Source organism: Streptomyces sp. NPDC034103 (assembly GCF_055575395.1).
The window spans coordinates 224814-307258 of record NZ_JBVISS010000013.1; the positions used below are offsets into that span (position 1 = coordinate 224814).

Here is an 82445-nt window from a genome sequence, read left to right on the forward strand (position 1 = left end):
TGACTTTGGATGCATCCTCACTCGTACCTCCCTGCGCGCCGTCTGTCCGCGGCTCAGACTGCCATGGGGTGCCCGGACATCCGGTCAGCGATCGCCGAGGCGGACGTGCGGGTTTCCGGGAGGTGCCGAACCTCTCAGCCCTGCGCGCACACCCGTGCGAACCCCCGGGGTTTCCCTCGCCCCGCGGCAGAGCCGTCGTCGAGCGGCACCGACCCGACCGATCGATCATCGATACTTTCCAGTAACGTGCACGAACGGAGCAGGCACCGTGACCGCGGCACCCTGCGACGTCCGTAGACCAGCGAAAGGGACGATGTGACCGACATCGAGCGCGTCGGAGTGGTGGGCTGCGGCCAGATGGGAGCGGGCATCGCCGAGGTGTGCGCCCGCTCCGGCCTGGACGTGAAGGTCGCCGAGACCACCGGCGAGGCCCTGGAGATCGGCCGGACCCGGCTGCTCAACTCCCTGGCGAAGGCCGCCGAGCGCGGCAAGATCAGCGAGGAGGAGCGGGACGCGGCGCTGGCCCGCCTGTCCTTCACCACCGACCTCGGCGAGTTCGCCGACCGTGACCTCGTCATCGAGGCCGTCGTCGAGAACGAGCAGGTCAAGACCGAGATCTTCCAGGTCCTGGACCAGGTCGTGACCCGCCCGGACGCGATCCTCGCCTCCAACACCTCCTCCATCCCCCTGGTGAAGCTGGCGGTCGCCACCTCGCGCCCCGACCACGTCATCGGCATCCACTTCTTCAACCCCGCCCCGGTGCAGCAGCTCGTCGAGCTGATCCCCGCGCTCACCACCTCCGAGGGCACGATCAGCCGCGCCCAGGCCTTCGCCGAGAAGCTGCTCGGCAAGCACGCGATCCGCGCCCAGGACCGCTCCGGGTTCGTGGTCAACGCGCTGCTGGTGCCGTACCTGCTCTCCGCGATCCGCATGTTCGAGTCGGGCATCGCCGGCCGCGAGGACATCGACAACGGCATGGAGATGGGCTGCGCCCACCCGATGGGCCCGCTGAAGCTGTCGGATCTGATCGGCCTGGACACCATCGTCTCCATCGCCCACTCGATGTACGAGGAGTACAAGGAACCGCTGTACGCCGCTCCCCCGCTGCTCCAGCGCATGGTGGACGCCGGCCGCCTCGGCCGCAAGACCGGTTCCGGCTTCTACACCTACGGCTGACAGCACGCGACGTGGTGCACAGTGCCCGTTCCAGGGTGCCGATGACACAGTGCGACGAACACGGGCCCGGCACTCTTCGGAGCGCCGGGCCCGCCGTATTCACACACCGTGTGCGCGCCGGGCACGCATATGCCCATCGCACACTCTCCCCACGCGCCCACCAGGGGAGTTGACTCCTCATGCGCATGCAAGGGATGTGATGACTACGGAAAGGAGCGGACCCGTGACCGCCGAACCGGAGCATCCCGTGGTCCATGGAGAACTCGCAGAGTTACGCCGCCGACTCGATGTCGCCTATGCGCGCGTCGAGGGAGGGCTCGCTCTGCTCAGCCATCGCACGGAGGAGACGGACAAGGAACTGGACGACCTGAGCGCACGCATCATCGCGCTGGAGCACTCCCGTTGGCCGCTGCCCGCCGTCGCGGCACTGACAGCCGTGGGCGCGCTCATCGTGGCGATCTGGCAGGCCATCGGACACTAGGGCAGGTTGTGAAAGCGGCCCCTTTCGGGCGCGGGCGAGCGGGGTCCGGTGCGCGCGGCCGCGAGGCCGGGGTGGACGCCCCCGCGAGCGAGTTCGGACGCGGAGGGGCGGCCACCTCGGACAGGCCGCAGGCGTACGTGCCGGACCCCGCGCCCCCGGTGTGATCCGCCGGCGAGGCCCCGGGCGCGGGACGCGGTGGGGGATGTCAGGGCAAGGCGTCCTGCCCGAGCCTGAGATGGTGCAGCAGCAGTAACGCGGCCGCCATGTTGGCGGCCGGGACCTCACCCCGGGCGACCATGTCGGGGACGAGCTTGAGGGGGACCCATTCCCGGCGGTCCGACTCGAAGTCGTCCACGGGGTGCCCGATGTACTCGCCCTCGTCGGCCCAGTAGATGTGGTGCCGGGCGTCGGTGAGGCCGTTGGACGGTTCCACGCTCATGAGGTGGCGCAGAGGTCCCGGTCGCCAGCCGGTCTCCTCCTCGAGTTCCCTGGCGGCCGCGTACGCGATGTCCTCGCCGTCCTCGACGACGCCCGCGGCCAGTTCCCACCCCCAGCTGTCGGTGATGAAGCGGTGGCGCCACAGGAGGAGGACCTCGTTGGCCTCGTTCACCACCGTGGCCACGGCGACGGGCCGCAGCCGTATCAGGAAGTGGTCGAGATGCCGGCCGTCCGGCAGCTCGACATCCGCGAGGTTGACGCTGAACCAGCGGTTTTCATACACGGTTTGTTCGTTCTGTTTCGTCCACTGCACGGTTCTGCCACCTTCCGTCAGGTAAGTGGCAATATCGCAGCAGGAGCAGTTCGGCAGCAGACGCCGAGAGGCCCCTCACCGCGGCGGCGCAGTGAGGGGAGGGGGGTTTACAACGGTACGCGCAGCGCCCCGTCGATCAGTTCGGCTGCCTCGGCCGTGCCCGCGCAGCCGTTGCGGACCAGGTGCTCGCGCACCGCGCGGAGTCTGTCGCGCAGGCGCTGGGACTCCATTCCACGGGCCTGTTCGGCCATCTGCACCGCCGTGGCCACCGCTTTGTCGGCGTTGCCCTGGCGCAGCTCGATCGTGCTGAGCATGGCGAGCCGGTGCACCCGGCCGCGGTCGTGGGCGGGGTTGTCGACGGCCTGCGCGGCATGCTCGCGCGCCGCCACCAGTTCGCCGAGGCTGAGCAGCGCCTCCGCCACCTGGACGTTGACCAGTCCCGGCTGGACATAGCCCGTTTCGTCGGGTTCGTATCCCCGCCGGATGCGTTCTGCGGCCTGCTCGGCACGCCGGATGCAGGACAGCGCGCTCGTGCCGTCACCGAGGTGCGCGTACGCCTTCGCCTGCATCGCGTACAGGTCGGAGGCGAGGGCCGGGGTGATGTGCTTGCCCGCGGCGCGCAGCGCGGCCTCCGCGAAGGCGACGGCCTGCCGGTGCTCGCGCATGAACAGCGACTGGTTGACCAGGAGCGCGATCACATACGCGCCAAGTCCCCGGTCGCCACTGGCCTTCGCCAGCCTGAGCGCCTGGTGGAAGTAGCGCTGGGCGAGCCCGTGCGCGTCGGAGTCGTACGCGCAGATCCCCGCGACCGCCACCAAGCCGCCGGTCGCCCGGTGCAGTTGGCGTCCGATCTCGTCGGTGTAGCTGCCGCGCAGCAGCGGCGCGGCCTCGGCGTTGAGGAAGCCGACGATCCGGGTACGGGTCGCCACGCCGCCGGTCTTGCGGTACATCTGCTCGTAGTGCGTGCGGGCGGCCCGCAGCATCTCCAGGTCACCGGCGGTGACCCGGTGCCGGCCGCCACGCGACACGTCCACGTCCTCGGGCGGGTTCTCCCACTCCCACACCGGCATGACGGCGGGCGTGCCGGTGACCGCGGGAGCGCCCAGGACGTGCGGCCGCTGCTGCTCGTCGGAGCGCCACAGGGCGGTGGCCCGCTCGACGAACCCGGAGAGCGAGGTGGTGTGCGGCGTCGCGGGCTCACCGGGGACGCCGAGACCGATGTCGTCGAGGGTGACCGTGCGGCGCAGCCGGGCGGCGAGCACCTCGCAGATCAGGTCGGGGACCTGGCCGCGAGGGCGCTGTCCCTTCAACCACCGCGCCACGGCGGTGTGTTCGTACCGGAGTGCGAGTCCGCGCGCACGGCCGGCCTGGTTCACGTGTGCGGCCAGCCCCGCGTGCGAGATCCCCGCCTCGTCCAGGATCGCGTCGAGCAGAGTATTGGGCTGCATATATGCCCCCGGGTGGCTCGGTGCCAGTCAGAGTAGTAGGTGTGGCTTCACACGGGGTGTGAACGGAGTGCTCGAATCCGTAGCGTGCGCGCACTGTCGCGGAGAGTTTCCAGCCGGTTGACTGAAATGCCTCGCAAGAGGCCGGCCGGGCCGCCGGCTCCCCCTCGTACAGTGCGGCGGCCCGCATCCGCCGTCCGCCCAGCTGCCTGCCCGACACTCCGTGGCGGGGCGGACGGCGCCGCCGACTCTCGGGAGAACGACCAAACGCCGTCACGTTCACGGTGCGTTGTCGGCTGCGGGTGCATCGCGGCTGGTCGCGCCCACGCGGCGGAGCCGCATGTCGATACAGCCCCGCGCCCCCGAGGCATGCCCCTGGCACCGCTCGTTTCGCAGTACCAGTAGGGCGATGTCGTCCGTGGGGGTTTTCGCCGCATGGCGCGACAGGCCTGCGAAGACCGAACCGAGTACCGCCTGAGCGGCCCCGCCGGCAGCTTTCGCCAAAGCCCCCGGCAGGGAGAAGAACCGGCCATGAGCGTCTCTCGTGTCCTCCGCCCCGTCCGTGTGGAGGACCAGGGTCTCGCCGGGGAGGAGGTATCCGCAGTGCAGGGGCGGCAGTTCGGGCGGGAGCGGGAACGGCCCGAGCGGTGGGAGAGGATCCGCTCGGGTCAGGGGGTCGACCCGTGCGCCGCTCAGCAGGTACGGCCAGGGGTGCCCGCAGTTCAGCGCGTACAGGTCGCCGTCCTGGCCGATCTCCAGGAGCAGTACGGTGACGAACTCCTCGGCGACCGGGTCGTCGTCCCCGGCCCGCGCACGCAGGTGTCTGTCCAGCGCGCGCTCCAACCGGCGCAGCACACCGCCGAGTTCGGGCTCGTCGTGCACCGCCTCACGGAAGCTGCCGAGCACGGCGGCGGCCGTGCCGAGGGCGGTGAGTCCGTGGCCCCGGACGTCGCCCATGACGACCCGTACGCCATGCTCGGTGGCGATCACCTCGTACAGGTCGCCCCCTACCGAGGCGCCGCGATCGGCGGACAGCTGGGCGGCGGCGACGGCCAGTCCGTCGACGCGGGGCGGCAGCGGCCGCAACAGGGCGCTCTGCGCGGCACCGGCGACCTGCCGGATCTGCCGTAACTCACGCAGCAGCGCGTGCCGGACGTGGAGTATGAGTCCGGTGCCCACGGCGAAGAACACGGCGCTGGTCGCAAGGCGCGCCTCGAAGCCGTTCTGCTGGGCGAGCGGACAGGTCAGCTTGTAGGTGACGGCCACGGCACCCCAGGCGCTGGGCAGCCCCAGCGCGAGCATCGTGCGGGGAACCCGACCCCTGATACGGATCATGCCGACGGCCCCCCAATAGGCCCAGACAGCACAGAAGGACCGACCCCGAAGGGCCGGTCCGATTCTGTCGACAGCATGACCCGGATGGACCAGATCACCAGGAAATGTCACTCAATTGAGTGACGTGACCGCAGGCGTCCCCAAGGGGCGCGGGGAACTGCGCGACCAGCCACAGCTCACCCGCACCCGGCACACGACATCAGCCGCGCAGCACGGCTCCCGTACGCTCGCCCGCCAGGGCAACCGCGGCGTCCCTGGCAGCCGATGCCTCGTCGACCGTCAGCGTCCGATCCGCCGCCCGGAACCGGAGCGCGTACGCGAGCGACTTCTTGCCGTCCCCCAGCTGCTCCGCGTTCTCGTACACGTCGAACAGCCGGATCGCCTCGAGGAGTTCGCCCGCGCCCTCACGCAGCGCGGCCTCCACGTCGGCGTGCGGCACGAACCGGTCCACGACCAGCGCCACATCCTGCGTGGCGACCGGGAACGTGGAGATGCCTGGCGCCTGCGGCGTGTCGTCGCCGACCGCCTCCAGCGCGTCCAGGTCCACCTCCATCGCGCAGGTGCGGGCGGGCAGGCCGAAGGCCTTCAGTACGCGCGGGTGCAGCTCACCGGCATGGCCGACGACCTTCTCCCCGCCCTCGGCGACCACCACGAGCTCGGCACACCGCCCCGGGTGCCACGGCCCGTACTGTCCGCCGCGCACGACCAGCTCGACGCCGGCCTCACGGGCGACGACCCGCGCCGCCTCGATCGCGTCGGCCCAGTTGGCCGGACGGCCCTTGCCCCACCAGCCGGCCTGCTCCCGCGCACCGGCGAGCACGACGGCGGCGTGCCGGGGCTGCTCGGGCAGCGCGGCGTCCAGCGAGGCGAGTTCCTCGTCCGTGGGGCGCCGGTCGACGGGCAGCGAGACGGCGACCCGCTGCTCCTCGCGCGGGAGGAAGACCAGGCCGGTCTCGAAGAGCGCCAGGTCGTGCGAACCGCGGCCGTCGTTGCGCCGCAGCGCGCCGAGGAGGCCCGGCAGCAGCGACGTGCGCAGCGCGGGCTCCTCGTCGTTGAGCGGGTTGGTCAGTCTCACGACCCGGCGGGCCGGGTCGTCGGCCTCCAGCAGGAGCTGGTCGAAGACCTGCTCCCCGAGGAAGGGGTAGTTCGGCGCCTCGACGTACCCGGCGCCGGCCAGCGCCCGGCCGACACGGCGGTGCAACCGCTGCCGGTGGGTCAGGCCGCGGCCCGAGGGGGGCTTGGGCAGCGTGGAGGGCAGGTTCTCGTAGCCCTCCAGGCGGATGACCTCTTCGGCCAGGTCGTTGACCTCGGCGAGGTCGGGACGCCAGGACGGGGCGGTGACGATCAGCTCGTCCTGCCCGTACACGTCACAGCCGACCTCCTGGAGGCGGCGTACGACGGTCTCGCGGCCGTAGTCCACGCCCGCCACCTTGTCCGGGTGGTTCGCCGGCATGGTGATGGTGTGCGGTGCGGAGGGCGTGGCGATCTCGGTGACACCGGCGTCGGCGGTGCCGCCCGCGAGCAGCACGAGCAGGTCGACGGTGCGCTGGGCGGCCGCGGCGGCGGCCGCCGGGTCGACGCCGCGCTCGAAGCGCCGGGACGCCTCGGAGGACAGCTTGTGCCGGCGGGCGGTACGCGCGATCGACACCGCGTCGAAGTGCGCGGCCTCGATGACGACGTCGGTCGAGGCGCTCTCCACGTCCGCGTCGTGGTCGGCGATCTCGGTGTTGGCGCCGCCCATGACACCGGCGAGGCCGATCGGACCGCGGTCGTCGGTGATGACCAGGTCCTCGGCGTGCAGCTTCCGCTTCACCCCGTCGAGGGTGACGATCTCCTCGCCCGCACCGGCCCGGCGCACCCCGATGGTGCCCTGGACCAGCTTCCGGTCGTAGGCGTGCAGCGGCTGGCCGAGCTCCATCATCACGTAGTTGGTGACGTCGACGGCGAGCGAGATCGGGCGCATGCCGACCTTCTGCAGCCGGCGCGTCAGCCAGAGCGGGGACCGCGCCTCGGGGCTGAGGCCGCTGACCGTGCGGGCGGTGAAGCGGTCGCAGCCGAGGGGCTCCGAGATCTGGACCGGGTAGCCGTAGGCGTTCGGGCCGGGGACGTCGAGGAGCGCAGGGTCGCGCAGCGGCAGGCCGTAGGCGATGGCGGTCTCGCGGGCGACACCGCGGATGGACAGGCAGTCGCCGCGGTTGGCGGTGACGGCGATGTCCAGGACCTCGTCGACCAGTTCCAGGAGCTCGATGGCGTCCTTGCCGACCTCGGTCTCCGGCGGCAGCACGATGATGCCGTGGCTGCCGTCGTCGCCCATGCCCAGCTCGTCGCCGGAGCAGATCATGCCGTGGGACGTCTTGCCGTACGTCTTGCGCGCGGAGATCGAGAAGCCGCCCGGCAGGGTGGCGCCGGGCAGGACCACGACGACCTTGTCGCCGACGGCGAAGTTCCGGGCGCCGCAGACGATCTCCTGGGGCTCGCCGGTTCCGTTGGCCTGGCCGACGTCGACCGTGCAGAAGCGGATGGGCTTCTTGAAGCCCTCCAGCTCCTCGATGGTCAGCACCTGGCCGACGACCAGGGGACCCTTGAGGTCGGCGCCGAGGTGCTCGACGGTCTCGACCTCGAGGCCGGCCGAGATGAGCTTGGCCTGGACGTCACGGCCGGTTTCGGTCGCCGGCAGGTCGACGTACTCCCGCAGCCAAGAAAGCGGGACCCGCATCAGATCTCCATCCCGAACGGCCGGGTGAACCGGACGTCACCCTCGACCATGTCTCGCATGTCTTCGACGTTGTGGCGGAACATCAGCATCCGCTCGATGCCGAACCCGAAGGCGAAGCCGCTGTACTTCTCCGGGTCGACGCCACAGGCGGTGAGCACCTTGGGGTTGACCATGCCGCAGCCGCCGAGCTCGATCCAGCCCTCGGAGGAGCAGGTGCGACAGGGGCGGTCGGGGTTGCCGACGGACTCGCCGCGGCAGACGTAGCACACCATGTCCATCTCGGCGGACGGCTCGGTGAAGGGGAAGAAGTTCGGCCGCAGCCGGGTCTTCATGCCCTCGCCGAACAGGGCCTGGACCATGTGGTCCATGGTGCCCTTGAGGTCGGCCATGGTCAGGCCCTCGTCGACGGCCAGCAGCTCGACCTGGCGGAAGACCGGGGTGTGCGTGGCGTCCAGCTCGTCGGTGCGGTAGACGACGCCGGGGCAGATCACGTACACCGGCAGCTCACGGCTCAGCAGCGAGCGGATCTGCACGGGCGAGGTGTGGGTGCGCAGCACGACACCGGACTCGGTGCCGCCCTCGGGGCCCTGCACGAAGAAGGTGTCGGCCTCGCCGCGGGCCGGGTGGTCCGGGCCGATGTTGAGCGCGTCGAAGTTGAACCACTCGGCCTCGACCTGCGGGCCCTCGGCGACCTCGTAGCCCATGGCCACGAAGACGTCCTCGATGCGCTCCGACAGCGTGGTGAGCGGGTGGCGGGCGCCGGCCGGTACGCGGTCGTACGGCAGCGTGACGTCCACCGACTCCTCGACCAGCACGCGCGCGTCGCGCTCGGCCTCCAGTTCGGCCTGCCGGCCCGCGAGGGCCTTGTTCACGGCGCCGCGGGCCTGTCCGACGAGCTTTCCGGCGGCGGCCTTGGCCTGCGGGGGCAGGGCTCCGATCTCGCGGTTGGCGAGGGCCAGCGGCGAGGTGCCGCCGGTGTGGGCGACCTTGGCCTCCTGGAGCGCGTCGAGGGAGTCCGCGGCGGCGAAGGCGGCGAGCGCCTCGTCCCGCATGCGCTCGATCTCTTCCGGTTTCAGGGCCTCGACCTCTACAGGGTCGTACGACTTGTTCGGTGCCGACATCTCTTCCCGTGCTTCCGATTGGCTGGCGGATGGTCCCCGTGACCGGCGCTCAAGCCGTGTGCAGGACACAAAGGTGCCAAAGGCCGAGTCTAACGGGGTGAGGGTGTACGTATGCGCCCGTGGGCCGCTAGGCGAGATACGCCGGCGCCGCCACGGGCAACGTAAATCGGAACTCGGCGCCGCCCTCGGGGGCGCGGCCGACGGTGATGGTGCCGCCGTGGGCCTCGACGATGCCCTTGACGATGTACAGCCCGAGGCCGGTGCCGCCGCGCTTGCTGCCCCGCCAGAAGCGGGTGAAGACGCGGTTCATGGACTCCTCCGGGATGCCGGACCCCTCGTCGCTCACCGTGACCGACGTGCCGACGTCCTCTCCCTCTCGGGGGGACGCCGAGGGCGTGATGTCAATCGTGACCGTTCCCTCGCCGTGGCGCACGGCATTTTCCAGGAGGTTGCTGAGCACCTGGTCGATCTTGTCGGGGTCGGCCCACAGCATGGGCAGTGGCTGCTCGATGCGGAGCAGGAAGCGGTCGGCGGTCTGTCCGGCGGCGACGTACGCCTGGATGTGCCGCCCCACGGCCGCCCCGATGTCGACGGGCTGCCGCCGTACCTCCAGGCGCCCGGAGTCGATGCGCGAGATGTCCAGCAGCTCGGCGATGAGCCGGGTGACCCGGTCGGCGTCGGCGTCGACGGTCTCCAGCATCAGCCGCTTCTGGTCGTCGGTGAACCGCTCCCACTTGGCGAGCAGGGTCGCGGTGAAGCCCTTGACGGAGGTGAGCGGGGAGCGCAGCTCGTGGGCGACGGTGGCGATCAGCTCGGCGTGACTGCGTTCGGTGCGGCGCCGGGCCTCGGTGTCCCGGAGGGAGACGACGACGCGGTGCACGGGCCCGGTGGGTTCGGTGCGCACGTACTGCGCGCAGACGAGGACCTCGTGGCCGCCGGGCAGGAGCAGGTTCCGCTCGGGCTGCCGGCGCCGGATGGCCAGACCGCCGTAGGGATCGGTCACCTGCCACCAGCGGCGCCCCTCCAGGTCCTCCAACGGCAGGGCCTTGTCCAGGCGCTGCCCGAGGGCTTCGGCGGCGGGGAGGGCGGTGATGCGTTCGGCGGCGGCGTTGAAGCAGATGACCCGGCCGTGCTCGTCGGCGACGACCAGTCCGTCGGGCAGCACGTCGGGGTCGATGCCGGACCCGGCGGGATCAGCGGGACCGGGCGCGGCCCCCTGCCGCGCGTCCCGTGCTCCCGGTGCGCTGCTCGTGCCGACACTCATCCCCGTACCCCACCTCTCACGACGGCTGAGGGGCCCCCGAGCTGGTCACCCTACTAGCCCCTGCCGCCGGTTTCCCGCCGTCCGCCCGAAGGGTGGCCCGGCGGCGATCCGGTGGCCGGGCTCAGCCGCGGGTGACGGAGCGGCACCCTCCGGGGGCGCGCTGCGCACGGGCCGACGCGTAGAGACATACGGCGGCGGCGGTCGCCAGGTTCAGGCTCTCGGCCTTTCCGTGGATCGGGACGCGCACCACGGCGTCGGCGAGCGCGCGGGTCTCCTCCGGGAGCCCCCAGGCCTCGTTGCCGAACACCCAGGCGGTGGGCCCGCCCATGGTCCCCTGGTCGAGTTCGTCGTCGAGGTCGTCCGTCCCGGCCCCGTCGGCGGCGAGGATCCGCACCCCGGCGTCCTTGAGCCCCTGGACCGCCTCCTCGACGGGCACCCCGACGGCGACCGGCAGATGGAACAGCGACCCCACGGAGGCCCGTACGGCCTTGGGGTTGTAGAGGTCCACCGAGGCGTCGGTCAGCACGACGGCCTCGGCCCCGGCGGCGTCGGCGCACCGCAGGACGGTCCCGGCGTTGCCGGGATCACGGACGTTCGCGAGCACCGCGACCAGCTGGGGCCGGGCGGCGAGGATCTCCTCGAAGGGCGTGTCGAGGAAGCGGCAGATCCCGACGAGCCCCTGCGGGGTGACGGTGGTGGAGATGTCGGCGATGACGTCCTCGGACGCGAGATGGACCCGCGCTCCGGTGCCGCGGACGGAGCCGATGATGTCGGCGTAGCGCTCCGCGGCGTCGACCGTGGCGAACAGCTCGACCAGTGTGTCCTTGTGCCCGGCCGCCTCCCGGACGGCCTGCGGCCCCTCGGCCAGGAACAGCCGCTCCTTCCCCCGGAAGTTCCGCCGCGCGAGCCGCCGGGCGGCGGAGACACGGGGGGAACGGGGGGAGATCAGCTCGGGGGCAGCACTCATCGGACTCACTTTCACCATCTGTTCAACGCGACGGACCCGCGGGCAACAGCCCGCGGGTCCGCACAGTCACGTCGGCCTAGGCCATCCGCGGCGTCAGGCCGCCTTGGGGGCGTTGACGTCGTCCGGCAGCGCCTTCTGCGCGGCCTCGACCAGCGCGGCGAACGCGGTGGCGTCGTTCACGGCCAGCTCGGCCAGGATCTTGCGGTCGACCTCGATGTTCGCGGCCTTCAGACCCTGGATGAAGCGGTTGTACGTGATGCCGTTGGCGCGGGCAGCGGCGTTGATGCGCTGGATCCACAGCTGACGGAAGTCGCCCTTGCGCTTCTTGCGGTCGTTGTAGTTGTAGACCAGCGAGTGGGTGACCTGCTCCTTGGCCTTGCGGTACAGGCGCGAACGCTGACCGCGGTAGCCGGAGGCCGCCTCGAGGATCGCCCGGCGCTTCTTGTGGGCGTTGACTGCCCGCTTGACGCGTGCCACTTGTTTAACTCCTTGTAGCGGGGCCGTGGTGGGACTCACACGGCCCGGAATCGATAGGGTCCCGGTCCAGACGTACGGCGCGGGGAGATCTTCTACAGATCACGCGCCGCGTACGTCACTTGCCGAGAAGCTTCTTGATCTTCGCGGCGTCGCCCGGGGCCATCTCGGCGTTGCCGGTGAGGCGACGCGTCACGCGGGACGACTTGTGCTCGAGCAGGTGGCGCTTGCCGGCGCGCTCGCGGAGCACCTTGCCGGAGCCGGTGATCTTGAAGCGCTTGCTGGCACCGCTGTGCGACTTGTTCTTCGGCATAGCGCCGTTCTCTCCTCTGGGTGGCGCTCCGGTGCCCGGTCGTGAAACCGGGCACGCGGTGGAGCGTCGCTCTTGTATCGGTTACATCCTGTGGGACTCGCGTCCCCCGGGATCACGCCTCGGCGGGAGCCTCGGCAGGAGCCTCGTCGTCCTCGGCGTCCGCGTTGACGGCGTCGGGGTCCGCGGCGTTCTGCGACTTGCCGGGGTTCGCCTTCGCTTCGGCCTTGCGGGCCTCCTGCGCCTGACGGGCCTCGGCCATCGCCTCGGTCTTCTTCTTGTGCGGACCGAGAACCATGATCATGTTTCGGCCGTCCTGCTTCGGGTTCGACTCAACGAACCCGAGGTCGGCCACGTCCTCCGCGAGCCGCTGCAGCAGTCGGTAGCCGAGCTCCGGCCGGGACTGCTCGCGACCACGGAACATGATCGTGATCTTGACCTTGTCGCCCTGCTTGAGGAACCGGACGACGTGACCCTTCTTGGTGTCATAGTCGTGCGGGTCGATCTTCGGCCGGAGCTTCATCTCCTTGATGACCGTGTGCGCCTGGTTCTTGCGCGCCTCACGGGCCTTCATGGCCGACTCGTACTTGAACTTCCCGTAGTCCATGAGCTTGCACACAGGCGGACGGGCGGTCGCCGCCACCTCGACCAGGTCCAGGTCGTACTCCTGCGCAAGCTCCAGTGCCTTGGCCAGCGGGACGATGCCCACCTGCTCGCCACTGGGACCGACAAGTCGCACCTCTGGAACGCGAATCCGGTCGTTGATGCGGGGCTCGGCGCTGATGGATCCTCCTCGGTTAGCACCACACGGCGGTCTGGCGGACAGCCGCGTTTGTCTCTTCTAGACAGACCTAACCGCGCCGAAGCACAAAAAATGCCCCGGACGATCACAAGACGGGGCTCCAAAGCACTGCCGGAGCACCGCCGCGATGATCGCGGGGCGCACATTCGGGCGACTCCATCGTCCGTACGGAACGATGGTGGCCGCCTGACCGGGGTGACCCGCCGTCCCGGAGGACGGTCAGGTGGGAGATCGGAGCCTCCACTTGTGGGCCGGGCACGCGAGTGTCCAGCCGGTCGTTACACAAGGTTAGCAGCAACCCGGGGGTGGTGCTAACCGGCCCGCACCGGGGCCTATCGTGTGGGACATGAGTGAGACCCCTCCTGAGTCCCCCGCCGACTTCGACGAGATGACCCGCGACATCGCCGAGGTCCCCGCCGTCGAGGTGATCGTGACGGTCGCCGTGAACCTGATGAGCGCCGCCGCGGTGAAGCTCGGCCTGACCGAAGAGGGTGACAAGTACAAGGACCTCGACGAGGCCCGCAAGCTGATCCACGCCCTCGCCGGCCTGCTGGACGGCAGCGCCACCGAGATCAGCTCCTTCCACGCGGCCCCGCTGCGCGACGGTCTGAAGTCCCTCCAGCTGGCCTTCCGCGAGGCGTCGATCGTCCCGGACGAGCCGGGCCAGGGCCCGGGCGAGAAGTACACCGGCCCCGTCTACGGCTAGTCGCTCACCGCGCCTGCGCCCCGAGGCCCGCGCCCGCCGCCCTCACCGGCCGCACGTACGCCGCACCTCACCGCACGAACAAGGGCTCGCCCGGAGGCGTCGCCCCGGCCGGCAGCAGTGCCAGGTCGAGGCCGCGCACCAGGCGGGCCCTCAGTGTCTCCTCGGCGGCCAGGCGCCGGGCGACCGCGTGGACGCTCACGTCCTCCGGCATCCCGGGATAGAGGACCAGGGCGAGGGTGCCGTCGCCCGTACCGGGTCCGAGGTAGGCCCGCTCCACCGCGCCCTCGGCGGCTACGGCGGCACGCACCGCCGCCAGGACCGCGGGGTCGGCCAGCGGGTCCGTGGTCGTGCGGCCCTCCGCGAGGGCGAGCAGCGCGGGACCGGTCAGCTCGAACGGCACCGGTCCGGCCAGGTCCAGCACGACGGTGTCCGCCTTCTCGTGCGCGGCGGCCTGCAACGCCTGGTGCAGGGGTACGGCCACGGGGCGGGCGGCGGGGTCCCACCGGGCGAGCGAGTCGGTGGAGGTGAAGGCGGGCAGGGCGGTGCGGGGGCCGGCCTTGAGGGTGGGGACGGCCATGTCGCTGGTCTTCTCGCGGCGCAGTCCGTTCTCGTCCTCCTCGACCTCGCCGAGCACCGCCACCACGGGGACGAGCAGCCGGGCGCCCTTGAGGGCCTCCAGGACCGGTCCCACGGCCGTGCGGTCCTCGGCCCAGGCGGCGAGCGCCGCGCTCAGCCGGGGGTCGGCGGAGCCGTCGTCGTCGGAGAAGCCGGGGTCGGGAATGTTCTTGTTCGCCACGGTCACCGACCCTATAGGGGTGTTGCTGCTGCGCTTGTGCGGCCCCGGAAACCTCCGCGTGACGCCCCTCACCGAAATCTCAGATATCCCTGACACACCTCTAACGTCCGGCTAACGGCCCGCACAGTCGGCCCCCCGAGCATCACGGGCATGGAGTCCTCCAGAGCCCGTCGCGGCCACCGCGCCCGCGCCCGCCGGCACACGCTGATGTCCACCGCCCTCGCCTCGGTGGCGATCGTCGGCGCCACCGCCGGCGGGACCGTGTACGTGCAGGCACGGGCGCACTCCGGCACCGCCTCCGTATCGTCGAGCGCGTCGCCGACCGTGGGGACGGCGGGTGGGGAGGCATCGGTGGAGCCCGTGGCGCAGGCATCGGCGGAGCCGGCGGCGGACCATGACGCGCTGCTGGCCGACGCCATGGCGGCGGTGACCGTACCGGACGCCGCCGGGCTGTCGGTGGCCGTGCTCGACCTGGACTCCGGGGAGAGCGCCACGTACGGGGACGGCGTCTTCGACACGGCCAGCATCGTCAAGGTCGACATCCTGGCGGCGCTGCTTCTCCAGGCGCAGGACGACGGCCGGCAGTTGACGGCGGCCGAGAAGTCGTACGCCACCGCGATGATCGAGAGCAGCGACAACGCCTCCGCGTCCGCGCTGTGGCGGCTCATCGGTGAGGCGGAAGGTCTCGACGCGGCGAACGAGCGGCTGGGGCTCACCGGCACCGAGGGCGGCGACGGGATGCTGTGGGGGCTCACCCGGACCACGGCCGCGGACCAGCTCACGCTGCTCCGGCAGGTGTTCGGGGACGGCTCGGAGCTGAGCGAGGCGTCCCGGACGTATCTCCGGACGCTGATGGGGCGGATCGCCGCGGACCAGCACTGGGGCGTCTCGGCCGCGGCGGACGGCTCGGCGTGGGCGCTGAAGAACGGCTGGCTGCCGCGGTCCACGACCGGGCTGTGGGACATCAACAGCATCGGACGCGTGACCGCCACGGACGGCACCGCCTGTCTCGTGGTGGTGCTCTCGAACGGCAACACGACGAAGGAGCGGGGGATCTCGCTCGTGGAGTCGGCGGCGCGGGCGGCGGTGTCGGTGTTCACGGACGGGAGCGCGGCGCCCCCGGCCTCCGCGGCCGTCTCCCGGTGACGCCCTAGAAGTCGTCGTAGCGCTCTCTGCGACCGCGCCACAGCGTCACCGCCGCGATCAGCAGCAGACCGCCCGCGCCGCCGGCCACCGGGGCCGCCCAGCCGGCCGAGTCGTCGTCCGCCTCGGCGGTGTCGGGGCCGGGGCCGAAGTACTTCTTGCCGTAGGACGCCGAGCGCAGGCCTTCCGGCTTCAGCCTGGCAGCCGCCTTGATCGCGGCGGCCGGGTCGATGAAGCCGTAGCCGCGGGAGTCGTCGCGGCCGCCGACCGGGGCGTTGCGGGCCGTGTCCTCCAGGAGCTGCTTGATCTGGGCCGGGGTCAGGCCCGGGTGGGCCGCCTTGACCAGGGCGACGGCTCCGGAGACGAAGGCGGCGGCGGCGCTGGTGCCCCAGCCCTCGTAGTACTTGTGGTCGGGGTCGGCGATCACGACCTTGTCGCCGGGGGCGCTGACCGTGGCGTACCAGCGGCGGGTGGAGAAGGAGGCGCGGGTGCCGTACTTGTCGACGGCGGTCGCGGCGATGACCCCGGGGTAGGCGGCCGGGTAGGAGATGTGGTCGCCCTTGTCGCCGCCGTTGCCCGCGGACGCCACGACGACGGAGCCCTTCTTCAGGGCGTACTGCACGGCCTCGTCCTCGGCGGGCTCGGGGTGGGCGGACTTGGAGTCGTCGCCCAGGGAGAGGTTGATGACGTCGGCGCCGTGGTCGGCGGCCCAGCGGATGCCTTCGGCGAGGGCGTTGCCGCGGGTGTTGCGGGCCTTGCCGCGGGCGGAGTCGCCGTCCTCCAGGATGACGCGCACGGGGAGGATCTTCGCCTCGGGGGCGATGCCCATGACCCCGTCGCCGTTGCCGACGCCATGTCCGTGACCGGCGATGATGCCGGCCATCGCGGTGCCGTGCCGGGCCCAGGCCCGGTCGCCGCGGCCGGCTCCGAAGCCGACCATGTCCTTGCCGTCGAGGACGTTGCCGACGAGGTCGGGGTGGTCGTCCTCGACCCCGGTGTCGAGGACCGCGACGGTGACGCCCTTGCCCTTGGTGGTCTGCCAGGCCTCCTGGGTGTGCATGGCGTCGAGGGCCCACTGCTGGGCGCGGATGCCGTCGGCGTGCGCCGCGGTGGGCGGCACGAGGGCCAGACAGGCGGCGAGGAGGCCGCTGAGGAGGCCGGTCCGGCGGGTCATGGGGTTCACGAAGGCTGCTCCGTGGCCGAGCTGACGGTCTTGCGCAGGCCGCGTTCGACCCGGTCGGCGAGGCCCTGGGCCTCGTGGCCGAGACCGGCCTGGGCGATGTCCGAGTCGGCGTCGGGCCGCATGACCTCCTCGGCGGGCTGCGGCTCGTCGACCTCGCGGCCATCCGCCCAACCGGAGACGGCGTACACGACGACGGGGGCGTCGGTGAGGACGGAGATCGCCCAGGAGGCCCGCTGCTTGGTGCCGAAGTCGGCGGCGACGGTGTCCTTGGCGGCGTACGGCCGGGGCATGAGGTCGGCCCGGCGGCCGAGGCCCTCCTTGTCGAACCGGGTGCCGAGCGCGGTCATGCCGGCGGCGTCCGCCTTGGTGAAGAGGAGGCCGACGGTGGTGACATGGCTCTGGGTGGCGTCGGTGTAGGTGGCGCGCAGCAGGCGCTGGCAGCCGACGGGGGCGAGGGCCTTGCGCAGCAGTGGGTCGAAGGCGTTCGCGCAGCCGCTGTCCGGGGCGACGGCGATCCGCGTCCAGGTCCGGTCGGCACCGCCGGGTCCGGCGCCCTGGCCCTCCAGGGTGGGCGGGAAGAGCCGGTCCACGGGGACGCTGTGCCACATCCCCGCGGCCGCGGCGAAGGTGTTGTCCGTGCCGGCCGCCGCGGAGTCCCCGACGAGCCAACTGCCGGTCACCGCACCGCCGATGAGTCCGAGTCCCAGCACGAGACAGGCGGCCACACCGGCCGCCCGCAGCCGCCGCCCAGCGAGCACTCGCGGCCGGGCCCGCTCGTCGTACCCCTCTGGCTCCCCGAACGACACGACGGGCCGCCCGCCTCCCTGCGGGTCGCGGGGTGCCGGCGGAGCGTTCCAGGAGAGGGCCGGGTCGGGCTGCCGCGAGGACGGCTCACCGACGGCAGGCGCGGTACGGCCGAAGGGGCCGGCGGGCGCGGAGGACGGCCGGGGCGGGGTGGGGCGACCCTGCGGGGTGGGACGGTCGGCGGGTACGGAGGCGGGGCGAGGTGGCGTGGGGCGACGGTCCGTGGTCCGGGGTGCGTCCGGCCGGGGCGCGTACGGGCGCGGGCGGAAGGCGGTCTCCGCACTCGTTCCCGGGGAGGGGCCGTCACGGCGGGGCGCGGGGGGCGCGGTGCGGTCCCGTCGCGCGTCCTCGGGGGCGCTCGGCGCCGCGTCCGGGAAGCGTGCGGAGACCCTCGGCGGGGTCAGGGGGCCGGGGTCGGCGGGCGCGGGGTCCGCGGGGGGCGGGACGCGCAGACGTGGGAATCCGGGCGGCAGGTTCCGGGAGGTGGCGTCACGCGCCGGGTCCGCGGGGCCACCGGGGCGGGGCGAGCCGGCGGGGTCACGCACCGGATCGACCGGACCGCCCCGTCGAGGCGCGCCGTCCCTCGCGTCACCGGCCGGGGCACCGCGTCGAGGCGAACCCCCCGTGTCACCGGCAGGTCCGGCCGGGGCGCCCCGTCGAGGGGAGCCCAGGGGGTCTCGTGTGGGCGGCACCCGGGGGCCGCGGGGCCGTCCGTCGTCGTCCGCGTCCGTGGCGTCGGGAGTGGGACCGGGCGTCGGTCGCGTGGCCGGCATCGGCGGCACCGGGGGGCGTCCCGGGGTCGAGGCCGGTGCGTGGTCCTCGGGGGCGGCCGGGGTACGGGCGGGGCCGGTCGGCTCGGTGCCCGTCGTCGGTGGTTCCGTGGGGCGGGGAGGCGTCGTGGGGCGCGGGGGGATGGAGGCGTGCCGCGCGTCCGTGCTCATGCGCCCCCCGTTTCCCTTGTCCCCGGGTCCGTCGTGGTGCCCGGCGCGAAGAGGCCCGCCCAGGGCACGCATACCCACACGGGTCGAACGGCATCCCGCTCACGGGCCCACGGGCCCTGCCGTCCTCACGTGCGTGCGCGTCACTCTACGGGTTGTCCGCGGCCGCACGGGAACCAGTCCACGAGCCCGGGGCTTTAGCCCGGAACGTCCCCCTACCCTGCGGTAATCCTGTCTGGCAGGCTGCGTTCATGACTGCGCGCGCCGCCGACCGGGCCCGGTACGACCGGGCCACCGCCCATCTCGACGCTCCCCTCGCCCTCGTGGATCTGGAGGCCTTCGACGCCAACGCGGACGATCTCGTCCGCCGGGCCGGCGGCAAGCCGATCCGCGTGGCGAGCAAGTCCGTGCGGTGCCGGGCGCTCCTCGAACGGGTGCTGGCCAGGGACGGTTTCGCGGGCCTGATGTCCTTCACCCTCGCCGAGTCCCTGTGGCTGGCCCGTTCCGGCTTCGACGACATCCTGCTCGCCTATCCGTCCGCCGACAGCGCCGGATACGCCGAGCTGACCTCCGACCCCAAGCTCGCCGCCGCCGTCGCCGTGATGGTCGACGACGTCGCCCAGCTCGACCTCATCGACCGCTCCCGGGACGGCGGCCGCGAAGTGGTGCGTGTCTGCCTGGAGTTGGACACCGCGCTGAAGCTCCTCGGCGGCAGGGTCCGGGTCGGTGCCCGGCGCTCCCCGCTGCACTCCCCCGCCCAGGTCGCCGACCTCGCCCGCGCGGTGGCCCGGCGGCCCGGGTTCAAGGTCGTCGGGATCATGGCGTACGAGGGTCATATCGCCGGGGTGGGCGACTCCGTCGCCGGGCATCCGTTCCGGTCGCGTGCCGTACGGCTGATGCAGGCCACCGCGCGCAAGGAACTCGCCGAGCGGCGTGCCGCGGTGGTGCGTGCGGTGCGGTCCGTGGTGCCGGACCTGGAGTTCGTCAACGGTGGCGGCACGGGCAGCGTGCAGACCACCGCCGCCGAGGACGCCGTCACCGAGATCGGGGCCGGGTCGGGGCTGTACGTGCCGCGGCTGTTCGACAACTACACGTCGTTCAGCGGGCGTCCGGCCGCGCTCTTCGCGCAGCCCGTCGTACGGCGGCCCGGGGTCGGTGTCGTCACCGTGCTCGGGGGCGGCTATCCGGCCTCCGGCGCGCCCGGGCGGGACCGGCTGCCCGTGCCGTACCTGCCCGAGGGGTTGAAGTACGACCCCCAGGAGGGGCCCGGCGAGGTGCAGACGCCGTTGCTGGGCTCTCCCGCCGACGACCTGCTCATCGGCGACAAGGTGTGGTTCCGGCACGCGAAGGCCGGTGAGCTGTGCGAGCGGTTCGAGGTGCTGCATCTGGTCGAGGGGGACACGGTGACGGCGACCGTGCCCACGTACCGCGGCGAGGGACGGACCTTCCTGTAGGTCGGTGCGTCGGGCCAGGTCAGGGCGTCGGCCAGGTCAGTCGGTCGGGCCGATGCTGCTGCCCACGCCCCCGCCGCCCGTGTCGCCGGTGGACCGGATGCCCTTGGTGATCCGGTCCATGTCGGCGAGCGGGGGTCCGTCCTCGCCGGCGTCGAAGACGTAGCGGACGATGACCGGGGTCTCGGTGCCGACGCTGGACTGGAAGGCGAGGGACTGGACGTAGCCGCCGGGCCCCTCGGCGGTCCTGACGCGCCAGCGGACGAGGTAGCCCGCGCGGCCCGCCACCGCGACCGGGCCGGACTTCACGAGCTCGTGGGACTCGATGCCGCCGAAGGGCCGCCTGCCGACGAGGTCGCGGTCGTAGGCGTCGTCGGCCGCGTCGGCGATGTCGGCCTTGGCCAGGGCCTCGGGGGAGGTCTCGGCGTTGTCGGTCACCGTGCGCGAGATGACGAGCCCGTGCCGGCACAGCCCGGGGTCGCCGGGGCAGTCGTAGGTGCCGTCGGTGGACATCAGGACGTCGTGGTCGGTGATGTACTGCGGCCGGACCCAGCCGTCGAGCAGGGGCACGGTGATGCCGTTGAGCTGGTCCTCCACCACGCTCGGGTCGCCGGCGGGGGGCTCGCTGGTGGGGTCCGTCGGTGCGGGCGGCTCGCTGGTCGGCGCGAAGGTGGGGGTGATCGACTCGGTCGGGAGCGTGCCGCCCGCCGTGCTGTCGTCGTCGCGCAGGAGCGTCGCGCCGGTCACGATCGCGGCGACCAGGACGAGCCCGGCCGTGGTGAGGGCGATGACCTTCGCGCGCCCCGGGGTGCGGGCGCCGGCCGGCGTCACTGGCACCGGCGGCGGGCCCTGGGGTACGGGCTCGCGCCGGTGTTCGGTCCATGCGGTTCCGTCCCACCAGCGTTCCAGGTGCGGATGCTCGGGGTCGCGGTACCAGCCGGGCGGCGGCGTCATGCTCATCCGGGCACTGTAGGCGCAGGCCTACAGGGGGGTGACGTACGCCCCGGAGATCCCGCCGTCGACCAGGAAGTCGCTGGCGTTCACGAACGAGGAGTCGTCGCTGGCCAGGAAGGCGACGGCGGCGGCGATCTCCTCGGCCTCGGCGAAGCGGCCGAGCGGGATGTGCACGAGCCGGCGGGCGGCACGCTCGGGGTCCTTGGCGAACAGCTCCTGGAGCAGGGGGGTGTTGACCGGCCCCGGGCACAGGGCGTTCACGCGGATGCCCTCGCGGGCGAACTGCACGCCCAGTTCCCGGGACATCGCGAGGACGCCGCCCTTGGACGCGGTGTACGAGATCTGCGAGGTGGCGGCGCCCATCCGGGCCACGAAGGACGCCGTGTTGATGATCGAGCCCTTGCCCTGGCGCCGCATGTAGGGGATGGCCGCCTTGCAGCACAGGTACACGGAGGTCAGGTTGACCTCCTGGACGCGCTTCCAGGCCTCCAGGCCCGTCTCCAGGATGGAGTCGTCGTCGGGCGGTGAGATACCCGCGTTGTTGAAGGCGATGTCGACGCTGCCGTAGGTGTCGTACGCCGTCCTGAACAGCGCCTCGACCTGCTCGGCGTCGGTGACGTCGACCTTCACGAAGATCCCGCCGACCTCCTCGGCCGCCTGCTTGCCGCGCGCCTCGTCGACATCGCCGCAGACGACGTGGGCGCCCTCGGAGGCGAGCCGGCGGGCGGTGGCGAGGCCGATGCCGCTGCCGGCTCCGGTGATGACGGCCGTACGGCCGACGAGGCGACGGCACACGGTCTGTTCGGGCGAAGAGGTCACTGGGCGGGGCCTTCCGTGCTGATGAAGACGTTCTTGGTCTCGGTGAAGGCGGTCAGGGCGTCCGGGCCCAGCTCACGGCCGAGGCCCGACTGCTTGTAGCCGCCGAAGGGGGTCCAGTAGCGGACGCTGGAGTGGGAGTTGACGGACAGGTTGCCCGCCTTGACGGCCCGGGAGACGCGCAGGGCGCGGCCGATGTCGCGGGTCCACAGGGAACCGGAGAGGCCGTAGGGGGTGTCGTTGGCGAGCCGGATCGCGTCCGCCTCGTCGGTGAAGGGGAGCAGGACGGCCACGGGGCCGAAGATCTCCTCGCGGGCGGCCTTCGAGTCGGGTGCCTCGCCGGTGAGGACGGTCGGCGCGAACCAGAAGCCGGGCCCGTCGGGCGCGCTGCCGCGCGGTCCGGGGGCGCTGTCCGGCACCAACGCCCGTACGCGGTCCAGCTGCTGTCGGGAGATCAGCGGGCCCATCTGCGTCTTCTCGTCGGCCGGGTCGCCGACCACGACGGCGTTCAGGGCCTCGGCGAGCAGGTCGCGGGCCTCGTCGTACACCGACTCCTGGACCAGGATCCGGGTGCGGGCGCAGCAGTCCTGGCCGGAGTTGTCGAGGAAGGAGAAGGGGTCGAGGGCGGCGGTGAGGTCGGCGTCGGCGAAGACGATGTTGGGGCTCTTGCCGCCGAGTTCGAGGGTGACCGGCTTGACCTGGCGGGCGCAGCGCTCCATGACCTCGCGGCCGGTGCGGGTGGACCCGGTGAAGACGATCTTCGCGACGCCGGGGTGCTCGACGAGGGCGGTGCCGGCGACCGGTCCGTGGCCGGGGAGCACCTGGAAGAGGCCTTCCGGCAGGCCTGCCTCCAGGGCGAGTTCGGCGAGCCGCAGGGCGGTCAGCGGGGTCGTCTCGGCGGGTTTGAGGAGCACCGCGTTGCCGGCGGCGAGGGCGGGGGCGGTGCCCCAGGCGGCGATGGGCATCGGGAAGTTCCAGGGCGCGATGACGCCGACGACGCCGAGTGGTTCGAGGAGGGTGACGTCGAGGCCGCCGGGCACCGGGATCTGCCGGCCGCTCAGCCGCTCCACTCCCCCGGCGGCGTACTCCAGCAGGTCACGGACGTTGCCGGCCTCCCAGCGGGCGTTGCCGAGGAGGTGGCCGGCCTCGCGGACCTCCAGCCGGGCCAGTTCCTCGACGTGCCCGTCGACGACGTCGGCGAACCGGCGCAGCAGCCGGGCCCGGTCGGCGGGGGCCGCCTGGGCCCACCCGTGCTGTGCCTTCGCGGCGCGGGCGACGGCCGCGTCCACGTCGGCCGCGGTGGCGGCGGGGACGGTGGCGACCACCTCCTCGGTGGCCGGGTTCAGAACGTGGAGCTCATGCTCGTACGACAACGAAGGACCTTTCACAGACGTTCGAAGGAGCGGCGCAGCTCCCAGTCGGTGACCGCCGCGTCGAAGGCCTCGAGTTCGACGCGTGCCATGTTGGCGTAGTGCGCGACGACCTCCTCGCCGAAGGCGGCCTGGGCGACGGGGCTGTTCTCCCAGAGTTCGGCGGCCTCGCGCAGGGTGGTGGGGACGTGCTCGTACTCGCCGGCGTAGGCGTTGCCGGCGCAGGCCTCGGGCAGCTCCAGCTGGTGCTCCACGCCGTACAGCCCGGCGGCCACCAGCCCGGCCACCGCGAGGTAGGGGTTGACGTCACCGCCGGGCAGCCGGTTCTCGAAGCGCAGGGAGCGGCCGTGGCCGACGACCCGCAGGGCGCAGGTGCGGTTGTCGTGGCCCCAGGCGACGGCGGTCGGGGCGAAGGAGCCGGGCTGGAACCGCTTGTAGGAGTTGATGTTGGGGGCGTAGAGGAGGGAGAAGTCGCGGAGGGCGGCGAGCTGCCCCGCGAGGAAGTGCCGCATCACGTCCGACATCCCGTCGGGGCCGGCCATCGCGTTGTCGCCGTCGGCGTCGGCGAGGGAGAGGTGGATGTGGCAGGAGTTGCCCTCGCGCTCGTTGTACTTGGCCATGAAGGTGAGGGAGACGCCCTCCTGGGCGGCGATCTCCTTGGCCCCGGTCTTGTAGAGGGCGTGCTGGTCGCAGGTGACCAGGGCCTCGTCGTACTTGAACACGATCTCGTGCTGGCCGGGGTTGCACTCCCCCTTGGCGGACTCGACGGTGAGACCGGCGGCCGTCATGTCGTTGCGGATCCGGCGCAGCAGCGGTTCGATGCGCCCGGTGCCGAGGACGGAGTAGTCGATGTTGTACTGGTTCGCCGGGGTGAGCCCCCGGTAGCCCGCGTCCCAGGCCTGCTCGTAGGTGTCCTTGAAGACGATGAACTCCAGCTCGGTGCCGACCTTGGCGGTGTAGCCGAGTTCGGCGAGGCGCTCCAGCTGGCGGCGCAGGATCTGGCGCGGGGCGGCGACCACGGGCGAGCCGTCGTTCCAGGCGAGGTCGGCCACCAGCATGGCCGTGCCCTCGTTCCAGGGGACGCGGCGCAGGGTGGTGAGGTCGGGGTGCATGGCGAAGTCGCCGTAGCCCCGGTCCCAGGACGACATCGCGTAGCCGTCGACGGTGTTCATCTCGGTGTCGACGGCGAGCAGGTAGTTGCAGCCCTCGGTGCCGTGCTGGAGGACCTCGTCGAGGAAGAAGCGGGCGGCGAACCGCTTGCCCTGGAGTCGCCCTTGCATGTCGGGGAAGGCCAGGACGACAGTGTCGATCTCACCGCCGGCGACGAGGGCGTGGAGTTCCTCGACGCTCAGTGGGGGTGTGCGGTCTGCCACGGAAGAGCTCCTTCGGCTGCTGCGCGTCTTTTCATCCCGGCCGGAAGCCATAAGGTATTGCGGAGAACCATTGCTTGGGAAGGGGGTGCGGCGGGATGTCGCGGGATCCGGACGACGGACCGGAGGACCGGTTGACGCCGGTGCTGCGGCCGGTGCGGGCGGGCAACGGCTTCGAGGAGGCGCTGGAGCAGATCCTCCAGGTGGTACGGCTGGGCCTGGTGCCGGGCGGCGAGCGGCTGCCCGCCGAGCGGGAGCTGGCGGAGCGGCTCGGGATCAGCCGGGTGACGCTGCGCGAGGTGCTGAAGGTGCTCCAGGACCAGGGGCTGGTGGAGTCCCGGCGCGGGCGGTACGGCGGGACGTTCGTGCTGCGCAGGACGGACGCGGGCGGCGAGAGCGAGCTGCGGCGGCGGATCACCGAGGTCGACATCGAGGACGTGCTGCGCTTCCGCGAGGTGCTGGAGGTCGGGGCGGCCGGCCTGTGCGCGGCGCACGGGCTCACGCGGGAGCAGGCCGAGCGGCTGCGTGAGGCGCTGAACCACACCCAGGACGCCCCGCTGACGGACTACCGGCGCCTGGACACACTCCTGCACCTGACGCTGGCCGAGCTGTGCGGCTCACCGACGCTGACGGCGCAGTACGCGGCGGTCCGGGCCACCGTGAACGACCTGCTGGACTGCATCCCGCTGCTGGTGCGCAACCTGGAGCACTCCCAGCGTCAGCACACCGCGCTGGTGGACGCGGTCCTGGACGGCGACGCGGACGGGGCGCGGGAGATGATGCGGGAGCACTGCGCGGGTACGGCGGCACTGCTCAGGGGGTTCCTGGCGTGACGGCGCCGACCGCCGGGCGGACGGGCCTTGCCTCCGTGGCCCTGTCTCGGCAAAGGTATGGAAACAATCCTTTGCGGGTCCGGGAGGGCGCATGGCGGGCAGGCCGCTGATCGGCATCAGCACCTATCTGGAGGCGGGGGCGCGCTGGGGCGTGTGGGAACTGGAGGCGGCCCTGCTTCCCGCCGGGTACCCGCGGCTCGTGCAGCGGGCGGGCGGGCTGGCCGCGATGCTGCCGCCGGACGCGCCCGAGCACGCCGCCGCGACCGTGGCGCGCCTGGACGGTCTGGTGATCGCGGGCGGTCCGGACGTCGACCCCGTCCGCTACGGCGCCGAGCGCTCGTCCCGCACCGGCCCGCCCGCGCACGCGCGGGACGCGTGGGAACTGGCCCTCATCGACGCCGCCCTCGCCGCCGGACTCCCCCTCCTCGGCATCTGCCGGGGCATGCAGTTGCTGAACGTCGCCGTCGGCGGCACCCTCGTCCAGCACATCGAAGGGCACGCGGAGGTGGTCGGCGTCTTCGGCCGGCACGCGGTGAAGCCGGTCCCGGGGACCCTGTACGCCGAGATCGTCCCGGAGGAGACCTCGGTGCCCACCTACCACCACCAGGCCGTGGACCGTCTGGGCAGGGGCCTGCTGGCCTCCGCGCACGCGCCGGACGGCACCGTGGAGGCCGTGGAACTCCCCTCCGCGGACTGGGTGCTGGGGGTGCAGTGGCATCCGGAGATGGGCGAGGACCTGCGCGTGGTACGGGCGCTGGTCGCGGCCGCTTCCTGAGGTCCTACCCCCGGGTCAGCGACAGCAGTTCCCGGGCCGGTCCCACCGGGCGGTGCCCCGTGGGCCACACCGCCCGCAGATCCCGCGCCAGCGACACCCCCTCCACCGGGACCCGGACCAGCCGCCGCATGGCGAGCTCCTCCCCCACCGCCAGTTCGCTCAGGACCGACGGCCCCGCCCCGCTCACCGCGGCCGCCTTGACCGCGGTCGTCGAGGACAGCTCGATCAGGGGGCGGGCCAGGCCCCCGAGGGCGGCGTCGAGCACCTGACGGGTCCCCGAGCCCTTCTCCCGCAGGATCAGCGGGGTCGCGGCCAGCTCGTCGGCGGCGAGGGGACGTCGGCGGCGGGCCCAGGGGTGGGCCGGGGCGGTGACGACGATCAGGCGGTCGTGGGCGATCACCACCGAGTCGAGGCCGGTCGGGACCGTGAGCCCCTCCACGAACCCCAGGTCCGCCTCGCCCGACAGCAGACGTTCGGCGACCGCCGTCGAGTTGCCGGCGAGCAGGGACACGGCCGTGTCGGGGCGCTGGGCGCGCAGGGCCAGCAGCCAGCCCGGCAGCAGGTACTCCGCGATCGTCATGCTCGCCGCCACCCGCAGCCGCGAGTCACGGCGGTCCCGCAGCGCCTGCGCCCCCGCGTCGAACGCCTCCGCCGCCTCCACGATCCGGCGCGCCCAGTCGGTCACCAGCGCGCCCGCGTCCGTGAGCCGGGACCCCCGGGGTGAGCGGTCCACCAGGGCGACGCCCAGCTGGCGTTCCATGGAGCGGACCCGGCTGCTGGCCGCCGGCTGGGTGATGCCCGTCTCCCGGGCCGCCGCGCCCAGGCTGCCGAGCCGGGCCACCGCCAGGAGGAGTTCCAGCGCTCCCAGGTCCGGCACCCGGTGGGCCAACGAGCCGCCTACCGGCGGAAGTGAGTCGTCCTGCGCACTGCTCATAAACCCAGCTTATGCCCTCATAGAGGCATCGTCCCTGGTGGCGGTCGTACCGGCGCGAGAGGGTCTGAGCATGGTCACCGCAGCCCAGCCCGTTCTCCCCCGTGCCACCGCACGCCCCCCGCGCGCCGAAGCCGTCCGTCACCTCGGACCCAACTGGTACGCCACCGTCATGGGCACCGCCGTCGTCGCCACCGCCGGAGCCGGACTGCCCCTCTCCGTCCCCGGCCTGCGTACCGCCCTCCTCCCCGGGGTGTGGGCGTTCTCCCTCGTTCTGCTCCTGATCCTGCTCGGCGCCCGCGCCCTGCACTGGGCACACCATCGCGACCAGGCCCGCGCCCACCTCCTCGAACCCGCCATGGCGCCCTTCTACGGCTGTCTCTCCATGGCCCTGCTCGCCGTCGGCGGCGGCGCCCTCACCGTCGGCTCCGACTGGATCGGCACCCGGGCCGCGCTCGCTCTCGACACCGTGCTCTTCACCCTCGGCACGGCCGTCGGGCTCGCGGCCGCCGTCGCCGTCCCGTACCTCATGGCCGTACGCCATCGCCTCGAACCCGCGCAGGCCACTCCCGTGTGGCTGTTGCCGCTCGTCGCGCCCATGGTGTCCGCCGCGCTCGGGCCGCTGCTGGTGCCGCATCTGCCGGCCGGGCAGGTGCGGGAGACCCTGCTGCTGGCCTGTGTGGCGATGTTCGGGGCCAGTCTGCTCGCGACCCTGCTCATGCTGCCGCTGGTCTTCGCCCGGCTGATCACCGGCGGGCCGCTGCCGCTCGCCCTGACCCCGACCCTGTTCCTGGTGCTGGGCCCGCTCGGGCAGTCCACCACCGCCGTGAACACGTTCGCGGACGTGGCGCCCGGTGTCGTCCCCGCGCCCTACGCCGGGGGCTTCGCCGTCCTGGCCGTGCTGTACGGGGTGCCCGTCATGGGGTTCGCGCTGCTGTGGTGCGCGCTCGCCACCGCGCTTGTGCTGCGGGCCCGGCGGGCGGGCATGCGGTTCTCGATGACCTGGTGGGCGTTCACCTTCCCGGTCGGCACCTGTGTCACCGGGGCCGAGGGGCTGGCCCGGCACACGGGACTGGTCGCCTTCGACGCGCTCACCGTGGCGCTGTACCTCGTTCTGGTCGCCGCCTGGGGCGTCGCCGCCCTGCACACCGCGCGCGGGCTGCTCAGCGGTGAGCTGCTCGCAGGGCCTCGGTCAGCAGTCGGGGCGCCTCGATGAGGGAGGGGCCGTACCAGGTGAGGTGCCTGCCGCTGACCAGGGCGCAGGGCAGGCCGGAAAAGGCCTCCGGCCCGTCGTCGGCGGTGAAGCGGTAGGGCTCGTCGGGAAGGACCACCACCTCGGGTGCCGCCGCGCGCAGCTCCGCAAGCGGGACGCGCGGGTAGCGCTCGGCGTGGGACGCGTACCGGTGGTCCACGCCGAGACGGGCGAGGACGTCCCCCGCGAAGGTGTCCCGGCCCAGCACCATCCACGGACGGCGCCAGACGGGCACGACCGCGGTGGTGCGCCGCGAGGGTTCCGGCAGCGCCGACCACGTCGACTCCGCCTCGTCCAGCCAGCGCGGCCGCCCCCGCGCACCGCAGGCCCCCAGCACCCGGGCCAGTTCGGAGAAGGCCTGTGGGACCTCCCGCACCTCGGTCACCAGGACCTCGACGCCCGCCTCGCGCAGGGCGGCGAGGTCGGGTCGCCGGTTCTCCTCCTCGTTGGCGATCACCAGATCGGGGGCGAGGGCGAGGACGCGGTCGATCGTCGGGTTCTTGGTGCCGCCGACGCGCGTGACATCGAGGTCCGCCGGGTGCGTGCACCAGTCCGTGGCGCCGACCAGCGCGCCGGGGAGGGTACGGGCCACCGCCTCCGTGAGGGACGGGACCAGGGAGACGACCCTCACGCGCGCGGCCGGTCCCGGACCACCTCGATGTGCTCGGCCACCGCCACGACGACGACCCGGGTCTCGGGCACCGTGGCCCGCCACCGGTGCCGCACCCCGCCGGTGAGGTAGAGCGTGTCGCCGCGGCCGAGCCGGTACGCCCGGCCCTCCGCCTCGATCTCCACCGCGCCGTCGGCGACGTACATCAACTGGTCGTTGCGGAACTGGAATTCACGGCCGGCGTCATGGTCGCCGGTGAACTCCTGGGCGTGCATCTGGTGGTGGCCGCGCACCAGGGAACGCGCCCGGGGCAGGCACTGCGGCCCGGTGTCCTCGGCACGGACGACGTCGACGCTGCACGCCGGGTCGGCGGCGGCGAGGAGTTCCACGGCCGTGGTGCGCAGGGCGTCGGCGACCTTCTCCAGGGAGTTCTGGCTGGGGCGCGCCCGTTCGTTCTCGATCTGGCTCAGGAAGGGCACCGACAGGCCGCTGCGTTCGGCCACGACGGCGAGGGTGAGCTCCAGCGCGCGGCGTCGCCGCCTGACGGCCGCGCCCACCCGCAGGGGCTGTTCTTTGTGGTCGCCCATCGCTCCGGCTCCCTCCTTCGCTCGTCGGTTCCCGTGCGCGTTCTCTGCTGAGTTGTCTGCACCCTACGCATGTTCGGCAAACCGTTTCACGCACCCGTCACATTGCCGTAGCCGCCGCGGGGGTCGTCTCGCCAACTCCGGCCAGTAGATCAGCTCTCCGCGCCAGGCGTGGGGGGTTTGCGCCGTGAGGACGAACCAGTTGACCGCGACCGCGGGATGAGGCTATGGGGGCGGCGTGGCTCTCTGTGGTTGTCCGGATCCTTTCCGTGGGCCGACCGCGTACGGGTGGCCGGCCCCCGGGTACGACCCGAGGGGCGGGCCTCGCCACACGCCGTCAGGTCACGTGCGGGGCCCGCCCCTCGGGCGGCTGCGGTGGGCGGCGGCTACTGCGGGGTCATCCGCTCCACCATGTCGGGGTGCTCCTTCAACCAGGCGGCGACGGCCTCGTCCTCGTGGCCCCGCCCGCGCCGGTTGATCTCGGCCTCCAGGGTGCCGAGTTCGTCCTCGCTCATCCTGAAGTCCTTGATCCACTCAGTGAGCCGGGGGTACTGCTCGGGGAACTTCTCGTGGGCGATGGTCCGGATCGTGTTGCCCTCGCCGAAGAGCTTCTTGCCGTCCTTCAGCTTGGTGAGGTCGTACTGGCTGTACGCCCAGTGCGGCGACCACAGGACGACGGCCACGGGCTGCTTCTTCGCGTACGCCCGCTTCAGCTCGGCGAGCATCGCGGGCGTGGAGCCGTCGACGACCTCGTACTCCTTGTCCAGGCCGTAGCCCGGCAGGACCTTCTTCTTGAGGAGGTTCATCTCGCCGGTGCCCGGTTCGATGCCGATGATCTTCCCGTCGAAGAGGTCGGCCTTGCCCTTGAGGTCCTCGTAGGACTTCACGCCCTTGACGTAGGAGGGGACGGCGATCTCCAGGGAGGTCGGTTCGTACCAGGTGCCGAGGTCGGCGAGTCTGTCCTTGTTCTGATCCCAGAAGTTGGCCTGGGCGTGCGGCAGCCAGGCGTCGAAGTTGAGGTCGAGGTCCCCCGAGGCGAGGCCGGTGTAGACCGGTCCGACGTCCATCTGCTTCAGGTTCAGCCGGTAGCCGCGCCGCTCCAGGACGTTCTTCCACAGGTGGGTGACGGCGATGTCCTCGTCCCAGGGGAACCAGGCCACGTCGACCGGGTTCTTCGCCTCGGCGGGGACGGCGGTGTCCTGGACCGGGGCCAGCTTGTCGACCACACCCGGGTTGGCCTTCAGCCAGGCGCCGACCGCATCCTGCTGCTTGCCCTTGCCGGCCTTGTTGATCTCGGCCTCGAGGCTGGTGAGCTGCTGGTCGCTCAGCCTGAAGTCCTTCAGCCACTTAGCCACGACCGGGTTGTCGTCTGCGAAGCCCTTGCGGGACACCGTGTGCACACCGTCGCCCTTGCCCCAGGCACCCTTGGGGTCCTTGAGCTTCTTCAGGTCGTAGTCGCTGTAGGCCCAGTGCGGCGACCAGAGGGTGACGACGATCGGTTCCTTCTTGCCGTACGCCCGCTTGAGCTCGGCCAGCATCGCCGGCGTGGAGCTGTCGACGACCTTGTACTCCTTGTCCAGGCCGTACTCCTTGAGCACCTTGCTCTTCAGCGCGCCCATCATGCCCGCGCTGGACTCGATGCCGGTGATCTTCCCGCCGAAGTCGGCCGCCCTGCCCTTGAGGTCCGCCAGCGAGTCGACGTCCTTCATGTACGACGGGACGCTCAGCTCCAGCGAGGTCGGGCCGTACCAGGAGCCCAGGTCGTCAAGCCGGTCGCCGTACTTCTTCCAGTACTCGGCGTGGGTGGTGGGCAGCCAGGCGTCGGTCTGGAAGTCGACGTTGCCGGAGGCGAGGGAGGTGTAGAGGGGGCCGGCGTCGAGCTGCCTGGCCTCGACCTCGAAACCGCGCTCCTCGAGGACCTCCTTCCAGAGGAAGGTGGAGGCGACGCCCTCGTCCCAGGGGATGTAGCCGATGGTGACCTTCTTGCCCTCACCGACGTCCTTGCCGGCCGTGGCGGCGCTCTCGCTCTTGCCGCCGAACATCCCCATGCCGCCCGCGACGAGGGCGAGGATCACCACACCGATGACGGCGACCTGCGGACGGGGGCGGTACGACCAGATCCTCAGGCCCCGCGCGGCGCGGGCCTTGGCGGCGGCGCGCCGGCCCAGCGGGGAGACCTGGGCGCCCAGGGCGCTCGTCATCCGGTCGAGGTAGATCGCGAGGATCACGATGGCGACGCCCGCCTCGGAGCCGAGGCCGACGTCGAGCTGCCCGATGGCCTCGTTGACCCGGCCGCCGAGGCCGCCGGTGCCGACCATGCCGGCGATCGCGGCCATGGACAGACCGAGCATGATCACCTGGTTGACGCCCGCCATGACGGTGGGCAGGGCCAGCGGCAGCTGGACGCGGAGCAGGGTGTCGCGGGGGGTGGTACCGAACGCCTCGGCGGCCTCGACCAGTTCCTTGTCGACCTGGCGGATGCCCAGCTCGGTCATGCGCACGCCGGGGGCGAGCGCGAAGATCAGGGTGGCGACCATGCCCGCGGGGGCCCCGGTGCCGAAGAAGAGGATCGCCGGGATGAGGTAGATCATCGCGGGCAGCGTCTGCATGAAGTCCAGGACCGGCCGGACCAGTGCGCTGACCCGGTCGGAGCGGGCCGCCCAGATGCCGAGCGGCGCGGCAATCACCAGGGCGATGAGCGTGGCGACGAGGACCAGGGAGAGGGTCACCATCGCGTCGTCCCACAGTTCGAGGGAGTCGATGAAGGCGAAGCCCGCGAAGGTGAGGAGTCCGGCCGTGGTGCCACGCAGCCAGAAGGCGACGACGGCGAAGATGCCCGCGAGGAGCAGGGGTTCGGGTGCCTGGAGGACGGCGTCGATGCCGTCGTAGGCGCCGGTGAAGACGGTCTTGAGGAAGTCGAAGAGCCAGGACATGTGGCCGAGCAGCCAGTCGACCGCCTCGTTGACCCAGTCGCCGAGCGGGATCCTAGGCATGGGCCACCGCCTTGTCGCCACCCTTGTCCCGGGGCGCGTCGCAGACCACCGGGTCGGACTGCTCGTCGCCGAGGAACGCGACGAGGCGTTGTCCCGGGACGCGTCCGACGAGCTTGCCGCTCTTGTCGACGACGGCGACGGGGTGCGTCAGCCGGGCGCTGATCGCGCACAGTTCGGTGAACGGGGTGTCCGGGGTCGCGGTCTCGCAGCGGCAGCCGATCTCGTCGCCGAGGACGTCGGTGTCCATGACGGCACCCGCGGTCAGGACCCGGGAGCGGTCGACGTCCTGGGTGAAGGAGGCCACGTAGTCGTCGGCGGGCCGCACGAGGATGTCCTCCGCGGTGCCGATCTGGACGATGCGGCCGTCGCGCATGACGGCGATGCGGTCACCCAGGCGCATGGCCTCGTTGAGGTCGTGGGTGATGAAGACGATGGTCTTCTTCAGGCTGTTCTGGAGCTCCAGGAGCTGGTCCTGCATGTCGCGGCGGATCAGCGGGTCCAGGGCGCTGAAGGACTCGTCCATCAGCAGCAGGTCGGCGTCGGTGGCGAGGGCGCGGGCCAGGCCCACACGCTGCTGCATACCGCCGGACAGCTCGTCGGGCCAGGACTTCTCCCAGCCCTTCAGGCCGCACAGCTCCAGGGCCTCGGTGGCCCGCGCGAGGCGCTCGGCCTTGGGGACGCCCTGGACGGCGAGGCCGTAGGCGGCGTTCTCCAGGACGCTGCGGTGCGGGAAGAGCGCGAAGTGCTGGAAGACCATGCTGATCTTCCTCGCCCGAACCTCGCGCAGCGCGCGGTCGCCGAGGGCGGTCAGGTCCTGGCCGCCGAAGCGGACGTGTCCGGCGGTCGGCTCCAGGAGCCCGTTGAGCATCCGCAGCAGTGTGGACTTGCCGGAGCCGGACAGGCCCATGACGACGAAGATCTGGCCGGGTTCCACGGTGAAGGAGGCGTCGACCACCGCGGCGGTGGTGCCGTCGGCGCGCAGCTCCTCCCGGTCGGCTCCGCCGCGCAGTCTCTCGACTGCCTCACTCGGTCGTCTGCCGAACACCTTGTAGAGATGTTCGGCCTCAAGCCTGGCTGACACACGTACCTCTTGTCTCGGGGGCGGGGACGGGAGACGAGAGGCCATAAATGGTTGAAGATGCAACCGGCGTCGCTCCGACCAGCCGCGCCTGCCCATGCCCCTCGACCCCAAACACACCCGTGGTCCGGTTCACAGGGCCCGCACGGGGCCGCCGCAGGATCACCACCTGCGGCGGCAGCGGCAGCGGCAGCGGCAGCGGCAGCGGGTGTCTGTCGGTGCCGTGCGGCATGATGCGAGGCGTGACCGGACGACTGATGCTCCTCGACACCGCCTCCCTCTACTTCCGCGCCTACTTCGGCGTCCCGGAGTCCGTGAAGGCCCCGGACGGCACGCCGGTGAACGCCGTGCGCGGGCTGCTGGAATTCATCGACCGCCTGGTCAAGGACCACCACCCCGACGAGCTGGTGGCCTGCATGGACGCCGACTGGCGCCCCCAGTGGCGGGTCGACCTCATCCCCTCCTACAAGGCGCACCGCGTCGCCGAGGAGCACGAGGCGGGACCGGACGAGGAGGAGGTGCCGGACACGCTCTCCCCGCAGGTCCCGGTCATCGAGGAGATCCTCGACGCGCTCGGCATCGCGCGCGTGGGCGTCGCGGGGTACGAGGCGGACGACGTGATCGGCACGTTCACGGCGCGGGCGAAGGGGCCGGTGGACATCGTCACCGGCGACCGCGACCTGTACCAGCTGGTGGACGACGGGCGCGGGGTGCGGGTGCTGTACCCGCTCAAGGGCGTGGGCACGCTCCAGCTCACCGACGAGGCGTGGCTGCGCGAGAAGTACGGGGTGGACGGGCGTGGGTACGCGGATCTGGCGCTGCTGCGCGGGGACCCGAGCGACGGTCTGCCGGGAGTGCCCGGCATCGGGGAGAAGACGGCGGCCAAGCTGCTGGCGGAGTTCGGCGACCTGGCCGGGATCATGGCGGCCGTCGACGACCCGAAGGCCAAGCTCACCCCCTCGCAGCGCAAGCGCCTGGACGAGTCGCGGCCCTACGTCGCGGTGGCGCCCACGGTCGTGAAGGTCGCGGACGACGTGCCGCTGCCGCAGGTCGACACCGCACTGCCGCGCGGCCCGCGCGATCCGGCGGCGGTGGAGAGGCTGGCGGCGCGCTGGGGGCTGGGTGGCTCGCTCCAGCGGCTGCTGACGACCCTGGCGCGGTGAGGGGTGAGGGAGGGTGAGCGGGTGCGCCGTGAACCGGGGACCGGGAAGCCGGGGCCGGTAGCCGGCAAGCCCGGAACGGCACCGTAAATCAGCTTCTCCGCTGAGTGAATGAGCTTCTTTTCCGAGGGAACTCCCACCCCCCGCCTTGGCTTAATCTTGCCCTCGCACAAGGGGTGTCACATAGGGGGAGATGCTAGCTTAGGTAAGCCTAAGCGAAGACGCAGGGAGGCCGCCATGGCAGAACGACCCGGACGCAAGCCGCGGAAGCCGCATTCCGCTCAGGTCGTCCGCACCGAGCGGCTGACTCCGCACATGCAGCGCGTGGTCCTCGGCGGGGACGGTCTCGCCGACTTCGCCCCGGACACCTGCTCCGACCACTATGTGAAGCTGCTCTTCCCGGCGGGGGGCGCGACCTACCCGGAGCCCTTCGACCTGGAGCGCATCCGCGAGGAGTTCCCGCGGGAGCAGTGGCCGGTGACCCGGACGTACACCGTCCGCCACTGGGACGCCGAACACCGCGAGCTGACCCTGGACTTCGTGATCCACGGCGACGAGGGCCTCGCCGGCCCGTGGGCGACCCGGGTCCAGCCGGGAGAGACCGTCCACTTCATGGGCCCCGGCGGCGCCTACACCCCCGACCCGGCCGCCGACTGGCATCTCCTCGTCGGCGACGAGAGCGCGCTGCCCGCGATCGCCCGCTCCCTGGAGGTGCTCCCCGACGGCGCCACGGCGCACGCCTTCATCGAGGTCTCCGGGCCCGAGGAGGAGCAGAAGATCGACTCCGACGTCGAGGTCGTCTGGGTGCACCGCGGTGACCGCCGGGTCGGCGAGGCGCTGACCGAGGCCGTACGGGCACTGGCGTTCCCGGCCGGCCGGGTGCACGCGTTCGTGCACGGCGAGGCGCACTTCGTGAAGCAGCTGCGGCACCTGATGCGCGTCGAGCGCGCGATCCCGCGCGAGGACCTGTCGATCTCCGGGTACTGGCGGCTCGGCCACAACGAGGACGGCTGGCAGGCCACCAAGAGGGAGTGGAACGCACGGATCGAGGCGGAGCAGGAGGGCACCGAGACGCCCTCCGCGTAAAGCCCTCCCGGGCCACGCCGATGGCGTGGCGCACCCGGCGTGAGGACTTGGGCCCGCCTTGTACATGGTCGCGTCATGCGAGCGAAACAGGCCTTCCCTAATTTCTGTCGCCTGACAGGAATTACGCGTCGAAGGCAGGTGCCGCCGTGCCGACCATCACCCCGTCCGACGTACGCCCCGATCCATCGGACTCCCCCGCCGACCGCTCCCTCGCGGAGTTCGGCTACCGCCAGGAACTCCACCGCAGCCTGGGCAGGTACGCGTCCTTCGCGGCCGGGTTCTCCTTCATCTCCGTCCTGACGACGGTCTTCCAGTTCTTCGCCTTCGGGTACGCGTTCGGCGGCCCCGTCTTCTTCTGGGCCTGGCCGGCGGTGCTGGCCGGGCAGTTGCTGGTGGCGGCCTGCTTCGCGGAACTGGCCGCCCGCTATCCCCTCTCGGGCGCGATCTACCAGTGGTCCACGCGGCTGTCGAACCCCACCTTCGGCTGGTTCGCGGGCTGGATCATGGTCATCGGGCAGATCGTGGTGGTCGCGGCGGCCGCGCTGGCCCTCCAGGTGGTCATGCCGGCGATCTGGTCCGGGTTCCAGCTGGTCGGCGACGACCCGGCGCCGACCTCGGCGAGCGGCGCGGCCAACGCGGCGATCCTGGGCGTCCTCCTGCTGGCCCTGACGACCCTCGTGAACGTCATCGACAACCGGGTGATGTCCCTGATCAACCGGGTCGGTGTGACCGCCGAGATCATCGGCGCGGTCCTGATCATCGTGCTGCTGCTGACCCACTCACGGCGCACCCCCGGCATCACCTTCCACACCGGTCCCGCCCTGGAGCCGGGCCTGTTCGGGGCGCTGCTCGTGGGGTCGTTCACGGCGGCGTACGTGCTGATCGGCTTCGACAGCGCCGGGGAGATGAGCGAGGAGACACGCTCCCCACGGCGCACCGCGCCCCGCACGATCCTCACCGCGCTCGCCTCGGCGGGCCTGCTCGGCGGACTGATCATCCTGGGCGGCCTGCTCGCCGCGCCCAGCCTCACCGATGGCCGACTGGGCCTCGAAGGCCTCAGTTACGTCCTGACGAGCAGCCTGGGGGACGGGGTCGGGCGCGCCCTGCTGGTCGACGTGGTGGTGGCCATCGCGGTGGCGACCCTCGCCATCCAGACGGCGGCCTGCCGGATGCTGTTCTCCATGGCCCGCGACGGCCGGCTCCCCTTCTCCGGGCGCCTCGCGCGCGTGCACCCCCGCACCGGTATGCCCGCTGCCCCCGCGCTGGTGGTCGGTGCCCTCGCCGCCGCCCTGCTGCTGCTCAACTTCGCCTCCCCGGAGGCGTTCCTGGCCATCGGCACGACCTGCATCGTGATGCTGTACCTGGCGTACGCGATGGTCACCGGCCCCCTGCTGCTCGCCCGCCGCCGCGGCCGCTTCACCTCCGAGGGCACCGACGAGACCGGCGCCCCCCTCTTCTCGCTCGGCCGCTGGGGCGTCCCGGTCAACGCCCTCGCCCTCCTGTACGGCCTGTTCATGACGGTCAACCTGGCCTGGCCCCGGGCGGCGGTGTACGACCCGGCGGGCGGGCACTGGTGGTTCCAGTGGTTCACGGTGCTGTTCCTGACCGCGACGCTGCTGACCGGCGCGGCCTACCGGCTGCGGCTGCACCGGAAACGGACGACGCCCGTACCGGTCTAGCGCGGGCACCCCGCACGCGGGGGCGACGTGACTCGGCAGCCCGCCCTCGGACCGGCTCGGACCGGCTCGACCCAGGCCACTCGCCCCCACGCGTGCGTGAGGCGACGTGACTCGGCAGCCCGCTCTCGGACCGGCTCGGACGGGCTCGACCCGGGCCGCCCGCCCCGCACGCGTGCGTGAGGCGGCCTGACCCGGCAGCCCGCCCTCGGGCCGCCAGGCTCAGTCGCCCCGCACGCGTGCGTGGAGGTGCATGTCGTGCCAGCCGTCCGGGTGCAGGAGGGCGCTGCGTTTGGTGCCCTCCAGGGCGTATCCCGCCTTGGCCGCGACGCGGCAGGAGGCCCGGTTGACGGTGGAGTGGTGCAGTTCCAGGCGGTGGAAGCCGATCGTGTCGAGGGCCCAGCGGGTGAGGGCGGCCGTGGCGCGGACGGCGATGCCCCGGCCGCGTGCCTCGGGCGCGGTCCAGTAGGCGACCTCCGCCGTTCCGGAGCCGAGCAGGATGTCGCGCAGCCCGACCCGCCCCAGCAGCCGGTCGGTGTCCGCGTCGGTGACGGCCCACTGGGCGGCCCGCTCGCCCCGCCAGACCCCGCGCCACTGCTCGATCCAGGCGGCGGCCTCCTCGACGGAGTCGGCCCTGCGGACGTGCCACTGCTGGATCAGCGGGTCCTGGAAGGCGGCGTGGACGGCGGGCGCGTCCTCGGTCCGCCACGGGCGCAGGACCAGCCCGTCACCGGCGGGGAGGTCCGGCTGCGGGCTGTGGGAGAGGGTTCCGGCGGGCAGTACGGGCTCGATGAGGTACGGCATGGTCCGCATCCTGTCAGCGCCCGGGACCGCCGTACCCTTGATCCCGATGAGACGTCGCACCCCGCCCCCGCCCTCCCCCCTGCCGCAGCGCGACGGAGTGGACCCCGTGCGGGTGCGGCTGCCGGGCGGGGGTGACTGGGCGACCGTCCGGGAGCACCTGGTGGAGCGGCTCAGCGGGGCGGGCGCCGGTGTCGTGGACGACCTGTTCGCGCGCGGCCGGGTGGTGGGGGCGGACGCCGAGCCCGTGGCGGCCGACGCCCCGTACGCGCCGGGCCTGTATGTGTGGTTCCACCGGGATCCGGCCCCGGAAGTGCCGGTGCCGTTCCCGCTGGAGGTCGTGCATCGCGACGAGCACATCGTCGTCGTCGACAAGCCGCACTTCCTGGCCACCACCCCGCGCGGCAGCCATGTCACCGAGACCGCGCTGGCGCGGCTGCGCCGGGAGCTCGGCATCGCGGAACTCGGCGCCGCGCACCGGCTGGACCGGCTGACCGCGGGCCTGCTGCTGTTCACGGTGCGGCCGGACGAACGCGGCGCGTACCAGGCGCTGTTCCGGGACCGGCGGGTGCGCAAGGAGTACGAGGCGGTGGCGCCCTACGATGCGTCGCTCGCCCTCCCCCGGACCGTGCGGAGCCGGATCGTCAAGGAGCGGGGGGTGCTGACCGCCCGCGAGGTGGCGGGCGAGCCCAACGCCGTCAGCCATGTGGAACTCGTCGAGCGACACGGGGAGTTGGGCCGGTACCGGCTCACGCCCAGCACCGGGCAGACGCATCAGCTGCGGGTCCACATGAACGCGCTCGGGCTGCCCATCCTCGGCGACCCCCTCTACCCCGAGGTCGCCCCGCCCGTACCGGCCGGGGACTTCCGGCGGCCGCTCCAACTGCTGGCGCGGTCACTGGAGTTCACCGATCCGGTCACGGGGGTGGAGCACCGGTTCCGCAGCACGCGGGTGCTGGGAGCCTGGTCGTCCCACGACGACTGGGCGGCGGGCCGACCCGGTCGGTAGCCGCGCCGCCCGGGCCCGGTCAGTAGCCGCGCCACCAGCGCAGGAAGCGCCGCCAGGCGCCCATCGGGCGGACCGGCTCCGGCGCCGGGGCCGGCTGCTGCGGCACCGCGGCGGGCTGGGGCTGGGCCGCGGTCGCCGATGGGGCCGACTGCTGCGGCCGGTCCATGCCGACCTGCCAGGCGGGCCGCGGCGGCGGGACCGGGGCGTGGCTCGGCTGCTGCATGATGTCCTGCTGCGGCTTGGGCTCGAACCGTACGGGCAGCTCCACGAGGTGGCGCGAGGAGATCGACTGCCGCCACTCCAGCTCGTCCTCGGCACAGTCCAGTTGGACGTCCGGCAGCCGCAGCAGCAGTGCGTCGACACCGGTGTCGGCGATGCCACGGGCGATGTCCTGACCGGGACACTCGTGCGGGCCGCCGCCGAAGGCGAGGTGGGAGCGGTTGCCCTGCATGTTGGCGTTCAGGTCGGGGCGGACGCGTGGGTCGACGTTGCCCGGCGCGATGCCGAAGAGCAGGCCGTCGCCCCTGCGGATGCGCTGGCCGCCCAACTCGGTGTCCTGTTTGGCGTAGTAGGCGAAGACCGTGCTGAACGGCGGCTCGTCCCACAGCGACTGCTCGACCGCCTCCTGCACGGTCATCTGGCCGCCGTTGAGCTGGGCCCGGAAACCGGGGTTGGTGAGCACGGCACGCAGGACGTTGCCGATGAGGTTGACCGTGGCCTCGTAGGCCGCCATGAGGACGAGCCACAGGTGGGTGGTGACCTCGTCGTCGGTGAGTTTCGCCGGGTGCAGGACGAGGTGGCTCGCGAAGTCCTCCTCGGGCTCCTTGCGGCGGCGCCGGGCGAGCCCCTGGAGGACGCCCATGACGTACGCCTGGCTGGCGTTGGCGGTCTCGGTGCCCTTGAGCAGGTCGCGGGTGGCCTGGACGAGCCGGTCGTCGTACTCCTCGGGCATGCCGAAGATCTCGCACATGATGGCCATCGGCAGGTGCTCGGCGAACTGGCCGACGAGGTCGGCCTCGCCCCGCTCGCAGAACTCGTTGACCAGGCGCTGGGTGTAGCGGTTGATGTGCCGGCGGATGGCCCGGTAGTCGATGGTCGACATGGCGCCGGTGACGGCCCCGCGCAGCCGCAGGTGTTCGTCGCCCTCGGCGTAGGAGCAGATGGGCGCCCAGGCGATGTGCGGCATCATCGGGTGGTCGGGCTTGACCATGCCCTCGATCTGCGGGGTCCAGATGCGGCTGTCCCGGCAGAACTGCGAGGGCGTGCCCACCAGATGGAGGTTCTCGGCGTGGCCGAGGACGATCCACATGGGCACGTCGTCGTGGAGCAGGACGGGCGCCACCGGGCCGTGTTCCTCGCGCAGTTGCTCGTAGAGGCTCTCGAGGTCCTCCGCGTCGGGGCCGTACAGCCGGTGCAGTCCTCCGGGGCCACGGCCGTGGGCGGGGCAGCCGGGGGGTGGGCCGGCCAGGGGGTCGGCACCGGTCGGGAAGTGGGTTTCAGGCGTCACTGGGGTCGCTCCGAAGGGGATCCGGTTTCGGGGGATGGGCGCGGCTCTCCGGTCAGGTGAGCTGGCCCGTCAGCGCGAGCGAGTGCAGGAAGCGCATCAGGGTCATGAGGGTGTCCCGGCTGGAGGCACGGCGGCGCGCGTCGCACTCCACGATCGGGATGTCCTCGGACAGGTCGAGCGCGGCGCGCAGGTCGGCGACGGGGTAACGGGGCCCGTCCGGGAAGGTGTTGACGGCGATGACGAAGGGCACGCCGCGCTCCTCCAATCGGCCTATGACGTCGAAGCTGACCTCCAGGCGCCGGGTGTCGACCAGCACCACCGCGCCGAGCGCTCCTTCGAACAGGCCGTTCCACAGGAACCAGAAGCGTTCCTGGCCGGGGGTGCCGAACAGGTAGAGCACGAGCTGGTCGGTGATGCTGATGCGGCCGAAGTCCATCGCCACGGTGGTGGCGGTCTTGGTCTCGGAGCCGTAGTTGTCGTCGACCCCGATTCCGGCCTGGGTCATGGTCTCCTCGGTGGTCAGCGGCCTGATCTCGCTGACCGAGCCGACCATGGTCGTCTTGCCGACTCCGAAGCCGCCCACGATCACGATCTTCACCGCGGCCTGGGCCGTGTGCGGGAGTCGATCCTCTGTGCGTGGGCCGGGGATGGTGTCAGAGCCTTTGAAGTCCATGCATCACCGCTTCGAGAAGGGAACGGTCGGGGAGCGCCTGGCGGACGATCGGGGCGCGCACCTGCACCAGCTCGGCCGTCAGCATCTCGGTGAGCAGGGTGGTCATCACGCTGAACGGCAGGCTCAGATAGGCCGAGAGCTCGGCGACCGAGATCGGGGCCGTGCTGAGCCGGAGGATCGCCGTCTGCTCGGGTGTGGCGGAGGGCGGCGCGTCGGCGCGCGCCACGATTAACGCGACCAGGTCGAGGTCGGCCCGTTCGCCGTCCGGTCCGGCCACCACGTACAGCCGTTCCGGGGGGCGCTTGCCGTCGCCCTCGCCCACGGGTTTCGGGGGCGGTTCTTCCTTCGGGGGAAATCGCCGTCGGCGTTGCGGAGGAGTCATACGGTCTGCCCGTTACGCCTGGGCGGACTGGTCAGATGGGCGCCGATCCTGACGACGAGGTCGCGCATCCGGTTGCTCATCAGTCCCGGTTCGGCGACCACGTCGGACAGGACGGCGAGATAGGCGTTGGCGCCCGCGGCCATCAGGTAGAAGTAGCCGCCGTTGATCTCGATGATGACCATCTTCATCCGGCCGTCGCTGTCCGGGATCTCGTGGGCGACGGCGTGGGCGAGGCTCTGCAGTCCCGCGCAGGCCGCGGCGACGCGGTCGGCGGCGTCCGGGTCGCCTCCGTAGCGAGCGATGCGCAGGCCGTCGGCGGAGAGCACCACGATCATCTCGATGCCCGGTACCCCGTCGGCGAGATCCTTGAGCATCCAGTCGAAGTTGGCTCGCTGCTGGATCACGTGTGGTCCCTCTCGTCGTCGGCCTCGGTGCGGACCGGCTCGGTGGTCGTCTGGGTGGGTGCGGTCGGGTCGGGGCCGCCCTTGAGCCCGTTCCAGAAGGCCTCGACCCACAGTCCGGGTTCGGGTTCGTCCTTCTCCGGCTCGGGTTCGGGGGCGGGGGTCGACCAGATGGTCGGCCTGCCCTCCCGCTCGGCCTTCTCGATGGCCGCCTGCTCGGCGATCCGCTGGCTGAGCGGGGTCTTGACCCGACTGCGCCGCTGCGGCAGCCCGTTCGCCGTCCATTCGGTCACCTCGGGGACGTCGTCCTCCATGGACACGGATGCCGGGATGCGGGGGCTGGTGGGGCGGCGCTTCTTGGGTGCGCGCTTGGGACCTTCGAGCGCACCTTCGGTCTTCGGCACGGCGGCGGCGCCGATGCCGTGAGCGAGTCCGGGGGCCGGGTCGCTCGTCATCATCTCGCGCGGCACGACGAGGACGGCGCGGACACCGCCGTACGCCGAGGAGCGCAGCGATACCTGCATGTTGAACTGCGTGCACAGACGGCCCACGACGGCCAGGCCCAGGCGCGGGGAGTCGCCGAGGACCTGGAGGTCGACGCCGGCCTTGGCGCGCTCCAGCATGCCCTCGGCCTTGGCGCGGGCCTCCTCGCTGAAGCTGACGCCGGCGTCCTCGATCTCGATGGCGACGCCGGTCTGCACCTCGCTGGCGGTGACGTGGACCTTGGTCTGCGGTGGCGAGTAGCGGGTGGCGTTGTCCAGGAGCTCCGCGACCGCGTGGATGACCGGCTCGACGGAGATGCCGCGGATGTTGACGTGGGCGATGGAGTCCAGCTTGATGCGGCGGTACTCCAGGATGCGGGACATGCCGCCGCGCAGCACGCTGTACAGCGGGACGGGGTCGGGCCACTGCCTGCCGGGGCGGCCGCCGCCGAGGACGGAGATGGAGTCGGCGAGGCGGCCGATCAGCGCGGTGCCGTGGTCGATGCGCAGCAGGTCGTCGAAGACCTCGGGGTTGCGGCCGTGGTCCTCCTCCATCTCGCGGAGTTCCTTGTTCTGCTGGTGCACGATCGCCTGGACGCGGCGGGCGATGCTGACGAAGGAGCGCTGCGAGGAGTCGCGGAGGGCTTCCTCGTGATCGATGATCTCGAGCATCGTCTTGAGCAGGCGCACCTGCGACTCGGGGAGTTCGCGGTACGAGGGGTCGATGTCACCCAGTCGGCGAATCACCTCCCCGGGGGAATTTCCGCATCGCAACCGGTAGATCGCGGCGGGCGCGATCTCCTTGGCGAGGCGGAGCATCTCCTCCTCGTGGGAGGCGACCCGGCGTTCCAGATACGCAGTGTTACGGGCATGCTCGGTCCGCAGGTGGCGCAGGGCCCGGCCGCGGCGCACCGCTTCGGAAGCCGTCGCGAGCACCAGGAGCATGGCCACGGCGCCGCAACAGGCGACGGCGGTCCGGGCCGGCTCCGGCACCAACGCGGCTGCGGCTCCGATGGCCGCGGCCATCGCTATCGCGGGAAGCAGGAGCACGCGCGCGTAGGGAAGTTCACGGCGTCCGGCGGGTGGGGATTGAACACTCACCATGTAAGGCCCTCGGAAACAAATCGGTTTGGATGCGCATACATAGGGAACAAGCGCACGAATACATCTCAACTCGGTGCGCCGCGGGCGAGCTTAGTCCGACCGGATCATCGCTGTGTCATATTCAGCAAGCCCCTGAAATCGCCCCCGAGACAGGAGTACTCTCAGATCCATTTACACGCTGCGCCTTCGTTCGCACACGGTGCGTCACGGCGTACGCCCATACGAAGACCACTCACCGTGACGGGTGAACGGGGTCCGGGTTCAGACCCCGGCGATCCGCAGGGCCGCGTCCGCGGTGGCTTCCGCAAACACCGACACCGGGCGGTCGGGCTCGGAGCGGTGGACCAGGATGACGCCCTCGATCAGCCCGAAGACCAGGTCGGTACGGAGTTCCAGCTCGCTCTTCGCGAGCGCGCCACCGGCCTCCGTGGCGGCGATCAACTGCCGGTAGGCGTCCTTGAGTTCGGCGCGCACGGCGTGGAATCCGGCGAAGCGCTCGGCGCGCACCTCGGGCAGCAGGTAGAGGCCGCCGAGGTTGTGCGGACCGCCGCACAGCAGCTCCACGTCCGCACGGCACAGCTTCCACAGCCGGTCCTCGGCCGGGGCCGCGACGTCGGCGAGGAGTTCCCGGGCGTAGCCGAGGGACGGGGTGACCGTGGACTCCAGCAGCCGGGCGAGCAGCTCCTCCTTGCCGGAGACGTAGTGGTACATCGAGGCCTGGCGCATGCCCGCGCGTTCGGCGACGGCCCGGGTGGTGGTGGCCGCGTAACCGCGGGTGGTGAACAACTCGGCGGCGGCCGCGAGCAGTTCGTCGCGCGGCTCCAGCCCGCTGTCCGGCCGTTGCGCCGCACGCGGTCTGCCGACCCGCCGTCCACCCGTCGCTCCCATGCGCCGATCCTCGCACAGCGACCCGCCCGATGATCTTCGAAAGGAGCCGGTCGGGCCGGGTGAGGGGCCGGTAACCACCCCGCAATGCCCGGGCAACCGCCGTGACCCACCCCGCTCCTAATTTCTGTCGCACGACAGAAACAGCACCGGAGCCGGAGGTCCCGCGATGGCGACACAGACCACGTACGGAGCCCGCGATCACGCCCGCGCCCAGGAGGGCACCCGCGTGGAGGCGATGCCCGTCGTCCCGGCGGCCGACTGGCCGGAGCCGCCCGCCGACGCCGGCCGGCTGGTGTGGGCCGAGACGGTGGCGGGCGGCAACTACACGCACCGGGTGCTGGCCCGCGGCACCGCGCTGCGCCTGACCGACCTGCGCGGCGACGCCTGCGCCCATCTGCTGCTGTACGCGGCGGACCGGCCCTGGGAGCGGCTGAACGTGGCCGACACGGTGAAGGTGCAGTGGAACGCCTATCTGGGTGAGGGCGCCCTCCTCCTGTCCGACCAGGGCCGCGTCCTCGCCTCCCTGGTGGCCGACACCTCCGGCCGCCACGACGCCCTGTGCGGCACCTCCACGCTGGCCCGCAACACCGAGCGGTACGGCGACGGCACCCCGCAGTCCGACTCCCCCGCCGGACGAGAGTTGCTGAAGCTGGCGGCCGCGAAGAACGGCCTGGAGCCGCGCGACCTGCCGCCGTCGCTCTCCTTCTTCCAGGGCGTGCGGATCCACGAGGACGGCGCCCTGGACTTCACCGGCTCGGCCGGACCCGGCGCCGCCGTCACCCTGCGCGCCGAGCAGGACGTCACCGTGCTGATCGCCAACGTGCCGCACCCGGTCGACCCGCGCCCCGACTACGTCAGCACCCCACTGGAGGTGCTGGCCTGGCGCGCGGCGCCGACGGGCCCCGAGGACCCGCTGTGGAACGCCACCCCGGAGGGCCGTCGCGCCTTCCTCAACACCGCCGAACTCCTCGCCGCGAGGGGGCTCGCATGAGCACGACCGTCGTTCCCGCCCGCGGGGCCTGGTCCGCCGTCGTCCCGGCCGGCCACACCCTCACCCTCACCGATCTGCACGGCAACCAGGCCGTCGACTTCCTCGTCTACGACGCCCATGACACCGCCGTGCGCTACAGCGCGCCCGACACCGTCCAGGCGCGGGGCAACCTCTTCCTGACCACCGGCAGCGTGCTGATGTCGAACGAGCACACCCCGCTGATGACCGTGCTCGACGACGAGGTGGGCCGCCACGACACGGTCGGCGGCGCCTGCTCCAAGGAGTCCAACACCCTGCGCTACGGCCACCACACCTGGTCGCAGCACGCGTGCGTGGACAACTTCCTGGCCGAAGGCGCCCGTTACGGCCTGGGCAAGCGCGACCTGGTCTCCAACGTCAACTGGTACATGAACGTCCCGGTCGAGAAGGACGGCACCCTCGGCATCGTCGACGGCATCTCGGCCCCCGGCCTGCGGCTGACCCTGCGCGCCGAGCGCGATGTGCTGGTCCTCGTCTCCAACTGCCCCCAGATCAACAACCCCTGCAACGGCTTCGACCCGACGGCGGTGGAGATCACGATCACCGGGGCGGGCGCATGACCTTCGACACCCTGCTCGTCGCCAACCGGGGCGAGATCGCGGTACGGATCATCCGTACCGCCCGCGAACTGGGCCTGCGCACGGTCGCGGTGTACTCCGACCCGGACCGCTCGGCCCCCCATGTGCGGCTCGCGGACCAGGCCGTACGGCTGGGCCCCGCGCCCGCGAAGGAGTCGTACCTGGACGCCGAGCTGGTGCTCAGGGCGGCCAAGGACACCGGGGCGGGGGCCGTTCACCCCGGGTACGGCTTCCTGTCGGAGGACGCGGGGTTCGCCCGGCGCTGCGAGGCGGCCGGGATCGTGTTCGTGGGCCCGACGCCGGAGCAGCTGGAGCTGTTCGGCACCAAGCACACGGCGCGTGCGGCGGCCGAGGCGGCAGGGGTGCCACCGGCACCGGGGACGGGGCTGCTGGGGTCGGTCGCGGAGGCGCTGGGGGCCGCCCGGGTGATCGGCTACCCCGTCATGCTCAAGGCCACCGGCGGTGGCGGCGGCATCGGTATGTCGGCCTGCCGCTCCGACGCCGAACTGGCGGACGCCTGGGAGCGCGTGCAGCGCGTGGCCGCCGCCTCCTTCTCCTCCGCGGGCGTCTTCCTGGAGCGGCTCGTCGAGCACGCCCGCCATGTGGAGGTGCAGGTCTTCGGCGACGGGGAGGGCGGGGTCGTCACCCTCGGCGACCGCGACTGCTCGCTCCAGCGCCGCAACCAGAAGGTGCTGGAGGAGGCCCCGGCACCGGGGCTGTCCGATGTCGTGCGCCACCGACTCGCGGCCGGGGCGCGCGACTTGTGCGCCTCCGTCCGCTACCGGTCCGCGGGAACCGTCGAGTTCGTCTACGACACCGCCCGCGAGGAGGCCTACTTCCTGGAGGTCAACACCCGCCTCCAGGTGGAGCATCCCGTCACCGAGGATATCTACGGCGTCGACCTGGTCGCCTGGATGCTCCGGCTGGCCCTCGGTGAACCGGACGTCGTGCGCGAGCCGGGCCCGCCCCGCGGCCACGCCGTCGAGGCCCGCCTCTACGCCGAGGACCCCTCGCGCGAACACCGGCCCAGCGCGGGCCTGTTGACGCGGGTGGAGTTCCCGCCGGGGGTGCGGGTCGACGGCTGGGTGGAGTCCGGCACCGAGGTGACCGCCTCCTACGACCCGATGCTCGCGAAGATCGTCGCCCACGGCCCGGACCGCGCGCACGCGCTCCGCAGGCTCGACGAGGCGCTGGCCCGCACCCGCGTGGACGGCATCGAGACCAACCTGGGCCTGCTCAGGGCCGCCCTCGCCGATCCCCGCTTCACCGAGGCGGCCCACTCGACGGCCACCCTCGCCGAGGTCCACGACCCCACGCCCCGGATCGAGGTCACCTCCGGCGGCACCCTCACCACCGTGCAGGACTGGCCCGGCCGCACCGGGTACTGGCAGGTCGGCGTGCCCCCGAGCGGCCCGATGGACGACCTGTCCTTCCGGCTCGGCAACCGGGCACTCGGCAACCACGAGGGCGCGCCGGGGCTCGAATGCACCCTCCAGGGGCCGACGTTGCGGTTCAGCCACGCCACCACCGTGTGCGTGACCGGAGCCCCCGCGCCGGTCACCGTGGACGGCGCCGCGGCCGCCCAGTGGCGCCCGGTGACCGTGCCGGCCGGTTCGGTGCTGGAGATCGGGGCACCCGCCGAACTCGGCCTGCGTACCTATGTGTTGTTCGCCGGAGGCCTCGACGTCCCCGCCTACCTCGGCAGCGCGGGCACCTTCACCCTGGGCCGCTTCGGCGGACACGGCGGGCGCGCCCTGCGGACCGGGGACGTCCTGCACGGCGGGACCGTGACCGAGGGAACCCCGGTCGCCGACCCGCCCCGCTTCACCCGGACCTGGCACCTCGGTGCCGTGGAAGGCCCGCACGCCGCACCGGAGTTCTTCACCGAGGACGACATCCGGGACTTCTACGCCGCCGACTGGAAGGTCCACTTCAACTCGGCCCGCACCGGGGTCCGCCTCGTCGGCCCCACACCCCGCTGGGCCCGCACGGACGGCGGTGAGGCGGGCCTGCACCCGTCCAACATCCACGACACCCCGTACTCGGTGGGCGCCGTCGACTACACCGGCGACATGCCGGTACTGCTCGGCCCGGACGGTCCCTCGCTCGGCGGGTTCGTGTGCCCGGCGACCGTGCTCAGCTCCGAGCGCTGGAAGCTGGGCCAGCTGCGACCGGGCGACACGGTGCGCTTCGTCCCGGTGACGACCGACGGCTCGGCGCGCCCGGCGATCGTGGACGGCGGCATCCTCGCCCGCGACGGCGACGTGACCTACCGCCGCAGCGGCGACGACAACCTGCTGGTCGAGTTCGGGCCCATGCAACTCGACCTGGCCCTGCGCATGCGCGTCCACGCGCTGATGGAAGCGGTGGCCGACACCAGTCTGGACGGCGTCACCGACCTCACCCCCGGCATCCGCTCCCTCCAGATCCGAACGGACCCCGTGCGGCTGCCGCAGCACGAACTCCTCGCCACCGTGCGGGAGATCACCGCCTCCCTCCCCCCGAGCGACGCACTCGTCGTCCCCTCCCGCACAGTGCACCTCCCCCTCTCCTGGGACGACCCCGCCACCCGCGAGGCCATCGCCCGCTACATGGCCGGGGTACGGGACGACGCGCCCTGGTGCCCCTGGAACATCGAGTTCATCCGCCGCGTCAACGGCCTTGAGTCGGTGAACGACGTCTACCGCACGGTCTTCGACGCGGAGTACCTCGTCCTGGGCCTGGGCGACGTCTACCTGGGCGCCCCCGTCGCCACCCCCCTCGACCCGCGGCACCGCCTGGTGACCACCAAGTACAACCCGGCCCGCACCTGGACGGCCGAGAACTCGGTCGGCATCGGCGGGGCCTACCTGTGCGTCTACGGCATGGAAGGTCCCGGCGGCTACCAGTTCGTGGGCCGTACGACCCAGGTGTGGTCGCCCTGGCAGCAGCGCGGCGCGTTCGAACCGGGCTCACCCTGGCTGCTGCGCTTCTTCGACCGCGTCAAGTGGTATCCGGTGGGCGCGGACGAACTCCTGCAACTGCGCGCCGACATCACGTCCGGCCGGTTCGTGCCGCGTATCGAGGAGGGCACCTTCTCGCTCGCCGAGCACCAGGCCTTCCTCACCGAACACGCCGATTCCATAGCGGAGTTCAGGGCACGCCAGCAGGCGGCCTTCGCCGCGGAGCGGGACGCGTGGGAGGCGGCGGGCGAGTTCGCGCGGGCCGAGGCGGTCACGGCCCCGGCCGCTTCCCCCGCCGAGGTGACGGTCCCGCCGGGCGGACGGCTCGTCGAGGCGGAGTTCGCCGCGTCCGTATGGCAGGTGAACGTGTCGCCCGGCGACCGGGTCGCGGCCGGCCAGCCGCTCCTGGCGCTGGAGGCGATGAAGATGGAGTCCAGGGTGCCCGCGCCGATCGCCGGCGTGGTGGCGCAGGTCCTGGCCAGACCCGGCGACCAGGTGGAGGCGGGGACGGCACTGCTCGTCCTGGCCCCGGCCCCGAGGAGTCAGTGATGTCCGCAGTACAGCGTGTCCGCGCCGCCTATGCCCGCCTCGACGCCGTGGACCGCCCCGAGATCTGGATCGACCTGCGCCCCCGGGCGGAGGTCGAGGCCGAGGCACACACCCTGGACGAGCGGGTCGCCGCCGGCGAGCGGCTCCCCCTCGCCGGCCGCCTGCTCGCCGTCAAGGGGAACATCGACGTCGCGGGGCTGCCGACGACCGCGGGCTGCCCGGCGTACGCCTACGCGCCGGTGGCCGACGCAACCGTGGTCGCCGGACTCCGCGCGGCGGGGGCGATCGTGCTGGGCACCACGAACCTGGACCAGTTCGCGACCGGCCTGGTCGGCACGCGCTCACCCCACGGCGCCGTCCGCAACGCCCACGACCCCGCCCGTGTCAGCGGCGGCTCCAGCTCCGGCTCGGCCGTCGCGGTGGCGCTCGGCATCGCCGACCTCGCCCTCGGCACCGACACCGCGGGCTCCGGCCGGGTGCCGGCCGCCTTCAACGGCATCGTCGGTCTCAAACCCACCCGCGGTCTGGTCCCGACCGCCGGTGTCGTCCCGGCCTGCGCCTCCCTGGACTGTGTGACGGTCTTCGCCCGCACCCTGCCGGAGGCCGAGCAGGCCTTGGCCCACATGGCGACCGGCACACCACCGGCCCGTCCCGGCCGCCCGCCGGGCCCCTGGCGGATCGCGGTCCCGCCGCGCGAACAGCTCGGTGACCTGGACGAGGGCTGGGCGGAGGCGTACGAGGCGGCCATCCAGCGGCTCGTCGCGGCGGGCGCGGCGGTGCGGGAGATCGACCTCACGCCCTTCAGCGAGGCGGCCGCGATGCTCTACGAGGGCGCGTTCGTGGCCGAGCGCTACACGGCCGTCGGGAGCTTTGTCGACAAGGCGATCTCGGAGGGCGTCGCCACCCTGGACCCCACCGTCGCCGGCATCATCACCCGCGCCCGCGACCTCCCGGCCCACCAGCTCTACGCCGACCAGGAGCGACTGGCCGCCCTGCGCACCCGCGCGGAGAGTGAACTCGCCGGCACGGACGCCCTGTTGCTGCCCACCACGCCGGGTCACCCCACCCTCGCGGAGGTCGCCGCCGATCCGCTCGGCGCCAACGCCCGGCTGGGCCGCTTCACCAACTCCACGAACCTCTTCGACCAGGCGGCGGTCGCCGTCCCGGCGGGAGAGGTGCACGGCCTGCCGTTCGGCGTGATGCTGATCGGCCCGGCACACACCGACGAGCGTCTGGCGAGGATCGCGGCCCTGCTTCAGCCGCGGACACGGCTGGCGGTGGTCGGCGCCCATCTGACGGGCCAGCCCCTGAACCCGCAACTCCTGGCGCTGGGAGCCCGCTTGGACCGTACGACGACCACGGCCCCGGTGTACCGCCTGCACGCCCTGCGCACTGCCCCGCCGAAGCCGGGCCTGGAACACGTGGGCACGGGCGGCGCCGCGATCGAGACGGAGATCTGGCACCTCCCGGCGGAGGGCCTGGGCCGCCTCGTCGCGAGCCTCCCCCGCCCGATGACCCTCGGCAGCGTCGAACTGGCCGACGGCACCAGCGCCCCCGGCTTCCTGTGCGAACCGTCCGCCCTCGTGGACGCGGAGGACATCACCTCGTACGGAGGCTGGCGGTCCTACGTGAACGCCGACTAGGACAGCGACCCAGGGGCGCGGGGAATGCGCGACAAGCCACCACGCACTCACCCCCGCGCCCCGTCAGGTCACCCCACCGACGAGTAGGCCACAACCCCTCGCAGCAGCAGATCCACGGCCTTCCGCGCGTTCTTCGCCACGGAAGCCCCGTCACTCCCGGAGACCGGGGCCGCCGCCGAGATCTGCCCGAGGACGTCGATGACCTGCTTGCACCACCGGACGAAGTCGCCCGCCGGCATCTCCGCCTCCCGCAGCACCTCGTCCAGCCCCTTCCCCGAGGCCCACATGTACGCGGCCCAGGCGAACCCGAGATCGGGCTCCCGCTGCCCGACCCCCTCCGTCTGGTTGATCCGGAAGTCCTCCTCCAGCGCGTCCAGCCGCCCCCAGATCCGCACCATCTCCCCGAGCGCGGCCTTCGCCTTGCCGGACGGCACCTTGGGCGCCATGGCGTCGTCGCCGACCCTGGCCTCGTAGACCAGCGCGGAGACGCAGGCGGCGAGTTCGGCGGGAGCGAGCCCTTCCCAGACCCCCGCCCGCAGGCATTCGCTGGCCAGCAGATCGAGCTCGCCGTACAGCCGCGCCAGCCGCTTGCCGTGCTCGGTGACCTCGTTGCCGCGCAGATAGTCCAGCTCGGTCAGGAGCGCGACGATCCGGTCGAAGGTCCGCGCGATGGTGTTGGTCCGGCCCTCGATGCGCCGCTCCAGCTGCGAGGTGTCCCGCAGCAGCCGGTGGTAGCGCTCGGCCCAGCGCGCGTGGTCCTCGCGCTCGTCGCACCCGTGGCACGGGTGGGCCCGCAGGGCCGTCCGCAGCCGCGCGATCTCGCGGTCGTCCGCCGCCTGCGCCCGCTTCTTCCGCGCCCGCTCCGGCGGGATGTGCCCGGCCTTGGTGCGCAGCGCGGAGGCGAGGTCCCGGCGGGACTGCGGTGAGCGCGGGTTGAAGGACTTGGGGATCCGCATCCGCTCCAGCGGCTCGACGGGAACCGGGAAGTCCATCGACGCGAGCCGCTTGACCTGCCGTTCGGCGGTCAGCACCAGCGGGCGCGGCCCGTCGTGGTGCTCGAAGCCACGGTGGCCGTTGGACCGGCCGGCGGGCAGCCCCGGATCGAGGACCAGCGCCAGACCGGCGTACTTGCCCGCCGGCACATGGATGACATCGCCCGGCCTGAGCTTCTCCAGCGCGGTGGCCGCCTCGGCCCGCCGCTGGTTGACACCCTGCCGGGCCAGTTCGGTCTCCCGGTCCTTCAGCTCCCGGCGCAGCCGCGCGTACTCCTCGAAGTCGCCGAGGTGGCAGGTCATGGACTCCTTGTAGCCCTCCAGCCCCTCCTCGTTGCGCTGCACCTGCCGCGAGATCCCGACGACCGACTTGTCGGCCTGGAACTGCGCGAAGGACGTCTCCAGCAGCTCACGCGAGCGATGCCGCCCGAACTGCTCGACGAGGTTGACCGCCATGTTGTACGACGGCTTGAAGCTGGACCGCAGCGGGTACGTGCGCGTGCCCGCGAGACCGGCCAGGTGCTCCGGACTCATCCCGCGCTGCCACAGCACCACGGCATGGCCCTCGACGTCGATGCCGCGCCGCCCGGCCCGCCCCGTCAGCTGCGTGTACTCACCCGGTGTGATGTCGGCGTGCTGCTCGCCGTTCCACTTGACGAGCTTCTCCAACACCACCGACCGCGCGGGCATGTTGATGCCCAGGGCGAGCGTCTCGGTGGCGAACACGGCCTTCACCAGGCCGCGGACGAACAACTCCTCGACGACCTCCTTGAACGTCGGCAGCATGCCCGCGTGGTGGGCCGCGATACCGCGCTCCAGGCCCTCCAGCCACTCGTAGTAGCCGAGGACATGAAGGTCCTCGGTGGGGATGGAGGCGGTGCGCTCCTCGACGAGGGCCCGGACCTTCGCCCGCGCCTCGTCGTCGTTGAGCCGCAGACCGGCGTACAGGCACTGCTGCACGGCGGCCTCGCAGGCGGCGCGGCTGAAGATGAAGGTGATGGCGGGCAGCAGGCCCTCGGCGTCGAGCCGCTCGATGACCTCGGGCCGCCCCGGGGTCCACACCCGCGACCGCTGCCGGCGCTCCCGCTCCCGGTCGGCCTCACGCATCGCCCGCCCGCGCCTGCGGTCCTGGTAGGACGGGCGCTGCGCCTCCATCCGCGCCAGGCGCGTGAGGTCGGGGTTGACTGCCTTCTTCTGGCCCTCGCCCTCCTCGAACAGGTCGTACATCCGCCGCCCGGCGAGTACGTGCTGGAACAGCGGTACCGGCCGGTGCTCGGAGACGATCACGTCGGTGTCCCCGCGGACGGTGTCCAGCCAGTCGCCGAACTCCTCGGCGTTGGACACGGTCGCGGAGAGGGAGACCAGGGTGACCGACTCGGGCAGGTGGATGATCACCTCTTCCCACACGGCGCCCCGGAAGCGGTCGGAGAGGTAGTGCACCTCGTCCATGACCACGTATCCGAGGCCCAGCAGGGTCTGCGAGCCCGCGTACAGCATGTTCCGCAGCACCTCGGTGGTCATCACGACCACCGGCGCCTCGGAGTTGACGCTGTTGTCGCCGGTGAGCAGGCCGACCTTGTCGGCGCCGTAACGGCGCGACAGGTCGGCGTACTTCTGGTTCGACAGTGCCTTGATGGGCGTCGTGTAGAAGCACTTCTTGCCCTGTTGCAGGGCGAGGTGGACGGCGAACTCGCCCACGATCGTCTTGCCCGAGCCGGTGGGAGCGGCCACCAGAACGCCCTTGCCCGACTCGAGCGCCTGGCAGGCCTCGATCTGGAAGGGGTCGAGGCCGAAGTCGTACATCTCGCGGAAGTCGGCGAGCGCGGTGGCCTGCTCGGCAGCGCGCCTGCGCGCGGCGGCATACCGCTCGGCCGGTGAGAGGTCCTCTGTCATCGTGCTTTCGAGCGTACCGGGCCGCACTGACAACAGGACGATCATTATCCGGATCCCGTCTTGGCAAACCCCGGATCCGTGCACTTCACAGGCCCGCGACGCGTACCGCCCCCCGTACGCACCGCGCGGTCAGCGGCAGCGGCCCGAGCGGTTCCCCGTCGGCGTACCCGGTGATCCCCGGCGCGCTGATCTCGACCTTCGCCGCCTGGTGCACGGTGACCGCGGCGTGGTCGACGTGGGTGCCCCGGTAGACGCTCGGGAAGACCTTCAGCAGCGTGGCCCGGCCGCAGTCCCCGACCACGGTGACGTCGAACAGCCCGTCGGTGAGGTCCGCTCCGGGACAGATCCGCATGCCACCGCCGTACGACGGTCCGTTGCCGATGGCGACGAGGGTCGCCTCGATCTCCCGGACCTCGCCGTCGTCGAGCCTGATCCGGTACGGGAAGGGCTTGAAGGCGGCCAGCTCGGCGATCATCGCCAGGTCGTACTTGAAGCGGCCGGTGGGCCACCGCATGCGGTTGCCGCGGTCGTTCACGCGGGAGTCGAAGCCGGAGGCGAGGACGGTGCCGAACCAGCGCGTCCGCACCTGACCGAGGTCGATGTCCCGCAGGTCGCCGCTCTTGAGGGCGTCGGCGATGCGGCGGCCGGCGGCGCCCGGGTCGCGCACCGGCAGGCCCAGGGCCCGGGCCAGGTCGTTGCCGGTGCCGACGGCGACCAGTCCGAGCGGGGTGCGGGTGCCCGCGACGGCCTGGAGGGCGAGGTTGGCCATGCCGTCGCCGCCGACGGCGATGAGGGCCCCGGTGCCGTCCGCGACGGCGGCACGCGCGCGTGCGAGGGCGTCCGGGGCGTTCTCCCCGAGGACCGTGCGTACGGAGAAACCGGCCGCCCGCAAAGCCGAAGCGGCCGGCTGCGCCGCGTGGGCGCCCCGGCCGCGCCCCGCGGTGGGGTTGACGAAGAGGGTGATCTCGCTGGCCACGTCACTGACCCTACGAGCCGCTTCCCGATCTTCAGGTCACGTCGTCATAACCGTTGACCCGGTCCGTCGACACCTGCTCGGGCAGCGCCCGGCTCGCGGAGACCGTCTCGACCTCGCCGATGTCCTCGGGGGTGAGATCCAGGTCGGAGGCCTCGTCGTCGGCGGGGCCCAGGGCGTCGCGACGACGCCGGCGCTTGTCGTTGACCAGGGAGAACAGCGTGGCGGCGAAGTACAGCACCCAGATGGGGCCGGCCAGCGCGAGCATGCTCAGCGGGTCCGTGCTGGGCGTCGCGACCGCGGCGAACACGGTGATACCCATGATCATCCCGCGCCACCAGCCGAGCATCCGCTTGCCGGTGATCATCCCCGTGAGGTTCAGGAAGATCAGCAGCAGGGGCAGCTCGAAGGAGAGGCCGAAGACGATCACCATGCGCGTGACGAGCTGGAGCAGATCGTCGAGCGGGAGCTGGTTGTCGATGCTGCCGCTCGGCGTGAACTCGATCAGCACCTTCGCGGTGGTGGGAAGCACCGAGTACGCGAAGTAGGCACCACCGACGAACAGCGGGGCACCGGTGAAGACGAAGGCGTAGGCGTACTTCTTCTCATGCCGGTGCAGACCCGGCGCGACGAACGCCCACAGCTGGTACAGCCAGATCGGCGAGGCGATCACGATACCGGCCATCAACGAGACCTGGAGGGCCAGATTGAAGGGCGCGAGCAGACCGTTGATGGTGATGCGGGCGCACTTCTCGGCGGCCTCGTCGGGCGACGCCGACCGCGCGAGTTCCGCGAAACTCTGCGAACAGCCGATCGAGTCCAGGATCGGCTTCGTCAGGAAGTTGATGATGTCGTTGTAGAAGAAGGCGGCGACGATCGTCACGAGGACGACGGCCAGCAGCGCCTTCGCGAGCCGGTTGCGGAGCTCACGAAGGTGATCCGCAAGGGGCATCCGCCCCTCGGGATCCTTCTCCTCTTTGCGGGCAGACTTGAGCAACCCACGTTCCCATCTCGTGCGGCGGGCCGGAGGTCACCGGCCCTGCGTCAGCGCTTGGTCGTGTCCGTCGGCTCGGTGACCGGACGGGAGGTGGTCACGTCGCCGGGGGCGGCCTGGATGGTGCGGTGGGGCTGCTGGTCGTCCTGCGGCGGGGCCGACGCGGCGGAGGAGTTGTCCTGGCCCTCGGACTTCATCGCCTTCGCCTCGCTCTTGAGGATGCGGGCGGACTTGCCGAGCGAGCGCGCCATGTCGGGAAGCTTCTTCGCGCCGAACAGCAGGATGATGACGACGAGGATGAGAATGATCTCGGGGGCGCCGAGCCTTCCGAACATAAGTCTTTACCTTCTCACCGAGGCGGCTGGGGTGGGTGCTGTCCGACCGGTCGGACAGGTGTCCGAGCGGTCGTGCTGGCAGCGATCGTAACGCTCAGGGGTGAACGTGAGGCAATCCCCGCGCGTACTCCCGGTCCGCGGTCCGGGCCTCGTTCTCCGGGCCGCGACCAGCAGCGTACCTGGCCCACACCCCGGGGTGACAGGGCGAAGTGACCCAAAACGCTTCCCGCGCAGGACTCACATGCGGTGCGCAGCGGGACTCACAACGCGTCCACAGAGCGGGCGGTGCTCACCGCGGCCCGCTCCAGGTCCTCGGCGGCCCTGCCGATGCGCTGCGCGGAGTCCGCCACCTGGCGCCCGAGGCGCTGCGCCTCCAGGAACACCCGTACGGCGAGCACGCCCAGCACGGCGAGACCCAGGAAACCCACGGCAACAGCGAACATCGGCCAGAACATGGTGCCGAGCCTAGAGGGTGGAGTGCAGCCGCAGGGTCCTGACCCCACCACCGGTCAGCAGTTCCACGATCCGCTCCCCCGCCGGCTTGCGGACGAGAACACCGCAGTCCGGGCAGGTGAAGGAGTAGAAGGTGGTCTTGCTGGTGGCCCCGATGGCCAGCCGCAGGGCGCTCGCCGCGAGCTCGAACCGGCCCCGGCAGTCGGGACAGCCCGCCCTGAACACCGTCGGCGACACGCTCCGCATCCCGGCGAACGCGGCCTCCACCGACATCCCCTGCACACCAGACGTCGCCGACTCGCTCAAAGCCCCTGCTCCTGCCTGTCGTACTGCCCGTCGCGTTCGTATGAGTTCGGTGTGAACCCACCCGGGCTCACACGGAACCCGACTGAGCTCGGCGCGGTCCCGGCCGACTCACGGCCGCGTGTGGACCCGGCCGGCTCACGGCCGCGTGTGGACCCGGACGGCTCACGCGGAACCCGGCTGAGCTCCGCGTGACCCCTGCGCCTCGACCCCGTCGTACGCCGCCAGCGCCTCCCGGGCCGCCTCCCGGGCGCTGTCGGCCAGCTCGCGCGGCGAGACGATCCGCCCGTCGCGGCCGAGCCGCAGCGCCAGCCGCCGCAGGGACGTCGGGGCGGGGGTGCGCAGGGTAATACGCAGCCCGCCGTCCGCCAGCTCATCCGCACTGTCGTGCGGGTAGTACTCGGCGACCCAGCGCCCGCCGGGACCCACCTCGATCACGACCTCCGGGTCCTCGGCGGCCGGCTGCACCAACGCCTCCGAGAGGTCCCGCAGCTCGATCTCGGGCGGCGCGGACGGCTCGTCGAGGATCTTGATCTCGGCGACCCGGTCGAGCCGGAAGGTGCGGCGCGCCTCGGACCGCCGACACCACGCCTCCACATAGGTGTGGCCGACGCTGACCAGGCGGATCGGGTCGATCTCGCGCTCGGTGACCTCGTCGCGCGCGGGCGAGTAGTAGCGGATCCACAGCCTGCGCCGCTCGGAGATCGCACGGTCGACGTCCGCGAAGACCCCGCCCTCGGACTCGAAGGTCACCGACAGCCGGGAGCTGGCGCCCGCCTGCTCGCCGGCCGCGGCCTCCACCTTGGCCGTCGCCCGCAACAGTGCCTGCCGGTCGCTCTCGCGCAGCCCGGGCAGGGTCGCGACCGCCCGGGCTGCGACGAGCAGCGCGGTGGCCTCGTCGGCGGCGAGCCGCAGCGGCTCGGCCGTCTCCTCGCCGAGGGCGGCCGGGTTGTGCCACCAGATGCGCTCGCCGTCGGTGTCGATGTCGAGGAGGTCACCGCCCCGGAAGCTGGTGCCGCACATGGGCAGCACATCGAGGTCCGAGACCAGCTCGTCCTCGGTGATCCCGAAAGCGCGGGCGACGTCCTCGACCCGGGCGCCGGGCCGCTCCTTCAGATAGGTCACCAGGGAGAGCATCCGCCGGGTCTGGTCGATGGCGTTGACGGGCCTGACCGGTTTGCCTGCCACAGTTCTCTTCCGCTCCCCCTCAGCCCTTGGCCACGGCACGCAGCCGGTCCACCACGTCGGCCCGCAGCTCCGCGGGCCCCAGGACCACCACGTCGGGCCCGAACTCCACCAGCCAGGCGTCCAGGCCATGACCGTACGGGATCTCCAACTCGTCCCAGCCGTCGCCCAGTTCCCGCACGGCGGTGGCCCTGGACCGCAACGGGTAGCCGGCGTCCGTGCGCAGCCGGATCAACGCGCTGCGGTCCGCGGTCTCCCCCGCCCAGCTCGCGACCGTCTCGCGCACCGTGACGACATCGGGCACCTCGGCGGTGAAACGGGCGCCGCGCGAGCGCACCTTGCCGGTGATCCGGGACAGCCGGAAGACCCGCTCGGCGCCCCGGTCGCGGTCCCAGCCCGCCAGGTACCAGTGGCCGCGCCAGCATTCCAGCGCCCACGGCTCCACGTTCCGGGTCTCGGGGTGGGCGGCGGTGGCCTTGCGGTACTCGAAGGTGACCGGTCGGCGGTCCCGGCAGGCGAGCATCAGCGGCTCGAACGCGGCCTCGTGCACGGGGATCCGGGGCTCGAGTGCGCTGTGGGCCTCGTAGGGGTTCACGTCCTCCGGCAGCCCGGCCGCGCGCAGCTTCTGCAGCGCGCCGCTGGCCGCGCCCGCGAGACGGGCCTGCTGCCACACCTTGGCGGCGAGCCCGAGGGCCGCGGCCTCCTCGGCGTCGAGGGTGATGGGCGGCAGGCGGTTGCTGTCGCGGCGGGCGAGATAGCCGACCTCGCCGTCGAGGTTCTCCACGGTCTCGATGACGAGCCCGAGTTCGCGCAGATCGTCCTTGTCTCGCTCGAACATCCGGTTGAAGCTGTCGTCCGAGTTCGCTTCCAGGTAGGCCTCGATGGACTCACGCAGCTCACGCTTGCTCAGCGGCCTGCGCGTCCCCAGCAGACACAACGCCAGGTTCATCAGCCGCTCGGCCTTGGCAATGGCCATCGACGCCCTTCGCCTCCCTATGGTGCTAACGACGACGACCGTACCGCCCCGCGGTGGCGCGGCAAAAGCCGAGGGCCCATGCCCGGACAGGCATGGACCCCAGGTGATCGGGTCCGGTCCGATCTCGTACGACGATCGGACCGTAAGTCGATCTCTTGCGACTTCTTACGACGTCGGACCGACTCCGCTACGACGCTCAGACGTCGAGCAGGTCGACGACGAAGATCAGCGTCTCGCCGGGCTTGATGGCCGGGGTCGGGCTCTGGTTGCCGTAGGCGAGGTGCGCGGGGATCGTCAGCTGACGACGGCCGCCGACCTTCATGCCCTGCACGCCCTGGTCCCAGCCCTTGATGACACGGCCGCCACCGAGCGGGAAGCGGAACGGCGTACCGCGGTTCCAGCTCGCGTCGAACTCCTCACCGGTGCTGAAGGCGACGCCCACGTAGTGGACGCTGACGGTCTGGCCCGCCTGCGCCTCGGCGCCGTCGCCCTCCCAGATGTCCTTGATCTCAAGGTCCGCCGGGGGCTCGCCACCGGGGAAGTCGATCTCGGGCTTCTCGATGCTCACGTCTCTAGCTCCTGCTTGTCTTCGGAAAGGCAACGCACACAGTCTTACACCCCCGAGGGGTCACAGCTTCGCCAGGATGTCGACGGTGAAGACCAGCGTCGAGTCCTTCTCGATACCGCTGCCGCTCGGCGGGTTGTCGCCGTAGCCCAGGGCCGGCGGGATCACGATCAGGACGCGGCTGCCGACCTTCTTGCCCGTCAGCCCCTGCTTCCAGCCCTTGACGACACCGTCCAGCGAGAACGACGTCAGGGTCTTCCTGGCATACGTCGAGTCGAACTCCTTGCCGGAGTCCCACAGCACGCCCTTGTACTGCACGAGCAGGCCGCTGTCGGCGGCGACCTCCTCGCCGTCACCCTCGATGACATAGCTCGAGACGAGCTTGGCGGGCGCGTCCTTCTTGGGGACCTCGACGGAGGGAGCCTTGCCGTCGGTGTTCGTCCCCACCTTGGGCAGGTCCGCGTCGTTCTGCGCGACGTCGCTGCCCTTGGCCGAGCTGGTGACGGGGTAGCGGCCCTTCAGATCCACCACGAACACCAGCGTGTCGGTGCCCTTGATACCGCCCTGCGCGTAACCCTCCTTGCCGTACCCCCAGGTGGGCGGGACGGCGAGCTGGACGCGGCTGCCGACCTTCTTGCCGACGAGGCCGTACCGCCAGCCGTCGATGACGCTCGACGGGGAGAGCTGGATGGCGAGCGCGGCACCTCGGTCGAAGGAGTTGTCGAACACCTTGCCGGTGTCCCAGATCTGACCGAGGTAGTCGGCCACGAGGAAGTCGCCCTCCGCGGCCGTCGCCCCGTTGCCCGCACTGACCGTCTTCACCGCCAGCTGGTCGGACGGCTTGCCGCTGCCCTTGGCGACCGTGGGCTTCTCGCCGAACTTCTTGCCCGCGGTGATGGCCGGCAGCGGACCGTCCACGATCTTCGGTGCCGGCGCGGCGGACGTCTGCGAGGCGGAGGGCGACGCGCTGTCGCTGCTCTTCGCCGAGCCGGCCCCGTCGTCGTCGTTGCACGCGGCGAGCGCGGCCATTCCTGCGGGTACGGCAATCAGTAGTGAGCGTCGGCGCACGATGAGGGCCTCGTAATCGGTCGATCTTGTGGATGGCGTGCGCGCAACTCTACGGCGTGAGAAGAGCGCCGTACGGATAACGTACGGCGCCCGTGTGGCGTTCCGGCACGGAACCGGAACACCTTCCTCACATACCGGCGATCAGCTTCTCCACCCGATCGTCGACCGAACGGAACGGGTCCTTGCACAACACCGTGCGCTGAGCCTGGTCGTTGAGCTTGAGATGGACCCAGTCGACGGTGAAGTCCCGGCGCTGTTCCTGCGCCCGGCGAATGAAGTCGCCGCGCAACCGGGCCCGAGTGGTCTGCGGGGGCACGGACTTGCCCTCGAAGATCTTCAAGTCGTTGCAGATACGGGCGGCTTGGCCCTTCCTCTCCAACAGGTAGTAGAGCCCACGACGACGGTGGATGTCGTGGTACGCGAGGTCTATCTGCGCGACCCGCGGGTGAGACATGGTCATGTTGTGCTTGGCCCGGTACCGCTCGATGAGCTGGTACTTCATGACCCAGTCGATCTCGGTGCCGATCCGGTCGAGGTCCTCGGCCTCGATCGCGTCCAGCGTGCGGCCCCACAGCTCCAGGACCTGCTCGACCGTCCCGGTGCGGATCCCGCGGCGCTCGACGAAGTCCACGGCCTTCTCGTAGTACTCGCGCTGCACCTCCAGCGCGGAGGCCTCCCGGCCGCTGGCCAGACGCACCTTGCGCCGGCCGGTGATGTCATGGCTGACCTCGCGGATCGCCCGGATCGGGTTCTCCAGGGTGAGGTCACGCATCACGGTGCCCGCCTCGATCATGCGCAGCACCAGGTCCGTGGCACCGACCTTGAGGAGCATCGTCGTCTCGGACATGTTCGAGTCGCCCACGATGACGTGGAGGCGACGGTAGCGCTCGGCATCCGCGTGCGGTTCGTCGCGGGTGTTGATGATCGGCCTCGAACGGGTCGTCGCCGAGGAGACGCCCTCCCAGATGTGCTCGGCCCGCTGACTCACGCAGTAGACCGCGCCACGCGGCGTCTGAAGCACCTTGCCGGCACCACACAGAAGCTGCCGAGTGACGAGGAACGGAATGAGGATGTCCGCGAGCCGGGAGAACTCCCCGTGGCGTGCGACGAGATAGTTCTCGTGGCAGCCGTACGAGTTGCCCGCCGAGTCGGTGTTGTTCTTGAAGAGGTAGACGTCGCCCGCGATTCCCTCCTCGTGCAGGCGTCGTTCGGCGTCCACCAGGAGTCCTTCGAGAATGCGCTCGCCGGCTTTGTCGTGGGTGACCAGTTCGGTCACATTGTCACATTCGGGGGTCGCGTATTCCGGATGTGAACCCACGTCGAGATAGAGCCGGGCGCCGTTTCGCAGAAAGACATTGCTGCTGCGGCCCCATGACACGACACGGCGGAAGAGGTACCGCGCCACCTCGTCGGGAGACAGGCGGCGCTGTCCCCTGAACGTACATGTGACGCCGTACTCGTTCTCCAGCCCGAAAATGCGGCGGTCCATGACTGAACATTACGCCCGATCCCCTGTGCTGAAACGGGGTTCGACAGCACGGTTTGGATCATTTTCCGATGAAGCCGCAACCACCCCCCGCCCACCAGGAGCTGCGAGGACCCGCCCGGTCGCCAGCAGAACCAACAACGACACACCCCCGGCGACCCCCGGCACGGCAAACCCCCACAGGGCTCCCCCGGCCTCCACGACCGGCCCCGCGACGCCCGTTCCGACGGACGCGCCCACGGTGAACGTCGTCACCAGCCAGGAGAACGCCTCGGTCACGGTCCCGCGCGGCGCGTGCCGGTCCACCAGCACGAAGGCACAGGCGATGGCGGGCGCGAGGAACACCCCGGCCACCACGGTGAGCAGCACCATCGCGAACTCACCGGGCATCAGCATCAGCGGCAGGTAACACACCGCCAGAAGAGCCACCAGCACCTGGAGTCGACGCGCCGGCTCACCCGTCCACTGCCGCGCGCCGTACACACTGCCGCCGACGAGTGCACCCAGACCGATCCCGGCCATCAGCCAGCCGTACGTCGCGTCACCGCCGTGGTCGTCGGCGTACGGCACCGAGGCCACCGTGATGGAACCCAGCGCCATGCCGACGAACAGGAACGCGCCGAGCAGCGCCAGCAGCCCCGGAGAGCGCAGCGCGCCGAGCCAGTGCGCCTCGCGCGGCGCCGAGCGCCACGCGCGCGACGGCGGCGACACGACCACCGACAGCGCGCCGAGCACCCCGATGACGTTCAGCACCAGCAGGGCCGCCTGCGCCGACCACAACGCCGTGCACAGGGTCACCAGCAACGGCCCGACCGTGAACATGACCTCCTGGGCCACGGCGTCCATGGCGTACGCCCTGTGCACCTGCCCCTCCCCACGCAGCACGTTCGGCCACAGAGCCCGCAGCCCGCCCTCCAGCGGCGGCGTGAAGAGCCCGGCGGCGGCCACGGCGGCGTACGCGAAGGGCAACGGGTCGATACCCGAGCCGGCGAAGGCCGCCATGGCGAGGGCGGACAGGACGGCCGCGGGCAGCTGGACGCGGGGCTGGCCGTACAGGTCCACGAGCCGGCCCAGAACAGGCTGGCCGACGGCGTTGGCGACGCCGTACACCGCCGCCAGCACGCCGGCCAGGCTGTACGAGCCACCCTGCGCGCGCACGAACAGCACCAGGGCGATGGCCGCGGTCGCGTTGGGCAACCGCCCCACCAACGTGCCCGTCAGCAGGCGCGCCGCATGCCTCGCCCTGAGGATCTCCAGGTATCCCGCAGCCATATGTCCCGTAGCCCCCTCTCACGTTTTACGTATAACTCCTTCCGTCATACGTACCATGTGCGCAGTTGGCGAGTCCAGACGAAAGAGCAGGCAGACGGTGGCACGAGGTAGCACCCGCCCCACCAGCCGGGACGTCGCCGAGGTCGCGGGCGTGTCCCAGGCCGCGGTCTCCCTGGTGCTCGGCGACAAATGGCGCGGACGCGTCTCGGAAGCCAAGGCACAACGCGTACGCGAGGCCGCACACGCCCTCGGCTACCGACCCAACCTCGCCGCCCGCAACCTGCGCCTGGGCCACACCCGCACCGTCCTCCTCGTCGTCCCCGCCCTCACCACCGAATTCTTCGCCGGCGTCTACACCGGCGCCGCACGCATCGCCGCCGAACACGGCTTCGGCGTGGTCCTGTACCCCTCCCCCGAAGGCGTCGGCCCCGCCAGAGACCCCTTCGCCTCCGCCCCCGCCGCCCTCGACGGCGTCATCGCCTCCTCCATGGCCGCCGACGCCCTCACCGCCATCCGCGGCGACCAACTGCCACTCGTGATGCTCGACAGCGACCCCGGCGGCAACCTGGGCGCCGCGACCGTGAACCTCGACATCGCCGACGGCACCCGCCAGATCGCCGACCACCTCCTCACCCTCGGACACCGGCGCTTCCTCCACCTCGCCGCCGACATCCCCTCCTGGACCTTCCAGGTACGCGCCCGCGAACTCGCCACCCGCCTCGAAGCCGTCCCCGGCACCTCGCTACGGACGGCGCCCACCGCCCTGTCCATCGAAGGCGCCCTCACCGCCACCGAAGCAGCCCTCGACGCCCCCCACCCCCACCCCACCGCCATCATCTGCGACGACGACAAACTCGCCGCGGGCGTCTACAAAGCCCTGCGCCGCCGAGGCCTGCGCATCCCCGACGACATCTCCGTCACCGGCGTCGACGACATCGCCCTGGCCGCCGCCCTCGACCCGGAACTGACCACCGTCCGACTCGACGCCGAACTCTTCGGCGAACGCGGCATGCGCGCCCTCCTGGCCGTCCTGGAGGACCGCACCCCCGACGCGGGAGACATCCCCGTCGACCTGGTCGTACGAGGCTCCACAGCACCGCCCGGCGCCCCCTGAAACGCCCTGTGCCCCGACCGAGTCATCGGCCGGGGCACACAGAAGGAACGGGGTGAGGCGCGGGACTACTCCTCCTCGGAGCTCTCGGCCTCCGTGGTCGCCCCGCCGGTCTCCAGCAACCGGTCCAGCTGACGACCGACGATCCGCTTGAACTTGCGCTGCTGCGGACGCGTACGGTCCAGCACCGCCACCTCCAGCCGCTCCGCGGGGATCTCCCGCTCCGTGCCGTTGGTGTCCCGGGACAACGCCTGCACAGCGAGCTTGAGCGCCTCGGCGAGACTCATGCCGTCCTGATGACGCTGGTCCAGGTAACCGCTGATCTGCTCGGCATTGCCACCGACCGCGACCGAACCGTGCTCGTCCACGATCGAACCGTCATGCGGCAACCGGTAGATCTGGTCGCCGTCCGGCGTCTCACCGACCTCGGCCACCACCAGCTCCACCTCGTACGGCTTCTCACCGGCCGAGGAGAAGATCGTGCCCAACGTCTGCGCATAGACGTTGGCCAGACCACGCGCGGTCACGTCGTCACGGTCATAGGTGTAACCCCGCAGATCGGCATACCGCACACCACCGATCCGCAGGTTCTCGTACTCGTTGTACTTACCGGCGGCCGCGAAGCCGATCCGGTCGTAGATCTCGCTGAACTTGTGCAGCGCGCGGGACGGATTCTCACCGACGAACACGATGCCATCGGCATACTGCAGCACGACCAGGCTGCGACCACGGGCGATGCCCTTGCGGGCGTACTCCGCCCGGTCGGCCATCGCCTGCTGGGGAGAAACATAGAACGGCGTCGACACCGGTTATCCGTCCCTTTCTATGGAAGTCACTGCGATCACCTGAACAAGACAGCCGGCGCTACAGCAGCGCGGCCCGCGGGCCGTCGGGCTGCTCCAGTCGCCGCTCGAGAATCGAACGGGCGATGTCGGAGGACTCCTCGTCGGTGAGCCGACGGAAGCCGTCCTCGGTGATCACGGTGACGATCGGGTAGATCCGGCGGGCGACATCGGGACCACCGGTCGCCGAGTCGTCGTCGGCCGCGTCGTACAGGGCCTGCACCACGAGCATCGTGGCCTCGGCCTCGCTCAGACCGTCGTGGAAGAACTTCTTCATCGCCCCGCGCGCGAAGACCGAGCCGGAACCGGTGGCGGCGAAGTTGTGCTCCTCGGAACGACCGCCGGTGACGTCGTACGAGAAGATCCGCCCCCTGCCACGATCCACGTCGTACCCCGCGAACAGCGGCACCACGGCCAGCCCCTGCATCGCCATACCGAGGTTCGAGCGGATCATGGTCGACAGCCGGTTCGCCTTGCCCTCCAGGGACAGCTGGGCGCCCTCGACCTTCTCGAAGTGCTCCAGCTCCAGCTGGAACAGCTTCACCATCTCCACGGCGAGACCGGCGGTACCGGCGATCCCGACGGCCGAGTACTCGTCGGCCGGGAACACCTTCTCGATGTCCCGCTGAGCGATGACATTGCCCATCGTGGCGCGACGGTCACCGGCGAGCACGACACCACCGGGGAAGGTCACCGCCACGATCGTGGTGCCGTGCGGCGCCTCGATCACACCCTGCATGGGCGGCAGTTGCCGGTTGCCCGGCAGCATCTCCGGCTGGTGCTCGGACAGGAAGTCCATGAAGGACGACGACCCAGGCGTCAGGAAGGCAGCCGGTAGACGCCCGGTGCTACGAGTGTTGGCTTCCACGCGATTCCTTCCAAGTAAGCGGCGGCCCGGCGGACGGCGTCGGGGTCATCCCCCAACTTGCCGATGGCCGAATTGCAGTTGAAGCACAGTACGCCTCGGACCCTACCCGTCTTGTGGCAATGATCCACATGCACGGCCGGAGCCTTCAGACAGATCACACAGAGCCCCATCTGAGAGGCGACCATCTCGTCACGCTCGGCTTCGGTGAGGCCGTAGTGACGCTTCAGGTGACGCGCTCGGCCTTTCACCGCTTTGCACGACCTGCAGAGCGTCGCCAGACCGTCCGAGGCGCTACGGTTCCGCTGCCACTCACTGTGCGGCTTGATCTCGCCACAGGTGCGGCAGTACTTGTGCCCCTCGGGCGCCTCCACCCTGGGCCGGACGTTGCGCCCCTTGGCCACCTGCCTCTGCTGGTGGTACGCGGCCGCGCACTCCCGACAGTAGGCCTGCAGGCCATCACGCATCGACTTGTTCTTCGCGAACGCTGCTCGCGGCTTGTCCTGCTTGCACCGCGAACAGCGTTTCGCGCCGTCTTCGATTGCGAGCTTACGCATCCCCCGATGCCTTCAATTCGAAGGCTACTCGCCGCCCTTCTGAACGAAGCTTCGAACGAAGTCCTCGGCGTTCTCCTCCAAGACATCGTCGATCTCGTCCAGGACGGAGTCCACGTCGTCGCTCAGCTTCTCCTGGCGCTCCTTGAGGTCCTCGGAGCCCTGCGTCTCCGCGGTCTGCTCCTCGACCTCCTCGGTGTTGCGCGTGGCCTTCTGCTGTCCGCCGCCGGTGTCCTTGGTCGCCATAACCCCTCACCCCGCTCGGTTCGACGTTCTTGATCAGACCCTACAAGCAGGGGCTGACATCGGCCCCGCAGTTCCTACAACGTACGGGTGCCGTCTCGATGATTCCCTCTGGCCGGGTTTTCCACCCTGCGCGGTCACCCGGCCCGAGGAGCCGCTCAGTTGCCTGACAACACCCTGACCAGGTCTTCTGCCGTGCGGCAGCGGTCCAGGAGCTCTTTGACGTGATTTCGCGTTCCGCGAAGCGGTTCGAGGGTTGGGACCCGCTGGAGCGAGTCCCGGCCCGGGAGGTCGAAGATCACCGAGTCCCAGGAGGCCGCGGCGACGTCGTCGGCGTACTGCTCCAGGCAGCGGCCGCGGAAGTACGCGCGGGTGTCCTCCGGCGGCTTCGTACGGGCCCGTTCGACGTCGGTCTCGTCCAGCAGGCGCTTCAACCGGCCGCGGGCCGCGAGACGGTTGTAGAGGCCCTTCTCGGCGCGTACGTCGGCGTACTGGAGGTCGAGGAGGTGGAGCTTGGCGGCGTCCCAGTCGAGGTCGTCGCGGCGCCGGTAGCCCTCCATGAGCTCCCGTTTGGCGACCCAGTCGAGTTCGCCGGCCAGGCTCATGGGGTCGTTCTCGAGCCGGTTGAGAGTGTCCTCCCAGCGGGACAGGACGTCCTTGGTCTGGTCGTCGGCGTCCGCGCCGAAGCGCTCCTCGACGTACTTGCGGGAGAGTTCGTAGTACTCCATCTGGAGCTGGACCGCGGTGAGTGTCCGGCCGCTGCGGAGCGTGACCAGGCGCTGGAGTGTCGGGTCGTGGGAGACCTGGTGGAGGGTGCGGACGGGCTGGTCCACGGCCAGGTCGACGGCGATGAAGCCGTCCTCGATCATGGACAGCACCAGGGCCGTGGTGCCGAGCTTGAGGTAGGTGGAGATCTCCGAGAGGTTGGCGTCGCCGATGATCACGTGGAGGCGGCGGTATTTCTCGGCGTCCGCGTGCGGTTCGTCGCGGGTGTTGATGATGGGGCGCTTGAGGGTGGTCTCCAGGCCGACCTCGACCTCGAAGTAGTCGGCGCGCTGGCTGATCTGGAAGCCGTGCTCGTGGCCGTCCTGGCCGATGCCGACGCGGCCCGCGCCGGTGATGACCTGGCGGGAGACGAAGAACGGGGTCAGGTGGCGCACGATGTCCGAGAAGGGGGTTTCCCGCTTCATCAGGTAGTTCTCGTGCGTGCCGTAGGAGGCGCCCTTGTTGTCGGTGTTGTTCTTGTAGAGGTGGATCGGCTGGGCGCCGGGGAGCTGGGCCGCGCGTTCGGCTGCCTCGGCCATGATGCGTTCGCCGGCCTTGTCCCACAGGACGGCGTCGCGGGGGTTGGTGACCTCGGGGGCGCTGTACTCGGGGTGTGCGTGGTCGACGTACAGTCGTGCGCCGTTGGTGAGGATGACGTTGGCGAGGCCGATGTCCTCGTCGGTGAGCTGGCTGGAGTCGGCGGCCTCGCGGGCGAGGTCGAAGCCCCGTGCGTCCCGCAGCGGGTTCTCCTCCTCGAAGTCCCAGCGGGCCCGGCGGGCCCGGTGCATCGCCGCCGCGTAGGCGTTGACGATCTGGGACGAGGTGAGCATGGCATTGGCGTTGGGGTGGCCGGGGACGGAGATCCCGTACTCCGTCTCGATGCCCATTACTCGCCGTACGGTCATGCGGCCCTCCTTGCCCGGCGGCGCCCTCGGTCGGGGGCGGCGCTCAAGTACCGCTGGCGCTCCGGTGCGTGTGCGGTGCCCGTCCCCGCACTGCGCGACTCGGCGGTACCGAAGAGCCTAGAACGGCTTTGCGCTGGTGGGGAGATCATTTGCGTCATTGCCTTGCGCGCCTCTTGTTCCGGTTAGTTGCCTGAAAAACAGTCGGCTGCGGGTACCCGGTGAGGGCACCCGCAGCCGCCCTGCTTTTACAGGTACTGACCGGTGTTCGCCACCGTGTCGATGGAGCGTCCGGTGTCCGCGCCCTGCTTTCCGGTGATGAGGGTACGGATGTAGACGATCCGCTCGCCCTTCTTTCCGGAGATCCGGGCCCAGTCGTCCGGGTTGGTGGTGTTGGGCAGGTCCTCGTTCTCCTTGAACTCGTCCACGCAGGCCTGGAGGAGGTGGGAGACCCTGAGGCCCTTCTGGTTGTGGTCGAGGAAGTCCTTGATCGCCATCTTCTTGGCGCGGCCCACGATGTTCTCGATCATGGCGCCGGAGTTGAAGTCCTTGAAGTAGAGGACTTCCTTGTCGCCGTTGGCGTAGGTCACTTCCAGGAAGCGGTTTTCCTCGGATTCGGCGTACATGTGTTCCACGGCGGTCTGGATCATGCTCTGGACCGTGGTGGTCTTGCTGCCGCCGTGCTCGCCGAGGTCGTCGGAGTGCAGCGGGAGGCGCTCGGTGAGGTACTTGCCGAAGATGTCCTTGGCGGCCTCGGCGTCCGGACGCTCGATCTTGATCTTCACGTCCAGGCGGCCGGGGCGCAGGATGGCCGGGTCGATCATGTCCTCGCGGTTGGAGGCGCCGATCACGACCACGTTCTGCAGGCCCTCCACGCCGTCGATCTCGGCGAGCAGCTGCGGGACGATGGTGTTCTCCACGTCCGAGCTGACACCGGAGCCGCGGGTGCGGAAGAGGGATTCCATCTCGTCGAAGAAGACGATGACGGGGGTGCCCTCGGAGGCCTTCTCACGGGCACGCTGGAAGACGAGGCGGATCTGCCGCTCGGTCTCGCCGACGTACTTGTTGAGGAGTTCGGGGCCCTTGATGTTGAGGAAGAAGCTCTTGCCCTGGGCCTGGCCGGTGACCTCGGCGACCTTTTTGGCCAGCGAGTTGGCGACCGCCTTGGCGATGAGCGTCTTGCCGCATCCGGGGGGTCCGTAGAGCAGGACGCCCTTGGGGGGCCTGAGTTCGTGCTCCTTGAACAGGTCGGGGTAGAGATACGGCAGCTCGACCGCGTCGCGGATGGCCTCGATCTGGCCGCCCAGGCCGCCGATCTGTTCGTAGCCGATGTCGGGGACTTCTTCGAGGACGAGTTCCTCGACCTCGCTCTTGGGAACCACTTCGTAGACATAGCCGGAACGGGGTTCGAGCAGGAGGGCGTCGCCGGGGCGGATGGTGATGTCCAGCAGCGGCTCGGCGAGCCGCACCACCCTCTCCTCGTCGGTGTGCCCTTGCACCAGTGCGCGTTCGCCGTCCTCGAGGATCTCCTTGAGGGTGACGATGTCGCCGACGCTCTCGTACTCCATGGCCTCGACCACGTTGAGCGCTTCGTTGAGCATCAGCTCCTGGCCGCGCCGCAGCTCTTCGAGCTCGACGCTGGGGCTGACGTTCACCCGGAGTTTGCGTCCTCCGGTGAAGATGTCGGCGGTGCCGTCCTCGTTGGCTTGCAGGAAGACACCGAAGCCGGCCGGGGGCTGTGCGAGTCGGTCGACCTCTTCCTTGAGGGCCACGATCTGGTCGCGGGCCTCGCGGAGTGTGTTCGCGAGTCGTTCGTTCTGGGCGGACACGCCGGCCAGGTTGGTCTGTAGCTCGACGATCCGCTCTTCGAGAATCCTCGTGTGCCGCGGAGAGTCGGCGAGCTTGCGTCGCAGGACGGCGATCTCCTGCTCAAGGTAGGCAATCTGCCCGGCCGGGTCGTCGGACCCTCGTCCCGGGCGGATGCCGCGGTTCATGTCGTCGTCGTGGGCTGCCACGGTCCTCACCTCCTCCAAGGGGAGCTGGACGCTTCCAGACCCTACCTGGGTGGGTGTCGATTGAAACCCCTAGATCACTATGAGTGTCAAGGTGTGTCGTCGGTCACCCTGCGCCATCCCTCTTCGCCGTGTGGATACCCAGAGAACGTGCTTCAGAAGCGGACTGTTCCTAGGTGGAAGTGCGCGAAATCTTCCACGGTGGGCGCGAGTTGCCCGCGGCGCCCCCGGTCGGGGGGCCGTGAAACGCCGTACGGGACCGCGCGTGGCGGCTCCAGCGGGGCTCCGGCGGGAGTCGATCGCGCCTTGAGTTCGTTGACGGAGCGTGTGCGGGCGGGCGGATCGCGTCACGGTCGCGGGGGTCTCGGCGGGCGGTCGGGCGGTGGTGCCCGGGGGTAGGGTCGAGGCGTGGTTCAGGACCCGAGACGGCAGGAGACATGAGCGTGCAGCAGGAAGCCGTGGTCGACGGTGAGGCGCTGGAGGTCTGGATCGATCAGGATCTCTGTACCGGCGACGGGATCTGCGCGCAGTACGCGCCGGAGGTGTTCGAGCTGGACATCGACGGGTTGGCCTATGTGAAGAGCGCGGACGACGTGCTGCTCCAGGACAGGGGTGCGACGGCGCCTGTGCCGCTGACGCTGCTGACGGACGTGGTGGACTCGGCCAAGGAGTGCCCGGGCGAGTGCATCCATGTGCGCCGTGCGTCGGATCGCGTCGAGGTCTACGGCCCTGACGCGAAGTGAGTCGGTGAGCCGGAGGGCGCTCCGCACGCGTACGTACGGGGGCGCCGCGCTCCGCGCGGGTCGTGCTCGGCGCGTGGGGGCTCAGACGCTCTGGGCGCCGGCGGGGGTGGAGCGGACGAAGGCGTTGTTCTTCCACTGCCACTTGGCGCTGGTGTTCACGTCTGGGCAGCAACTGGGCACGGAGTCCGAGGAGTAGCCGAGCAGGTCGGCGCCGACGGTCTTGTCGGAGACCGTGAGGGTCTTCACGGTGACGCGGTCCCTGGGGTCGACGAGGGTGGCCACGACGCGGGGTGCCTTGGCGTCGGCGGCGCGGGTGAGGACGTAGACGCCGTCGGGCGGGGTGCCCATGGGGGCGTCGCAGTGGACGGCCGCCACGGTTTCCGGTCGGCCGTCGCCGTCGAGGTCTCCGGAGGTCTTCTTCACCACCAGCGCTTTGACGGGGCCGCAGTCGATCGGGAAGTCGGCTTTGGCGGGGTCCGGTGCGGTGGTGGCCGCGGACGCTGTGTGCGACTGGGGGCCGGCGGCCTGGGCGGCCGTGGCGGGGTTCGGCTGGAGGACCGAGGAGAGGGCCACGACGCCGGCGACGGCTGTGGCGGTGGCGACCCAGTGGATGGGGCGGGCGTGGGTGTGAGCGAGTTCCGGGACCGCGGGTTGCTGCACTAGGGGTGTCTCCCGAGAGGGCGTGGCGGTGGGGGTGGCTGCATGGTGCCACACGTCACAGTGCGACGGAACGGCGGGGTCGGGGGTGGCCGGATGGTGGCCTCGCGTGGTCCGGCGGGTCTGGCGTGGTGTCAATGACAAGGCGCCGTGGCCGAGTTTCCGGAGAATGTCGGGAACTCGGCCACGGCGCCGTCGCGTTGTACGTGGCACAGGGCCGCTCAGCGGCCGGAGCCTCCGTCGGCGTTGGGGCCGGTGTAGTCCTCGCCGTAGGCGCCCTTGGCGGGGCGGCGGCGGCGCATGGGGGGCTCGACGCCGTCCGCGAGGCGGCGGGCGGTGAGGAGGAAGCCGGTGTGGCCGATCATGCGGTGGTCGGGGCGGACGGCCAGGCCTTCCACGTGCCAGTTGCGGATCATCGTCTCCCAGGACGTCGGCTCGTTGAAGGAGCCGATCTCGCGGATGGACTCGACGGTCCGGGCGAGCTGGGTGGTGGTGGCGACGTAGCAGCACAGGATGCCGCCCGGGACGAGCGCCTTGGAGACGGCCTCCAGGCACTCCCAGGGGGCGAGCATGTCGAGGATGACGCGGTCGACGTCGGTGTCGGACAGGTTGTCCTGGAGGTCGCCGACGGTGAGCTGCCAGGCGGGGTGCGGGCCGCCGAAGTAGCGCTCGACGTTCTGCTGGGCGATCTCCGCGAAGTCCTCGCGGCGCTCGTAGCTGTGCAGCATGCCCTGGTCGCCGATGGCGCGCAGCAGGAAGCTGCTGAGCGAGCCGGAGCCGACGCCCGCCTCCACGACGCGGGCGCCGGGGAAGATGTCGGCGAAGGCCAGGATCTGCCCCGCGTCCTTGGGGTAGACCACGGCGGCGCCGCGGGGCATGGACAGGACGTAATCGGGGAGCAGGGGGCGCAGCGCGAGGTAGGCGACGTTACCGGTGGTGCGGACAACGCTGCCCTCGGGTGCGCCGATCAGCTCGTCGTGCGGGAAGGAACCCTTGTGGGTGTGGAAGTTCTTCCCGGCCTCGAGCGTGAACGTGTAGTGGCGGCCCTTGGGGTCGGTCAGCTGAACCTGGTCCCCGACCTTGAAGGGCCCGCGCCTGCGGGCGGCACCGGTCGGTTCGGACATGTGACCAGCCTACCGGGGTTTGCGGAGGCCTCCGACCACCCGGGGCGTGAGCACCGCTTCAGGAGAGCGGTGCTCTCAGCTGGGGCGGGCCATCGCCTTCACGAAGGCGCGTTCGACGTCCGCGGCGGACAGGACGCCGTAGATCTCGCCGGTCTCCTCGACGACCAGGTACTCGGTGGCGGGGGCGGCGCGCAGGGCGTCGAGGAGGTCCTCGCCCGAGAGTTCCGCGGAGACCCGCATGCCTTCGGTGAGGTCCTGGGCGAGGCCGCTGACGGCGACCCAGGGCCGGCGGTGTTCGGGTACGCCGACGATGGCCGCCTCGCGGACCAGGGACAGGGGTTCTCCGTCGGCGTCGACGACGACCAGGGCGCGGGCGCCGGCCTCGTTGGCGCGGCGCAGGGCCTCGGAGAGCGGGGTGTCGGTTTCGACCGGGACGGCGCGGCGGGTGAGGTTGCGGGCGCGCAGTTCGGGGAGGTGCTCGCGCAGGCGGGCCATGCGGAGGCTGTTGCCGGCGCCGGTCCAGATGATCGCGGCGAGGATCGCGGCGAGCAGGGCGTCCATGACGGTGTCCATGCCGACGTTGTCCTCGGCGTTGGAGCCGAGCGCGCCGGACTGGGTGAGCAGCGGGAGCCCGATGAGGACGGAGACGGCGAGGGCGCGGCCGACCCAGGCGGCGGCGATGGTGCCGGTCATGGGCTTGCCGGTGATCTTCCAGACGACCGCGCGGAGCATCCGGCCGCCGTCCAGGGGCAGGCCGGGCAGGAGGTTGAAGGCGGCCACGATGAGGTTGGAGATCATCAGGCCGGCGAGCAGGACGCCGGGGACGGTGCCGGGCTCGACGGGCTGCATGGCGAGGTAGAAGAGGCCGGAGAGGACGAGGGAGAGCAGCGGGCCGACGAAGGCCAGCCAGAACTCGCGGCCCGGGGTCTCCGCCTCCTTCTCGATCTCGGAGACGCCGCCGAAGAACTGGAGCTGGATCCGGCGCACGGGGAGCTTGAAGCGCAGGGCGGCGACGGTGTGGGCGAGTTCGTGGACGAGTACGGAGGCGTAGAAGGCGACGGCGAAGAACAGCGACACGAGGTACCGGGCGGCCCCCAGTTCGGGCAGCACCCGGTCGAGCTGGCCGCCGAACACCCAGGTGATCAGCGCCGCGACGAGGAACCAGCTGGGCGCGACATACACGGGCACACCGAAGGGCCGCCCCATCAGCAGACCGCCACCGGGATCCTTGGGCCGCTTCGGGGGACGGCCCTTGCGGGCACCGGAGCGAGCGAGGGGGCGGTCGGCGGGGAGGTGGGAGGTCCCGGCGTCACGGAGGGCCGGGGGGTGGGGGTCCGTGGCGTCACGGGGGGCCGGGGTGTCGGCGGCAGGCGACTTGTCCGCGGGCGTGGCCTCGCGGGGTGCCTCCGTCGTACGGGGTTCCGGTGCGGGTCGCTCCTCGGTCCGCTCGGTTGCCGTGGCGTCGACCGGAGGCTGCTCCGGCGTTGCGGCGGCGGTGTCCCGGCCTGCGGCGTGCGCTTCGGTCTGGGGCGCGGCGTCGGCCTGCGGAGCCTTCGGGGAACCGACCTCGGGGCGGACGGGATTCGGAGCGTCGGCCTCCGGACGGGCGGTCTCCGGAACGTCGGCCTCCGGACGGGCCGTCGCCGGAACGTCGTCTCTCCAGCGGGCGGCCTTCGGAGCGTCAGCTTCCGGGCGGACGCTCTCCGGCGCTTCGGTCTCCAGCGCTTCGGCCTCCGGGCCAGCAGTCTCCGGGGCCGCGGTCTCCGGGGCCGCGGTCTCCGGGGCCGCGGTCTCCGGAGCAGCGGTCTCCGGAGCAGCGGTCTTCACCGCGTCGGCGTCGCGCGGGGCCGTCTGCTCGGGGGCTGTCTCGGGGTGGGCGGTCCTGCGGGGGGCCCTGGCGGTGTGTGCGGGGTCGGGGCCCGGGGGTGCGTGGTGCCGGGTCGGCTCGTCGTTGTCGGAGCGCGGCTGTCCGCTCCCGCCGCTCTCGTCCACGGTGTCCCCTCGTTCGAAGCGTCTTCCGCGCCTGCCGGGCGGAAGGGTCTCGGGATGATGGTATGCGGCGGTCGCCACGCGTTCCGCCCCGGCACCCCCTCTGTTTCCTCCGTTGTCGTGGGGCTGTCCGCCGCGACTGGGTCACTGTCAGTGGTGGGCCGTATGGTCTGGGGCATGGAGACGAGCACAGAGGGCACGGCCGAGACGCCGGTCGGCGGGGTCGCGGAAGTGGACCCGCCGGTCACGGAGGAACAGGCGACGACACCGGAGCGGACGGCGGCGGCCACCGTCGAGACGCCCGCCGTCATAACGCCCGTCACGGTCGAGGCCCCCGCCGCCCCCGTCGCCATCGCCCCCGCCTCGCTGTCGCCGTCCCGTGCCAGTGACTTCATGCAGTGCCCCCTGCTGTACCGGTTCCGGGTGATCGACCGGCTGCCGGAGAAGCCGAGCGAGGCGGCGACCAGGGGGACCCTGGTGCACGCGGTGCTGGAGCGGTTGTTCGACGCCCCGGCGGCCGAGCGGACCCCGCCGCGGGCCAAGTCGCTCATCCCCGGCCAGTGGGACCGGCTGCGGGAGACCCGGCCGGAGGTCGTGGAGCTGTTCGCGGACGATCCGGAGGGCGAGCGGCTGGCGCGCTGGCTGGGCGAGGCCGAGCAGCTCGTCGAGCGGTGGTTCGGGCTGGAGGACCCCACCCGGCTCGAACCCGCCGAGCGCGAGCTGTTCGTGGAGGCCGAGCTGGACTCGGGGCTGCGGCTGCGCGGGATCATCGACCGGGTGGACGTGGCGCCGACGGGCGAGGTGCGCATCGTCGACTACAAGACGGGCAAGGCTCCCCGGCCGGAGTACGCCGAAGGCGCCCTGTTCCAGATGAAGTTCTACGCCCTGGTGGTGTGGCGGCTGAAGAACGTGATCCCGCGCCGCCTCCAGCTCGTCTACCTCGGCAGCGGTGACGTCCTGACGTACGACCCCGTCCTCGCCGACCTGGAGCGGGTCGAGCGCAAGCTGCTCGCGCTGTGGGAGGCGATCCGGTCGGCGACGGAGAGCGGTGACTGGCGCCCCCGCCCGACCAAGCTGTGCGGCTGGTGCGACCACCAGGCGCACTGCCCGGAGTTCGGCGGCACTCCCCCGCCGTATCCGCTGGCGGTGAGGGCGCCGGAGTCCGGTGCGGTGACGCAGGGCAGAATGGGGCCGGACTAGCGAAGGAGAGTCACGTGGCCATCCGCGTCCTACTGGTCGACGACCAGCCGCTGCTGCGTACCGGCTTCCGGATGATTCTGGAGGCGGAGCAGGACATCGCCGTGGTCGGCGAGGCCGGCGACGGGCTCCAGGCGATCGACCAGGTGCGGGCGTTGCAGCCCGACGTGGTCCTGATGGACATCCGCATGCCGCGGATGGACGGCGTCGAGGCGACCCGGCAGATCACCGGCCCCGGTCGGGACGGTCCGGCGAAGGTGCTGGTGCTGACGACCTTCGACCTCGACGAGTACGTGGTGGAGGCGCTGCGGGCGGGGGCCAGCGGCTTCCTGCTCAAGGACGCCCCGGCCAACGAGCTCGTCCAGGCCATCCGCGTGGTCGCCTCCGGCGAGGCGATGCTCGCGCCCAGCATCACGCGACGGCTGCTCGACAAGTACGCCACGCATCTGCCCTCCGGTGACGACCCCGTCCCGGACACCCTGCACACGCTCACCGACCGTGAGGTCGAGGTGCTGAAGCTGGTGGCGCGCGGGTTGTCCAACGCGGAGATCGCCGCGGATCTGTTCGTCAGCGAGACCACCGTGAAGACGCACGTGGGTCACGTCCTGACCAAGCTGGGTCTGCGTGACCGCGTGCAGGCGGCGGTGTACGCGTACGAGAGTGGTCTGGTGCGTCCCGGGGCGCAGTAGCCGCCACCGCGGGTGGAGTACGACGACGAGGGCGCCCTTCCGGAAGGAGGGGCGCCCTCGGTCGTGGGCCCTGTCAGGCCGTGGGTGCGGTGTCAGCCCTTGCTGAGCTCCCAGAAGCGGAAGACCGTCGAGGCGTCGAGGCAGTACTCCAGGCCGTACACGTCCTCGTGGACGACGGCGTACTGCTTGGCCTGCCAGACCGGGATGACCGGGACCTCTGCGGCGACGATGTCCTGGAGGCGGCCGTAGTCGTCGTCGGTCGCGGAGCGGTCGCTCTCGGCGGCCGTGCGCGGGATGAGGCTGCCGGTGATCGTGCTGTTGTCGTAGTTGTTGGCCAGCACGTTGCCCTTTCCGAAGAAGGGGGCCGTGAAGTTGTCGGGGTCCGGGTAGTCGGGCACCCAGCCCTTGACGTACACGCCGTACTTGCCGGCGGCGATGTCCTTCTCGTACTGCTTGAAGTCGACGGACTTGACGTCGGCGTCGAACAGGCCGCTCTTGTTGAGCTGTCCGGCGATCGCCTGGAGCTCCTGGTCGGTGGCCGGGCCGTAGCGGGTGGGGGTGGACCAGAGGGTCAGCTTCACCTTGCCGGTGATGCCGTCGGCGTTCAGGGCGGCGGCGGCCTTGGCCTTGGAGGGGCGGGCGCCGTAGGTGTCGAAGAAGGCCGTGTTGTGGGCGGTGATACCGGCCGGGACGATCGAGTACAGGGAGGTGGCCGTGCCCTGGTAGACGTCCTTCATGAGGGCGTCGCGGTCGAGCAGGTAGGCGATGGCCTTGCGCACCCCGAGCCGGCCGGTGACCGGGTCGTCCATGTTGAGGACGAGGTGCTGGACCTCGGCGCTGGTGCCCTCCACGATCTCGACGCCGGCGTCGGCGCCGGCGGCCTCGATGTCGGCGATGTCCTTCGAGCTGAGGCCTCGGTAGGCGATGTCGATCTTCTTGTCGGTCAGGGACCGCTTCAGCTTGTCCTGGTCGCCGTGGAAGAACTTCAGGGTCACGCCGGAGTTCTTCACCTCGGCGGTGCCCTTGTAGTTCTCGTTGGCGGAGAAGACGGCCTCGTCCTCGCCGAACGAGTCCAGCTTGTAGGGGCCGGAGCCGACCGCCTCGCCGTCCTCGCGCAGCCCGTCCGCGTCGTACTGGCGGTGGTCGACGATGGAGCCGGCACCCGAGGCGATCTTGCTGGGGAAGGTGGCGTCGGGCGTGTTCAGCCGGAAGACGACCGTCTTCTCGTCCGGCGTCTCGACCTTGTCCAGCATGGGGAACATGATCGCGGGACCGGCGTCGTCGTTGATCTTCAGCATCCGGTCGAAGGAGAACTTGACGTCCTCCGAGGTGAGCGAGTCACCGTTGCTGAACCGCAGGTCGTCCTTGAGCGTGCAGGTGTAGACCTTGGTCTCGGTGTCGGTGAACTTGCAGCTCTCGGCCGCCTCGGGCTCCGGTTCGGTGCCGCCCTTGGGGAAGCTCAGCAGCGACTGGAAGACGTTGTTGAACAACAGCCAGGAGCCGGGGTCGTAGCCGGACGCGGGGTCGGTGGCCAGGACGTCGTCGGACATCCCCATGACCACGTTGGAGCCGGTGCCCCCGGAATCGCCGTTCTCCGTACCGCAGCCGGTCAACAGGCCGGAGGCCAGCCCCGCCACGAGGGGCAGGACTGGCCACTGGTTGCGCATGTTCACGTACGAGTGCCTTGTCGTCGGTGGGTGTATCCCGAAGCCCGTCCCAGGCCCGGGCAAGCTCTGATCAGCCGCTCACGCCACGGCTGAGCTCCCACAGCTGAAGGGTGGAGGAGGAGTTGAGGGCGTAGGCGGTGCCGGTGACGTCGTCGCGGGCGGCCACGTACTGCTTGCCCTGCCACAGCGGGATCACCGGGACGTCGTCGGCGACGATGTCCTGGATGTCCGTCAGGCTCGAGGAGGCGGACAGCCGGTCGGCCTCGCGGCGGGACTCCGGGATCAGGGTGTTGCGGATCTCGCTGTTGGCGTAGGGCAGCCCGAGGAAGTTGTCCTTGTCGAGGAACGGCGCCAGGTAGTTGTCGGCGTCCGGGAAGTCCGGGAACCAGCCCATGCCGTAGACGTCGTACGCGCCCTTCTGCTCGGCGGGGCGGAAGGTCTTCCAGGCCGCGCCCTTGACGCTGACGTCGAACAGGCCGCTGTCGTTGAGCTGCTTCTGGAGCTGCGCGAACTCCTGCTGGGTGGCCGGACCATAGTGGTCGGTGGTGTAGTGCAGGGTCAGCTTGACCGGGCTGGTGATGTTCGCCTTCGCCAGCAGCGCCTTCGCCTTGGCGGTGCTCGGGTCGCCGTACTTGTTGAAGAACGCGTTGGAGTGGCCGGTGATGCTCGCCGGGACCAGCGAGTACAGCGGCTCGGCCTCGGAGCCGTAGACCTTGGAGACGAGTTCGCTGCGGTTGATGATCTGGGCCATCGCCTGGCGCACGGCCTTGGTCTTCACGGTCGCGGCGTTGGTGTTGAAGGCGAGGTAGCGGATCTCCAGACCCGGCATCTCGATGAGGTCGACGGCGTCGTCCGAGGAGGCGGAGAGCTTCTCGATCTGCTCCGGCGACATGGAACGGGACATGACGTCGATGTCACCGTCGTCCAGGGCGCTGCCCATGGCGTCGGCGTCCGCGAAGGAGCGCAGTTCGGCCTTGTCGTTGTTCACCTTCAGCGTCCCCTTGTAGTTGGGGTTCTTGGTGAACACGGCGTTGACCAGCTCGTCGTTCTTGACCTCGGCCGACATGGTGTACGGGCCGGAGCCGTCGACGTCGAAGCCCTCGCGCAGGCTCTTGGGCTGGTAGTCCTCGGGGTTGACGATGCCCGCGACAGGCGTCGAGAGCTTGTACGGGAACGTGGCGTCGGCCGTCTTGAGGTGGAAGATCACCTCGCGGTCGCCCTTCGTCTCCACCGTGTCGATGGTGGAGAGCAGACCGACCGGACCGCCCTCGGCGTTGATGGCGAGGACGCGTTCGATCGAGTACTTCACGTCGTCCGCGGTCACGGCGTCACCGTTGGAGAACTTCAGGTCCTTGCGCAGCGTGCAGGCGTAGCGCTCGTTGCCGGTGTCGGTGAAGCGGCAGCTCTCGGCGGCCTCGGGCACGGGTTCGCCCTCGCCGCGCGGCTGGATCATCAGGGTCTGCACGGTCTGGCGCAGGATGTTCCAGGTGCCGACGTCGTAGGCGTACGCCGGGTCGAGGGGCGCCGGGGCGTCCTGCGAGGCGGTGAACCGGTCCGTGGTGCCGACGACGATCGCGTCTCCGCCACTGCCGCCGTCGGACCCGCCACACGCGGCGAGGACCGGCGCGAGCAGGCCGATGACGGCCGGCAGCACCAAAGTCTTGCGGTTCATGCTCGAGTTTCTCCAGAGCTGTTGGTCCGTGTACCCGGCATGCATGGGTGGTGCGACGGATCACGGGGGTTACGGCGATGTTCTCGCGACGAGATTAGTCCGGGTCCGCACGCCCGTTGACGGCCACCGGAGTTGGGCTGCCATCACGCAGCGAAACCGGTTGCGGACGCATTGAAAACCCGACCGGGGAAGGATTCGTGCAGGGTCCCACCAATCGGGACACAAGGGCACGTCGAAGCCGCCCGAACCGGACGTCGATGCACACACCTCATCGACTGTCGATCCCCTGCCGCGTGGGGAACGTCACACCGTCAACGCCATGGGCCCGTACCGGAATTCAGCCATCCCACGAGCTTCGAATTCCTTTGCGGCGGGCCCGGTAAATACCGCCGCTATCGGTGCCGCACGCTGGGTGAAGGGTCAGCGCATTTCCGTCATCAGGCCGCGCAGAAATGCCAGGTCGACCTCCTCCAGCGAGGACACGACGGTGCGCCGGGCGGCCGGCGTGATGGGTGCCACCGAGGGCACCGCCACGACATGGCACCCCGCGGCCTCGGCCGCCGCGACTCCGGTCGCGGTGTCCTCGACGACGGCGCATCTGGCCGGATCCACGCCGAGGCCGGCCGCGGCGAAGAGATACGGGTCGGGGTGGGGCTTGGTCCGGGCCACCTCGTCGCCCGCCACCGTCAGCGCGAAGTGCTGGGGGCCGAGCGAGGTGAGCACCCGGTCGATGATGCGCCGGTGCGAGGCGGAGACCAGCGCGGTGGGGATCTCGTACTCGGCGAGTTCGGCCAGCAGCCGGAGGGCGCCGGGCATCAGCGGCAGAGAGCGGCCGATGCGGTCCTCGAAGCCGTCGTTGAGCAGCACCGACAGCTCGGGCAGGGTGATGTCGGCCCCGGTGGCCTCGATCAGGAAGCCCGCGCTGCGCGTCATGGGGCCGCCGACCACGACATGGCGCCAGGAGTCGTCGAGGGTGTGTCCGAGCCGGGCGAAGACCTCGACCTCCACGTCCCACCAGAAGCCCTCGGTGTCCACGAGGGTGCCGTCCATGTCGAGGAGCACCGCCTGAAGCGCTGAGCCTTGGGCTGTACGGGTTGCTGGCGCGGGGACCGTGCTGGTCATCCTGGCGCACCTCCTTGAGGGACGATCAGGCCGGTTCCCAGGAGGGAACCGGCCTGCGGTGGACCGACAAGTGTACGTCGCGGTACGACGACATGCCTTGTTTAACCGGGAGGCCCCGGGGCGCACCGGAGCCACGGTCGAGGGCCGCCTCGACGTGCCCTCCTGCGCTGCCCCTCGCGGCGCGCCCCTCTCGGTGGCACGCCGCCCTCAGTCCGCGTCGAAGTCCACTGGGCACGTTGACGTCCCCTGCTCGCCGTGACGTCCTCAGCACGCGTTGACGTCCCCAGCGCGCCGTGACGTCCTCAGCGCGCCGTGACGTCCTCAGCGCGCGTTGAAGTACTTCGCCTCGGGGTGGTGGATCACGATCGCGTCCGTGGACTGCTCGGGGTGCAGCTGGAACTCCTCGGACAGGTGGACGCCGATGCGCTCCGGCTGGAGCAGTTCGGCGATCTTGGC

At 71.2% G+C, this 82445-nt stretch carries 73 protein-coding genes and 2 pseudogenes (1 of these 75 only partly in view); 20 read left to right on the forward strand and 55 right to left on the reverse strand.

The window, feature by feature from the left end; genetic code table 11:
- Window positions 1-15, reverse strand: partial view of a glycoside hydrolase family 10-like protein gene (locus ACZ56U_RS29070; protein ID WP_469086989.1) — the 5' portion only. The gene continues 1245 nt to the left of window position 1, outside the view; 15 of the gene's 1260 nt are visible here — the first part of the coding sequence; its start codon is at window positions 13-15; its stop codon lies beyond the left edge, outside the window.
- A 300-nt stretch (window positions 16-315) separates the two neighbouring features.
- On the opposite strand from ACZ56U_RS29070, the gene ACZ56U_RS29075 reads away from it, so the two are divergent.
- Window positions 316-1176, forward strand: coding sequence for a 3-hydroxybutyryl-CoA dehydrogenase (locus tag ACZ56U_RS29075; RefSeq protein WP_469086925.1), 861 nt, complete (start codon window positions 316-318; stop codon window positions 1174-1176).
- Between the two features lie 223 nt (window positions 1177-1399).
- A complete protein-coding gene (locus ACZ56U_RS29080) occupies window positions 1400-1657 on the forward strand; it encodes a hypothetical protein (protein WP_469086926.1) in 258 nt (85 codons plus the stop codon).
- 205 nt (window positions 1658-1862) lie between these two features.
- On the opposite strand, the gene ACZ56U_RS29085 is transcribed toward ACZ56U_RS29080, so the two are convergent.
- From ACZ56U_RS29085 to infC, 10 genes and pseudogenes are all read right to left on the reverse strand, one after another.
- On the reverse strand, window positions 1863-2408 hold the full coding sequence (locus tag ACZ56U_RS29085) for an NUDIX hydrolase (RefSeq protein WP_469086927.1): 546 nt from the start codon (window positions 2406-2408) through the stop codon (window positions 1863-1865).
- Between the two features lie 107 nt (window positions 2409-2515).
- Window positions 2516-3856: a transcriptional regulator gene (locus ACZ56U_RS29090; protein WP_391242062.1), complete on the reverse strand. Its 1341-nt coding sequence runs from the start codon at window positions 3854-3856 to the stop codon at window positions 2516-2518.
- A gap of 281 nt (window positions 3857-4137) precedes the next feature.
- Window positions 4138-5188 (reverse strand): annotated as a pseudogene (locus ACZ56U_RS29095) (PP2C family protein-serine/threonine phosphatase); the annotation flags it as partial.
- A gap of 199 nt (window positions 5189-5387) precedes the next feature.
- Window positions 5388-7904 (reverse strand): phenylalanine--tRNA ligase subunit beta, encoded by a 2517-nt coding sequence (pheT, locus tag ACZ56U_RS29100; protein ID WP_469086928.1) that lies wholly within the window; start codon window positions 7902-7904, stop codon window positions 5388-5390.
- Window positions 7904-9025: a phenylalanine--tRNA ligase subunit alpha gene (pheS, locus tag ACZ56U_RS29105; RefSeq protein ID WP_391242052.1), complete on the reverse strand. Its 1122-nt coding sequence runs from the start codon at window positions 9023-9025 to the stop codon at window positions 7904-7906. Before pheS ends, pheT begins: the two co-directional genes overlap by 1 nt.
- A gap of 127 nt (window positions 9026-9152) precedes the next feature.
- The gene (locus tag ACZ56U_RS29110; RefSeq protein ID WP_469086929.1) at window positions 9153-10289 is read right to left on the reverse strand and encodes a sensor histidine kinase; all 1137 of its coding nucleotides are present in this window, start codon (window positions 10287-10289) and stop codon (window positions 9153-9155) included.
- Window positions 10290-10410: 121 nt separating this feature from the next.
- Window positions 10411-11256, reverse strand: a complete 846-nt coding sequence (locus ACZ56U_RS29115; RefSeq protein ID WP_469086930.1) for a TrmH family RNA methyltransferase — start codon at window positions 11254-11256, stop codon at window positions 10411-10413.
- Window positions 11257-11349: 93 nt separating this feature from the next.
- Complete coding sequence (rplT, locus tag ACZ56U_RS29120) at window positions 11350-11733, reverse strand: 50S ribosomal protein L20 (protein ID WP_391242043.1); 384 nt, start codon at window positions 11731-11733, stop codon at window positions 11350-11352.
- A gap of 115 nt (window positions 11734-11848) precedes the next feature.
- A complete protein-coding gene (gene rpmI, locus ACZ56U_RS29125; protein WP_003977225.1) occupies window positions 11849-12043 on the reverse strand; it encodes a 50S ribosomal protein L35 in 195 nt (64 codons plus the stop codon).
- Window positions 12044-12155: 112 nt separating this feature from the next.
- Window positions 12156-12849, reverse strand: a pseudogene (gene infC, locus ACZ56U_RS29130) (translation initiation factor IF-3).
- Between the two features lie 339 nt (window positions 12850-13188).
- Here infC and ACZ56U_RS29135 point away from each other — a divergent pair.
- Window positions 13189-13548 (forward strand): DUF1844 domain-containing protein, encoded by a 360-nt coding sequence (locus tag ACZ56U_RS29135; protein ID WP_469086931.1) that lies wholly within the window; start codon window positions 13189-13191, stop codon window positions 13546-13548.
- A gap of 67 nt (window positions 13549-13615) precedes the next feature.
- Here the strand turns inward: ACZ56U_RS29135 and ACZ56U_RS29140 are convergent, their stop codons facing one another.
- On the reverse strand, window positions 13616-14344 hold the full coding sequence (locus tag ACZ56U_RS29140) for an SseB family protein (protein ID WP_469086932.1): 729 nt from the start codon (window positions 14342-14344) through the stop codon (window positions 13616-13618).
- Window positions 14345-14494: 150 nt separating this feature from the next.
- Here ACZ56U_RS29140 and ACZ56U_RS29145 point away from each other — a divergent pair, with 150 nt between their 5' ends.
- Window positions 14495-15490 (forward strand): serine hydrolase, encoded by a 996-nt coding sequence (locus ACZ56U_RS29145; protein WP_469086933.1) that lies wholly within the window; start codon window positions 14495-14497, stop codon window positions 15488-15490.
- Between the two features lie 4 nt (window positions 15491-15494).
- On the opposite strand, the gene mycP is transcribed toward ACZ56U_RS29145, so the two are convergent.
- Together mycP and ACZ56U_RS29155 are read right to left on the reverse strand one after the other, a co-directional pair.
- Window positions 15495-16661, reverse strand: coding sequence for a type VII secretion-associated serine protease mycosin (mycP, locus tag ACZ56U_RS29150; protein ID WP_469086990.1), 1167 nt, complete (start codon window positions 16659-16661; stop codon window positions 15495-15497).
- Window positions 16662-16666: 5 nt separating this feature from the next.
- Window positions 16667-18019, reverse strand: coding sequence for a hypothetical protein (locus tag ACZ56U_RS29155; protein WP_469086934.1), 1353 nt, complete (start codon window positions 18017-18019; stop codon window positions 16667-16669).
- Window positions 18020-18663: 644 nt separating this feature from the next.
- Here ACZ56U_RS29155 and ACZ56U_RS29160 point away from each other — a divergent pair.
- The gene (locus ACZ56U_RS29160) at window positions 18664-19866 is read left to right on the forward strand and encodes an amino acid deaminase/aldolase (protein WP_469086935.1); all 1203 of its coding nucleotides are present in this window, start codon (window positions 18664-18666) and stop codon (window positions 19864-19866) included.
- Between the two features lie 36 nt (window positions 19867-19902).
- Here the strand turns inward: ACZ56U_RS29160 and ACZ56U_RS29165 are convergent, their stop codons facing one another.
- The 4 genes from ACZ56U_RS29165 to ACZ56U_RS29180 are packed head-to-tail and all read right to left on the reverse strand — an operon-like array spanning window position 19903 to window position 24376.
- The gene (locus tag ACZ56U_RS29165; protein WP_469086991.1) at window positions 19903-20817 is read right to left on the reverse strand and encodes a DUF2510 domain-containing protein; all 915 of its coding nucleotides are present in this window, start codon (window positions 20815-20817) and stop codon (window positions 19903-19905) included.
- Between the two features lie 27 nt (window positions 20818-20844).
- Entirely contained in the window at window positions 20845-21636 is a 792-nt protein-coding gene (locus ACZ56U_RS29170) for a 3-oxoacyl-ACP reductase (RefSeq protein ID WP_469086936.1), read from the reverse strand.
- Window positions 21633-23006 (reverse strand): aldehyde dehydrogenase family protein, encoded by a 1374-nt coding sequence (locus ACZ56U_RS29175; RefSeq protein ID WP_469086937.1) that lies wholly within the window; start codon window positions 23004-23006, stop codon window positions 21633-21635. Before ACZ56U_RS29175 ends, ACZ56U_RS29170 begins: the two co-directional genes overlap by 4 nt.
- Window positions 23007-23017: 11 nt before the next feature.
- Window positions 23018-24376, reverse strand: coding sequence for a glutamine synthetase family protein (locus ACZ56U_RS29180; protein ID WP_469086938.1), 1359 nt, complete (start codon window positions 24374-24376; stop codon window positions 23018-23020).
- Window positions 24377-24471: 95 nt separating this feature from the next.
- Between ACZ56U_RS29180 and ACZ56U_RS29185 the strand changes: the two genes are divergently transcribed.
- Together ACZ56U_RS29185 and ACZ56U_RS29190 are read left to right on the forward strand one after the other, a co-directional pair.
- Complete coding sequence (locus ACZ56U_RS29185) at window positions 24472-25206, forward strand: FadR/GntR family transcriptional regulator (protein WP_469086939.1); 735 nt, start codon at window positions 24472-24474, stop codon at window positions 25204-25206.
- A 91-nt stretch (window positions 25207-25297) separates the two neighbouring features.
- Window positions 25298-25981, forward strand: a complete 684-nt coding sequence (locus ACZ56U_RS29190; protein WP_469086940.1) for a gamma-glutamyl-gamma-aminobutyrate hydrolase family protein — start codon at window positions 25298-25300, stop codon at window positions 25979-25981.
- A 4-nt stretch (window positions 25982-25985) separates the two neighbouring features.
- On the opposite strand, the gene ACZ56U_RS29195 is transcribed toward ACZ56U_RS29190, so the two are convergent.
- Window positions 25986-26915 (reverse strand): LysR family transcriptional regulator, encoded by a 930-nt coding sequence (locus tag ACZ56U_RS29195; protein WP_469086941.1) that lies wholly within the window; start codon window positions 26913-26915, stop codon window positions 25986-25988.
- Window positions 26916-26985: 70 nt separating this feature from the next.
- Here ACZ56U_RS29195 and ACZ56U_RS29200 point away from each other — a divergent pair, with 70 nt between their 5' ends.
- On the forward strand, window positions 26986-28128 hold the full coding sequence (locus tag ACZ56U_RS29200; protein ID WP_469086942.1) for a TDT family transporter: 1143 nt from the start codon (window positions 26986-26988) through the stop codon (window positions 28126-28128).
- Here the strand turns inward: ACZ56U_RS29200 and ACZ56U_RS29205 are convergent.
- The 4 genes from ACZ56U_RS29205 to ACZ56U_RS29220 all read right to left on the reverse strand — a co-directional run bounded on the left by ACZ56U_RS29205 (window position 28076) and on the right by ACZ56U_RS29220 (window position 33432).
- Window positions 28076-28795: a helical backbone metal receptor gene (locus ACZ56U_RS29205; protein ID WP_469086943.1), complete on the reverse strand. Its 720-nt coding sequence runs from the start codon at window positions 28793-28795 to the stop codon at window positions 28076-28078. The two genes, ACZ56U_RS29200 and ACZ56U_RS29205, sit on opposite strands and share 53 nt — an antisense overlap.
- Window positions 28792-29361 carry a helix-turn-helix domain-containing protein gene (locus ACZ56U_RS29210; RefSeq protein ID WP_469086944.1) on the reverse strand — a complete coding sequence of 190 codons (570 nt, stop codon included), beginning with the start codon at window positions 29359-29361 and terminating at the stop codon, window positions 28792-28794. The genes ACZ56U_RS29205 and ACZ56U_RS29210 overlap by 4 nt, the downstream gene beginning before the upstream one ends.
- Before the next feature lie 383 nt (window positions 29362-29744).
- A complete protein-coding gene (locus tag ACZ56U_RS29215; RefSeq protein WP_469086945.1) occupies window positions 29745-32351 on the reverse strand; it encodes an ABC transporter permease/substrate binding protein in 2607 nt (868 codons plus the stop codon).
- A complete protein-coding gene (locus ACZ56U_RS29220) occupies window positions 32344-33432 on the reverse strand; it encodes a quaternary amine ABC transporter ATP-binding protein (RefSeq protein ID WP_469086946.1) in 1089 nt (362 codons plus the stop codon). The genes ACZ56U_RS29215 and ACZ56U_RS29220 overlap by 8 nt, the downstream gene beginning before the upstream one ends.
- A 230-nt stretch (window positions 33433-33662) precedes the next feature.
- On the opposite strand from ACZ56U_RS29220, the gene ACZ56U_RS29225 reads away from it, so the two are divergent.
- The 3 genes from ACZ56U_RS29225 (at window position 33663) to ACZ56U_RS29235 (ending at window position 37354) form a co-directional block, all read left to right on the forward strand.
- On the forward strand, window positions 33663-34592 hold the full coding sequence (locus ACZ56U_RS29225) for a 5'-3' exonuclease (RefSeq protein WP_469086992.1): 930 nt from the start codon (window positions 33663-33665) through the stop codon (window positions 34590-34592).
- A 234-nt stretch (window positions 34593-34826) separates the two neighbouring features.
- Window positions 34827-35675, forward strand: coding sequence for a siderophore-interacting protein (locus tag ACZ56U_RS29230; RefSeq protein ID WP_469086947.1), 849 nt, complete (start codon window positions 34827-34829; stop codon window positions 35673-35675).
- Window positions 35676-35821: 146 nt separating this feature from the next.
- Complete coding sequence (locus tag ACZ56U_RS29235) at window positions 35822-37354, forward strand: amino acid permease (protein WP_469086948.1); 1533 nt, start codon at window positions 35822-35824, stop codon at window positions 37352-37354.
- Between the two features lie 219 nt (window positions 37355-37573).
- On the opposite strand, the gene ACZ56U_RS29240 is transcribed toward ACZ56U_RS29235, so the two are convergent.
- Window positions 37574-38155, reverse strand: coding sequence for a GNAT family N-acetyltransferase (locus tag ACZ56U_RS29240; RefSeq protein ID WP_469086949.1), 582 nt, complete (start codon window positions 38153-38155; stop codon window positions 37574-37576).
- A gap of 46 nt (window positions 38156-38201) precedes the next feature.
- Here ACZ56U_RS29240 and ACZ56U_RS29245 point away from each other — a divergent pair, with 46 nt between their 5' ends.
- On the forward strand, window positions 38202-39161 hold the full coding sequence (locus ACZ56U_RS29245) for an RluA family pseudouridine synthase (protein ID WP_469086950.1): 960 nt from the start codon (window positions 38202-38204) through the stop codon (window positions 39159-39161).
- Window positions 39162-39180: 19 nt separating this feature from the next.
- Here ACZ56U_RS29245 and ACZ56U_RS29250 read toward each other — a convergent pair whose 3' ends face one another.
- From ACZ56U_RS29250 to ACZ56U_RS29275, 6 genes are all read right to left on the reverse strand, one after another.
- Complete coding sequence (locus ACZ56U_RS29250) at window positions 39181-40668, reverse strand: cytochrome P450 (RefSeq protein ID WP_469086951.1); 1488 nt, start codon at window positions 40666-40668, stop codon at window positions 39181-39183.
- Window positions 40669-40720: 52 nt separating this feature from the next.
- The gene (locus tag ACZ56U_RS29255) at window positions 40721-41341 is read right to left on the reverse strand and encodes a GTP-binding protein (protein ID WP_391241979.1); all 621 of its coding nucleotides are present in this window, start codon (window positions 41339-41341) and stop codon (window positions 40721-40723) included.
- Complete coding sequence (locus tag ACZ56U_RS29260; RefSeq protein ID WP_469086952.1) at window positions 41322-41723, reverse strand: DUF742 domain-containing protein; 402 nt, start codon at window positions 41721-41723, stop codon at window positions 41322-41324. The genes ACZ56U_RS29255 and ACZ56U_RS29260 overlap by 20 nt, the downstream gene beginning before the upstream one ends.
- Entirely contained in the window at window positions 41720-42127 is a 408-nt protein-coding gene (locus ACZ56U_RS29265) for a roadblock/LC7 domain-containing protein (RefSeq protein ID WP_046261836.1), read from the reverse strand. Before ACZ56U_RS29265 ends, ACZ56U_RS29260 begins: the two co-directional genes overlap by 4 nt.
- Complete coding sequence (locus ACZ56U_RS29270) at window positions 42124-43710, reverse strand: sensor histidine kinase (protein ID WP_469086953.1); 1587 nt, start codon at window positions 43708-43710, stop codon at window positions 42124-42126. Before ACZ56U_RS29270 ends, ACZ56U_RS29265 begins: the two co-directional genes overlap by 4 nt.
- A gap of 261 nt (window positions 43711-43971) precedes the next feature.
- On the reverse strand, window positions 43972-44598 hold the full coding sequence (locus tag ACZ56U_RS29275; RefSeq protein WP_469086954.1) for a TetR/AcrR family transcriptional regulator: 627 nt from the start codon (window positions 44596-44598) through the stop codon (window positions 43972-43974).
- Window positions 44599-44764: 166 nt separating this feature from the next.
- Between ACZ56U_RS29275 and ACZ56U_RS29280 the strand changes: the two genes are divergently transcribed.
- The 4 genes from ACZ56U_RS29280 to atzF are packed head-to-tail and all read left to right on the forward strand — an operon-like array spanning window position 44765 to window position 51340.
- Complete coding sequence (locus tag ACZ56U_RS29280) at window positions 44765-45589, forward strand: urea amidolyase associated protein UAAP1 (protein ID WP_469086955.1); 825 nt, start codon at window positions 44765-44767, stop codon at window positions 45587-45589.
- Window positions 45586-46188, forward strand: a complete 603-nt coding sequence (locus ACZ56U_RS29285; RefSeq protein WP_469086956.1) for an urea amidolyase associated protein UAAP2 — start codon at window positions 45586-45588, stop codon at window positions 46186-46188. The genes ACZ56U_RS29280 and ACZ56U_RS29285 overlap by 4 nt, the downstream gene beginning before the upstream one ends.
- Window positions 46185-49697 (forward strand): 5-oxoprolinase/urea amidolyase family protein, encoded by a 3513-nt coding sequence (locus ACZ56U_RS29290; RefSeq protein WP_469086957.1) that lies wholly within the window; start codon window positions 46185-46187, stop codon window positions 49695-49697. Before ACZ56U_RS29285 ends, ACZ56U_RS29290 begins: the two co-directional genes overlap by 4 nt.
- Window positions 49697-51340, forward strand: coding sequence for an allophanate hydrolase (gene atzF / locus ACZ56U_RS29295; protein ID WP_469086958.1), 1644 nt, complete (start codon window positions 49697-49699; stop codon window positions 51338-51340). Before ACZ56U_RS29290 ends, atzF begins: the two co-directional genes overlap by 1 nt.
- Window positions 51341-51408: 68 nt before the next feature.
- Here atzF and ACZ56U_RS29300 read toward each other — a convergent pair whose 3' ends face one another.
- From ACZ56U_RS29300 to ACZ56U_RS29355, 12 genes are all read right to left on the reverse strand, one after another.
- Entirely contained in the window at window positions 51409-54270 is a 2862-nt protein-coding gene (locus ACZ56U_RS29300) for a DEAD/DEAH box helicase (RefSeq protein WP_469086959.1), read from the reverse strand.
- A gap of 40 nt (window positions 54271-54310) precedes the next feature.
- The gene (locus ACZ56U_RS29305; protein ID WP_469086960.1) at window positions 54311-55201 is read right to left on the reverse strand and encodes a diacylglycerol kinase; all 891 of its coding nucleotides are present in this window, start codon (window positions 55199-55201) and stop codon (window positions 54311-54313) included.
- Between the two features lie 31 nt (window positions 55202-55232).
- Window positions 55233-56195: a twin-arginine translocase subunit TatC gene (gene tatC / locus ACZ56U_RS29310; protein ID WP_469086961.1), complete on the reverse strand. Its 963-nt coding sequence runs from the start codon at window positions 56193-56195 to the stop codon at window positions 55233-55235.
- Between the two features lie 47 nt (window positions 56196-56242).
- Entirely contained in the window at window positions 56243-56527 is a 285-nt protein-coding gene (gene tatA, locus ACZ56U_RS29315) for a Sec-independent protein translocase subunit TatA (RefSeq protein WP_469086962.1), read from the reverse strand.
- Between the two features lie 260 nt (window positions 56528-56787).
- Window positions 56788-56982: a hypothetical protein gene (locus ACZ56U_RS29320; RefSeq protein WP_469086963.1), complete on the reverse strand. Its 195-nt coding sequence runs from the start codon at window positions 56980-56982 to the stop codon at window positions 56788-56790.
- Window positions 56983-56992: 10 nt separating this feature from the next.
- Window positions 56993-57286, reverse strand: a complete 294-nt coding sequence (locus tag ACZ56U_RS29325) for a hypothetical protein (RefSeq protein WP_469086964.1) — start codon at window positions 57284-57286, stop codon at window positions 56993-56995.
- Between the two features lie 162 nt (window positions 57287-57448).
- A complete protein-coding gene (locus ACZ56U_RS29330) occupies window positions 57449-58471 on the reverse strand; it encodes a helix-turn-helix transcriptional regulator (protein ID WP_469086965.1) in 1023 nt (340 codons plus the stop codon).
- 19 nt (window positions 58472-58490) lie between these two features.
- Window positions 58491-59444: a helix-turn-helix transcriptional regulator gene (locus ACZ56U_RS29335; RefSeq protein WP_469086966.1), complete on the reverse strand. Its 954-nt coding sequence runs from the start codon at window positions 59442-59444 to the stop codon at window positions 58491-58493.
- A gap of 196 nt (window positions 59445-59640) precedes the next feature.
- Window positions 59641-60012, reverse strand: coding sequence for an FKBP-type peptidyl-prolyl cis-trans isomerase (locus tag ACZ56U_RS29340; RefSeq protein WP_469086967.1), 372 nt, complete (start codon window positions 60010-60012; stop codon window positions 59641-59643).
- A 60-nt stretch (window positions 60013-60072) separates the two neighbouring features.
- Window positions 60073-61077: an FKBP-type peptidyl-prolyl cis-trans isomerase gene (locus ACZ56U_RS29345; RefSeq protein WP_469086968.1), complete on the reverse strand. Its 1005-nt coding sequence runs from the start codon at window positions 61075-61077 to the stop codon at window positions 60073-60075.
- Window positions 61078-61204: 127 nt separating this feature from the next.
- Window positions 61205-62566, reverse strand: coding sequence for a Pup--protein ligase (gene pafA, locus ACZ56U_RS29350; RefSeq protein ID WP_239752952.1), 1362 nt, complete (start codon window positions 62564-62566; stop codon window positions 61205-61207).
- A gap of 9 nt (window positions 62567-62575) precedes the next feature.
- Window positions 62576-63835, reverse strand: coding sequence for an MFS transporter (locus ACZ56U_RS29355; protein WP_398837605.1), 1260 nt, complete (start codon window positions 63833-63835; stop codon window positions 62576-62578).
- Window positions 63836-63932: 97 nt separating this feature from the next.
- On the opposite strand from ACZ56U_RS29355, the gene ACZ56U_RS29360 reads away from it, so the two are divergent.
- A complete protein-coding gene (locus tag ACZ56U_RS29360) occupies window positions 63933-64949 on the forward strand; it encodes a LacI family DNA-binding transcriptional regulator (protein ID WP_469086969.1) in 1017 nt (338 codons plus the stop codon).
- A gap of 65 nt (window positions 64950-65014) precedes the next feature.
- Here the strand turns inward: ACZ56U_RS29360 and prcA are convergent, their stop codons facing one another.
- The 6 genes from prcA to arc form a co-directional block, all read right to left on the reverse strand.
- Entirely contained in the window at window positions 65015-65752 is a 738-nt protein-coding gene (gene prcA / locus ACZ56U_RS29365; RefSeq protein ID WP_391241924.1) for a proteasome subunit alpha, read from the reverse strand.
- A 58-nt stretch (window positions 65753-65810) separates the two neighbouring features.
- On the reverse strand, window positions 65811-66656 hold the full coding sequence (gene prcB, locus ACZ56U_RS29370) for a proteasome subunit beta (RefSeq protein WP_469086970.1): 846 nt from the start codon (window positions 66654-66656) through the stop codon (window positions 65811-65813).
- A complete protein-coding gene (locus ACZ56U_RS29375; protein ID WP_469086971.1) occupies window positions 66608-67210 on the reverse strand; it encodes an endonuclease VII domain-containing protein in 603 nt (200 codons plus the stop codon). Before ACZ56U_RS29375 ends, prcB begins: the two co-directional genes overlap by 49 nt.
- Before the next feature lie 24 nt (window positions 67211-67234).
- Window positions 67235-67453, reverse strand: a complete 219-nt coding sequence (locus ACZ56U_RS29380; protein ID WP_007380863.1) for a ubiquitin-like protein Pup — start codon at window positions 67451-67453, stop codon at window positions 67235-67237.
- A gap of 155 nt (window positions 67454-67608) precedes the next feature.
- Complete coding sequence (gene dop, locus ACZ56U_RS29385) at window positions 67609-69120, reverse strand: depupylase/deamidase Dop (protein ID WP_469086972.1); 1512 nt, start codon at window positions 69118-69120, stop codon at window positions 67609-67611.
- 245 nt (window positions 69121-69365) lie between these two features.
- Complete coding sequence (gene arc / locus ACZ56U_RS29390; protein ID WP_469086973.1) at window positions 69366-71132, reverse strand: proteasome ATPase; 1767 nt, start codon at window positions 71130-71132, stop codon at window positions 69366-69368.
- A gap of 434 nt (window positions 71133-71566) precedes the next feature.
- Here arc and ACZ56U_RS29395 point away from each other — a divergent pair, with 434 nt between their 5' ends.
- The gene (locus tag ACZ56U_RS29395) at window positions 71567-71872 is read left to right on the forward strand and encodes a ferredoxin (RefSeq protein WP_469086974.1); all 306 of its coding nucleotides are present in this window, start codon (window positions 71567-71569) and stop codon (window positions 71870-71872) included.
- A gap of 81 nt (window positions 71873-71953) precedes the next feature.
- On the opposite strand, the gene ACZ56U_RS29400 is transcribed toward ACZ56U_RS29395, so the two are convergent.
- The 3 genes from ACZ56U_RS29400 to ACZ56U_RS29410 all read right to left on the reverse strand — a co-directional run bounded on the left by ACZ56U_RS29400 (window position 71954) and on the right by ACZ56U_RS29410 (window position 75645).
- A complete protein-coding gene (locus tag ACZ56U_RS29400; protein ID WP_469086975.1) occupies window positions 71954-72532 on the reverse strand; it encodes a hypothetical protein in 579 nt (192 codons plus the stop codon).
- Between the two features lie 218 nt (window positions 72533-72750).
- Window positions 72751-73653 (reverse strand): tRNA (adenine-N1)-methyltransferase, encoded by a 903-nt coding sequence (locus ACZ56U_RS29405; protein ID WP_266833473.1) that lies wholly within the window; start codon window positions 73651-73653, stop codon window positions 72751-72753.
- 75 nt (window positions 73654-73728) lie between these two features.
- Entirely contained in the window at window positions 73729-75645 is a 1917-nt protein-coding gene (locus ACZ56U_RS29410; protein WP_469086976.1) for a site-2 protease family protein, read from the reverse strand.
- A 174-nt stretch (window positions 75646-75819) separates the two neighbouring features.
- On the opposite strand from ACZ56U_RS29410, the gene ACZ56U_RS29415 reads away from it, so the two are divergent.
- Complete coding sequence (locus tag ACZ56U_RS29415) at window positions 75820-76842, forward strand: RecB family exonuclease (protein WP_469086977.1); 1023 nt, start codon at window positions 75820-75822, stop codon at window positions 76840-76842.
- 14 nt (window positions 76843-76856) lie between these two features.
- The gene (locus ACZ56U_RS29420) at window positions 76857-77528 is read left to right on the forward strand and encodes a response regulator (protein ID WP_469086978.1); all 672 of its coding nucleotides are present in this window, start codon (window positions 76857-76859) and stop codon (window positions 77526-77528) included.
- A gap of 92 nt (window positions 77529-77620) precedes the next feature.
- Here ACZ56U_RS29420 and ACZ56U_RS29425 read toward each other — a convergent pair whose 3' ends face one another.
- The 4 genes from ACZ56U_RS29425 to ACZ56U_RS29440 all read right to left on the reverse strand — a co-directional run.
- Complete coding sequence (locus ACZ56U_RS29425; RefSeq protein WP_469086979.1) at window positions 77621-79201, reverse strand: ABC transporter substrate-binding protein; 1581 nt, start codon at window positions 79199-79201, stop codon at window positions 77621-77623.
- A 64-nt stretch (window positions 79202-79265) separates the two neighbouring features.
- On the reverse strand, window positions 79266-80867 hold the full coding sequence (locus tag ACZ56U_RS29430; RefSeq protein WP_469086980.1) for an ABC transporter substrate-binding protein: 1602 nt from the start codon (window positions 80865-80867) through the stop codon (window positions 79266-79268).
- Between the two features lie 420 nt (window positions 80868-81287).
- Window positions 81288-81989, reverse strand: coding sequence for an HAD family hydrolase (locus tag ACZ56U_RS29435; RefSeq protein WP_469086981.1), 702 nt, complete (start codon window positions 81987-81989; stop codon window positions 81288-81290).
- Between the two features lie 321 nt (window positions 81990-82310).
- Window positions 82311-82445 (reverse strand): vitamin B12 dependent-methionine synthase activation domain-containing protein (locus ACZ56U_RS29440; RefSeq protein WP_469086993.1); only part of this gene is annotated, 135 nt, incomplete at its 5' end.

Bases quoted from the DNA above. Each gene is read 5' to 3' on its own strand.
- ACZ56U_RS29355 (WP_398837605.1), bottom strand. From the start codon at position 63,835: ATGGCTGCGGGATACCTGGAGATCCTCAGGGCGAGGCATGCGGCGCGC.
- ACZ56U_RS29160 (WP_469086935.1), top strand. From the start codon at position 18,664: ATGACTGCGCGCGCCGCCGACCGGGCCCGGTACGACCGGGCCACCGCC.
- ACZ56U_RS29270 (WP_469086953.1), bottom strand. From the start codon at position 43,710: ATGGTGAGTGTTCAATCCCCACCCGCCGGACGCCGTGAACTTCCCTAC.
- ACZ56U_RS29430 (WP_469086980.1), bottom strand. From the start codon at position 80,867: ATGAACCGCAAGACTTTGGTGCTGCCGGCCGTCATCGGCCTGCTCGCG.
- mycP (WP_469086990.1), bottom strand. From the start codon at position 16,661: ATGACCCGCCGGACCGGCCTCCTCAGCGGCCTCCTCGCCGCCTGTCTG.
- ACZ56U_RS29230 (WP_469086947.1), top strand. From the start codon at position 34,827: ATGGCAGAACGACCCGGACGCAAGCCGCGGAAGCCGCATTCCGCTCAG.
- ACZ56U_RS29165 (WP_469086991.1), bottom strand. From the start codon at position 20,817: ATGACGCCGCCGCCCGGCTGGTACCGCGACCCCGAGCATCCGCACCTG.
- ACZ56U_RS29395 (WP_469086974.1), top strand. From the start codon at position 71,567: ATGAGCGTGCAGCAGGAAGCCGTGGTCGACGGTGAGGCGCTGGAGGTC.
- ACZ56U_RS29190 (WP_469086940.1), top strand. From the start codon at position 25,298: ATGGCGGGCAGGCCGCTGATCGGCATCAGCACCTATCTGGAGGCGGGG.
- ACZ56U_RS29300 (WP_469086959.1), bottom strand. From the start codon at position 54,270: ATGATCGTCCTGTTGTCAGTGCGGCCCGGTACGCTCGAAAGCACGATG.
- ACZ56U_RS29110 (WP_469086929.1), bottom strand. From the start codon at position 10,289: ATGAGTGTCGGCACGAGCAGCGCACCGGGAGCACGGGACGCGCGGCAG.
- ACZ56U_RS29195 (WP_469086941.1), bottom strand. From the start codon at position 26,915: ATGAGCAGTGCGCAGGACGACTCACTTCCGCCGGTAGGCGGCTCGTTG.
- dop (WP_469086972.1), bottom strand. From the start codon at position 69,120: ATGACCGTACGGCGAGTAATGGGCATCGAGACGGAGTACGGGATCTCC.
- rpmI (WP_003977225.1), bottom strand. From the start codon at position 12,043: ATGCCGAAGAACAAGTCGCACAGCGGTGCCAGCAAGCGCTTCAAGATC.
- ACZ56U_RS29245 (WP_469086950.1), top strand. From the start codon at position 38,202: ATGAGACGTCGCACCCCGCCCCCGCCCTCCCCCCTGCCGCAGCGCGAC.
- tatA (WP_469086962.1), bottom strand. From the start codon at position 56,527: ATGTTCGGAAGGCTCGGCGCCCCCGAGATCATTCTCATCCTCGTCGTC.
- ACZ56U_RS29210 (WP_469086944.1), bottom strand. From the start codon at position 29,361: ATGGGCGACCACAAAGAACAGCCCCTGCGGGTGGGCGCGGCCGTCAGG.
- ACZ56U_RS29280 (WP_469086955.1), top strand. From the start codon at position 44,765: ATGGCGACACAGACCACGTACGGAGCCCGCGATCACGCCCGCGCCCAG.
- ACZ56U_RS29275 (WP_469086954.1), bottom strand. From the start codon at position 44,598: ATGGGAGCGACGGGTGGACGGCGGGTCGGCAGACCGCGTGCGGCGCAA.
- ACZ56U_RS29135 (WP_469086931.1), top strand. From the start codon at position 13,189: ATGAGTGAGACCCCTCCTGAGTCCCCCGCCGACTTCGACGAGATGACC.
- ACZ56U_RS29145 (WP_469086933.1), top strand. From the start codon at position 14,495: ATGGAGTCCTCCAGAGCCCGTCGCGGCCACCGCGCCCGCGCCCGCCGG.
- pafA (WP_239752952.1), bottom strand. From the start codon at position 62,566: ATGGACCGCCGCATTTTCGGGCTGGAGAACGAGTACGGCGTCACATGT.
- ACZ56U_RS29285 (WP_469086956.1), top strand. From the start codon at position 45,586: ATGAGCACGACCGTCGTTCCCGCCCGCGGGGCCTGGTCCGCCGTCGTC.
- pheT (WP_469086928.1), bottom strand. From the start codon at position 7,904: ATGCGGGTCCCGCTTTCTTGGCTGCGGGAGTACGTCGACCTGCCGGCG.
- ACZ56U_RS29415 (WP_469086977.1), top strand. From the start codon at position 75,820: ATGGAGACGAGCACAGAGGGCACGGCCGAGACGCCGGTCGGCGGGGTC.
- ACZ56U_RS29290 (WP_469086957.1), top strand. From the start codon at position 46,185: ATGACCTTCGACACCCTGCTCGTCGCCAACCGGGGCGAGATCGCGGTA.
- ACZ56U_RS29260 (WP_469086952.1), bottom strand. From the start codon at position 41,723: ATGACTCCTCCGCAACGCCGACGGCGATTTCCCCCGAAGGAAGAACCG.
- ACZ56U_RS29185 (WP_469086939.1), top strand. From the start codon at position 24,472: ATGTCGCGGGATCCGGACGACGGACCGGAGGACCGGTTGACGCCGGTG.
- ACZ56U_RS29405 (WP_266833473.1), bottom strand. From the start codon at position 73,653: ATGTCCGAACCGACCGGTGCCGCCCGCAGGCGCGGGCCCTTCAAGGTC.
- ACZ56U_RS29435 (WP_469086981.1), bottom strand. From the start codon at position 81,989: ATGACCAGCACGGTCCCCGCGCCAGCAACCCGTACAGCCCAAGGCTCA.
- ACZ56U_RS29380 (WP_007380863.1), bottom strand. From the start codon at position 67,453: ATGGCGACCAAGGACACCGGCGGCGGACAGCAGAAGGCCACGCGCAAC.
- pheS (WP_391242052.1), bottom strand. From the start codon at position 9,025: ATGTCGGCACCGAACAAGTCGTACGACCCTGTAGAGGTCGAGGCCCTG.
- ACZ56U_RS29335 (WP_469086966.1), bottom strand. From the start codon at position 59,444: ATGGCCATTGCCAAGGCCGAGCGGCTGATGAACCTGGCGTTGTGTCTG.
- ACZ56U_RS29090 (WP_391242062.1), bottom strand. From the start codon at position 3,856: ATGCAGCCCAATACTCTGCTCGACGCGATCCTGGACGAGGCGGGGATC.
- ACZ56U_RS29200 (WP_469086942.1), top strand. From the start codon at position 26,986: ATGGTCACCGCAGCCCAGCCCGTTCTCCCCCGTGCCACCGCACGCCCC.
- ACZ56U_RS29115 (WP_469086930.1), bottom strand. From the start codon at position 11,256: ATGAGTGCTGCCCCCGAGCTGATCTCCCCCCGTTCCCCCCGTGTCTCC.
- atzF (WP_469086958.1), top strand. From the start codon at position 49,697: ATGTCCGCAGTACAGCGTGTCCGCGCCGCCTATGCCCGCCTCGACGCC.
- ACZ56U_RS29320 (WP_469086963.1), bottom strand. From the start codon at position 56,982: ATGTTCTGGCCGATGTTCGCTGTTGCCGTGGGTTTCCTGGGTCTCGCC.
- ACZ56U_RS29255 (WP_391241979.1), bottom strand. From the start codon at position 41,341: ATGGACTTCAAAGGCTCTGACACCATCCCCGGCCCACGCACAGAGGAT.
- ACZ56U_RS29215 (WP_469086945.1), bottom strand. From the start codon at position 32,351: ATGCCTAGGATCCCGCTCGGCGACTGGGTCAACGAGGCGGTCGACTGG.
- ACZ56U_RS29225 (WP_469086992.1), top strand. From the start codon at position 33,663: ATGCGAGGCGTGACCGGACGACTGATGCTCCTCGACACCGCCTCCCTC.
- ACZ56U_RS29240 (WP_469086949.1), bottom strand. From the start codon at position 38,155: ATGCCGTACCTCATCGAGCCCGTACTGCCCGCCGGAACCCTCTCCCAC.
- ACZ56U_RS29375 (WP_469086971.1), bottom strand. From the start codon at position 67,210: ATGCGTAAGCTCGCAATCGAAGACGGCGCGAAACGCTGTTCGCGGTGC.